109 protein-coding genes and 2 pseudogenes (1 of these 111 only partly in view) are annotated in these 108,096 nt (G+C 73.8%); 49 read left to right on the top strand and 62 right to left on the bottom strand.

Annotated features, from left to right (window positions below):
• The 4 genes from ACIGG8_RS03715 to ACIGG8_RS03700 form a co-directional block, all read right to left on the bottom strand.
• Positions 1–944, bottom strand: the 5' portion of a protein-coding gene (locus ACIGG8_RS03715) for a hydroxyacid dehydrogenase (protein WP_396545751.1). Its footprint begins 37 nt before the window's first position; 944 of the gene's 981 nt are visible here — the first part of the coding sequence; the start codon lies at positions 942–944; its stop codon lies off the left edge, out of view.
• A 95-nt stretch (positions 945–1,039) separates the two neighbouring features.
• Complete coding sequence (locus tag ACIGG8_RS03710; protein WP_396545443.1) at positions 1,040–1,945, bottom strand: carbohydrate ABC transporter permease; 906 nt, start codon at positions 1,943–1,945, stop codon at positions 1,040–1,042.
• On the bottom strand, positions 1,942–2,898 hold the full coding sequence (locus tag ACIGG8_RS03705) for a carbohydrate ABC transporter permease (RefSeq protein ID WP_396545441.1): 957 nt from the start codon (positions 2,896–2,898) through the stop codon (positions 1,942–1,944). Before ACIGG8_RS03705 ends, ACIGG8_RS03710 begins: the two co-directional genes overlap by 4 nt.
• On the bottom strand, positions 2,895–4,235 hold the full coding sequence (locus tag ACIGG8_RS03700; RefSeq protein WP_396545439.1) for an ABC transporter substrate-binding protein: 1,341 nt from the start codon (positions 4,233–4,235) through the stop codon (positions 2,895–2,897). The genes ACIGG8_RS03705 and ACIGG8_RS03700 overlap by 4 nt, the downstream gene beginning before the upstream one ends.
• A gap of 322 nt (positions 4,236–4,557) precedes the next feature.
• On the opposite strand from ACIGG8_RS03700, the gene ACIGG8_RS03695 reads away from it, so the two are divergent.
• Positions 4,558–6,540, top strand: coding sequence for a DUF2264 domain-containing protein (locus tag ACIGG8_RS03695; protein ID WP_396545437.1), 1,983 nt, complete (start codon positions 4,558–4,560; stop codon positions 6,538–6,540).
• Positions 6,541–6,549: 9 nt separating this feature from the next.
• Complete coding sequence (locus tag ACIGG8_RS03690; RefSeq protein WP_396545435.1) at positions 6,550–7,335, top strand: sugar phosphate isomerase/epimerase family protein; 786 nt, start codon at positions 6,550–6,552, stop codon at positions 7,333–7,335.
• Positions 7,336–7,428: 93 nt separating this feature from the next.
• Here ACIGG8_RS03690 and ACIGG8_RS03685 read toward each other — a convergent pair whose 3' ends face one another.
• Entirely contained in the window at positions 7,429–8,514 is a 1,086-nt protein-coding gene (locus ACIGG8_RS03685) for a substrate-binding domain-containing protein (RefSeq protein WP_396545433.1), read from the bottom strand.
• Between the two features lie 249 nt (positions 8,515–8,763).
• On the opposite strand from ACIGG8_RS03685, the gene ACIGG8_RS03680 reads away from it, so the two are divergent.
• The 6 genes and pseudogenes from ACIGG8_RS03680 to ACIGG8_RS03655 all read left to right on the top strand — a co-directional run bounded on the left by ACIGG8_RS03680 (position 8,764) and on the right by ACIGG8_RS03655 (position 14,646).
• Positions 8,764–9,636, top strand: a complete 873-nt coding sequence (locus ACIGG8_RS03680) for an SIS domain-containing protein (protein ID WP_396545431.1) — start codon at positions 8,764–8,766, stop codon at positions 9,634–9,636.
• Positions 9,633–10,553, top strand: a complete 921-nt coding sequence (locus tag ACIGG8_RS03675) for an ROK family protein (protein ID WP_396545429.1) — start codon at positions 9,633–9,635, stop codon at positions 10,551–10,553. The genes ACIGG8_RS03680 and ACIGG8_RS03675 overlap by 4 nt, the downstream gene beginning before the upstream one ends.
• Positions 10,550–11,527 (top strand): 1-phosphofructokinase family hexose kinase, encoded by a 978-nt coding sequence (locus ACIGG8_RS03670; protein ID WP_396545427.1) that lies wholly within the window; start codon positions 10,550–10,552, stop codon positions 11,525–11,527. Before ACIGG8_RS03675 ends, ACIGG8_RS03670 begins: the two co-directional genes overlap by 4 nt.
• The gene (locus ACIGG8_RS03665; RefSeq protein WP_396545425.1) at positions 11,515–12,351 is read left to right on the top strand and encodes a ketose-bisphosphate aldolase; all 837 of its coding nucleotides are present in this window, start codon (positions 11,515–11,517) and stop codon (positions 12,349–12,351) included. Before ACIGG8_RS03670 ends, ACIGG8_RS03665 begins: the two co-directional genes overlap by 13 nt.
• Before the next feature lie 267 nt (positions 12,352–12,618).
• Positions 12,619–13,249: pseudogene (locus tag ACIGG8_RS03660) on the top strand (DUF4360 domain-containing protein).
• A gap of 182 nt (positions 13,250–13,431) precedes the next feature.
• Positions 13,432–14,646: a hypothetical protein gene (locus ACIGG8_RS03655; RefSeq protein ID WP_396545423.1), complete on the top strand. Its 1,215-nt coding sequence runs from the start codon at positions 13,432–13,434 to the stop codon at positions 14,644–14,646.
• A gap of 81 nt (positions 14,647–14,727) precedes the next feature.
• Here the strand turns inward: ACIGG8_RS03655 and ACIGG8_RS03650 are convergent, their stop codons facing one another.
• From ACIGG8_RS03650 to ACIGG8_RS03640, 3 genes are all read right to left on the bottom strand, one after another.
• The gene (locus tag ACIGG8_RS03650) at positions 14,728–15,465 is read right to left on the bottom strand and encodes a VOC family protein (RefSeq protein ID WP_396545421.1); all 738 of its coding nucleotides are present in this window, start codon (positions 15,463–15,465) and stop codon (positions 14,728–14,730) included.
• Positions 15,466–15,553: 88 nt separating this feature from the next.
• Positions 15,554–16,051, bottom strand: a complete 498-nt coding sequence (locus ACIGG8_RS03645) for a phosphoribosyltransferase (RefSeq protein WP_396545419.1) — start codon at positions 16,049–16,051, stop codon at positions 15,554–15,556.
• Positions 16,052–16,140: 89 nt separating this feature from the next.
• Entirely contained in the window at positions 16,141–16,716 is a 576-nt protein-coding gene (locus tag ACIGG8_RS03640; RefSeq protein ID WP_396545417.1) for a TetR/AcrR family transcriptional regulator, read from the bottom strand.
• Positions 16,717–16,786: 70 nt separating this feature from the next.
• Between ACIGG8_RS03640 and ACIGG8_RS03635 the strand changes: the two genes are divergently transcribed.
• Positions 16,787–17,680 carry an NADP-dependent oxidoreductase gene (locus ACIGG8_RS03635; RefSeq protein ID WP_396545415.1) on the top strand — a complete coding sequence of 298 codons (894 nt, stop codon included), beginning with the start codon at positions 16,787–16,789 and terminating at the stop codon, positions 17,678–17,680.
• 105 nt (positions 17,681–17,785) lie between these two features.
• Here ACIGG8_RS03635 and gndA read toward each other — a convergent pair whose 3' ends face one another.
• The 3 genes from gndA to ACIGG8_RS03620 all read right to left on the bottom strand — a co-directional run bounded on the left by gndA (position 17,786) and on the right by ACIGG8_RS03620 (position 20,459).
• Positions 17,786–19,231 carry an NADP-dependent phosphogluconate dehydrogenase gene (gene gndA / locus ACIGG8_RS03630; RefSeq protein WP_396545413.1) on the bottom strand — a complete coding sequence of 482 codons (1,446 nt, stop codon included), beginning with the start codon at positions 19,229–19,231 and terminating at the stop codon, positions 17,786–17,788.
• Between the two features lie 10 nt (positions 19,232–19,241).
• Positions 19,242–19,505, bottom strand: coding sequence for a hypothetical protein (locus ACIGG8_RS03625; RefSeq protein WP_350526093.1), 264 nt, complete (start codon positions 19,503–19,505; stop codon positions 19,242–19,244).
• Positions 19,506–19,628: 123 nt separating this feature from the next.
• Positions 19,629–20,459 carry a hypothetical protein gene (locus tag ACIGG8_RS03620; protein ID WP_396545411.1) on the bottom strand — a complete coding sequence of 277 codons (831 nt, stop codon included), beginning with the start codon at positions 20,457–20,459 and terminating at the stop codon, positions 19,629–19,631.
• 388 nt (positions 20,460–20,847) lie between these two features.
• Here ACIGG8_RS03620 and ACIGG8_RS03615 point away from each other — a divergent pair, with 388 nt between their 5' ends.
• Entirely contained in the window at positions 20,848–21,336 is a 489-nt protein-coding gene (locus ACIGG8_RS03615) for a tyrosine protein phosphatase (RefSeq protein WP_396545409.1), read from the top strand.
• A gap of 14 nt (positions 21,337–21,350) precedes the next feature.
• On the opposite strand, the gene ACIGG8_RS03610 is transcribed toward ACIGG8_RS03615, so the two are convergent.
• Positions 21,351–22,079 carry an SDR family oxidoreductase gene (locus ACIGG8_RS03610; RefSeq protein WP_396545408.1) on the bottom strand — a complete coding sequence of 243 codons (729 nt, stop codon included), beginning with the start codon at positions 22,077–22,079 and terminating at the stop codon, positions 21,351–21,353.
• A gap of 73 nt (positions 22,080–22,152) precedes the next feature.
• On the bottom strand, positions 22,153–22,563 hold the full coding sequence (locus tag ACIGG8_RS03605) for a PPOX class F420-dependent oxidoreductase (RefSeq protein WP_396545406.1): 411 nt from the start codon (positions 22,561–22,563) through the stop codon (positions 22,153–22,155).
• 142 nt (positions 22,564–22,705) lie between these two features.
• Here ACIGG8_RS03605 and ACIGG8_RS03600 point away from each other — a divergent pair, with 142 nt between their 5' ends.
• The 3 genes from ACIGG8_RS03600 to ACIGG8_RS03590 all read left to right on the top strand — a co-directional run bounded on the left by ACIGG8_RS03600 (position 22,706) and on the right by ACIGG8_RS03590 (position 25,505).
• The gene (locus ACIGG8_RS03600; protein WP_396545404.1) at positions 22,706–23,518 is read left to right on the top strand and encodes a phytanoyl-CoA dioxygenase family protein; all 813 of its coding nucleotides are present in this window, start codon (positions 22,706–22,708) and stop codon (positions 23,516–23,518) included.
• 220 nt (positions 23,519–23,738) lie between these two features.
• Complete coding sequence (locus ACIGG8_RS03595) at positions 23,739–24,494, top strand: S1 family peptidase (protein WP_396545402.1); 756 nt, start codon at positions 23,739–23,741, stop codon at positions 24,492–24,494.
• A gap of 270 nt (positions 24,495–24,764) precedes the next feature.
• Entirely contained in the window at positions 24,765–25,505 is a 741-nt protein-coding gene (locus ACIGG8_RS03590) for a dienelactone hydrolase family protein (RefSeq protein WP_396545400.1), read from the top strand.
• Positions 25,506–25,580: 75 nt separating this feature from the next.
• Here ACIGG8_RS03590 and ACIGG8_RS03585 read toward each other — a convergent pair whose 3' ends face one another.
• From ACIGG8_RS03585 to ACIGG8_RS03575, 3 genes are all read right to left on the bottom strand, one after another.
• Positions 25,581–26,504, bottom strand: a complete 924-nt coding sequence (locus tag ACIGG8_RS03585) for a hypothetical protein (protein WP_396545398.1) — start codon at positions 26,502–26,504, stop codon at positions 25,581–25,583.
• 203 nt (positions 26,505–26,707) lie between these two features.
• Positions 26,708–27,148: a VOC family protein gene (locus ACIGG8_RS03580; protein WP_396545396.1), complete on the bottom strand. Its 441-nt coding sequence runs from the start codon at positions 27,146–27,148 to the stop codon at positions 26,708–26,710.
• Between the two features lie 269 nt (positions 27,149–27,417).
• Entirely contained in the window at positions 27,418–28,365 is a 948-nt protein-coding gene (locus tag ACIGG8_RS03575; RefSeq protein WP_396545394.1) for an alpha/beta hydrolase, read from the bottom strand.
• Between the two features lie 43 nt (positions 28,366–28,408).
• Between ACIGG8_RS03575 and ACIGG8_RS03570 the strand changes: the two genes are divergently transcribed.
• A complete protein-coding gene (locus ACIGG8_RS03570; RefSeq protein ID WP_396545392.1) occupies positions 28,409–28,891 on the top strand; it encodes a MarR family winged helix-turn-helix transcriptional regulator in 483 nt (160 codons plus the stop codon).
• A gap of 113 nt (positions 28,892–29,004) precedes the next feature.
• Here the strand turns inward: ACIGG8_RS03570 and ACIGG8_RS03565 are convergent, their stop codons facing one another.
• Positions 29,005–29,397: a MerR family DNA-binding protein gene (locus ACIGG8_RS03565; protein ID WP_350524088.1), complete on the bottom strand. Its 393-nt coding sequence runs from the start codon at positions 29,395–29,397 to the stop codon at positions 29,005–29,007.
• A 56-nt stretch (positions 29,398–29,453) separates the two neighbouring features.
• Here ACIGG8_RS03565 and ACIGG8_RS03560 point away from each other — a divergent pair, with 56 nt between their 5' ends.
• From ACIGG8_RS03560 to ACIGG8_RS03550, 3 genes are all read left to right on the top strand, one after another.
• On the top strand, positions 29,454–30,827 hold the full coding sequence (locus ACIGG8_RS03560) for an MFS transporter (protein WP_396545390.1): 1,374 nt from the start codon (positions 29,454–29,456) through the stop codon (positions 30,825–30,827).
• 160 nt (positions 30,828–30,987) lie between these two features.
• Positions 30,988–32,904 carry an OmpL47-type beta-barrel domain-containing protein gene (locus ACIGG8_RS03555; RefSeq protein WP_396545388.1) on the top strand — a complete coding sequence of 639 codons (1,917 nt, stop codon included), beginning with the start codon at positions 30,988–30,990 and terminating at the stop codon, positions 32,902–32,904.
• Positions 32,905–33,177: 273 nt separating this feature from the next.
• The gene (locus ACIGG8_RS03550) at positions 33,178–33,843 is read left to right on the top strand and encodes a hypothetical protein (RefSeq protein WP_396545386.1); all 666 of its coding nucleotides are present in this window, start codon (positions 33,178–33,180) and stop codon (positions 33,841–33,843) included.
• A gap of 505 nt (positions 33,844–34,348) precedes the next feature.
• On the opposite strand, the gene ACIGG8_RS03545 is transcribed toward ACIGG8_RS03550, so the two are convergent.
• Positions 34,349–34,705, bottom strand: coding sequence for a hypothetical protein (locus ACIGG8_RS03545; protein WP_396545384.1), 357 nt, complete (start codon positions 34,703–34,705; stop codon positions 34,349–34,351).
• A gap of 61 nt (positions 34,706–34,766) precedes the next feature.
• On the opposite strand from ACIGG8_RS03545, the gene ACIGG8_RS03540 reads away from it, so the two are divergent.
• Entirely contained in the window at positions 34,767–35,240 is a 474-nt protein-coding gene (locus ACIGG8_RS03540; protein WP_396545382.1) for a MarR family winged helix-turn-helix transcriptional regulator, read from the top strand.
• 207 nt (positions 35,241–35,447) lie between these two features.
• Here the strand turns inward: ACIGG8_RS03540 and ACIGG8_RS03535 are convergent, their stop codons facing one another.
• The 3 genes from ACIGG8_RS03535 to ACIGG8_RS03525 all read right to left on the bottom strand — a co-directional run bounded on the left by ACIGG8_RS03535 (position 35,448) and on the right by ACIGG8_RS03525 (position 37,857).
• Complete coding sequence (locus tag ACIGG8_RS03535) at positions 35,448–36,290, bottom strand: alpha/beta fold hydrolase (protein ID WP_396545380.1); 843 nt, start codon at positions 36,288–36,290, stop codon at positions 35,448–35,450.
• A 5-nt stretch (positions 36,291–36,295) separates the two neighbouring features.
• Positions 36,296–36,937, bottom strand: coding sequence for a dihydrofolate reductase family protein (locus ACIGG8_RS03530; RefSeq protein WP_396545378.1), 642 nt, complete (start codon positions 36,935–36,937; stop codon positions 36,296–36,298).
• A gap of 197 nt (positions 36,938–37,134) precedes the next feature.
• Positions 37,135–37,857, bottom strand: coding sequence for a TetR/AcrR family transcriptional regulator (locus ACIGG8_RS03525; protein WP_396545376.1), 723 nt, complete (start codon positions 37,855–37,857; stop codon positions 37,135–37,137).
• Positions 37,858–37,970: 113 nt separating this feature from the next.
• On the opposite strand from ACIGG8_RS03525, the gene ACIGG8_RS03520 reads away from it, so the two are divergent.
• Entirely contained in the window at positions 37,971–39,095 is a 1,125-nt protein-coding gene (locus ACIGG8_RS03520) for an FAD-dependent oxidoreductase (protein ID WP_396545374.1), read from the top strand.
• 144 nt (positions 39,096–39,239) lie between these two features.
• On the top strand, positions 39,240–40,139 hold the full coding sequence (locus tag ACIGG8_RS03515) for a RimK family alpha-L-glutamate ligase (RefSeq protein ID WP_396545372.1): 900 nt from the start codon (positions 39,240–39,242) through the stop codon (positions 40,137–40,139).
• Positions 40,140–40,325: 186 nt separating this feature from the next.
• Here the strand turns inward: ACIGG8_RS03515 and ACIGG8_RS03510 are convergent, their stop codons facing one another.
• Positions 40,326–41,663 carry a hypothetical protein gene (locus tag ACIGG8_RS03510; protein ID WP_396545370.1) on the bottom strand — a complete coding sequence of 446 codons (1,338 nt, stop codon included), beginning with the start codon at positions 41,661–41,663 and terminating at the stop codon, positions 40,326–40,328.
• 191 nt (positions 41,664–41,854) lie between these two features.
• The gene (locus ACIGG8_RS03505; protein WP_396545368.1) at positions 41,855–42,766 is read right to left on the bottom strand and encodes a helix-turn-helix transcriptional regulator; all 912 of its coding nucleotides are present in this window, start codon (positions 42,764–42,766) and stop codon (positions 41,855–41,857) included.
• Between the two features lie 114 nt (positions 42,767–42,880).
• Between ACIGG8_RS03505 and ACIGG8_RS03500 the strand changes: the two genes are divergently transcribed.
• From ACIGG8_RS03500 to ACIGG8_RS03490, 3 genes are all read left to right on the top strand, one after another.
• Positions 42,881–44,374, top strand: coding sequence for an MFS transporter (locus ACIGG8_RS03500; protein WP_396545366.1), 1,494 nt, complete (start codon positions 42,881–42,883; stop codon positions 44,372–44,374).
• Between the two features lie 46 nt (positions 44,375–44,420).
• Entirely contained in the window at positions 44,421–44,897 is a 477-nt protein-coding gene (locus ACIGG8_RS03495; RefSeq protein ID WP_396545364.1) for a hypothetical protein, read from the top strand.
• A 157-nt stretch (positions 44,898–45,054) separates the two neighbouring features.
• Positions 45,055–45,738: a hypothetical protein gene (locus tag ACIGG8_RS03490; protein ID WP_396545362.1), complete on the top strand. Its 684-nt coding sequence runs from the start codon at positions 45,055–45,057 to the stop codon at positions 45,736–45,738.
• 183 nt (positions 45,739–45,921) lie between these two features.
• Here the strand turns inward: ACIGG8_RS03490 and ACIGG8_RS03485 are convergent, their stop codons facing one another.
• The 5 genes from ACIGG8_RS03485 to ACIGG8_RS03465 all read right to left on the bottom strand — a co-directional run bounded on the left by ACIGG8_RS03485 (position 45,922) and on the right by ACIGG8_RS03465 (position 52,910).
• A complete protein-coding gene (locus tag ACIGG8_RS03485) occupies positions 45,922–46,311 on the bottom strand; it encodes a lytic transglycosylase domain-containing protein (RefSeq protein ID WP_396545360.1) in 390 nt (129 codons plus the stop codon).
• Between the two features lie 630 nt (positions 46,312–46,941).
• A complete protein-coding gene (locus ACIGG8_RS03480; protein ID WP_396545358.1) occupies positions 46,942–47,982 on the bottom strand; it encodes a zinc-dependent alcohol dehydrogenase family protein in 1,041 nt (346 codons plus the stop codon).
• 269 nt (positions 47,983–48,251) lie between these two features.
• Positions 48,252–49,235 carry a helix-turn-helix domain-containing protein gene (locus ACIGG8_RS03475; RefSeq protein WP_396545749.1) on the bottom strand — a complete coding sequence of 328 codons (984 nt, stop codon included), beginning with the start codon at positions 49,233–49,235 and terminating at the stop codon, positions 48,252–48,254.
• Positions 49,236–49,378: 143 nt separating this feature from the next.
• Positions 49,379–51,940: a LuxR C-terminal-related transcriptional regulator gene (locus ACIGG8_RS03470; RefSeq protein WP_396545356.1), complete on the bottom strand. Its 2,562-nt coding sequence runs from the start codon at positions 51,938–51,940 to the stop codon at positions 49,379–49,381.
• A 298-nt stretch (positions 51,941–52,238) separates the two neighbouring features.
• Positions 52,239–52,910 (bottom strand): TMEM175 family protein, encoded by a 672-nt coding sequence (locus tag ACIGG8_RS03465; RefSeq protein ID WP_396545354.1) that lies wholly within the window; start codon positions 52,908–52,910, stop codon positions 52,239–52,241.
• Positions 52,911–53,100: 190 nt separating this feature from the next.
• On the opposite strand from ACIGG8_RS03465, the gene ACIGG8_RS03460 reads away from it, so the two are divergent.
• The gene (locus ACIGG8_RS03460) at positions 53,101–54,375 is read left to right on the top strand and encodes a glycine-rich protein (protein ID WP_396545352.1); all 1,275 of its coding nucleotides are present in this window, start codon (positions 53,101–53,103) and stop codon (positions 54,373–54,375) included.
• Positions 54,376–54,467: 92 nt separating this feature from the next.
• On the opposite strand, the gene ACIGG8_RS03455 is transcribed toward ACIGG8_RS03460, so the two are convergent.
• The 8 genes from ACIGG8_RS03455 to ACIGG8_RS03420 all read right to left on the bottom strand — a co-directional run bounded on the left by ACIGG8_RS03455 (position 54,468) and on the right by ACIGG8_RS03420 (position 62,576).
• Complete coding sequence (locus ACIGG8_RS03455; protein ID WP_396545350.1) at positions 54,468–55,763, bottom strand: alpha/beta hydrolase family protein; 1,296 nt, start codon at positions 55,761–55,763, stop codon at positions 54,468–54,470.
• A gap of 189 nt (positions 55,764–55,952) precedes the next feature.
• Positions 55,953–56,732, bottom strand: coding sequence for a DUF1295 domain-containing protein (locus ACIGG8_RS03450; RefSeq protein ID WP_396545747.1), 780 nt, complete (start codon positions 56,730–56,732; stop codon positions 55,953–55,955).
• A gap of 166 nt (positions 56,733–56,898) precedes the next feature.
• A complete protein-coding gene (locus ACIGG8_RS03445; RefSeq protein ID WP_396545348.1) occupies positions 56,899–58,185 on the bottom strand; it encodes a class I SAM-dependent methyltransferase in 1,287 nt (428 codons plus the stop codon).
• Entirely contained in the window at positions 58,182–58,976 is a 795-nt protein-coding gene (locus ACIGG8_RS03440) for a DUF1365 domain-containing protein (protein ID WP_396545346.1), read from the bottom strand. The genes ACIGG8_RS03445 and ACIGG8_RS03440 overlap by 4 nt, the downstream gene beginning before the upstream one ends.
• Positions 58,973–60,298 (bottom strand): NAD(P)/FAD-dependent oxidoreductase, encoded by a 1,326-nt coding sequence (locus tag ACIGG8_RS03435; RefSeq protein WP_396545745.1) that lies wholly within the window; start codon positions 60,296–60,298, stop codon positions 58,973–58,975. Before ACIGG8_RS03435 ends, ACIGG8_RS03440 begins: the two co-directional genes overlap by 4 nt.
• Before the next feature lie 158 nt (positions 60,299–60,456).
• Positions 60,457–61,560 carry a MerR family transcriptional regulator gene (locus tag ACIGG8_RS03430; protein ID WP_396545344.1) on the bottom strand — a complete coding sequence of 368 codons (1,104 nt, stop codon included), beginning with the start codon at positions 61,558–61,560 and terminating at the stop codon, positions 60,457–60,459.
• Complete coding sequence (locus tag ACIGG8_RS03425) at positions 61,554–61,829, bottom strand: hypothetical protein (RefSeq protein ID WP_350524113.1); 276 nt, start codon at positions 61,827–61,829, stop codon at positions 61,554–61,556. The genes ACIGG8_RS03430 and ACIGG8_RS03425 overlap by 7 nt, the downstream gene beginning before the upstream one ends.
• Positions 61,830–61,901: 72 nt before the next feature.
• A complete protein-coding gene (locus ACIGG8_RS03420; protein WP_396545342.1) occupies positions 61,902–62,576 on the bottom strand; it encodes a sigma-70 family RNA polymerase sigma factor in 675 nt (224 codons plus the stop codon).
• 324 nt (positions 62,577–62,900) lie between these two features.
• On the opposite strand from ACIGG8_RS03420, the gene ACIGG8_RS03415 reads away from it, so the two are divergent.
• Complete coding sequence (locus ACIGG8_RS03415; RefSeq protein WP_396545340.1) at positions 62,901–64,415, top strand: cryptochrome/photolyase family protein; 1,515 nt, start codon at positions 62,901–62,903, stop codon at positions 64,413–64,415.
• On the opposite strand, the gene ACIGG8_RS03410 is transcribed toward ACIGG8_RS03415, so the two are convergent.
• Positions 64,404–65,726, bottom strand: a complete 1,323-nt coding sequence (locus ACIGG8_RS03410) for an NAD(P)/FAD-dependent oxidoreductase (RefSeq protein WP_396545338.1) — start codon at positions 65,724–65,726, stop codon at positions 64,404–64,406. The genes ACIGG8_RS03415 and ACIGG8_RS03410 overlap by 12 nt on opposite strands.
• Before the next feature lie 235 nt (positions 65,727–65,961).
• Between ACIGG8_RS03410 and ACIGG8_RS03405 the strand changes: the two genes are divergently transcribed.
• From ACIGG8_RS03405 to ACIGG8_RS03395, 3 genes are all read left to right on the top strand, one after another.
• The gene (locus ACIGG8_RS03405) at positions 65,962–66,951 is read left to right on the top strand and encodes an aldo/keto reductase (protein WP_396545336.1); all 990 of its coding nucleotides are present in this window, start codon (positions 65,962–65,964) and stop codon (positions 66,949–66,951) included.
• A gap of 320 nt (positions 66,952–67,271) precedes the next feature.
• Entirely contained in the window at positions 67,272–67,676 is a 405-nt protein-coding gene (locus ACIGG8_RS03400) for a hypothetical protein (protein ID WP_396545334.1), read from the top strand.
• 85 nt (positions 67,677–67,761) lie between these two features.
• A complete protein-coding gene (locus ACIGG8_RS03395; protein ID WP_396545332.1) occupies positions 67,762–68,109 on the top strand; it encodes a hypothetical protein in 348 nt (115 codons plus the stop codon).
• A 21-nt stretch (positions 68,110–68,130) separates the two neighbouring features.
• Here ACIGG8_RS03395 and ACIGG8_RS03390 read toward each other — a convergent pair whose 3' ends face one another.
• The 4 genes from ACIGG8_RS03390 to ACIGG8_RS03375 form a co-directional block, all read right to left on the bottom strand.
• Complete coding sequence (locus ACIGG8_RS03390) at positions 68,131–68,955, bottom strand: hypothetical protein (protein WP_396545330.1); 825 nt, start codon at positions 68,953–68,955, stop codon at positions 68,131–68,133.
• Positions 68,956–69,138: 183 nt separating this feature from the next.
• Complete coding sequence (locus ACIGG8_RS03385; RefSeq protein ID WP_396545743.1) at positions 69,139–70,134, bottom strand: CU044_5270 family protein; 996 nt, start codon at positions 70,132–70,134, stop codon at positions 69,139–69,141.
• A 14-nt stretch (positions 70,135–70,148) separates the two neighbouring features.
• Positions 70,149–70,787: an RNA polymerase sigma factor gene (locus ACIGG8_RS03380; RefSeq protein WP_350524121.1), complete on the bottom strand. Its 639-nt coding sequence runs from the start codon at positions 70,785–70,787 to the stop codon at positions 70,149–70,151.
• 88 nt (positions 70,788–70,875) lie between these two features.
• A complete protein-coding gene (locus tag ACIGG8_RS03375) occupies positions 70,876–71,727 on the bottom strand; it encodes a LysR family transcriptional regulator (RefSeq protein ID WP_396545328.1) in 852 nt (283 codons plus the stop codon).
• An 81-nt stretch (positions 71,728–71,808) separates the two neighbouring features.
• Between ACIGG8_RS03375 and ACIGG8_RS03370 the strand changes: the two genes are divergently transcribed.
• Positions 71,809–72,357, top strand: coding sequence for a cupin domain-containing protein (locus ACIGG8_RS03370; protein ID WP_396545326.1), 549 nt, complete (start codon positions 71,809–71,811; stop codon positions 72,355–72,357).
• A gap of 76 nt (positions 72,358–72,433) precedes the next feature.
• Positions 72,434–72,793, top strand: a complete 360-nt coding sequence (locus ACIGG8_RS03365) for a DoxX family protein (protein WP_396545324.1) — start codon at positions 72,434–72,436, stop codon at positions 72,791–72,793.
• Positions 72,794–72,891: 98 nt separating this feature from the next.
• On the opposite strand, the gene ACIGG8_RS03360 is transcribed toward ACIGG8_RS03365, so the two are convergent.
• Positions 72,892–73,350, bottom strand: a complete 459-nt coding sequence (locus tag ACIGG8_RS03360) for a MarR family winged helix-turn-helix transcriptional regulator (protein ID WP_396545322.1) — start codon at positions 73,348–73,350, stop codon at positions 72,892–72,894.
• Positions 73,343–74,104, bottom strand: coding sequence for an alpha/beta fold hydrolase (locus ACIGG8_RS03355; RefSeq protein WP_396545320.1), 762 nt, complete (start codon positions 74,102–74,104; stop codon positions 73,343–73,345). Before ACIGG8_RS03355 ends, ACIGG8_RS03360 begins: the two co-directional genes overlap by 8 nt.
• A 301-nt stretch (positions 74,105–74,405) precedes the next feature.
• On the opposite strand from ACIGG8_RS03355, the gene ACIGG8_RS03350 reads away from it, so the two are divergent.
• On the top strand, positions 74,406–75,464 hold the full coding sequence (locus tag ACIGG8_RS03350; protein WP_396545318.1) for a hypothetical protein: 1,059 nt from the start codon (positions 74,406–74,408) through the stop codon (positions 75,462–75,464).
• Here ACIGG8_RS03350 and ACIGG8_RS03345 read toward each other — a convergent pair.
• Together ACIGG8_RS03345 and ACIGG8_RS03340 are read right to left on the bottom strand one after the other, a co-directional pair.
• On the bottom strand, positions 75,451–76,059 hold the full coding sequence (locus ACIGG8_RS03345; RefSeq protein ID WP_396545316.1) for a hypothetical protein: 609 nt from the start codon (positions 76,057–76,059) through the stop codon (positions 75,451–75,453). The genes ACIGG8_RS03350 and ACIGG8_RS03345 overlap by 14 nt on opposite strands.
• A gap of 301 nt (positions 76,060–76,360) precedes the next feature.
• A complete protein-coding gene (locus ACIGG8_RS03340; protein WP_396545314.1) occupies positions 76,361–77,239 on the bottom strand; it encodes an SDR family oxidoreductase in 879 nt (292 codons plus the stop codon).
• An 82-nt stretch (positions 77,240–77,321) separates the two neighbouring features.
• On the opposite strand from ACIGG8_RS03340, the gene ACIGG8_RS03335 reads away from it, so the two are divergent.
• Entirely contained in the window at positions 77,322–77,897 is a 576-nt protein-coding gene (locus tag ACIGG8_RS03335) for a TetR/AcrR family transcriptional regulator (RefSeq protein ID WP_396545312.1), read from the top strand.
• A gap of 128 nt (positions 77,898–78,025) precedes the next feature.
• On the opposite strand, the gene ACIGG8_RS03330 is transcribed toward ACIGG8_RS03335, so the two are convergent.
• Entirely contained in the window at positions 78,026–78,889 is an 864-nt protein-coding gene (locus tag ACIGG8_RS03330; RefSeq protein WP_396545310.1) for a hypothetical protein, read from the bottom strand.
• A 58-nt stretch (positions 78,890–78,947) separates the two neighbouring features.
• On the bottom strand, positions 78,948–79,661 hold the full coding sequence (locus ACIGG8_RS03325; protein WP_396545308.1) for a GntR family transcriptional regulator: 714 nt from the start codon (positions 79,659–79,661) through the stop codon (positions 78,948–78,950).
• Positions 79,662–80,030: 369 nt separating this feature from the next.
• On the opposite strand from ACIGG8_RS03325, the gene ACIGG8_RS03320 reads away from it, so the two are divergent.
• On the top strand, positions 80,031–80,588 hold the full coding sequence (locus ACIGG8_RS03320) for a DUF3291 domain-containing protein (RefSeq protein WP_396545306.1): 558 nt from the start codon (positions 80,031–80,033) through the stop codon (positions 80,586–80,588).
• A 270-nt stretch (positions 80,589–80,858) separates the two neighbouring features.
• On the opposite strand, the gene ACIGG8_RS03315 is transcribed toward ACIGG8_RS03320, so the two are convergent.
• Complete coding sequence (locus ACIGG8_RS03315; RefSeq protein WP_396545304.1) at positions 80,859–81,542, bottom strand: TetR/AcrR family transcriptional regulator; 684 nt, start codon at positions 81,540–81,542, stop codon at positions 80,859–80,861.
• A gap of 168 nt (positions 81,543–81,710) precedes the next feature.
• Here ACIGG8_RS03315 and ACIGG8_RS03310 point away from each other — a divergent pair, with 168 nt between their 5' ends.
• Together ACIGG8_RS03310 and ACIGG8_RS03305 are read left to right on the top strand one after the other, a co-directional pair.
• Positions 81,711–82,136, top strand: a complete 426-nt coding sequence (locus ACIGG8_RS03310; protein ID WP_396545741.1) for a nuclear transport factor 2 family protein — start codon at positions 81,711–81,713, stop codon at positions 82,134–82,136.
• A complete protein-coding gene (locus ACIGG8_RS03305; RefSeq protein WP_396545302.1) occupies positions 82,136–83,053 on the top strand; it encodes an NAD(P)H-binding protein in 918 nt (305 codons plus the stop codon). Before ACIGG8_RS03310 ends, ACIGG8_RS03305 begins: the two co-directional genes overlap by 1 nt.
• 92 nt (positions 83,054–83,145) lie before the next feature.
• Here the strand turns inward: ACIGG8_RS03305 and ACIGG8_RS03300 are convergent, their stop codons facing one another.
• Positions 83,146–83,844: a TetR/AcrR family transcriptional regulator C-terminal domain-containing protein gene (locus ACIGG8_RS03300; RefSeq protein WP_396545300.1), complete on the bottom strand. Its 699-nt coding sequence runs from the start codon at positions 83,842–83,844 to the stop codon at positions 83,146–83,148.
• Positions 83,845–83,953: 109 nt separating this feature from the next.
• Here ACIGG8_RS03300 and ACIGG8_RS03295 point away from each other — a divergent pair, with 109 nt between their 5' ends.
• Positions 83,954–84,403 (top strand): ester cyclase, encoded by a 450-nt coding sequence (locus tag ACIGG8_RS03295; RefSeq protein ID WP_396545295.1) that lies wholly within the window; start codon positions 83,954–83,956, stop codon positions 84,401–84,403.
• Positions 84,404–84,682: 279 nt separating this feature from the next.
• Positions 84,683–86,155 carry an IPT/TIG domain-containing protein gene (locus ACIGG8_RS03290; RefSeq protein WP_396545739.1) on the top strand — a complete coding sequence of 491 codons (1,473 nt, stop codon included), beginning with the start codon at positions 84,683–84,685 and terminating at the stop codon, positions 86,153–86,155.
• A gap of 113 nt (positions 86,156–86,268) precedes the next feature.
• Here the strand turns inward: ACIGG8_RS03290 and ACIGG8_RS03285 are convergent, their stop codons facing one another.
• Both ACIGG8_RS03285 and ACIGG8_RS03280 read right to left on the bottom strand, forming a co-directional pair.
• Positions 86,269–86,742, bottom strand: coding sequence for a hypothetical protein (locus ACIGG8_RS03285; protein WP_396545293.1), 474 nt, complete (start codon positions 86,740–86,742; stop codon positions 86,269–86,271).
• Positions 86,743–86,887: 145 nt separating this feature from the next.
• On the bottom strand, positions 86,888–87,460 hold the full coding sequence (locus ACIGG8_RS03280) for an NADPH-dependent FMN reductase (RefSeq protein ID WP_396545292.1): 573 nt from the start codon (positions 87,458–87,460) through the stop codon (positions 86,888–86,890).
• 193 nt (positions 87,461–87,653) lie between these two features.
• Here ACIGG8_RS03280 and ACIGG8_RS03275 point away from each other — a divergent pair, with 193 nt between their 5' ends.
• The 3 genes from ACIGG8_RS03275 to ACIGG8_RS03265 all read left to right on the top strand — a co-directional run bounded on the left by ACIGG8_RS03275 (position 87,654) and on the right by ACIGG8_RS03265 (position 90,628).
• Positions 87,654–88,547: a pirin family protein gene (locus tag ACIGG8_RS03275; protein WP_396545290.1), complete on the top strand. Its 894-nt coding sequence runs from the start codon at positions 87,654–87,656 to the stop codon at positions 88,545–88,547.
• Positions 88,544–89,737: an MFS transporter gene (locus ACIGG8_RS03270; RefSeq protein WP_396545288.1), complete on the top strand. Its 1,194-nt coding sequence runs from the start codon at positions 88,544–88,546 to the stop codon at positions 89,735–89,737. Before ACIGG8_RS03275 ends, ACIGG8_RS03270 begins: the two co-directional genes overlap by 4 nt.
• Positions 89,738–89,953: 216 nt before the next feature.
• The gene (locus ACIGG8_RS03265) at positions 89,954–90,628 is read left to right on the top strand and encodes a TetR/AcrR family transcriptional regulator (protein WP_396545286.1); all 675 of its coding nucleotides are present in this window, start codon (positions 89,954–89,956) and stop codon (positions 90,626–90,628) included.
• Here ACIGG8_RS03265 and ACIGG8_RS03260 read toward each other — a convergent pair.
• Together ACIGG8_RS03260 and ACIGG8_RS03255 are read right to left on the bottom strand one after the other, a co-directional pair.
• The gene (locus tag ACIGG8_RS03260) at positions 90,579–92,192 is read right to left on the bottom strand and encodes an amino acid permease (protein WP_396545284.1); all 1,614 of its coding nucleotides are present in this window, start codon (positions 92,190–92,192) and stop codon (positions 90,579–90,581) included. The two genes, ACIGG8_RS03265 and ACIGG8_RS03260, sit on opposite strands and share 50 nt — an antisense overlap.
• Before the next feature lie 206 nt (positions 92,193–92,398).
• Positions 92,399–92,551, bottom strand: a complete 153-nt coding sequence (locus tag ACIGG8_RS03255; protein WP_396545282.1) for a hypothetical protein — start codon at positions 92,549–92,551, stop codon at positions 92,399–92,401.
• A 95-nt stretch (positions 92,552–92,646) separates the two neighbouring features.
• Between ACIGG8_RS03255 and ACIGG8_RS03250 the strand changes: the two genes are divergently transcribed.
• Positions 92,647–93,261 carry a 2'-5' RNA ligase family protein gene (locus ACIGG8_RS03250; RefSeq protein ID WP_396545280.1) on the top strand — a complete coding sequence of 205 codons (615 nt, stop codon included), beginning with the start codon at positions 92,647–92,649 and terminating at the stop codon, positions 93,259–93,261.
• A 75-nt stretch (positions 93,262–93,336) separates the two neighbouring features.
• Here ACIGG8_RS03250 and ACIGG8_RS03245 read toward each other — a convergent pair whose 3' ends face one another.
• From ACIGG8_RS03245 to ACIGG8_RS03235, 3 genes are all read right to left on the bottom strand, one after another.
• Positions 93,337–94,059 carry an SDR family oxidoreductase gene (locus ACIGG8_RS03245; protein WP_396545278.1) on the bottom strand — a complete coding sequence of 241 codons (723 nt, stop codon included), beginning with the start codon at positions 94,057–94,059 and terminating at the stop codon, positions 93,337–93,339.
• 155 nt (positions 94,060–94,214) lie between these two features.
• Entirely contained in the window at positions 94,215–94,442 is a 228-nt protein-coding gene (locus ACIGG8_RS03240) for a hypothetical protein (RefSeq protein ID WP_396545276.1), read from the bottom strand.
• A gap of 112 nt (positions 94,443–94,554) precedes the next feature.
• Positions 94,555–95,571: a helix-turn-helix transcriptional regulator gene (locus ACIGG8_RS03235; RefSeq protein ID WP_396545274.1), complete on the bottom strand. Its 1,017-nt coding sequence runs from the start codon at positions 95,569–95,571 to the stop codon at positions 94,555–94,557.
• A 104-nt stretch (positions 95,572–95,675) separates the two neighbouring features.
• Here ACIGG8_RS03235 and ACIGG8_RS03230 point away from each other — a divergent pair, with 104 nt between their 5' ends.
• Positions 95,676–96,074, top strand: a complete 399-nt coding sequence (locus tag ACIGG8_RS03230; RefSeq protein ID WP_396545272.1) for a VOC family protein — start codon at positions 95,676–95,678, stop codon at positions 96,072–96,074.
• Positions 96,075–96,355: 281 nt separating this feature from the next.
• Here ACIGG8_RS03230 and ACIGG8_RS03225 read toward each other — a convergent pair whose 3' ends face one another.
• Both ACIGG8_RS03225 and ACIGG8_RS03220 read right to left on the bottom strand, forming a co-directional pair.
• Positions 96,356–97,102, bottom strand: a complete 747-nt coding sequence (locus ACIGG8_RS03225; protein WP_396545270.1) for an anti-sigma factor domain-containing protein — start codon at positions 97,100–97,102, stop codon at positions 96,356–96,358.
• A complete protein-coding gene (locus ACIGG8_RS03220) occupies positions 97,099–97,683 on the bottom strand; it encodes a sigma-70 family RNA polymerase sigma factor (RefSeq protein ID WP_396545268.1) in 585 nt (194 codons plus the stop codon). Before ACIGG8_RS03220 ends, ACIGG8_RS03225 begins: the two co-directional genes overlap by 4 nt.
• Positions 97,684–98,122: 439 nt before the next feature.
• Between ACIGG8_RS03220 and ACIGG8_RS03215 the strand changes: the two genes are divergently transcribed.
• The 3 genes and pseudogenes from ACIGG8_RS03215 to ACIGG8_RS03205 form a co-directional block, all read left to right on the top strand.
• Positions 98,123–99,703, top strand: a complete 1,581-nt coding sequence (locus ACIGG8_RS03215) for a molybdopterin-dependent oxidoreductase (protein WP_396545266.1) — start codon at positions 98,123–98,125, stop codon at positions 99,701–99,703.
• A 118-nt stretch (positions 99,704–99,821) separates the two neighbouring features.
• Positions 99,822–100,514 (top strand): fasciclin domain-containing protein, encoded by a 693-nt coding sequence (locus ACIGG8_RS03210; protein ID WP_396545264.1) that lies wholly within the window; start codon positions 99,822–99,824, stop codon positions 100,512–100,514.
• Between the two features lie 81 nt (positions 100,515–100,595).
• Positions 100,596–101,069, top strand: a pseudogene (locus ACIGG8_RS03205) (alpha/beta fold hydrolase); the annotation flags it as partial.
• A gap of 393 nt (positions 101,070–101,462) precedes the next feature.
• Here the strand turns inward: ACIGG8_RS03205 and ACIGG8_RS03200 are convergent.
• On the bottom strand, positions 101,463–101,813 hold the full coding sequence (locus ACIGG8_RS03200; RefSeq protein ID WP_396545262.1) for a helix-turn-helix domain-containing protein: 351 nt from the start codon (positions 101,811–101,813) through the stop codon (positions 101,463–101,465).
• Positions 101,814–101,885: 72 nt separating this feature from the next.
• Here ACIGG8_RS03200 and ACIGG8_RS03195 point away from each other — a divergent pair, with 72 nt between their 5' ends.
• Positions 101,886–102,182: a putative quinol monooxygenase gene (locus tag ACIGG8_RS03195; RefSeq protein WP_396545260.1), complete on the top strand. Its 297-nt coding sequence runs from the start codon at positions 101,886–101,888 to the stop codon at positions 102,180–102,182.
• Positions 102,183–102,623: 441 nt separating this feature from the next.
• On the opposite strand, the gene ACIGG8_RS03190 is transcribed toward ACIGG8_RS03195, so the two are convergent.
• Both ACIGG8_RS03190 and ACIGG8_RS03185 read right to left on the bottom strand, forming a co-directional pair.
• Positions 102,624–103,379 (bottom strand): hypothetical protein, encoded by a 756-nt coding sequence (locus tag ACIGG8_RS03190; protein WP_396545258.1) that lies wholly within the window; start codon positions 103,377–103,379, stop codon positions 102,624–102,626.
• 172 nt (positions 103,380–103,551) lie between these two features.
• Entirely contained in the window at positions 103,552–103,956 is a 405-nt protein-coding gene (locus ACIGG8_RS03185) for a DUF1877 domain-containing protein (protein ID WP_396545256.1), read from the bottom strand.
• Between the two features lie 263 nt (positions 103,957–104,219).
• Here ACIGG8_RS03185 and ACIGG8_RS03180 point away from each other — a divergent pair, with 263 nt between their 5' ends.
• Both ACIGG8_RS03180 and ACIGG8_RS03175 read left to right on the top strand, forming a co-directional pair.
• The gene (locus ACIGG8_RS03180) at positions 104,220–104,804 is read left to right on the top strand and encodes a hypothetical protein (RefSeq protein WP_396545254.1); all 585 of its coding nucleotides are present in this window, start codon (positions 104,220–104,222) and stop codon (positions 104,802–104,804) included.
• A gap of 240 nt (positions 104,805–105,044) precedes the next feature.
• Complete coding sequence (locus ACIGG8_RS03175; protein WP_396545252.1) at positions 105,045–105,662, top strand: TOPRIM nucleotidyl transferase/hydrolase domain-containing protein; 618 nt, start codon at positions 105,045–105,047, stop codon at positions 105,660–105,662.
• A 95-nt stretch (positions 105,663–105,757) separates the two neighbouring features.
• Here ACIGG8_RS03175 and ACIGG8_RS03170 read toward each other — a convergent pair whose 3' ends face one another.
• On the bottom strand, positions 105,758–106,984 hold the full coding sequence (locus tag ACIGG8_RS03170; RefSeq protein WP_396545250.1) for an Ig-like domain repeat protein: 1,227 nt from the start codon (positions 106,982–106,984) through the stop codon (positions 105,758–105,760).
• A gap of 431 nt (positions 106,985–107,415) precedes the next feature.
• Here ACIGG8_RS03170 and ACIGG8_RS03165 point away from each other — a divergent pair, with 431 nt between their 5' ends.
• A complete protein-coding gene (locus ACIGG8_RS03165; protein ID WP_396545248.1) occupies positions 107,416–107,541 on the top strand; it encodes a hypothetical protein in 126 nt (41 codons plus the stop codon).
• The last annotated feature ends 555 nt before the right edge of the window (positions 107,542–108,096 follow it).

Genomic DNA, 108,096 nt, shown 5'->3' with positions numbered 1-108,096 from the left:
TGGGCGAAGGGCAGCCCCGCGGCGTACCGGGCGAGTTCGTCGGCCGCGGCGGCGGCCATCCGGTGCAGTTCGCCGCCGAGGGAGCCGGCGACGTGCGGGGTGAGCAGGACGTTGGGCAGGTCGTAGAGCGGGGAGTCGGCGGGCAGGCGCTCGGGCACCGTGACGTCGAGGACGGCGTTCAGGCGGCCGGCGACGAGTTCGGCGGTGAGCGCGTCCTGGTCGACGAGGGAGCCGCGGGCGGTGTTGACGAGGGTGGCGCCGTCGCGCATCGCGGCGAGCCGCTCGCGGCTGATCAGGTGCCTGGTCCCGGGCAGCTCGGGGGCGTGGACGCTGACCACGTCGGCGGTGGCGCACAGGGTGTCCAGGTCGACGGCGCGGGCGCCGAGCTCGGCGGCCTGGAGCGGTCCGAGGTACGGGTCGTGGACCAGCAGCTCCAGGTCGTACGGGCGCAGCAGTTCCAGGACGCGCCGGCCGATCCGGGAGGCGCCGACGATGCCGACGGTGCGCCGGTAGTTGCCGATGGCGCCGAAGTCGGCGTGCGGGCTGAAGTCCTCGCGGTCCCTGCGGTAGGCGGAACTCAGCTGCAGGACCTGCTTGTTGGCGAAGAACACGGCCGCGACGGTGTACTCGGCGACCGGCAGGGCGTTGGCCCAGGCCGCCGAGGTGACCTGCAGTCCGCGACGCCAGCAGGCCTCGGTGACGTGGTGCTTGACGGAGCCGGCGGCGTGGACGACGGCCCGCAGGGCGGGTGCCGCGGCGAGCACCGGGGCGTCCAGCGGCGGGCAGCCCCAGGAGCTGATGATCACCTCGGTCTCGCGCAGCGCGGCGGCCGCCTCGGGGGCGGTGAAGTCGTCGACGACCAGGGCCGGGTCGAGGACGGCGAGTTCGGTGAGCCGGGCCATCGTGGCGGGGGCGATCAGCCGTTCGGCCAGGCCGGGCTGCATGGCGAGCAGGGCGCGGGGGCGGCGCGGGGCGTCGGGCGGTGTGGCGGGTGCGGTGGGCACCAGGGGCTCCCGTTCGGCGGAGGTGATGGGGTGGGTCACTTGACGCTGCCCGCGGTGAGTCCGGCCTTCCAGTGGCGCTGCAGGACGGTGAAGGCGACCACCAGCGGGAGGACGGCGAGCAGCGAGCCGGTGACCACCAGCGGGTAGTACTCGGGGAAGGCGTGGGTCTGGCTGTTCCAGCTGTAGAGGCCGAGGCTGACCGGGAAGAGCCGGTTGTCGGAGAGCATCACCAGCGGCAGGAAGAAGTTGTTCCAGATCGCGGTGAACTGGAAGAGGAAGACCGTCACGAAGCCCGGCATCACCATCGGCAGCCCGATCGAGCGGAAGGTGCGCAGCTCGCCGGCGCCGTCCATCCGGGCGGCCTCCAGCACCTCGCCGGGCAGGTAGCCCTCGCAGAAGACCCGGGCGAGGTAGACGCCGAACGGGTTGACCAGGGAGGGCAGGAACACCGCCCAGAAGGTGTTGACGATGTGCAGCTGCGAGGCGAGCAGGTACATCGGCAGGGCGAGCGCCGTGGTCGGCACCAGGACGCCGAGCAGCACCAGCCCGAACAGCTTCTCCTTGCCGCGGAAGGCGTACACGTGGAAGGCGTAGCCCGCCGCGACGCACAGCAGTGCGCAGAGCAGGGCGCCGATCCCTGCGTAGAGCAGGGAGTTGAGGTACCAGCGGAAGTAGATGCCGTCGCCGGTGACGGCGAGCCGGTGCAGGTTCTCGCCGAGGTGCCAGCGGGCGGGGCTCAGGGTGTTGCCGCCGAGCAGGTCCCCGGTGTTCTTGCCGGCGGCGGCCAGCAGCCAGCCGAGCGGGAGCAGGGTGTACGCGGTGGCGAGGAGCAGGGTGCCGTTGACGGCCGCCCTGGAGAGCGTCCAGGGCCGGTGCCGGGCCGGTGCCGGGGTGCGCGGGCGGGTGGCGGGCGCGGGACGTTCGGGGGCGGTCACGGTCATGCCGGGGACTCCTTGCGCTGCGGCCGCGAGCCGCCCGTGAAGCGGGTGACCACGAAGGACAGGCCGGCCGCGAGCAGGGCGAGCAGGACCGAGGAGGCGGCCGCGAGGTTGTAGTCGTTGCGGTCGAAGGCCGCGGTGTAGCCGTACATGTTGGGGGTCCAGGTGCTGATCACGCCGGGCGCGACGCCGTGCAGGATCATCGGCTCGGTGAACAGCTGGAGCGATCCGATCAGGGTGAAGAGTGCGACCATCGCGACCGAGGCGCGGATCAGCGGGACCTTGATGCCCAGGGCGGTGCGCAGCGGTCCGGCGCCGTCCACCACGGCCGCCTCCAGCACCTCGCGCGGCACGGCCTGCAGGGCGGCGTAGAAGATGACCATGTTGTAGCCGGTCCACTCCCAGAGCGCGATGTTGACGACGGCCGGCAGCGGGTGGCCGAGCAGGTCGGGCTGCACGCCGGCCGAGCCGAGGGCGTCGACGACCGGGCTGATCCCCGGGGTGTACAGGTACATCCAGATCAGTGCGGCGATGATGCCGGGAACGGCGTGCGGCAGGAACAGCGCCAGCTGGAAGAACCGGCGGGCCCGGGCGAGCGCCGAGTCCAGCAGCAGGGCGAGGGTCAGCGAGAGGCCGACCATCAGCGGGATGTACAGCAGGCAGTAGCCGGCCGTGATCAGCAGGCCGTTGCGGAAGGCGTCGTCCCCGAGGGCGCGGGTGTAGTTGGCCAGGCCGGTGAAGACCGTCTCGGCGTCGCCGAAGCCGAGGCCGGAGCGGTGCTCGGTGAACAGGCTGAGGTGGACGGCGTAGCCGATCGGCACCAGCGTGCAGGCGGTGAACAGGAGCAGGAAGGGCGCGAGCAGCAGGGCGGGGGCCCCGAGCCGTCCGCGCCGCCTGACGGTGGAGGCGCGGACGGAGCCCTGGCGGCGGTCGGCCGCGGGGGTGCGGGCGGTCATCCCTGGGCGACCTTGAGCCCGCGGTTCTTCAGCTCGGCCACGGTGGCCTGCTGGGCGGTGGTGTCGCTCTGAGCGATGCCGCCGCCGGAGGTGAGCTTGGCGAAGGAGTCCTTGAGGGAGTTGTTGGTGGCTCCCATGGTGGGGCCCCAGGTCCACGCGGTGCGGATCGACTTGGCCGCGTCGGCGTAGAGCGCGTAGACGTCCTGGCCGCCGTAGAAGCCGGTGTCGAAGGCGGCCTTGGCGACCGGCACGAGCGCGGGCGCGGCCGGGAAGGCGGAGGAGGTGCCGGAGGCGATCCGGGCCTTGATGCCCTCGGGCGTGGTGGTCGCCCAGGCGGCGAAGGCGACGGCGGCCTTGGCCTTCTTGCTGTCCTTGGACACGGCGAAGGTGGTGCCGCCGAGCATGCCGCTCGCGGGCGCGCCGTCCCAGGTCGGCACCGGGGCGACGGCCCAGGTGCCGGCGGCGTCCGGGAGCGTGCTCTTCAGCACGCCGCCGCCCCAGGAGGCGCCCACGTAGCCGGCGGTCTCGCCCTTCTGGAGCGAGGCGGTCCACTGCTGGCTGAAGGACGGCTGGACCCGCACCAGGTCGTCGTCGATGAGCTGCTGCCAGTAGTCGGCGACCCGCTTGGTGGCGGGGGAGTCGATGTCGACCTTCCAGGCGCCGTCGGCGGTGTCGAACCAGCGGGCGCCGCCCTGCCAGGCCAGGGCCTCGAAGGGGCTCGGGTCGTCGGGGAAGAAGGTGGCGATCCGGGTGGCGGGGTCGGCCTGCTTGAGCTTCTGCGCGGCGGTGCGGAACTCGTCCCAGGTCTTGGGGACGGTGATGCCGGCCTGCGCGAAGAGGTCCTTGCGGTAGTAGAAGGCCTGGGGTGCGGCGTCCAGCGGCAGCGCCCAGGACTTGCCGCCGAGCGTGGTGAGGTCGACGGCCTGCGGCAGGTAGTCGGCCTTGAGTTCGGCCGTCACGAGCTTGCTGATATCCTGCACCGCGCCCTGGCTGACGAAGTCGGGCAGCTGCTGGTACTCGGTGTTGAAGACGTCCGGGGCGTTGCCGGCCTTCACGGCGTTGGAGATCTTGGCGTAGCCGCCGGCCACACCGGAGGGGATCTCCTCGAAGTCGACCTTGACGTCGGTGTGCGAGGCGTTGAACGCGGCGACCACGTCCTTGGTGCCCTTGGCCCAGCCCCAGAAGGTGATGGTGACGGGCTTTCCGTCGGCGGCGGGCTGGTCCTGCCTGCCGCCGGTGCTGCCGCATCCCGCCAGAAGGGCGGTGGAGAGGGCGACGACGGCGGCGGTGGTGGTGAGCCGGGGAGCTCTGCGGCGACGGGGGGTGGGGGAGGGCATGGTTCAGCTCCAGGGTGAAGGTGGCAGACGCCGGAGGGAACCCGAGGGCTCAGCATCGGCCGAGCGGGGCGGGGCCATCCTGACCCCGGCATTCGATCGACGTCAAGACCGTTTGATCGAATGATCTGGAATCTTTGCGCTCGGGGATGGTCGGCCGACGGCTCGGCAAGCCAGTGCTTGAGCATGGACGATGGCCTGGATGCGACGTCCGGGGAAGGGCATCGACGACCCTTCAGCTCGATCATTCGATCAGGAATCTTGACGAACGATCGATACCTGCCTACATTCGGCGGCGCGTCAGCCAGCCGACGAAGGACCGCCCATGCACCTGCCCGCCGAGGACCGCCGCAGCAGCCCGTACACCGGTTGGACCCGGGCCCACTGGGAGGCCGTCGCCGACGGCCTGCTGGCCGCGGTCCGCCCCCACGCCAGCCCCGGCCAGGCGCTGATCCACCTCCCGGGCCCCCGCCCGAGCATCTCCGGCCGCCGGTCGGACGGACTGGAGGGCTACGCCCGCACGTTCCTCCTCGCGGCCTTCCGCACCGCCGGCGCCCACGGAACGGACCCGCAGGGCCTGCTCGACCGCTACGCCGCCGGCCTCGACGCCGGCACCCGCAGCCCCACCCTCGAACGCGACCTCGCCGACGGCGACGCCGAATCCTGGGGAGTGATCGCCGACCGCTCCCAGCCCATGGTCGAGGCCGCCTCCGTCGCCCTGGCCCTGCGCCTCACCCGCCCCTGGCTCTGGGACCGGCTCGACGACGCCGTCCGCCAACGGGCCGGCGCCTGGCTGGCCGAGGCGCTCCGGCGCACGCCCGTCGACAACAACTGGTGGCTCTTCCCGCTCACCGTCGGAGGCTTCCTCGCGGAGGCCGGCATCGAGACCGAGGCCGCCCGCGAAGCCGTCGAACGCGGCCTCGACCGGATCGAGCAGTGGTACCTCGGCGACGGCTGGTACACCGACGGCCGCCCCCGGGCCTTCGACCACTACAACGGCTGGGCCCTGCACCTCTACCCCGTCCTGCACGCCCACCTCGCCGGCGACGCCGCCCTCCTCGCGCGCTACGGCGCCCGGCTCGAAGCCCACCTCGACGGCTACGCCCGGCTCTTCGGCACCGACGGCGCCCCCGTCCACCAGGGCCGATCGCTCACCTACCGGTTCGCCGCCGCCGCACCCCTGTGGGCCGGCGCCCTCACCGGCCACACCCCGCTCGCCCCCGGCACCACCCGCCGGATCGCCTCCGGCGCACTGCGCCACTTCCTCGACCGGGGCGCCGTCACCGCCGACGGCCTCCTCCCGCTCGGCTGGTACGCCGCCCACCCGCCGCTGGTCCAGGAGTACTCCGGCCCCGCCTCCCCCTACTGGGCGAGCAAGGGCTTCCTCGGACTGCTGCTCCCCGCCGACCATCCGGCCTGGACCGCGACCGAGGAACCCGGCCCGGCCGAGCGGGAGGACGCCGTCGTGCCCTTGCCGCAGCCGGGCTGGCTGGTCCAGTCGACCGCCGCCGACGGCCTCGTCCGGCTGCACAACCACGGCAGCGACGACCAGCCCGCCGACCGGGTCCACGCGGACGACCCGCTGTACGCCCGGCTCGCCCACTCCACCGCGACCGCACCCGTCCACGAAGGCCCCGCCGACAACCACTTCGCCCTGCTCGTCGACGGCCGCCCCAGCGAGCGCGGACGCATCCGCCCGCTGGGTACCGGGCCGGGCTGGGCCGCCTCCTCCCACCGGCCCCGCGCCGGCGGCGGGGCACCTCCCGGAGTGACCGTCACCTCCCTCGTCCTGGCCCGCGGCCGTGACGAGGTGCGGGCCCACCTGGTCACCGGCGCCGAGGCGGGGACCACCGTCCGCGAGAGCGGCTGGGCCGTCGCCGGCACCGGTGTCGAGGCCGGCACGGAACGGCTGTCGGCCCGGGTCCGCACCGAACGGCCGTCGGCCGGGGCCCGCACCGAGCGGCGGCTGACCGCGGAACTCGCCGGGGTCCACGGCTACACCCGGGCGTCCGTCGACCCGGTCCCCGCAGGGACGGCCTTCGGCCCCGCGGCCGCCGTCCCCGTCCTCCTCGGCACCACCGGCGAAGGGACACGGCTGTTCGTCTCCGTCGGCCGGCTCACCGCGGAGCCCGCACCGGCCGGAGAGCAGCCGCGCATACGCACCGAGCAGCCGCGCGTGCGCACCGAGCAGCCGCGCGTGCGCACCGAGCCGACGCGTGACGGCCACCGGCTGACCGTGGACTGGCCGGACGGCACCCGTCAGCGGGCCGAACTCGCCGTCGGATCCGTCACCGTCCGCACCCTCTGAGGAGCCCCCGTGCCACTCGCCCTGTCCACCCTCGGCCTTCCCGGCCTGCCCCTCGCCGCCGCCGCCCGCCTCGCCGCCGACACCGGCTGGAACGGGCTCGAACTGCGCTGCGCCGAGGGCGAGAGCGTCCACCCGGCGATGACGCCGGCCGAACGCCGCGGCGCCGTCCGGGCCCTGGAGGCCGCCGGGGTGACCCCGGTCCTCCTCGCCACCTACGTGGGAGTGGCCGCTCCCGGCGACGACCGGCCCGTCCTGGACGCCCTCCGCTCGCGGCTGCGCCTGGCCGCGGACCTGGCGTGCCCCGCCCTGCGGGTCTTCCCGCAGGGCGGCGACGGCCCGGTGGCCGAGGCCGACCGGCGGGCGGCGCGCAGGCTCACCGCGGTCGCGCCGGAGGCCCGCAGGCTCGGCGTCCGCGTCCTGGTGGAGACCCACGACTCGCACCGCGCCGGGCGCGACGTGGCCCGGCTGCTCGACGGCGTCCCGCACGACGCGGCGGGCGCGCTCTGGGACCTGATGCACACCCACCTCGCGGGCGAGCGGCCCGCCGACACGCACACCGCACTCGCCGGGCGCCTCGGCCACGTCCAGGTCAAGGACGTCGCCGCGCCCGACGACCTCACCCCGCTGGCGCTCGGCGCCGGTTGCCTGCCGATCGCGGCGTGCGTACGGCTGCTCCCGCCCGACGGCTGGGTCTGCTGGGAGTACGAGGCGCCGTGGCACCCGGCCGCGGCCCCGCTGGCCCCGCTCCTGGCGCAGGGGGCCCGCCGGCTCGCGGCGTGGCGCGCCGGGGGCTGACGGGCGGCTCGTGGCGGCTCCGCGGCCCTGCACGCTGGGCGCCGACGGCGGCCCGGACCGGCGCGGACGCTGGACCGCTCCCGCCCGGCGGGATCAGCCCCGGACGGGCAGGGCGCCGCAGGAGGAGCGCACCACCAGGGTCGGCAGCAGGCCGATGTGGTGCGCCGGCAGGTCGGAGCCGGTGGACATCCGGCGCAGCAGGAGGTCCAGGGCCACGGTGCCCACGGCCTGCTTCGGCGGCGCGACGGCCGTCAGGGGAGGCGTCGTCAGCGCGGCGAACACGTCGTCGTAGGAGATCAGCGCCAGGTCCTCCGGGACCCGCAGTCCGCGGGCGCGCAGGAGCTGCGGCAGCTGGATCGCGTCCCGGTCGTTGTGCACGAGGACGGCGCGCACACCCTGTTCGGCGTGGTCGGTGAGCCGGTCGGCGAGCCACTGGGGGTCGGCGGGGGCGATCGGGTCGGTGCCCCAGGGGTGGACGTCGACGACCGGGTGCGCCTCGATCCCGAGCACCCGGGCGGCCTCCGCGTAGCCCGCCCGGACCTCGTGCGCGGTCCAGGTGTCGTTGCGGGCGGCGAGCAGCACCGACCGGTGCCCCAGGGCGGCGAGGTGACGCAGCGCCAGCAGCACCCCGTGCCGGTGGTCCGAGACCACCGCGTCGAGGTCGGCGGCGACGGCTCCGGCCGCCGCCCGGCGCTCGACCAGGACGGTGGGGACCGGGAGCTTGGTGAGCCAGTCGCCCTCGTCCGGGGCGCCGGGCCGCCAGTTCGGGGTGAACAGCAGGCCGTCGATCCCCGATCCGAGGATGCGCTCCACCTGGGCCCGGTCGTCCTGGGCCTCGTACGGGGAGATGCCCAGCACCAGGCGGGCGCCGGCCGTCGTCGCGGCCGACCGGGCGCCCTCGATGATCTCGTCGAAGTACGAGCCCACGGTCGGCACCAGCATGCCGATGACCGGTCCGCCGCCGCCGGCGCTTCGGTGGCCGGCCGTACCGCCCTGCGGGAGGGAGACCGATCCGTGGGAGCGCCGCAGCAGGCCGTTCTCGGCCATGGCCGCGACGTCACGGCGGACGGTGACGGTGGGCAGGCCGAGCCGCTCGGCGAGTTCCGTCACGCGGACGGAGCCCAACGCGCGCACGACGTCGAGGATTCGCGCCCGACGCTCTTCCGCCGAGATGGCCACGGTGTCGCCTCCTGGGTCGTCCCTGTGCTGCCGGCAAACGATCGAATCGTATCGCACGATCGAAAAACGATCAAAAGCCTGGTCGGGGTCGGCGTGAACCGCCTGGAGTGCCCGTCCGCGAAGGGGTCGGCCGTGGTCGGCGGGGAGCGATCCTTCGGTCGAGGTGTTCATTTCTGATCGATTGGTCTATCTTGTGCTCACCTTCAAGCATCTTCAAGCAGCTTCATGCAACTTTGCGCAGGAGACTCGATGTCACACGTCGCCGCTGAGATCGCCAGCCAGCCCGCATGCTGGTCCCGGGCACTGGAGTCGAGGCCCGAAGGCCTCCCCGAACCCGGAGAGCGCGTCGCCGTCCTGGGGTGCGGTACCTCCCTCTACATGGCGCAGGCCTATGCCGAACTGCGCGAGGGCGCGGGCCTCGGCGAGACCGACGCCTTCGCCGCCTCCGCCTTCCCGGAGAGCCGCCGCTACGACCGGGTGCTCGCGATCACCCGCTCCGGCACCACGACCGAGGTGATCGACGCCCTCCGGCGGACGTCGCAGACCCCGACCACGGCGATCACGGGCGACCTCGACACCCCCGTCACCGCCGCGGCCGACACCGTCGTGGACCTCTCGTTCGCCGACGAGAAGTCCGTCGTGCAGACCCGCTTCGCCACCACCACCCTGGCCCTGCTGCGCGGCCACCTCGGCCTCGCCCCGGCCGACCTGCCCGACCAGGCCCGCCGGGCCGTCGACCGGGAACTGCCCGAAGGCGCCCTCGCCGCCGAGCAGTTCACCTTCCTCGGCACCGGCTGGACGGTCGGCCTCGCCCACGAGGCGGCCCTCAAGCTCCGCGAGGCCTCGGGGAGTTGGACCGAGTCCTACCCGGCCATGGAGTACCGGCACGGCCCGGTCAGCATCAGCGCGCCCGGACGCGTCGTCTGGTTCTTCGGCGAGCCGCCCGCCGGCCTGCTCGACCAGGTCCGCGCCACGGGCGCGACCGTCATCGGCTCCGACCTCGACCCGCTCGCCGAGCTGATCCGCGCCCAGCGGCTCGCCGTCGCCCTGGCCGGCGCGCGGGGCCTGGACCCCGACCGGCCGCGCAACCTGACCCGCTCGATCATCCTCGCCCAGCCGTGACCGTCATCGCCCTCGACGTCGGCGGGACGGAACTCAAGGGTGCCGTCGTCGCCGACGACGGCACCGTGCTGCAGTCCGAGCGCTGGCTGACCCGGCCCGACCGCGGCCCCGGGGCCGTCATCGACACCGTCCTCGGCTGCGCCGCCGAACTCGCCGACCTCGCCCGCCGCGCGGGCACACCGCCCAGGGCGGCCGGTCTCGCCGTGCCGGGCCTGGTCGACGAGGCCGCCGGGACGGTCCTGCGGGCGGTCAACGTCGACTGGCGCGACGTCCCGATCCGGCAGTGGCTCGCCGAACACCTCGGCCTGCCCGTCGCGTTCGGCCACGACGTCCGCGCCGGCGGCCTGGCGGAGGCCCGCCTCGGCGCGGGCCGCGGCAGCGACTCCTTCCTGTTCGTCCCGGTCGGCACCGGCATCGCGGCCGCCGTCCTGCACCACGGCAGGCCCGTCACCGGCGCCCTCGGGGCGGCCGGCGAACTCGGCCACCTCGTCGTCCGGCCCGGCGGCGACCCCTGTGCCTGCGGCGGCCGGGGCTGCCTGGAGACCGTCGCCTCCGCCACCGCCGTCGCCCGCCGGTACGCCCGGCTCACGGGGCGCCGGGGGACCACCGCCGAGGAGGTGCACCGCCGCGCACACGGCGGCGAGCGCGAGGCCGCACGGATCTGGGCGGAGACGGTCGACGCCCTGGCCGACGGCCTGGCCGCCGCCACCGTCCTGCTCGACCCCGAACGGATCGTCATCGGCGGAGGACTGGCCGGGGCCGGCGAGGACCTGCTCGGCCCGCTGCGCTCCTCGCTCGCCGAACGCCTGACGTTCCGGCCGCCGCCCCGACTGCTGCGGGCCGAACTCGGCCACCGCGCGGGGAGTCTCGGCGCCGCCCTGCTCGCCCTCGACCTCGTACCCGGAGGCCCCCGGTGATCCTCACCGTCACGCTCAACCCGGCCGTCGACGTCACCTACCGCCTCGACCGGGTGGCGCACCACGGCAGCAACCGGGTCGACGCGGTGGCCGAGCGGGCCGGCGGGAAGGGCGTCAACGTCGCCCGGGTGCTCGCCGCGCTCGGCCACGACACCGTGGCCACCGGCCTCGCGGGCGGCGCCACCGGCGAGGCCCTGCGCGCCGACCTCGCCACCGCCGGACCGCGCGACGAGTTCGTCACGGTCGACGGGACGACCCGGCGCACCGTGGCGGTGGTCGAGGCCGCGGCCGGGGACGCGACCGTCTACCTGGAACCGGGGCCCGTCGTCAGCGCCGACGAGTGGGCCCACTTCACCGCCCGGTACCGCCGACTCCTGCGCACCGCCGAGGCCGTGGTGCTCTCCGGTTCGCTGCCCGCCGGTGTCCCCCCGGACGCCTACGGCACGCTGGTCGCCCTCGCCGCCGAGGCCGGTGTCCCGGCCGTCCTCGATGCGCAGGGCCCCGCCCTGCGCGCGGGGCTGGCCGCCGGCCCCGCGCTCGTCAAGCCCAACGCGGCCGAACTGGTGGCCACCGCGGGCCCGGTGACCCCGCTCACCGGGGCCCGGATGCTCCGCGCCGCCGGTGCCCGGGCCGTCGTCGTCTCCCTCGGCCCCGGCGGGCTGCTCGCCAGCACCCGGGACGGCGACTGGCGGGCCCGCCCGCCGCAGCAGGTGCACGGCAACCCGACCGGCGCCGGGGACTCCGCCGTCGCGGCCCTCACCCTCGGCCTGGTCGCCGGCACCCCCTGGCCCGACCGACTCGCCCAGGCGGTCGCCCTGTCCGCGGCCACCGTCCTCGCCCCGCTCGCCGGCAGCTTCGACCCGGCCGACCACCGACGGCTGCTCCCGCTGGTCACGGTGCGGCCCGTGTCCCCGCCGAGCACGCCCCCGCCCCCGCTTCCCCCCTCCCCCCAAGGAGAGCCATGCCCCTCGTAGCCACCGGCTCGATCGTCGAGCCCGCCGCCCGCGGCCGACACGGAGTCGGCGCCTTCAACGTCATCCAGCTCGAACACGCCGAGGCGATCGTGGCCGGCGCGGAGCGGGCCGGAGCGCCGGTCATCCTGCAGATCAGCGAGAACGCCGTCCGCTACCACGGCGCGCTGGCCCCGATCGGCCGGGCCACGCTGGCCGTGGCCCGGGCCGCCGCCGTGCCGGTGGCGGTCCACCTCGACCACGTGACCTCCACCGACCTGGTCCGCGAGGGCGTCGAACTCGGCTTCACCTCCGTCATGTTCGACGCCTCGACGCTCGACTACGAGGCCAACGTCCGGGCGACGGCCGCCGTCGTGTCCCGCTGTCACGCGGAGGGCGTGTGGGTCGAGGCCGAACTCGGCGAGGTCGGCGGCAAGGACGGCGTCCACGCCGCGGGGGCCCGTACCGACCCGGGCGAGGCGGCCGCCTTCGTGGCGAGCACCGGCGTGGACGCGCTCGCCGTCGCCGTCGGCAGCTCGCACGCCATGCTCACCCGCGACGCCGTCCTCGACCTGGAGCTCATCGCCTCCCTCGACAGCGCCGTCCCCGTGCCCCTGGTGCTCCACGGCTCCTCCGGAGTCGCCGACGACCACCTGGCCGCCGCCGTCGAACACGGCATGACGAAGGTCAACATCGCCACCCACCTCAACAAGGCGTTCACCACCGCCGTACGGGCCTGCCTCGACGGCCGCCCGGACCTGGTGGACACCCGCCACTACCTGGGCGCCGGCCGCGCCTCCGTCGCCGCCGAGGTCGCCCGCCTGCTCGGCGTGCTCCGGGCAGCCTGAGCGAAGCGACGCGAACCGCGCGGTGCTGTGCGGCGCCGCGCGGCGCGGCGCGGGGGAAGGAGGAGGTCCCGGCCGGCACCCGGGAGCGAACGGCCGGGGACGTGCGGTGCGGTCGGCCGACGTCCGGAAGGCCGTTGGAGTGGCTGGAGCGTCACCTTCAGAGGCCGGGGGCGCAAGGTGTGGTGCGATGCCCACGTGAGATCCGGGGGCCGGGCTCGGGACGCGACGCCCGCCCCGGGCCGTGGACCACGGAAGGAAACCCCCATGCTGCTCCGCGCGCTGGCCGCCACCGGTGTCGCCGCATCGTTGTTCGGCTCGTCGGGCCTGGGCGGCAGCCCGCACCCGCCGCCGGTCCCGATCGTCATCGACAGCGTGACGGCCAACGGCTCCGGCTGCCCGACGGGGACGGCCGCCGTGAGCGTGTCCCCCGACAACACCGCCTTCACCGTCACCTACAGCACGTACCTCGCCCAGGTGGGGCCCGGGTCGTCGCCGACCGACTACCGGAAGAACTGTCAGCTCAGCCTCGTCGTGCACGTCCCGGGCGGCTACACCTACGCGGTCGTGTCCGCCAGTTACCGCGGCTTCGCGTCACTGGCGCCCGGGGGCGACCGGGATCCAGCGGGCCGGCTACCACTTCCAGGGCAGCAACCGCACCACCAACTCGACCCATCGTTTCGACGGCGCGTTCAACGACGACTGGGAGGTGACCGACAGCGTGGACGCCCGCGCCCGCGTCTTCGCCCCCTGCGGAGCCGAACGCAACCTCGACATCAACACCGAACTGCAGGTCGATCAGGGCACGTCGAGCCCGAGCGCCACCAGCTTCATGGAGATGGACTCGACGGACGGCAGCATCACGTCCGTGTACCACCTGGCCTGGAAGCGGTGCCGGTGAGCTCCTGACGCTGCGTTCCCCGCTGACGGCCGCCCTGCCGGACCCGTGGTCCCGGCAGGGCGGCCGTCGCGGTACGGCCGTCAGCTGTCCGGCGGCCGACGTCAGGCGTCGGTGCCCGCGGTCGGGGCCGGCCGCGGGATATCCGCTGGCCTGCGGTCGGCGGGGCCCGGCAGGATGCCGCCATGACGACGAGCGGAGCCCCCGGGACGGCGGCCGAGGCGGTGCGGGAACTGCGCGGGATCGCCCACTGGTGGGTCGACGGCCGGCACGTCGAGCCGGAGTTCCTGATGCAGGCGGCGCTCCGCGCCCTGGCCGCCGGCGTGGACACCCCGTCGCTGTGGCTCCTCGCCTGGCTGCTCAGCGGTGAGGAGGACCAGGCGCCGGAACTGTTCGGCCGCGTGATGGACGAGCTCGGGTTCGGCCTCCACCCGCTCGGGGAGCACGAGGACTACTGGCAGGGCCGACTGGCCCTCGCCCGCTGGTGGGCCGCCGAGATCGTCGGGGGGTGGCTCGATCCCTACGAGGGGGCCGGACTCATCATCGAGAACGTCGCCGAGGCCTACGGGGCGTGCGAGGAGCTGGCGCCGATGGTCGACGCGGTGGTGACGTACACGACCCAGGCCCGGCCGCAGCTGCCCCCGGGCGAGATCACCGCGCACCTGACCCGGGCCGCCGGTGAACTCCTGGTCCGCATTCCGCCCCGCCCGGTCTGCTCTGAGGTCGGGGTGGCCGGAACCCGGCGAAGCGACCGAAGCGACCGAAGCGACCGAAGCGACCGAAGCCGCGGGGCCGTCCAACGGTACGCTCCGTGGCCGGCCGCCGGTGAGCCGCGCACCGCGGGACCGCGCCCGTACGGTCCTGCCCTCGCGGGGTGGTGCGGGTGCATGGCAGCCTGGAGGTGGAGTCTCCGGGCAGGTCGCCCGTGCGGGCGACACGGTGCTTTCGAAGGAGTCCGTGCCATGGCTGGTGGCACCACGGGCAGTGGCAGAGGCAGTAGTGGCCGCACCGTCGAGCGTGCCTTCGCGGGCGGGTTGACCACGTTCGCCGGGATCATGCTGATCTTCGGCGGCATCATGGCGGTGTTCCAGGGGATCTCCGGCATCGCGCACGACGACCTGGTCGTGGTCACCAAGGACTACACGTTCTCGATGAACACCACGGGCTGGGGATGGATCGATCTGGTCCTCGGCGTCGTCCTCGTCCTGGCCGGGACGGCGCTCGTCGGGGGCGGGGGTGCCGTGTGGGCGCGGGTCGTCGGTGTCATCGCGTCCGGGCTCGCGATGATCGCCAACTTCGTCTGGCTCCCGCACTACCCGTTCTGGGCGGTCGTTCTGATCGCGATCAACGCCTTCGTCATCTGGGCGCTGTGCGTCGGGACGACCAGAAGACTGAGCTGAGCTGACAGCCGCACCGGCCCGTCCCGCCGTTCACCGCGCTCGGCCCCGCGGCCGGCGGCCCCCGCCGCCGGCCGATCGAGGTCAGAGCGGCGAGAGGAGGCAGAACTCGTTGCCCTCCGGGTCGGCCAGGACCGTCCAGGAGATCGCGGACCGGTCGACGCCGGGGTCGGTGGCACCCAGGGCGAGCAGCCGGGCCTCCTCCGCGGCCGGGTCGTCACCGCGGTAGGGGCGGACGTCGAGGTGGACGCGGTTCCACCCGCTCTTGGTGTCGGGGGTACGGAGGAACTCCAGGTAGGGGCCGACGCCCCGGGCGGAACGCATGGTCGCGTGGTCGTCGGTGACCTCGTGCAGCGTCCAGTCCATCGCCTCGCCCCAGAACCCGGCCATCGCCCGCGGGTCGGCGCAGTCGACCACCACCGCGGCGATCGGCCCGGTGTCCTGGTGGCCCGGCCGGGGATCCAGGACGCAGAACTCGTTGCCCTCCGGGTCCGCCATGACCGTCCAGGGGACGTCGCCCTGACCGATGTCGGCGGGCCGCGCACCGAGGTCCGTCAGGCGCGCGACCAGCTCCGCCTGGTGCGCGGCCGAGGTGGTGGCCAGGTCGAGGTGGACCCGGTTCTTGACCGTCTTGGGCTCCGGGTGGGCGATGATGTCGATGCAGACGGCCACCGGGTCGGGGTAGGCGAAGCCCACGGGTTCGAGGTTGGTCACGCCGGGCGCCTCGCTGTCGATGCCCCAGCCGAGCGCCTCCGCCCAGAACCGGCCGAGCGCAGCGTCGTCCTGGGCCTTCATGTTGATCTGCACGAGTCGGGTCGCCATGCCCAAGATCATATGACCCGCCGTCGGCCCAGGGGGCGGTCACGGTCGGAAGACCCCGGCCGGCCCGGTCCTCGGGCCCGGGCGCCGGTCAGGCGTCGAGCACCTGGCCGTGCCGCTTGACGACCGGGCCCTCCGTCGACCACGGGAACTCGATCCAGTCGTCCGTCCGCTTCCACACGTACTCGCACTGCACGAGGGAGTGCGACTTCTCGTAGATGACGGCGGACCGCACCTCGGCGACGTGGTCGAGGCAGAAGTCGTGCACCAGCTTCAGCGTCTTGCCGGTGTCGGCGACGTCGTCGGCGATCAGGACCTTCTTGCTGGTGAAGTCGACCGCCTGGGGGACGGGCGCCAACATGACCGGCATGTCGAGGGTGGTGCCCACGCCCGTGTAGAACTCGACGTTCACGAGGTGGACGTTCTTGCAGTCCAGCGCGTACGCCAGACCACCCGCCACGAACACACCGCCGCGGGCGATGCTCAGGATGAGATCGGGCTCGTACCCGTCGGCGGCGATCGTCTGCGCGAGTTCGCGCACCGCCTGGCCGAAGGTCTGGTAGTCCAGGGTCTCGCGCACTTCAGTCACAGTGTCCAGTGTCCTCGGCAGGCGGTCGGGCGGCGAGCTGCGGCGCGCCGAGCCGAGGTCACCGCGGGACGCCCGCCGGCCCCGCGACCTCAGGGCGCGGTGGCCTCCCAGGCCGCCTCGATCATCCGGAAGACCTCGTCCACCGTGGCTTCGGGATCCTCCGCCTGGCAGGCCAGCGCGTAGGCGTCGACGGCGAACCGAGCGGTCGCCCGGCAGGCCGTCGCACTGCGGGACAGGTCGGGATCGGCGGCCAGCGCCGCCGCCAGCGCCTGCGCGTGCCGCAGACCCATCGACTCCTCGTACTCCCGCAGGGCGGGCGACCCCTCGATCATGCGCCGGACCGGGGCACTGCCCTCCGCGGTGCAGTGCCCCACCAGGGCCCGGACCTCGCGGTGCAGCGCCCCGATGAGCGGCTCGTGCGGGCCGCGGTCGGTGACCGCCCGCGTGAGGCGCTGCTCGAAGTCCTGGTCGCGCTCGAAAACCAGGGCCTCCTTCGAGGCGAAGTGGGCGAAGACCGTGGTGACGGCCACGTCGGCCTCGGCCGCCACGTCACGGATGCCCACGGCGTCGTACCCGCGTTCCAGGAAGAGCCGCAGCGCGGTGTCGGCGATCTTCCGGCGGGTCGCAGCCTTCTTGCGTTCCCGGCGTCCGGGCGGCTCGGTCATGCCGTGACACTACCAGATACGAATCACTAACCGTTGCGAAACACTATCCGTTAGGCCTAGTTTCGGCTGCATGAGGAAAATCAGCTTCGCCGAGTTCGGCGGTCCCGAGGTCCTGCACCTGGTGGAAGCCGAGGAGCCCCACGCGGGCCGCGGCCGGATACGCATCGCCGTACGGGCGGCGGGGGTGAACCCCGTCGACTGGAGGATCCGGGAGGGCCAGGTCCTGGGAGCCCATCCGGTCACGCTGCCCGCCGGGGTCGGGCTGGACGCCGCCGGCGTGGTGGACGAGGTCGGCGAGGGCGTCGAAGGGGTCGAGATCGGCGACCACGTGTTCGGCGAAGGCACCGACACGTACGCCGAGTTCGCCGTGCTGTCCGCCTGGGCCCGCATGCCCGCGGGACTGACCTTCGAGGAGGCGGCCGGGTACCCGTCCGTGGTGGAGACCGCCCTGCGCATCATCCGCGAGGTCGGCGTGCGGCCCGGGCAGACGCTGCTGGTCAGCGGCGCGTCCGGCGGCGTCGGCTCAGCGGTGCTGCAGATCGCCCGCGAGCGCGGCATCACGGTGATCGGCACGGCCGGGGCCGCGAACCAGGACTACCTGCGCGGCCTGGGCGCCCTCGCCACGACCTACGGCGGGGGCTGGGTCGAACGGGTGCGGCGCCTGGGCCGGGCCGACGCGGCCCTCGACCTGGCCGGCTCGGGCGTGATCCCCGAACTCGTGGAGCTGACCGGGGACCCGCGCAAGGTCGTCTCCATCGCCGACCTCGGCGCCCCGCAGCTGGGCGTCCGCTTCTCCGGCGCGGCCGGGAGCGTACCGGACGCGCTCGCCGAGGCCGTCGACCTCATCTCCCGGGGCAGGCTCCACATCCCGGTCGAGAAGTCCTACCCGCTCACCGAGGCCGCCGCGGCGCACGCCGACAGCCGCGCCGGCCACACCCGCGGGCGCCGGGTCCTGGTCATCTGAGCCGCCGCCCGCCCGGTGCCCCCGCACCGCCCCGGGGCCCGACCGGCCCCGGGGCGCCGTGCTGCGCCCGCCCGCTCCCGTGCCGCGCCCGCCCGCTCCCGGGCCTCAGCGCTGCTCCTCCGGGCGGCCCGCGACCTCCCAGCGGGTGTGGAAGGTTCCGTCCCGGTCGACCCGGTGGTAGGTGTGCGCGCCGAAGAAGTCCCGCTGGCCCTGCACCAGCGTGGCCGGCAGGCGCCCCGCCCGCAGGCCGTCGTAGTAGGCGAGCGCGGTGGCGAAACCGGGTGCGGGCACCCCCAGTTGGACGGCCGCCGAGACGACCCGCCGCCAGGCCGACTGCGCGGAGCCGATCGCCTCCTGGAAGTGCGCGTCGGTCAGCAGCGTCGGGCGCTCCCGGTCGGCCTCGTACGCGGCCCTGATCCGGTCCAGGAAACGGGCCCTGATGATGCAGCCGCCGCGCCAGATCGTGGCCATCGCCCCGGGGTCGATGTCCCAGGAGTACTCCGCGCTGCCGGCCTGGATCTGGTTGAAGCCCTGGGCGTAGGCCACCATCTTGGAGGCGTACAGGGCCTGTTCGACGTCCTCCGCGAACCGGTCCGCCGCCGCGCTGTCGAGCCAGGTCTCGGTGGGGCCGGGCAGGCCCCGGCCGGCCCGGCGCAGCGGCACGCTGCCGGACAGCGCGCGGGCGAAGACCGCCTCGGCGATCCCGCTCACGGGCACGCCGAGGTCCAGCGCGCTCTGGACCGTCCAGCGGCCGGTGCCCTTCTGCTCGGCCTGGTCGAGCACCACGTCGACGAAGGGCTTGCCGGTCGCCGCGTCGGTGTGGGCGAGGATCTCGGCCGTGATCTCGATCAGGTAGGACTCCAGGCGTCCGCCGTTCCAGGCCCGGAAGACGTCGGCGATCGCGGCGGGCTGCAGTCCGGCTCCGTGCCGCAGCAGGTCGTACGCCTCGGCGATGAGCTGCATGTCGGCGTATTCGATCCCGTTGTGGACCATCTTGACGAAGTGGCCGGCGCCGTCCGGCCCGACGTGGGTGCAGCAGGGCTTGCCGTCGACCTCGGCCGCGATGTCCTCCAGCAGCGGCCCCACGAGCCGGTAGGCCTCCGGCGTGCCGCCGGGCATGATGCTCGGGCCCTCCAAAGCACCCTGCTCGCCGCCGGAGATCCCGCTGCCCACGAAGTGCAGTCCGCGTTCCCGCAGGGCCGCTTCGCGCCTCCTGGTGTCGGGGAAGTGCGCGTTCCCGCCGTCCACCAGCACGTCGCCCGCGTCGAGCAGCGGCACCAGTTCGTCGATGACGGCGTCGGTCGGCGCCCCGGCCTTGACCATGATGACGATCAGCCGGGGGCGTTCCAGGGCCGTGACGAACGCCTCCGTGGTCTCGGCGCCCACGAAGTCGCCCTCGTGCCCGAACTCCTCCAGCAGCGCCGCGGTCCGCGCCCACGTGCGGTTGTGCACGGCCACGCGGTGCCCGTGGCGGGCGAAGTTCCGGGCCAGGTTGCGGCCCATCACGGCCAGGCCGGTGACGCCGATCCGGGCCGGTGCCTGTGCGGTCATGGCGGGCCTCCTACTCCGCGGAGAGGGCGAGGACCTCGTCCTCGGGGAGTTCGACGTACTGCTCTCCGTCCGCCTCGAACTGCGCCCCGGCGCGCAGGTTGAAGAGGATCCGCTCGCCGACCTTGACGTCCACCGGGTGCGGCTTGCCGCTCCCCAGGGGCCGGCCGGGCCCCACCGCCACCACCTCGCCCTTCCACCGGTCCGGATCCTGCGGGGCCGCCCCGCCGATCGGCTTGACGATCAGGTGGTCGTGCTTCGGGTGGAAGTCGGGCATGACATGGTCCTCTCACGTAGCGCCTGCGGCGCAGCCGGGGCCGCCCCCACCCATCGATTCTGCCGGGGTTCGGGCGTCCCGCACGCGAACGGCGCCGGGGCGGGGGAGCCGCCGGGCCCGGGCCTACTCCGTCCGGGTGGCCAGGGCCGCCGCTTCGGGGCCGATCGGCCTGGTGAGGAAGTGCTCCCGCACCCGGTCGGTGACCACCCGCCGCAGTGTCGGCTGCACCACCTCGGAGGTCGGGATCGCGTCCCACCGCATGTACGGCCACCACCGCTCGTGCGCGGCCAGCAGCATCCGCTCGCCGCCCTCGACATCGCCCTCGACGGCGTACCAGCCGGCGAGCCACAGACAGAGGTAGTACTGCTCCGGGAGCTCGCCGAGCGACTCGACCAGCCCGCGGGCGCGGGCGAAGTCATTGGTCCGGGCGACCGCCTCCCAGGCGACCCGCTTCTCGCGCGGCGCCAGCGCCGCGAACTCGCGGCCCAGCAGCCACTCGCCGATCACGCCCTCCCGCGGTACGAGCGGCCCGCCCCAGTCGTAGTGGCAGGGCAACAGCCACTCCACCGGCCGGAGGTCGAGCTGCTCGGCCAGCCAGAGCAGTCGGTCCCGCAGGATCCGGCCCTCCGGAACGCGGGCGGCCGCGGCGCGCAGCCTGGGCTGCGCGGGGACGCCCGCGTACAGCTGGGCGACCAGGAACGCCTCGTCGAACGGCACGTCCTGGTCGCACAGGTCCCCGCCGTCCGGTCCCTGACGTTCGATCAGCAGCTCGGCCAGCTCGCCCGCCTCCGCGAAGCGGTCCTCCCAGCAGAGGATCTGGACGGCCGCGGCTCCGGCCTCCCACGCCGGGTCGGGTCGTGCGGCGGGATCGGTGGCCAGCGCGAGCAGTTCGGGGAGCACCTCGCGGTGCCCGCCGTGCCGGGCTCGGGAGGTCAGGCGTTCGGCAGATGTCACCCCACCACCCAAGCACAGGGGCACCCGGCGTTGACGCGGGGCCGGGGGCCGCGGGGGATCGGGGGATCGGTGGGTCGCGGGGGATCGGGGGCGCGGACATCGGTGAAGCACGGCAGTACTACGATCTCGGCCATGGGGCTGCGTTGCCACTCGTTCATCGAACAGTGCCGGCCCCGGACGGCCTGCGTCCGCTGCGCGTTCCGCGCCGTCAGGTAATCGACGATGTCCGATCCGTCGAGCCTTTCGAACCCGTCGAGCCTGTTGCACCCGTCGAACCGTCGAAGCCGCCGCCGACGTGCCGCGCCCCGGTCGACCGTTGCCCGCTCGACCGTCCGACCACCACCCGACCCCACCGAACCCGACCCCACCGACCGAAAGTGCTGCCGACATGCGACCCGCCCTCTTCACCATCGACCTCCCCGGCCCGGGACGGCTGAGCACCATGGCCAGACCCCGTGGCCACGACTGGCTCGACGACGAGATGGCCGCGCTGAGGAACCACGGCGTCGACGTCCTGGTCTGCGCCCTCACCGGACCCGAACTCGACGAACTCGGCCTCGCGGACGAACCCCGCGCCGCCGCCGCAGCCGGGCTGCGGTTCGTCGCGATACCCGTCCCCGACCGCACCGTCCCCGATCGCGCCGCGGTCCTGCCCACCTTGCACGGGCTGGCCGGACGGCTGCGCGACGGCGCACACGTCGTCACCCACTGCCGGGCCGGCATCGGACGTTCGTCCCTGCTCGCGGCCGCACTCCTCGTCCTGGACGGCGTCGATCCCGACACCGCCTGGAACCTGATCGAACGAGCCCGTGGGCTCGCCGTCCCGGACACCGCCGAGCAGCGGGCGTGGACGACGGAACTGCTCGCACAGCCGTGAGGCGACCGACCGCTCTACAACTGCTCGAAGTGGAAGGAACGGATGAAGCAGTCGCGCGGCTGCCCGATCGCGAAGAGAACGCAGTCGAGGACGGACCGGGCGGTCAGCGGGTCGCGTGCGGTCCGGGAGGCACCGTCCCAGCCGGCGTGGAGCGGGTCGCCGTCCGTGAAGTCCGGCGGGTAGAGCGAGATGACGCGGATGCCCTCGGGGCGCAGCCGGTGGGAGAGGACGTCGGCGAAGCCCGCCTGGGCGGCCTTGGCCGCGTAGAACGCGGGGTGCGCCTGGGACCGGTGGTCCCGGGCCTCCGCGGCCGAGGAGACCAGGTTGACCACGTCCGCGCCCTCGGAGGCGCGCAGCAGGGGTAGGAAGTGCTTGACCGTCAGGAGGGTGCCGGTGGCCCCGGAGGCGACGGTGTCGGTGATCGCTTCGTCGTCGGCGTCCCACAGGTCGGGGCCGGCCAGGTACCGGGCGCCGTTGTTGACCAACACGTCCACCCGGTCGGTGTGCGTGGCGACCTCCTCGGCGAAGCCCCGTACGGTGGCCGGGTCTGCCAGATCACAGGCGAACGCGTCCACTCGCGCACCGCTGTCGGCCACCACCTCCTCGGCCACCGTCCGGGCGGCGGCCGGAGTGCGGGCGGAGAGGAACAGGCGCGCACCCAGCCGACCCGCCTGCAGCGCGAACGCCCTTCCGAACCCGCGCCCGGCCCCGGTGACCACCACGGTCCTGCCGGCCAGATCCATGTGCGTACTCCTTCGAACTTCTGGTGTTGCTCGCATCGCGGTGGGCGTCACCGTGGCGTCGCCGGACGGGGTGTCAGTCGAGGTCGCGGGCGGTGGTCCCCCGCGATTCCAGGTTCCAGGTGATGACCCGACGGGGGTGGATGCGGATGATGTCCGTGCTGAAGTGGTCGGGTGACACGGGCGGCACGTCGACGGCCAGCACCTCGGCCCGACCCCTGATCTCGATGCCGCGCCCCCACCCCCCGGCGACGGGGTCGTCGGCCGGGGCCAGGTCGTCGACCAGCACCGAGACCTCGGGGCGGGCCTGGGCGTTGCGGTACTTCCGGCTGCGGGCGTTCGCCGGCCCGCCGATGTCGATGGTGCCGTCGTCGTTGAGCCGGAAGCCCACCGGGCGGACCTGCGGACCGCCGTCGGGACCGGTGGTCGCCAGGCGGGCCAGCGGCTGGGCGGCGAGGTACGTGCGTTCCCTGTCGGTGAAGATCATGCCGCCGACCCTAGAAGCTCATGCGCGCTTGAGGTCAAGGCCGCCGAAGCGTCATGGGTCAGCGGGATCGGGCGATCCACCCGACGAAGGCGGTACGGAAAATGTCGGGCGGCCGGGACCGGTGCCGCCGCACGATGGGGGCATGGATGACACGACCTTGGTATCCCGGTTCCTCCGCGACGGCTTCGTGAAGATGGAGGGCGCCGTCGCGCCGCGCGTGGCGGAGGAGTGCGCGCGGCTGCTGTGGCAGGAGACGGGCTGCGACCCGGACGACCCGTCGACGTGGACGCAGCCCGTGCACTGGGTCGCCGGCATGGCGCAGGGGCCGTTCGCCGCCGCCCCGAACTCCCCGTCCCTGCACCGCGCGTACGACCTGCTCGTCGGCGCCGGCCGGTGGGAGCCGCGGTACTCACTGGGCACGTTCCCGCTGCGCTTCCCGCACGAGGAGGAACCGGACGACGCGGGCTGGCACATCGAGGGGAGCTACCTGCCGGAGGGCGAGACCTGGTACTTCACGAATCTGCGCTCCCGGGGGCGGGCGCTGCTGATGCTGTTCCTGTTCAGCGAGGTCGGTGAGGGGGACGCCCCGACCAGGATCCGGGTGGGTTCGCACCTCGACGTGCCGAAGGTGCTGGAGAAGCACGGGGAGGACGGGGCGAGCGGGCTGGCCATCGCGCCCGACCTGGTGGCGGCGTCCGACCACCGGCCGATCGCCCTCGCCACCGGGTCCCCGGGCGACGTCTACCTCTGCCATCCGTTCCTGGTGCACGCGGCGCAACCGCACCACGGCGCGCGGCCGCGCTTCATGGCCCAGCCGCCGCTGATGCCGGCCGCGCCGTACGAACTGGAGCGGGCCGACGGCGCGTACTCGCCCGTGGAGACGGCGATCCGCCTGGGCCTGGGGCTGGACACCCCCGGCCCGGACGGGGACGGCACCGGGCGCGCCGCCGGGTAGCAGCGCTGCACGACCGTCGTCGGGCGGGGGCGGGTGTGAGGAGGGGCGGAGGTCCGTTCCAGGCCCCCTGACGTTCCGTCGAGGCGTTCCAGGCGGCGGCGAATCCGCAGGTCAGGGTGGGTGGCGGTATTCCGGCGTCCCGGATCGCCGGGCAGGGGTGGCGGGCGGGACGGGCCGGCGGCCAGTCTGTGGGCCTCGACATCGAAAGGTTGCCCTCCTCATGCGTACTTCGAACCGACGCTCGGTCACCGTGCTGCTGGCCGCTGCCGCCCTGGTGGCCGTCGCGGCCGCGCCGGCCGCCGCCGTCCACGGCGGATCGGACACCACGACCGCGTCCCACCCGTTCGTCGTGGCGCTGCAGACCGCCGCGGGTGAGCAGTGGTGCACCGGCGCGCTGATCGCGCCGACCAAGGTGCTGACCGCGGGCCACTGCGTCAGCGAGGCGGACGACCCGCGCTCGCTGCGGGTGATCGCCGGCCGCACCGACCTGACCGGCTCCGGTGGCCAGGTCCGCCGGGTGAAGGACTACCGGGTGGACCCCCGCTTCACCTCCGGCCTGGACCACGACTCCGCCGTCCTCGTCCTGGACCGTCCGCTGCCGTCCAAGACGGTCCGGGTGGCGCGCAAGGGCGACGAGGCGCTGTACCGGTACGGGAACCAGGCCACCCTGCTGGGATTCGGGCGCACCGGCGCGGACGGCCCCGGCACGCACCTCAAGCAGGCGGTGCTGACGCTGGCTCCGCCGGCCTCCTGCGACCCCTTCACCTCGTCCGACGACTCGCCGCTGCTCAAGGTCTGCGGCCTGCCGCAGGCCGGTACGACGGACAGCGTCTGCAAGGGGGACTCGGGCGGGCCGCTGGTGGTCGGCGGTGTCCTGATCGGTGTGGTCTCCACCGGCAACAAGTACTGCGACACCCAGCACCCGGTCTCGGTGTTCACCCGGGCCACGGACGTCCCCGCGCAGTTGCTGTCCTAGCCGGGCGGTGGGACCGGGGTGTGGCCGGACGGGGTGCGGCACGGGCGGCCCGAGGGCAACGGGCCGCCCGTGCCACGGACGCCGGCGGCCCGCAAAAACCGTTTGCGGGCTGCCGATACCGCCTGCTACGTTTCCGGAGGCCGTGCGAGAGAACAAGGAGGTGGTACCCGTGAACGCAGTATCGACATGGGTGCTCCCCTCCGGGGTCACGGTCGGGCGATAGGTCGTCCCGGGAGCGCCGTTCCACGAGCACTCCCGAAAGGCACGACGATGCACTTCACCTCCGAGCAGCGCCTCGACGACGGCGTCCTCGAACGCGAATTCACCCTCGGCGAGATCCCCGGCGTCCTGTGGACGCCCGCATCCGCCTCCCCGTCCGCACCGGTGCCGCTGATCCTGCTGGGCCACCCCGGCGGACTGCCCCGGATGTACCCCCGAGTCCTGGCCCGGGCCCGGCACTGCGCGGCGGACGGCTTCGCCACCGCCACCATCGAGCTCCCCGGAAGCGGTGACCGGCCCCGTTCCGCCACCGCCGAACAGGCCCGCGCCGACCTTCGCCGGGCGCTGGAAGCCGGCGAACCCGTCAGCGGCGAGATCGTGGACCGGCTCATCCTCCCGCTGGTCGACAAGGCCGTCCCCGAATGGCAGGCCACCCTGGACGCCCTCCTCGCGCTGCCCGAGATCGGCGGCCCGGTCGGCTACTCGGGGGGAGTGATCGCCATCGGGACCAGGCTGGCGAGGGTCGAGCCGCGCATCGAGGCCGCCGTCCTGTTCGCCGGGAGTTTCGTGCCCGCCGTCATGTTCGAGGAGGCCCGCCAGATCACCATTCCGCTGCACGTCCTGCTGCAGTGGGACGACGAGGGGAACGACCGGCAGGCGGCCCTGGACCTGTTCGACGCTTTCGGCTCCCAGGAGAAGACGCTGAACGCCAACCTCGGCGGGCACACCGGCGTCCCGCAGTTCGCGGGGGACGCCGCCGCCCAGTTCTTCGCCCGGCACCTCCTGAAGTGAGGCCGGGCCCCCGGGCCGCGGGTCGGGCCCCTGCCGACCGGCAGGGGCCCTGGGCCGGGCCCGGAGGCCGCCGCGTCAGACGCCGTCCTTGTGGCCGTTCGAAACGATCAGCTTCTCCATGCTGGTGTGAGCGGGGGCGGCCTTGGTGTTGCTCTCCTCGTGGAACAGCCTGAGGTACTGGAACAGGACGCGCACACAGGTGTCCCGCCCGTCGTACTCCGCATTGTCGACGAGTCGGTAGTCCTTCGAGATCTCCCTCAACTGCCCGTCGGGAGCGGTGTACACGGGGTGCCACATCAGTTTCACGTCCGGGTTCAGCTGCTGCACCAGCCGCAGGTGCGGGACCTCCAGCCTGATGAGGATGCTGTCCGGGTCGTAGGCCCGTACGAAGATGTGCACGGGGCCGGTCGCCCGGGACACGAAGGCCTTGGACACCAGGCTCCACATCGGCCCGGTGAGCTTCCAGTTCGGGTGCAGTTCCAGGACGTTGAGCACGCTGCCGATCCGAGTCCGCGCCACCGGCGTGTGGCCCTTCCGGTACGCGTATTCGCTGGTCTCGATGCCGCCTGCCCACAGGGCCATGGTGGGCGTCCCGATCTCCAGGTGCTCGGCCATGAGCCGGACGAACTCCTGGTACCAGGAGTTGGACGCGCGGAGTTCGCGCTGCTCCTGGCGGTCGCCCGTCCTCGCCGCAGCCTCGTCGTTGATCGCACCTTGCGAGTCGACCCCGCCGAGCAGCAGTTGCCAGGCGGCGTCGGCCTGGGGCCGGGGAATGCCCGCGGCCTCCGTCAGTTCCTGGTACGGCTTCCACTCGGGGTGCTCGGTGGGCCTCGTGGCGTAGTGCTCGTCCAGGCCGGCCTTCTGGCGCTGCACCTGGCGCGTCACCGCCGCGTTCCTCACCCGCTGCTGAAGCGCGAACAGGCCCGTGGGGCGGGCCGCACGCCCGGCGGCGGCGGTCGGCGTCGTCTGCTGCTCGGTGGCCCCGCGTGTCTCGCGCACGTCCTGGCTGCCCTTCCTGCCTGCCGTTCCGGTCGCTGCCGCCCAACCTAGCCGCGGCGGCAGCGACGGGACGAGGGACCAGAGGGCAAACCCGGGGCACACCCGGCCGCTCGCGCGGCCCGCGGCACGGACCACCCGTCGGGCCGGACACCAACGGCTTGTTCGTCCGCAGGCCTGCGGAGGAGGGCGGCCGCGGACGGCCGTCAGCCGATCCGTTCGGCCAGGGCGAGGATGATGCCCGAGGGGCCGCGGAGGTAGCAGAGGCGGTAGAGGTCCTCGTACCGCGCCACCTCGCCGAGCAGTTCGGCGCCGTGGGGGCGCAGGCGGGCGACGGTGTCGTCGATGTCGTCGACGGCGAACATGACCCGGTGCAGGCCCAGCGTGTTCGGCGGCGGGTCGTCCGACCCGGCACCGACCGCCGCGGGGGCGTGGTACTGCGCGAGCTCCAACTTGCCGTGGCCGTCCGGGGTCCGCATCATCGCGATGTCACTGCGGACACCGTCGAGCCCGACGGTCTGGTCCGCGAACAGGCCCTCGATCCGCGCCCTGCCCTCGACCTCCATGCCGAGTTCGGTGAAGAAGGCGACGGCGGCGTCCAGGTCCTCGACGACGATGCCGACGTTGTCCATCCGCTGGAGCGTCATGGCGGTTCTCCCTCTGCGTTGTGTGGCCCTCCGAGGCCACCGGTATACCGGGGACGGCGCAGGCGGCCCGTTCTCGACACCCGTGACCGCTCTGATCCCCCGGGCCGCCCACCGGGCACCTCCCGGACGGGTCCGCGAGCCGTAGCCGCCCGTGGACGGTGGTGCGGGGGATCGGCGGGCGGCCCCGCCGTGCCCGAACGGCCGGTCGCGAGCGAGCCCGGGCCCGGGGACGCCTGCGTGCTCGTACGGCGCTCGACCGGGCCCCGGGGTCAGCCCGTCGGACCGGCGGTGGCCGGCGTGGTCCGGCGCGTGGCGCCACCGGCCCGGATCCGCTGACGCAGGAACAGGGCGGCGCGGTCCAGCGCCTCGTCCGCCTCGTCGAGGACGCCGGCGAAGGCCTGGAACACGTGCGGCGCGTCGGCGGTGACGTCGAGGATGACGTCCACGCCCGCCGCACTCGCCCGCGCGGCCAGGCGGGTGGAGTCGTCCAGCAGCACCTCGTTGGTGCCGACCTGGATCAGCATCGGCGGCAGGCCGGTGAGGTCGGCATGGACGGCCGGGCTCAGCAGGGGGTGGCGCGGGTCGGCTCCGGCGAGGTACATCGCCCCGGTGTGGCCGAGGGCCGCGCGGGTGAAGATCGGGTCGACGCCCTCCTTGGTCTCCATGCTCCCGCCGGTCCGGGTCGCGTCCGTGCCGGGGGAGAACGCCAGGATGCCGGTGGGCTGGGGGAGCCCCGCGTCCCGGGCGGCGAGGCAGGTGGTGACGGCGAGGCCGCCGCCGGCGGAGTCTCCCGCGAGGACGATGGCGGCGGGGTCCTCACCGCGGTCGAGGAGGGCGCGGTAGGCGCTCAGGGTGTCCTCGATCGCGGCGGGGAAGGGGTGTTCGGGAGCGAGCCGGTAGTCCAGCGAGTACGCTCCGAGGCCCGTCCTGGCCACGAGGTTCCCGGTGAGCGAGAGCGCGGTCTCGGGCGAGCCGAAGACCCAGCCGCCACCGTGGAAGTAGAGGATCGTCCCGGAGCCGGTTCCCGCCGTCGGCTCGACGCGCAGTGCCGGCCGGTCGCCGAGCGTCGTCGGCGAGGTGCGGATGCGGTCGTGGGGCACGATCATCCGGGCCATCAGCTGCCGGAATCCGGCCCGGAGCTCCTCGACCGAGTGGGGGCCGTCCGGGCCCGGCTGCCTCAGGATCTCGTCTACCCGGATGCGTTGTTCCCTGCTCATGAGCACACTCCTGCCAGAAGTAGCTTCCTGTACACTATATGCCGTGGAATATACATCGAGCAGAGCAGTCGCGGCAGCGGGTTTCTCCGAGCTGTTCGCCGACCTGGTCCGGTGCGAGACGCGCCTCTACAACGCCCTCAGCGACCGCCTCCGCGCGCGGCACGGGATCGTCACCTCGCAGTACGAGTTCCTGGCCTACCTGCGGGACCACCCCGGGTGCCGGGTGGCGGACCTCGCCGCCGAGTTCGCCATCGGCGTCGGCGCGACCAGCAAGGGCGTCGACCGCCTGGAGAAGCAGGGTTGGGCGGTCCGCCGGCCCAACCCGGCCGACCGCCGCTCCTCACTGCTGGCCCTGACCGAGGACGGCGCACGGCTCGTCGAGGAGGCGGACCGCACCTTCACGGACGGTCTGGCCGAACTGCTCGGAGGCGCCTTGGACGGCCCCGCGCTGTCAGCCGTCGCACAGGCCTTCTCCACCCTGCGGACCGCCCTCGAACGCGACCAGATCGGCACCCCGACCGGCTGACCCGCCGTCAACTCGGCCCCGGGCTACCGCACCCCTCCCCGGGGGCGGTGGCAGCAACAGCCGCGCCTCCGAAGACTCCGGCCGGCGTCCCACCTACCCCCGGGTGGCAGGCGTCAGGGTGCCTCGCCGGAGGGCGTCAGCAGCACGCACTGGTCGAAGTTCATGCAGCCGCAGGCCATGCAGTCCGCGACCGCCCGGCGCAGCGCCTGGGTCTGGGCGATGTGCTCGTCGAGTTCGGGGAGTTTGCGGGCGGCCAGCTCGCGCCACTGGCGGGTGGCCCCCGGGGAGGTGTCGTCGTTCAGGAGGGCGGCGATCTCGGCGAGGGTGAAGCCGGCCCGCTGCGCCATCCGGATCAGCGCGACCCGCCGGACCGCACCGGCCGGCCAGACCCGGCGCCCCGCCTCGCGCCGGGCGCCCGGCAGCAGTCCGCGCTCCTCCCAGTAGCGCAGCGCGGACGCCCGGACCCCGACGGTCCGTGACAGCTCGCCAATTCCCAGGTACCGCACGCCCACGCCCCCGACGGGTTGACTTCACGCGCGCTTGAAGCACGACCGTGACGTGCATGTTCTCATCTCTGGGGCACGTGCTGCCCGGGGCCTACCGCCCGTTGTTCGCCGTCCGCCCCTTCCGCCGCCTGCTGCCGGTCTTCGCCCTGTCGGACCTGGGGGACGGCATGAGCACCGTCGCCGTCGCCTGGCTGGCGCTCTCGCTGGCCCCGCGTGGTGGTCAGGGCGCGCTGGTCGGGATCTGCGTGGCCGCGTACACCCTGCCGGGCGCGCTCGGCGCGCTGGTGCTGGGCCGCCGGCTACGGCGGCTGTCGGCGCAGCGGCTGCTCGTCGCCGACGCCGTCCTGCGGGCCCTGCTGCTGGGCGCGGTCCCGGTCGGGTACCTGACCGGTGTGCTCGGCCCGGTCGGCTACGTCGTCCTGCTGGGTGCGTCCTCGTTCCTCCACGTCTGGGGCAAGGCCGGCAAGTACGCGCTGTTCGCGCCGTTGCTGGACGACGGTCTGCGGTTGGCCGCGAACAGTGTGCTGAGCACCAGCCTGTCGAGCGCGACCGTGCTCGGCCCGGTGCTGGCAGGCCTGTTGGCGGGCGTGGTGTCGCCGGCGTGGATCATCGGCCTGGACGCGGTCACCTTCGCCGTGCTCGCGGTGCAGGTCGGCCGGATCGCCCTGCCGGCGGCACCGGCCGGGCCGCCCGGTGCCGGTGGGGCGCGGGAGGGGCTGGGGGTGTTCCGGCGTCACCCGGAGCTGCTCGGACTGCTGGTGCTGACGTGGCTGTTCAACCTCGCCTACGGGCCGGTCGAGGTCGCCCTGCCGCTGTTCGTCGCGCACTCCCTGGACGACGGCGCGGGCCTGCTCGGCGCCTACTGGGCCGCGTTCGGCGCCGGAGCCGTCGTCGGGGCGCTGGGTGCCGGAGCCGCCGGGCGACTGCCGCTGTGGCCGACCATGCTCGCCATCGTCGCGGGCCACGGCATCGGCCTGCTGCCGTTCGCGGTCGCCCACACCGCCGTCCCGTCACTGATCGGCTTCGCCGCGGCCGGCGTCGTCTACGGACCGTACTCCGCGCTGTCGCTGGCGCTGCTCCAGGAGAGGGCGCCGAGCGGATCGCTCACCACCGTGCTCGCCGCCCGCAGTGCGGTGCTCATCACCGCCTCGCCCCTGGGAGCCACGCTCGGCGGGCTGCTCCTGAACCGTGTGGCGGCGCCGGTCCTGCTGGTCGGCTGTGGCCTCGCCATGATCCTCACGGCCGCCCTCGCCGCCTCGCTCCGCGGCCGGCACGCCGTGCGACGGCGGCGTCGGCGGGCGAGCGCGCCCGCGGTCCCGGCCGTGCGTTCGGCCGTCGGCGTCGCGTCCGAGGGCGGGTTCGACACTCCGTCCGGCGCCTCGTCCGAAGGCCCCTCCGGCGCCCGATCCGACGCCCCGTCCGGCGTCTGATCCGACGCCGCCGACCGGGAGCGGACGGTGCCGCCGACCGGGAGCGGACGTGCCGCCGCCCGCGACGGACGCGGCCGCCCGCTCCCGGCTGGCCGCCGTCGGGGTGACTGTCCGACGGGGCATGACAGGTTCGCGACGGCCGGACACCTAGCGTGATGCCATGACTGCAGATCGTCCTCCCGGTGCCACCGTGCTCCCACGGTTCCTCCGACACCCCAGCCCGGCGCCCCTGTTCGTGCTGGCCCTCGCCCTGCTCACCCTCGTCGCGGCCATCACCCCCGCGGCGGCCGCGCGCCGGGCGGGCGGCCTGCTCGGAGTGAACCTCGTCAACAGCAGCGACCGCGACCTGACCTTCGTCAACCTCCAGATCACCGACGGGTGCGCCAACACGAACCCGCCGGCCCGGCTCGCCGCCCTCGGCGGCACCGGACAGTTCAACGTGGGCGTGTGCAGGGGCTCCGCCGGCGCGTCGGGGACCGTCACCTACCAGGTGGCCGGCGAGAGCCAGGGCGCCGTGGTCACGCTCGGCTGGAACGTCCCGGCCCCGCTCGACGAGCCGAACACCTTCACCGAGACCGCGCCCACCGGCTACGTGGTGAGCCACACCGGGGGCACCGACCCCTTCACCCCCGTCACCTTCACCGTCGACTGCAACTCCACCACCTGCGACGGGATCCCGGACGACTGGAAGCGCAACGGCGTCACGATCCAGCCCAGCGACGGCAGCCCCGCGCAGTTCATCGACCTCAAGGCGATGGGCGCGGACGTCAACAAGCCGGACATCTTCGTCCAGGTCGACTGGATGGCGGACGACACCCACAGCCACGCGCTCACCAGCGACGCGATCAGGAAGGTGGTCGACGCCTTCAAGAACTCCCCGTACAACCGGCACAGCCCGACCACGGGGATCAACCTGCACGTCGACGAGGGCCCGGACAGCATCCTCGACTTCTCGAAGAACACCACCTGGGGGACGCTCAGCAAGGCGAAGAAGCAGACCGAGGCGGCCAACCTCGGGACGGTGGACGCCAACGGGCGCTACCTCTGGGACGACTTCAACAAGATCAAGACGGCCAAGGGCGGCTTCATCAGCACCGGCCGGAGCTCGATCTTCCACTACGCGATCTCGGCCCACAACCTGCAGCCCGGCGTGACCTACAGCGGCATCGCCGCCGGGGCCCCGAGCAGCGACTTCATCGTCACCCTGGGCAGCTTCGCCAACCAGGTCGGCGACCTCGACCAGCAGGCCGGTACCCTGATGCACGAGCTGGGGCACAACCTGGGCCTGAAGCACGCCGGGAACGCCGACACGCCCAACCACCAGCCGCAGTACTTCAGCGTGATGAACTACTCCTACCAGCTCGGCGGCCTGTCGATCGGCACGACCACCGGGATCATGGACTACTCCCGGCAGGTGGGCACGCTGAACGAGCCCACGCTGAACGAGCGCCAGTTCCCGCCCAGCACCTCGGGCTACGACGTCGCGCACTGGTGCCCGAACACCAAGCAGGGCTCGCGGTTCGTCACCGTCCAGTCGGGCGCCGGCCAGGTCGACTGGAACTGCGACGGCATGATCAGCCAGAACACCGTCGCGTTCGACACCAACAACGACACGGTGCAGACCCTGCTGCCCGGCCACGACGACTGGGGCAGCATCCAGCTGCGCGGCGGCTCGATCGCCCACTCCGGCGCGAACGGCGTCCCGGCGCCGACCGAGGAGAACGAGATGACGATGGACGACGCCGTCATGGAGCTGCCCCTCGACACGCTCCCGCCGGTCACCACGGCACGCACCCACCCGCACCCCGACCGGCACGGCGTCTTCCACTCGGACGTCACCGTGACCCTCGACGCCACCGACGACATCAGCGGCGTCGCCATGACCGACTACCGGGTCGACGGCGGCGCGTGGACGCCCTACACCGGGCCGTTCACGGTGAGCGGCAACGGCCGGCACCAGGTCGAGTACCGCTCGGTCGACCATGCGCAGAACGTGGAAGAGGTGAACTGCCTGGAGTTCCGGATCGACCTCGACCCGCACTCCCCGGAGCCCTGGCACGAGACCCAGGAGGGCTGACCGGCCCGGCGCGTGCCGCGCCGCCACCCGGGCCCGGGCCACCACACGGTGGCCCGGGCCCGTGCCGTACCCGGTCGGCGCAACGGGCTCCGCGCCGGCACTCCGGCCACCCGCGCGGCGAGGCTTAGCCCGATGGCCTGTCAGGGACGCGTCGGTCGTGGCCGGACGGCGTGCCGGAGCGGTTGCCGTGCGACGGGGTGGTACAGGTTGGAGCCGGGTCACAGTATGTGACTTTCAGCTACTCAGAGTGTCATCTTCTCTGGAAGGAGACTCATGTCCCTGCACCGGCTCCGCCCGGGCCGCGCCTTCGGGCTCGCGCTGGCACTGGCCGCCCTCACCCTCTCCGGCACGGGCACCGCCAGCGCTGTCGCACCGCACAACGGTGCGAACGACACGACCAAGTTCCGCCTGTTCCCCAACGCCACGTTCCTGCCGTGCCTGGCCGGCAACGGCAGCACTCCGCGCGTCGAGGCCGAGGTCCGCCGCGGCGAACTGAACGACACCATGGACATCCAGCTGCACGGCTTCAAGCCCGACCTCGACTTCGACCTGTTCACGGTCCAGCGCAGCAACCAGCTGGCGGACGGGAGCCCGGACCCCTCGTTCACCGGCAGCTTCGGCCTGGCCTGGTACCAGTCCGACCTCCACACCGACCACCACGGGGACGGCCGGGCCCGGATCCGCACCATCCTGCTCGACCAGATCTTCGGCTTCGACCCGGACGCGGGCCTGCCGCCCACCAACACCTTCCACGTCGGGTTCTGGTTCAACAGCCCCGCCGACGCGGCGCCCTGCGGCTTCACCGGCAGCACGCCGTTCAACGGCGAGCACAACGCCGGGCCGCTCGCCTTCATCACCCGCCCCAACGCCGTCACGGGCCTCGGCCCCCTGTGCACCGAGCCCAACACCTCGACCACCCCCGCCACCTGTAACCCCTGACCCCTCCCGCGAGGTCCTCGCTCGCCCGTCCGGACGCCTTGTCGACCGTGTCCCGGCGAGCACGGCGAGCACGGCGACCGGGAGTCGGATCGGTCGGCGGCCCGTCCCGCCGCCCGCCGGTCCGGCTCCTCGGCGCCCCCCACCCGGGTCCGCCGGCACCCCGGCGGGCGGCGGGACGGGGGCGGAGTCCGGAGCGCCGCGCTCCGGATGACATGTCCGCGGCCGTAAAATCCCAGGTCAAAGCCTTGTTCGCGACGGGTTCGCCGGTCTGGCATTCCCGGCACGGCGGCCCCCACCGCAGTCGGGGCCGCCGTCCAACCACGCCTCCCGCCGCCGTGGCCGGCCTCCCGTGGCCGAGCTGCCGCGTGGGTCGGCCCCTGACGGATCCGGACCGAGCGGCGGCCCGATTGCCGCAGCGAGCGGAACTCGATGGTCCTTCCGATTCCTCAGGCCCGGCCGGGGTGATGGCGGGTCGGCGGGTGGGCGGACGGGTCGTCGGGGGGCCTCAGCGGGTGAGGAGCCAGCCGGCCGAGACGAGGTGGATCAGGGCCAGGACGATGCAGGTGGCGACCATCGGCCGGTTGCCCCGTCGGGCGCCGAGCACCGCGTCGCCCACCTGGGCCAGCCCCGACACCACCAGCACCGGGGGGAGCGCGGTTGCGGGCCCTGCCGCCAGCGCGACCAGGGTGACCAGGCTCAGCGGCAGTGCCCGGGCGGCGTAGGCGCCGAGGAAGAACGCCCCGCCGGGGCCGAGCTGTTCGCCTTCGGCCAGTGCGAGGGACGGCCGGGCCAGGCCGACCAGGGACGAGACCCCCGACAGCAGGGCGACGGCGGCGTTGAGGCTCGCCAGTACGATCTGCATGTTCTTCTCTTATCAAATCATTCGAGCTGTGAATCATTATGGCGATTGTATGCTTCGAGGCATGGATGAAGTCAAGGGTGGCCGGCCGGCCGGCGCCGAGGGCGCAGGCATCCCCGGCACCGTGGTGTTCAAGCTCGGCACGCTCGGGACGGTCGCCGCCGACCGCTTCGCCGCCGCGGTCGAGCCACTGGGCCTCAAGCCCAAGCACGTCGGCCTGATGGTCGCCCTCACTCACGCGACGTCAGCGTCGCAACAGGACCTGGCCGCCCGACTCGGAGTGGTGCCCAGCCTGGTCGTCTCGCTGGCCGACCACCTCGAACACCTGGGCGCCGTCGAACGGGTCCGCGACCCCGCCGACCGCCGCCGCCAGATCCTCACCCTCACCGACGAGGGCCGCGAACTCCTCGCCCGGTGCACCGCCACCGCGCAGACCCTCGACCGGCAGTTCACCGCCGCCCTGACGCCGGCCCAGCTCACCGCACTGCAGCAGGCCCTCGCCGTCCTCGCAGCCGAGGCAGGTCTGCCGACGGAGTGAGACGGAATCGCCTGACCAGCCCTGCACCGTCGCGAGGAGAGTCCACGGAGGCCGAGGGACGAAGGCGGCGGCGGAATCGGGGTGTCATGCGGCACCGTTGTGCCGCCACCCGACAGTCGGCACCGCGGGCAGGGCGGCGTCGGCCGCTGCTCCGCGCCGCCCGGCCCGGGGGCGGACGGCGCGGAGCAGGCGTGAGCCTTCCGGCCGCTACCGGAGTGCGAGCATGGCGGCGGTGACGTCGCCGACCGCGGTCTCGGGGAGCGCGGTGGCGGCCTCGTCGAGGACGAGCAGCCGTGCCCCGGGGATCGCGCGGGCGATCGCCTCGCCGTTGCCGACCGGGAAGAACCGGTTGCGCCGGCCGTGGACGACGAGCGTGGGGACGCCGATCCCGGGCAGGCGTTCGCGCCAGCGGGGTGTGCAGTCGAGGCCGGAGAACACCAGGCCCAGCTGGTTGGCGAGTTGGACCGGGGGCGCGGTGCCGGGGGTACGGTCCCAGATGCGCGCGGCGGTGGCGCGAGCGGCCTCGGCATCGTCGCCGAGGATCTCCGCGCCGGCCGCGGCGAACGCGGCGACCGCCTCGCGGTCGGCCCAGTCCGGCATCGGACGCGCGAACAGCCGGCTCATCACCGCCCGGTCGTGGTCGGGGAGGTCGTCGTCGGGCGGGCCGGGGGCGACCGGGCGGGTGCCGACCAGGGTCAGCGCGCGGACCGCGTCCGGATGGTCGAGCGCGGCCACCTGGGCGACCATGCCGCCGACGCCGATTCCCGCGAGGTGCGCGGGCGCCCCGCCGAGCGCACCGGCGAGGGCCGCGGCGTCGGCGGCGAGGTCGCGCAGGGTGTAGGCGGGCGACTGCGGATCCTCCGTCGTGGACTGCCCGCTGTCACGCAGGTCGTAGCGCACCACACGCTGTCCGCCGGCGGCGAGGCGCTCGCAGAACGCGTCGGGCCAGGAGAGCATCGTCGGCCCGCCCGCGAGCAGGATCAGTGGTGCGTCCCGGTCACCGAACGACTCGATGCCGAGGGCGATCCCACGGGTGTTGACGGTGGTCATCGGGATCACCGGCTTCCGTCGTGCCCGAGGCCTCGGTCGGGTGCGTTCATGTCGCCGGTGCGGGGGGTGCCGTCGGCGAGTCCGTAGCGCAGGTACAGGGTGCCCTGGGGGCCGGCTGCCGGGGGCTGGAGGAGGGTGAGGTTGGTGGGCACCGCGCCGCCGTCGAACACCTTCTTCCCGACGCCGAGCACGATCGGGTGCACCCAGAGGTCGAGGCGGTCGAAGAGCTTCTCGCGCAGGAGGGTCTGGACGAGGTCGAGGCTTCCGACGACCTTCACGTGCTCGTGCCGGTCCCGGATCTCGCGCACCGCGGCGGGCAGGTCCGGACCGAGCCGGGTGGAGCCGGCCCACGGGAGGTCGGGCGTGCCGCGGGAGGCCACGTACTTCGGCACCCGGTTGAACAGCTCGGCGATCTCGCCGTCCTTCTGGTGCGGCCAGTGCGCGGCGAAGATGTCGTACGTCCGCCGCCCGAGCAGCAGGGCGTCCGTGCCCTCGTACGCGGCGAGGATCTGCGCCCCGGTGGCCTCGTTCAGCAGGGGCACCTGCCAGCCGCCGAAGGGGAACCCCATCGGGTCCTCGTCGGGGCCGCCGGGCGCCTGCCCGACGAGGTCGAGGGTGGTGAACAGTTCGATGTGGATCAGGCCCATGTCTGTACTCCCGATGAGTGGGTCGTTCCGGTCGGGATGTAGACCGGCCCGGGCGGCGAAACTCATCGCTGCTCGGGCATCCGGTTTCCGCACCTGCCCACCACGGCCCCCGGGGCGGCCTCGACCGGGCACCCGCGGGTCGCTGTGCCAAGCGGATCGCGGTGCCAAGCGGATCGCCGTGCCCGGTACCCCTCGGGTCAGCCGGACGTGGGCCGCAGGTTGTCGACGATCAGGCCGAGGGCGAAGTCGAAGCGGTCGTGTCCGGTGCCGGAGATCAGCTCGGCGGCGTGGCGTCGGGTCTGCGGGAACTCCTCGGCGGGCAGGGCGGTGAAGCGGTCCAGCAACTCCTCGTGGCTGAGCACCCATTCCTGGTGCTGCTGCCGGCGCCGTTGCCGCACCAGCGACTGCTCCAGCGCGTAGGCGCTGACGTAGAGGGACAGCGCGTCGCGGGCCCATCCGGCGGCCCTCGGTTCGATGCCGCCCGTGAGCAGGATCGCCAGGATTCCTTCGCCGACCCGCAGCGTTTCCAGGTTGGTCGGCACCGAGGCCAGCGCGGCGCGGGAGATCCCGGGGTACTCCAGGTACAGGTCGCGGATCTGTGCGTACACCCCGAGCAGTTGCTCACGCCAGGCGGCCGGGTCGGGTGCGGGGAGCACGACCCGGGAGTAGAGCCTGCCGATCAGCAGGTCGTCGATGTCGTCCTTGTTGACGATGTGCGCGTACAGCGACGACGGACCGGTGCCGAGCACGGCGGCGACCCGGCGGATGGTCAGCGCGTCGTACCCCTCGGTGGCGACGACCTCCAGGGCGGCGTCGGTGATCCGTTCGACGGTGATCGGCTTCCTGCGGGGTGCCGACGCGGGCTCCGCTGCGGGTCGGGCGTGGCGAGCCGCGCGGCTCTGGCGGGGATCGGGGGACATGCCGATCACTATACCTTGACGCGAACTAAGTTCGTTGAGTAGAACTTAGAACGTCAGGACGAACTAAGTTCGTCGCAATGTCCCGGAGGTGCACGATGTCCCGGAGGTGTGCGATGCGAGTTTCCGTTGTCGGAGCCGGTCTGGGAGGCCTGGCGCTCGCGCAGGGTCTGCGCGGAGCCGGGATCGAGGCCGAGGTGTTCGAGCGCGACCCGGGGATCGTCGCGCGGTTCCAGGGCTACCGGCTCGTGCTGGACCCGATCGGCTTCCAGGCGGTGCGCGACTGCCTGCCGGCGCGCTGGCACGCGCTGCTGGACGAGATCGTCACGAATGCCTCCGCCGAGCAGCTGGTCCTGGACCCGCAGCTGAACGAGATCGGCAGGCTCGGCGCCGGCCGGACCGGCATCGTGGTCGACCGGCAGGTGCTGCGGCACCTGTTGCTGACCGGCCTCACCGTGCACACCGACGCCGCGCTGACCGGCTACGACCTGGCGGCCGACGGCACGGTGCGGGCCCGGTTCGCCCGCCGCGACCCGGCCACCGCCGACCTGCTCGTCGGCGCCGACGGCGTCACCTCCGCGGTCCGCGGGGTGCTGTCGCCGCAGACCACCCCGACCGACACCGGCGTCCGGTTCGTCATCGGCCGCACCCCGCTGACCGACGAGTTCGCCGACCTGTCCAGGGCCTACGGCTCGAAGATCACGGGCGACGGCGTCAGCCTGCTGCTCGGCGCGATGCGCTTCCGTACCCCGCCGAAGCAGGCCGCCGAGCACCTGGCCCCCGACGTCACGCTGCCCGACATCGGCGACTACGTGCGCTGGGCCATGATCCTGCCGCCGAACGGCTCGCTCGGCGGCCTGACCGCGCAGGACGCCGCGCTGGCCAGGACGGAGGGCTGGCACCCGCAGCTGCGCGCGCTGATCGAGCAGGCCGACCCGGACAACAGCACGCTGCTGTCCATCCGGGTGGTCAAGCCCGGTGAGCGCTGGGCGTCCGGCCCGGTCACGCTGCTCGGCGACGCGATCCACGCCACCTCCCCGACCGGCGGCAACGGCGCGAACACCGCGCTGCGCGACGCCGACCTGCTGCGCCGCCGCCTGATCGAGGCCGACGAAGGCCGCCGGGACCTGCTCGACGCGGTCGGCGACTACGAGCGGCAGATGTTCGAGTACGGCGCCGAGGCCGTGCGCAGCAGTCTCGCGAAGCTGCCCGCCTTCGCCCCGGAGGCGAAGCTGTCCTGAAAGGGAGCCGTCCAGAAGCGGAGCCGTCCTGAGGAGCGGTGCGGTGCGGACGGGCTGCCACGGGGGTGGTGATGGCATGATCGCAGCCGTTGTGCGGGCGCCGCCCCTTCCCGGTGCGGCCGGGGTCTTCGGCGGGAGAGTTGCATGAGTGCTGCGCGGGTTGCTGTCGTCACCAGTGGGGTCGGCCTCGAATACGACGTGGACCTCCCGCTGATCGTGGACGCGCTGCGCTCCGGTGGGCTGTCGGCGGAGCCGGTGGTGTGGGACGCGGACGTGAACGCGGACCCCGGGGCCTGGGGCCGGTTCGACCTGGCCGTCATCCGATCGACCTGGGACTACGTGGAACGGCTCGACGAGTTCCTGGCCTGGGCGGACACCACGGCGGGCGCCACCCGGCTGTGGAACCCCGCGCCCGTGGTCCGCTGGAACAGCGACAAGCACTACCTGGGGGAGCTCGCCCGGAGCGGGGTCGCCGTCGTGCCGACCCGGTTCCTCGACCCCGGAAGCGCCTGCACCCCGGCGGACTTCGGCGGGGCGGACGGTGTGGTGGTCAAGCCGGCGGTCTCCGCGGGCGCCGTGGACACCGCGCGCTACGAGCCCGGCCGGCACGCGGAAGCCGCCCGTCATGCCCGGATGCTGCTGGAGCAGGGCCGCAGCGTGATGGTCCAGCCGTACCTGCCTCGGGTGGCGGAGGGAGAACGCGCGCTGATCTTCATCGGCGGTGCCTTCAGCCACGCGATCCGCAAGGACCCCCTGCTGACGGAGCCCGGTGTGATCGACAACGACCGGGTGCCGCACCTCGGCGTCGCACCGTACCGGCCGACCGAGGCCGAACTCCGCACCGCATCGGCGGCGTTGGCCGCGGTCCCGTCGCCCGGCGCGCTGCTGTTCGCCAGGGTGGACCTGGTGCTGGACAACGCCGGGGAACCGGTCGTCCTGGAACTGGAGCTCATCGAACCGAACCTGTTCCTCCGGACCAGTGCGGAAGGACCGGGGCGCCTCACCGAAGCCGTCGCGGCGCGGGCCGGAGCACAGCGGCGCTGACCCTGCGGAGAGTCGGGGCAGCTGGACGGCAGCAACGCAGCTCGCGCGGACGAGGACCTGGAGCGCCGGTACGAGGAGCGCGAGCAGCGGCGGCAGGGCGGGGCGGGGTGAGGCACCGGACCCACCGGTCCGGTCCGCGGACAGGTCACGGCCCTGTCCGCGGACCGGAGCGGCCGGGTCGGGCCGTCACGCGAAGCGCGAGCTCCGGACCGGGCCGGCCGAGCCGATGCGGTCACGCGGGCCCGCGGCGGGCCAGCCGGTGGCGCGGGTGACGAAGGCCGTGAGGACGTCGTCCCCGTCGGGCGGGGTCTGACCGTCCCCCGCCGGGGCGGTCGGAGCGGCGGCCAGGATCGCCTCGGCGAGTTCCTCGGCCGAGCGCCGGTCGGGCCCGGCCTCCTCCGGTTCGCCGTCCTCGCCGAACTGCAGGCCGGGCTCCCACGGGGCGTTCACGATCTGCCCCAGCAGGGTGGACACGTCGGCCGTGACCGCGGGCGGGTCGGTCCAGCAGGTGGCGTGCTCGAAGAGCAGCTGGCCCTCCGCCCGTTCGCGCAGCTGCGCCACCTCGGCGGGATCGCACTCGTTCAGGTCGTACGCGACCACCAGCACGTCCGGCTGCCCCGGCCGGAACGGCGCCGCCGGCACGCCGAGCAGCTGCGCCGCGGCCAGTCCGAGGGCCCGGCTGCCCCGGTCGGTCAGTAGGGCGACCGACGCGGGCTTGCGGCCGGTCGCGGCGAGCACGGTGCGCAGGCGTTCCAGACCGTGGCGGCACTGGTCGAAGTCGTCCTGCAGGTACGCCCAGCGGCCGGTCATGCCCTGGTCGTAGCCGTGCGGGGAGAGGGTGGTGAGCAGGCCACCGGTGAGCACGTGGTGCCAGCCGCGCAGGTCCCGGTCGTCGGCGGGAGGCAGGGCCGCGGCCCGCTCCAGCATCCGCCCGACCCGCTGCCCCGGGCCGACCCAGACCCCCTCCGGGGCCGACAGCGCCTCGTAAACCTCGCGGGCCAGGGATATCCGGCCGGCCATCAGCGCGTTGTAGACCGTCAGGTACCGGTCGGGCCAGTCGCCGAGGCGGGCGTCGTGCTCGCGCAGCACGGCCAGTGCCTCGGTGTGCCGCTCGCAGCCCTCCAGGGCGGACACCAGCTCCAGCAGCACCTTGCGCAGACCGGGCTGTCGGCCGCTCTGCTCCTTGGGCTTGCGGCGGAACAGGCCGGTGCGGGCCGCGGGGGCGGGCGATGCCTGGACCAGGCGCAGCGCCTCCCGCAGCGCGGGGACGGCCACCGCGTCGATGCCGCGCTCGACGCAGGCGTAGCCGTAGGCGTAGAGCCGGTCGGCCTGCCCGGGCCCGGCCGCCAGCGCTGTCGAAGCCTCGGCCAGGTCCTCGAAGCCGGCGCCCCTGGCCAACTCGGCCACCAGCGCTGCGGTCTCGGCGGGCGGGAGGCGGTCTGCGGCGGAGCGCAGCACCCGCATCGATCCCTGCGAGTCACCGGACTCGAAGAGCTTCCGGGCTTCGGACAGTTCGGTGGCCATGTGTCTCCGGGGTCGGGGTGTCAGGACCTCAGGATGATCGTCGACGGGCCGCCGCCCGGGCAACCCGGTTTCCGCCGGCCGTCCGCCGTGCACCTGCCGACGGTCCGCTACTGCTCCGCCGGCCGTCCGCCGTGCACCTGCCGACGGTCCGCCAGGGGCCCGCCGACGGTCCGCCACAAGGACCCGGACGGTCAGCTCGCCGTGCTCCCCGCCCGGGGAGTGATGACGGGAGCCGTCCGGGAGGCGGTCCGGGAGGCGGTGAGGCTGCCGAGGAGGTTCAGCGCCTCCTCCGCCGGACTTCCGGGCGGGGCCGTGTAGATCACGAGGAGGTGGTGGGCGGCGCCGGGGACCTGGAAGGACTCGTAACCGAGCGTCAGCTCTCCGACCGCGGGGTGCCGGAAGCGCTTGGGACCATGGGTCTTCTCGTGGACGTGGTGGGTGGCCCACAGCTTGCGGAAGGTCTCGCTGCCCAGCGACAGTTCGCCGACCAGGCGCACGAGTTCGGGGTCGTGCGGGTGGCGTCCGGCGGCCATGCGCAGGATGCCGACCGTGGTGCGCGCGGCTTCGTTCCAGTCCAGGTGGATCTCTCGCGCGTCGGGGTCCAGGAAGATCCGGCGGGCCATGTTCCGTTCGCGCGGCGGGAGGTTGGGGAAGTCGGCGATCAGCGCGGCTGCCGGTCGGTTCCAGGCCAGGACGTCGTTGCGGTCGTTCATGATCATGGCGGGGGCGGTCGGGACGGCCTCGACCACCTGCCGCAGGGTGGACCGCAGCCCGTCCGCCCGTCCACCGGCCGCTGCCCTCGCCGCGGCACGGCGGGGCGGCCGGGCCAGGTCGTACAGATGGGCGCGCTCGGCCGGCCCGAGCCGCAGCGCCCTGCCGAGTGCGTCCAGGACCGCGTCGGAGGGCCGGTCCGCGCGCCCCTGTTCCAGGCGGACGTAGTAGTCGGTGCTCAGCCCGACGAGCTCCGCGACCTCTTCGCGGCGCAGGCCGGGCACCCGGCGCCGGCCGGTCGCCGGCAGGCCCGCGTCGGCGGGTGACACCAGGGCTCGCCGGGCGCGGAGGTAGTCGCCGAGGCTGCCGGCGATCATGATCGGGTCGGCCATGCGCCCCAGTATGGGGGGCATCGGCAGGGGTGCACCGGTCGGAAGGTGGCCCTGTCAGTCCCAGGGAACGGCGCTCTCTTCATCCGCCGGCGCCGGTTGCGAACGATCGAGGGCATGTCCACACCTTCCTCTCCCGATGTTCACGGGCGCGGCTACTGGCCCACGGTGGTCGCGGTCGGGTCCGCCAGCATGATGCTGCCGTTCTCCGTGACCGGGGCCGCCGTGGCCCTGCCGAACATGGCCTCCGACCTGGGCTCCTCGGTCGGTGCCGCACAGTGGATGCTGAACGCCTTCAACATCACCTTCGCCGCGCTGCCGCTCGCGGCCGGCAGCCTCGCCGACCGGCTCGGCAGGCGCCGCGTCCTGCTGACCGGCATCGCACTGGTCGGAGCGGTGTCCCTGCTGGTCGCACTGGCACCCTCCATGGCCGTGGCCGACGCGGCCAGGGCCGTCCAGGGGTGCGGGGCCGCGGCCGTGCTGGCCTCGGGAGCAGCGGTGCTGGCCCACTCCACGTCCGGGCGGCGCCGGCAGCTGGCTTTCGGCATCCTCGGCTCCTCCTTCGGTACGGGCCTGGCGATCGGGCCGCTGCTCGCCGGAGCGCTGGTCGAGTCGGCCGGCTGGCGGTCGGTGTTCGTCCTGGTCGCGGCGATGTCCGTCCCCGCGTGGCTGTGCGCCACCCGGGCCCCGGAATCCCGCAACCCCGCCCGGCCCGCCCTCGACGTGGCCGGGCTGGTCGCCTTCACGGCCGGGCTGGCCTGCCTGTCCTTCGCCTTCGTCCGCGCCGGATCCGCCGGTTGGAGCGCACCGAGCACCCTGCTGCTGCTCGCGGCGGCCGTGGCGCTGGTCGCGCTGTTCGCTGCGGTCGAAGTCCGGCTGGGGGAGCGCGCGATGTTCGACGTCCGCCTGTTCCGCAGACCCGGATTCGTCGCGGTGGTCTGCCAACCCTTCACGGTCACCCTGGGCTTCGTCATCCTGCTGGTCTACCTGCCCGCCTACCTCCAGGGCGTCGCCGACCGCACCGCCGTGGCCGGCGGCCTGCTCCTGCTGCCGATGACCGCCCCGGTCCTGCTCCTGCCGCTCGCCGCCGGTCACCTGGCCGCCCGCACCTCCGTGCGAACGGTGCTGACCTGTGCCTCCGCACTGATCGCGATCGGATCCCTGCTCCTGGTGACCCTGCACAGCAACGGATCGTGGGCGGAACTGGCGCTCCCCCTGCTGCCCTTCGGCGTCGGCGTGGGACTGGCGTTCGGGGTCATGGACAACGCCGCCGTGAGCACCGTCCCGGTCCGGAACGCCGGAGCCGCGGCAGGCATCTTCAACACGATGCGCATCACCGGCGAGTCCGTCGCCGTCGCGGGCGCCGCGGCCCTGCTCACCACGCTCACCGCCACCCGGCTCCACGGCGGCGGCCTCCCCTCCGCCTCGGCAACCCGGATCGCCGGGCGAGCCGTCCAGGGACAGGTGGCCGGAGCACATCACGCAGCGCTGGCAGAAGGCTTGACCAGCGCCTTCCACACGCTCGGCCTCGTCCTGGCGGCCCTGTCCACGCTCGGCGCGGTCCTCACCCACCTCGCGCTCGCACCCCACCGCACCGCCGAGCAGCCGTGACGCCGCCGCAGCCCTTCGTGTCAGAGCGGCCGGATAGGTTGCGGGCATGGTGGAGACGGGTGTGGAGAGCGTGCGGGCCGACTACGAGCGGCTGGCCCAGCGGGTCCGTAACGAGCTCGCCGCGGCCGGGCTGCCGGTGGTCGCGCCCGGTCTGGCCGTCGAGGTGGCCGTCGGTGCGGAGGTCATCGTCGACATGGCGGACCTCCTCTTCTTCGACGAGGGGGATCCGGAAGTCGTCGTGACCTGGAGGGTCGGTCCCCAGCTGCGGAGCAATGTCATAGCTGACGCCATGCATCAACGAGGGGTCACCGAGGCGATCCGGCACTGCGGAGAGGTCGAGGCCGCCATGGCCGACGCGATGATCGCGATCCTGTCGGCGGCCGGATTCACCGCCCGGAACCACGGCAACGACCTGAGCCCGTTCGATGTCCAGGTCCTCGCCGGTCCCCAGCCCGACCGAAGGCCGGGCTGGGCCCTCCCGGATGTGAGCCCGGTTCCGGCCGTCGGCTCCGAGGCCGGCTGACCTGCCGGTCGACGGTCCTGAGGAGTCGACGGTCCTGAGGAGTCGACGGTCCTGAGGGGCCGGCGGCCGCACGTGACGATGGGAGACACCTGTGCGGGACGGCTTTTCCGATGGATTCCTGACGCGGCTGGCACACGAGACGCATCCGGTGGACCTGATGCGCCTCTATCTGGTGCACGGCTCGGTCGAACGGATCCCCGGCCTCCTGGCCGATCCGGAGACACTGTCGTTCGAGTACCTGAGCCGGCACGTCTCTGCCGAGAGCCGCGCCGGCCACGGCGACGCGGACACGTTCTCGCTCTGCATCAGGAACAGGGTCCACGGGCGGCTGTACGGGCTGGAGTTCAGGATCCACTTCGTCGACGGTGAGCCGTATGCCGACGCGGTGATTCCGTTCGGTGCGTCCGTCGGCCTGCCCCGGTTCATGCACCACCTCCGCGGGAACCACGGCTCGGGCGGAGCCCCGGGCGACTGGGACTTCGAGGTGTACACCGACGTGCGCGATCTCCGCGAGAGTGTCGTGCTGTTCGGGAACCAGCGCGAGGTCTGGTTCCAGGTCAACCGTGGCCCGGTGGTGGCCGGCCGGTCCGCGGTCGTACCGGGGAACCGGGGTCGGCTGACAACGGGCCGTCTGCACGGCAACCGGTTCGGGACGGATGCCCGACTGCACGCGGGCGGCGTGCTGTTCCCGGACCGCCTCGCCGCCGTCGAGGGTGCCACGGCCGAGGCGCGGGCGTACCGGCGGTACGTGGCCAGGCTGCGCGATCCGCTGCCCCTGCGGGCGGGCCGGCCGGGCAGCGCCGGGTTCGGCGCCACGAGTCGGCCGCGCTCCGTGCGTTGATCGATGCCGGGTCGCGCGATCGCGTGGCCGGGCCCGGGTGGGTGCGGCGCCGTGGACGACGCCGAGGGGCCCGGTGCGCGTGGTGTGCGCACCGGGCCCCTCGGAGGTGGTCCCGGGCGGCCCCGGATTCGGCTTGTGGCGTCCGTCGCGGGGCGTGCGGGTGACCGGCGGGTGTGGGGCCGGTCAGTAGTTGTGGTGGATCTGCCAGTAGGCCCAGGCGGCGTTCGGGCTGCCGTAGCGGCCGTTCATGTAGTCGTAGGCCCACTTGATCTGGGTGGAGGCGCTGGTCTTCCAGTCGGCGCCGGCGGAGGCCATCTTGTTGCCGGGCAGGGCCTGGCCCAGGCCGTAGGCGCCCGAGGAGGGGTTGGTCGCGGTGACGTTCCAGCCGCTCTCGTGGGAGATGATCTGGCTGAAGGAGGCGAGCTGGTCGGCGGGGACGATGCTCGCGGCCAGCTCCTGCGGCGTGGTGGCCGAGGCGGCGGTCGGGACGACGGCGGCGCCGATGACGGCGATGCCGGCGGCGGCGGTGAGCAGGGCGGCGGACTTGCGCATGCGGGTGGCGATCACGGGCATGTGGGAGTTCGACCTCAATCATGGGGGTGCCTCGTCCCGCGGCTCGGCCGGCCCGGCAGGGCCGGCGGGCGGGAGTCGACACCGGGGCGGTCACGGATGGTGACCGCCGGCGGAAGTTGCGGCAGTGGATCGGACCACCGCCGCAGCTGGCGACTCAGCCATTGTTAGCGGGCTCGGGGCCCGGGTCCAAGGGGTGCCCGTTACGACGCTGCGTCGTAGTCGAGCCAGGTGGACGTGCCCGGCGGAGGCCGGCTCGATACCCGCCGTTCAGGCAGGCAAACCTGGATATATTCGGACATTTACGTCAGTCTTTGCCGGTTTGCGCCGGGAAACAGTGGGGCTCCGGCCACACGCACGGCAGCGTGGCAGGGGCCGTGGCCGGCCAGTTCGACACCGGCGGCGGGACGGGGGGAGCGATCCACTAGGAAGGGTAGGAGGTGCGTGGAGCGCGTGACGACCGTCACGGGCCACCCCGGTCCGACACCCGGCCGGAGGGGATCCAGCTCACATCGAGGTGACGGTCGGCAACCACCCGGTGGCACCGACACGCGCTCGCCGAGCCGGTGCCGTGACCGAGGGAGACCGTCCGCTGCCGGGACCGAGGGAGACCGTCCGCTGCCGGGCCGACGCCTACGGTGCGACGAGCACCGCGACGCCGGTCACGCGGTCGGCGGCGAGGTCCGCGAGTGCCGTGTCCGCCTGGCGTAGGGGGTAGCGGGTCACGTGGACCGCCGGGCGGGTGCGGGCCGCCTCCGCGAGGAACGCCAGGCCGTCGGCCCGGGTGTTGGCGGTGACGCTGCGCAGCGTCCGCTCCTGGAAGAGGTGCCGCTGGTAGTTCAGGGCCGGGATGTCGCTGAGGTGGATGCCGGCGACGGAGAGCGTGCCGCCGCGGTCCAGGGCCGCGAGGGCGACCGGCACGAGTTCGCCGACCGGCGCGAAGAGGATGGCGGCGTCCAACGGCTCCGGCGGCGGGTCGAAGGAGTCACCGGCGAAACCGGCGCCGAGCTCCAGGGCCAGGCGCCGCGCGTTCGCGCCGCGGGTGAACACGTGCACGCGGGCGCCCCGGGCCAGGGCGACCTGGGCGGTCAGGTGCGCGGAGGCGCCGAATCCGTAGATGCCCAGGAGTCCGCCCGCCGGCAGCTGTGCCCGCTCCAGGGCCCGGTAGCCGATGATCCCGGCGCACAGCAGCGGAGCCAGTTCCTCGGCCGGCGGGCCCTCGGGCAGCCGGTAGGCGAACCGGGCGTCCGCGGCGACGTGTCCGGCGTAGCCGCCGTGCCGGTCCCAGCCGGTGTAGCGCGAACCGGGGCAGAGGTTCTCCCGCCCGCTCCGGCAGTACGTGCAGTGGCCGCAGGTCCCGGCCAGCCAGGCCACCCCGGCCCGGTCCCCGACGGCGAAGCCCTCGACCGCCGGGCCGGCCGCCCGTACGCGCCCGACCGCCTCGTGCCCCGGCGTGCACCGGGCCGTCCGAGGGGCGAGGTCCCCCTCGGCGAGGTGCAGGTCGGTGCGGCACACGCCGCAGGCCTCCACCTCCAGCAGGATCTCGTGCGGCCCGGGGGCGGCCAGCGGCCGCCGCTCCCAGACCAGCGGCGCCGGGTGTGCCGGGCCGATCGGCCCGGGGCGGTCCACCACCCAGCCCTCGGTCGTCCCCGGTACGGCGCCCGCCGTGTTCATCGCTGCCTCCCGCCTGTCCGCCGCCTGCTTGCCGCCGTCAGGCCGGCCGGGTCGGAGCCGCCCGTGCCGAGCGCGGCGGGCGGGTGGGTGCCCATCGGTCGGCGGCGCGGCGCGGGACGTGGCCGGGAGGATCCGGCGGTCGAGGCCGGTCACGAGGGCGAAGCGGCCGCTACCTCCAGCGTGCGCCGCGGACGGCAGCGCCGCAGGACGGCGGAACCGTGGGCCGGCCGCCGACTGCGGTGGTCGCCCCGCCGGCATCACGCGCGGCGTCACGCGCCGGCTCCGGAGGGCGCTGCTGCGCCGGGGGCCGCGGGCCGGAGCCGGGTGGTGGCCTGCCACTCGCGCGGGGACATGCCGTACGTCGTCCGGAAGGACCGGCTGAAGTGCGAGGGGCTCACGAAGCCCCAGCGGTGGGCCACCGCCGAGATGGCCGGCATCGTCCGGGCCGGACGGGACAGCTCGCGCCGGCAGCGGTCCAGCCGTTCGCGCTGCACCCAGCGGCCGACCGTCGTCCCCTCGGCGCGGAACAGCTTGTGCAGGTAGCGCACCGAGATGTGGTGCGCTTCGGCGATCCGGGCGGGCGAGAGGTCGGGGTCGCCCAGGTGACGCAGGATGTAGTCCTCGATCCGGGCGAGCATCCCCCGCGCGGCCTCCGCGGGCTGCCGGACCGCCCGGCCCTGACGCTCGCGGACCAGTACCGCCAGCAGGTCGGCGGTGGTCAGGGCGAGCCGGTGTCCGGTGCCGGGGTCGAAGTCCGCCGCCTGTGCGGCGAGCCGGTTCAGGTAGCCGGCGATCAGCCCGGAGGTTCCCGAACTGCCGTTGAACACCGTCCCCGTGACGGCCCGCAGCTCGTCGTCGGTCACCCCGAGGGCCGCCTTGGGCAGCCGGAACGCGGTGAAGCGGAAGGGTTCGGGATGCTCCCGCCGGTAGGGACGGCCCGCGTCCGAGCAGGTGAAGGCGCCCGGTCCCACCAGCGCCTGCCGGCCGTCCTGGGTGAGCCGGGCGGTGCCCCGCTGCTGGAGGGTGACCGTCAGGAACTCCGCGCCGCCCTGGGAGATGCGGCGCCTGCTGCGGGACGCGGTCTGCGGGCCCGCCTCGACCTCGGATATCCGGAGCGGGCCGAGGCGCCGGCTGGTGATCGTCCCGGCCGGGCAGACGTCCTCGTGCGCGATGAGGTCGAGCGGGACGAACGTGCCGGACACCAGCGCGTGCCAGTGTCCGGCGCGGTCGCGGGGTGACGTCGCGGGGGACATCGCAGGTGACGTCGCGGGGGACGTGTGCGGGGGCAGGGTGACGAGGGTGACGGACATGAGGGCTCCGTGTGCAGTGCGGGTGGTTCTCCCACCCACTCTCGGGCCGGTCGGCGCCCCGGCCATCCGTCACATGACTTGCGTCGTCACAGGCCGGGCCCCGGGCCGGCCTCCCGCTCCACGACGTCGCGCAGCTGGCTGCGCGAGGTCACGCCGAGGGCCGGGAAGACCTGGTAGAGGTGGGTCCCGACGGTCCTGGGCGACAGGAACAGCCGCTCGCCGATCTGCCGGTTCGTCAGGCCCTGCGCCGCGAGCCGTACGATCCGCTGCCGCTGCGGGGTCAGGGAGCGCAGCGCGCTGTGCCGGGCCGTCTCGACGGTGATGCCCGCCGCCCGCAGTTCCGCCTCGGCCCGTGCCGCCCAGTGGCCGGCGCCCAGTCCGTCGAAGATCTCACGGGCCTTCGTCAGGGCCGTCCGGGCATCCGCGATCTGCCGCTGCCGCCGCAGCCACTCGCCGTACTCCAGCCAGACCTGGCCCCGTTCGAACGGCCAGCGCTGACCGGCCGGATCCTCCAGCGCCGCGCGGAAGTGCGCCCCGGCGGCGGCCGGTTCGGCCAGCAGCGCGGTGGCCCGGAGCAGGATCTGCCGCAGCCGCGCCGAGGCTCCCGCGCCGACCGCGGCGCTCACCTGCTCCAGGGCGGCCCGGGCCTGCCCGGCGTGACCGGTGAGGACGGCGGCCGCCGCGTGGTCGGCGACGGCGTAGCACGACAGGTGGTAGTGCACCGGTACGCCCGAGCCGTCGAAGACGGAACTCAGGTGCAGGTGGGCGGCGTGGTGGTCACCGAGGGCGGTGGCGGCGAGCGCGGCCGCCCGGCGGGCCCGGACGACGGTGGCGAGCGCCCGGGCCGGCTCGGTGACGGCCAGCGCCGCCGAGGCGTGGCGCAGCGCCGTCTCGGGCTCGCCGGTCACGGCGCACACGGTGGCGAGGGCGGTGAGTGCCCGCGCCGAGCCGAGGTTGCGGTGCCCGGCCAGGAAGCGTTCCGCGAGCCGTTCGACGCCCAGGCGTGCGTCGGCCCACCGCCCGCAGTCGAAGTTGGCCCAGGCCAGGTCCGCGGCGGTCATTCCGCCGTGGAAGTCGGCCGCGTCCTCCCACTGCGGATTGACCATGTCGCCGAGCAGGCTCACCGCCGTCTCGGTCTCGTCCAGCAGCATGCCGAGGACACCGAGGGTGTGCGTCTCGGTCGGGATCAGGCCGGGTGCGGCAGCGGCCGCGGGAAGCAGGGCGCGCACGGTGTTCCCGTGGGTGAAGGGGTCGGTGACGCCGATGTCCCACAGGTGGAACGGCCGGCCGAGCGCCTCGCCGCCCTCCGCCGCGCGGGCCGCCAGCATCGGCCGGATCCGCTCCCGCTGGGCGGCGATGCCCGAGTGGTAGACGATCCCGGTCGCGATGGTGGACACGTCCTCGGCGAGCGGCCCGGTGGCCGGCACCTCCTCGCCGACGACGAGGGCGAAGGCCCGTTCCAGACGCAGCATCAGCATGGCGACCAGCCCGTTCATGGCGCTGATCCAGCTGGTCGCGGCCGGATCGGGAGTGAGGTGCGAGGCCTGGGCGCCGAGGGCCTCGGCCCGGTCGAGGTCCCCGACCAGGACGGCGGTGTAGGCGGCGGTCGACAGGAGTCTGGTCCGCTCGCCCGTGTCCGGGTGGAGCTGGGCGGCCCGTTCCAGACCGGCCAGCGCTTCGGCGACGGCGCCCCGGCCGAACGTGCGCATGGCGGTGGCCTCCAGGGTCGCGGCGACCGCGGCGTCGGGGGCCACCGTCGCCGCCGACAGCTGCCAGGCCCGCCGGTCGGGGTCGCCGGCGAGCGCGGCTGCCAGCGCCAGGTGCGCGCGCCGCCGTTCGGCGAACGGGACGGCGCCGTAGACGGCGGAACGGACCAGCGGGTGGCGGAACTCGATCCGGTCCGCCCGCACGTGCACCAGCCCCGCCTGCTCGGCCGGCAGCCACACCGCCACGTCGGAGCCCGGCGGCAGTGCGGCCAGGACGTCCGACAGGGCCGCGCCCTCCGCCGCGGCCGCGATCAGCAGCGCCTCGCGGGTGGCCTGCGGCAATCCGTCGGCCTGGGCGGCGAAGGTGCTCTCCAGCAGGTCGGTGACCGGCACCGGCCCCATGGGCGGGAGGCGACCGTCCCGCGCCGCCTGCCGGGCCAGTTCGATGAGCGCGAGGGGGTTGCCGGCGGCGGTGGCCAGCACCTGGCGCCGGGCCGGGCCGACGGGCGGCTCGGGCTGCGCGCCGAGCAGTTCCTCCGCCTCGGCCGGGGACAGCGGAGCGACCACCACCTGCGGCACCGTCGAGTCCAGCCAGTCGGGCCGGTGGGTGCCGCGGGCCGCGACCAGCAGCGCGATCGACTCGCCCGCGAGCCGGCGCGCGAGGAAGCCCAGGACCTGGCAGCTTCCCGGGTCGAGCCACTGGGCGTCGTCGACGGCGAGCAGCAGCCGGCCCGTGGACGCGATCCGGGAGGCGAGCGTCAGCACGGCCAGGCTCACCATCATGGGGTCCGGTGGGGTGAGGTCCTCACCGAGCCCGAAGGCACCGAGCAGGGCGGCCCGCTGGCGGGCCGGCAGGCCGTCGACCCCGTCGTCGAGGACGGGCAGCAGGAGCTGGTGGAGGCCGGCGAAGGCGAGTTCGCTCTCGGCGACGCTACCCCGCACCCGCAGGACGCGGGAGCGTTCGCGTTCGGCCTCCTCGACCGCGGTGTCCAGCAGCAGGTCTTGCCCACCCCCGCCTCCCCGAGCAGCAGGACGGCGGGCGACGCCGACCGGGGGGAGAGCGCGTCGGCGATGACCGCCCGCTCCTGTTGACGACCGATCACCATGGAACTCCTGAAGCAGTGTGACGAAGGCGGGACCGTCGTCCGTTCGAACGAACGGACGAGGTGCACGAGCGTCGGAGCATATCGGTCATTCCGTCGGGCGGTCCGGTCGCGGACGGTGGTCCGCCCGACCGCTGTCAGTGCGGCGTCGCGGGAGCCCGTCGGACGGGTGCCAGCTGGTCGAAGCAGTAGTAGACGGCGAGGACGGCATGGGTCGCGAGCATGGCGACGGGGCTGAGGTAGGCGATCCCGACCGTGGCCAGGTAGGCCAGGCCGCCGAGGCTGAACCGGCGCATCGCGGCGTTCACGTCGGCCCGGGGGACGGGGGTGCGCAGGGCGCGCGCGTCGCGGGTGAAGGAGAGGAACAGCAGGGTGAAGGCGAGGCCCATGGCGACCATGGTGGCCGCGTAGACGGCGGCCGCGGTGTGGGCGTCGGTGTCCTCCGCCGTGAGGTAGGTGGCGAGCAGGCGGGTGGGGAAGGGGATGACGGAGACGGTGAGGAGGAGGAAGAGGTTGGCGAAGAGGGTCCGCCGGTCGACGCGGCGCGCGAGTGCGCACATGGCGTGGTGGTTGATCCAGATGATGCCGATGACGAGGAAGCTGACGAGGTAGGCGAAGTAGGAGGGCCACTGGTGGGACAGGGCCCCGGCGAGGCTCTGGCCGTGCAGGCCGTCGGGTTCGGGAACGTTCAGGTCCAGGACGAGCAGGGTGATGGCGATGGCGAAGACGCCGTCGCTGAAGGCCTCCAGACGGGCGGTGCTGAAGTCGGTGGTGTCCCGGCGGGACGGTTCGGGCGCGGGGGTGCTCATGGGGTCTCCGGTGGAAGGTCGATGACGCCGGCCGGGGACAACTCTCCTGGACCGGGGCCGGCGCAGACCCGCCGGGGTGACGTCGGCGGTGTGTCAGGCCACGTGCCGCTCGCGGCCCTCGCCGTCTGGCCCAGGGTGAAGGCGGCAACCTCCTGCCGACAGGAACCCCCTTCTCTTCAGGGAGCAGATCGTGACGTCCACACTGCCGCCTACCGACGGTCTGCCGGGCGCAGGCGCAGGCGCGCCCCGCAGCGGTCCGGCAGCCCGCCGGCGTCGGGCGCTGGCCATCGCCGCCGGCCTGTTCTGCATGGCGGGCATCGCCCCGCTGGCGCTGACCGGGGCCGCCCACGCCCAGGGCACCTGCACCGTCTCGGGCCCCACCACCACCTGTACCTTCGCCTTCACCGGCGCCGAGCAGACGTTCTCCGTCCCGAGCGGCGTCACCCAGGTCGACGTCACGGCGATCGGCGCGGCCGGCGGCAAGGAGGGCGTCAACAACACGCCCGGCGGCCGCGGCGCGCAGGTATCGGGCACGCTCACCGGACTGTCCGCCGGACAGACCCTCTACGTCGAGGTCGGCGGCACCCCCACGCTCGACACCTCCGCCTGCTACGTGTTCTCGCCGTGCATCGGCGGCTTCAACGGCGGTGGTACGGCCCGATTCGGCGGCGGCGGAGGCGGGGCCTCCGACGTCCGCACCCAGCCCCGCACCACCCCCCTCACCACCACCGACTCCCGCCTCGTCGTGGCCGCGGGCGGCGGCGGGGCCGGTGAGGTCTTCAGCTCGTCGTGCCCGGGAAGCCAGGGCGGGGACGCGGGCCAGCCGGGCGCGAACGGAACGTGCAACGGGGGAACCGGCGGCGGGGCGGGAATGGCCGGCCAGGGCGGGGCCGGCGGCGTGGCCACCGGCGGTACGGACGGCGCGCCCGGCACGCTCGGAACCGGCGGCAACGGCGGTGCCGGCACCGGCGGCGCGGGCGGCGGGGGTTACTACGGGGGTGGGGGCGGTGCCAGCCTCAACGGCCTGACCTCTCCGTTCGGGAGCGCCGGTGGTGGCGGCGGCGGGTCGTCCCTCGTACCCGCCGGGGGCACCGGTCCCACCGTGACCGGCTCCGCAGCGAGCGTCACCATCAGCTACACCACGCCGGGCAAGCCGGTGACGACGCGTCTGATCGCCCTGCCCCAGCAGGTCCGGCAGGGCCGGCCGGTGGTGCTCGACGACCTGGTCTGCCCCGCCGACACCGGCGCCACGACCCCGCCCACCGGCACGGTGACGTTCACCGACACCACCACCGGCACGACCCTGGGCACGGCCCGCCTGGTCCTCGACGTCAGGAGGTGCGCCGCCGCGGGGCGGGTCGTCTTCTTCCGGACCCCCGGGGTGCACGTCGTCACGGCCGTCTACAGCGGTGACTCCGTCTACCAGAGCGGCAGCCCGGAGACCATCGCGGTGACGGTCTCCTGACCGTGACGGGCTCCTCCCGGACGATCCGGCAGGAGCCCTCTCGGTCCGGGGCGGCCGCACCCCCGTCGCGGCCGCCCGCCGTCGGGCCCGGCCTACGGGTGGTAGACGACCTCGGGGAAGGCCTTCGACGGCCCGTCGAGCAGGTCGCCGCAGTGCCGGTTGCGCAGGTGGAGGTCGAAGAAGGCGCGCGGGTAGGCCTGTTGGATGAGGATGCCGCGGTCGGGGTCGAGGGTGCCGACCGCGGACTGGATCTGCTGCTCGGTCATGCCGAGGAGCCTGCCCGCCTGCGGGATCAGCGTCATGTCGTCGCCGTACGAGGTGTGCACGGCGCCGGCGGCCTGGACGTCGAGGCGCCAGCCGCGCAGGTGGCCCCAGAAGGTCTCGACGTACGGGCTGGCGGCCCGGGTGTAGGTGGCGGTCATCAGCATGAACGGCCGGTCGATGTCGGTGGTGACGGCGGGGTTCGACTCCATCCGGCCGTCCAGGGTGAGGCCGGCGCGGATGCGCGGGTCGGCGACCATGGCGAGGGCGGCGGCGGTGCCGCCCTTGGACCAGCCGGAGACACCGATGTTCCGCGCGTCCAGGCCGCCGAGCAGGCCGGTCGGCAGGGCACGGCCGTCGACGTCGGGGTTGCGTCCGTTGGCCAGGTCGACGACGCGTTCGAGGAGGAAGAGCAGGTCGGCGGCGTAGTCCTTCGGGTACAGCCCCGGGGCGACGCCGTCCCGGGTGACGACGGTCCCGTCCGGGAACTCGGTGATGCCGTCATGGGTGTGGTCGACGGTGACCACGGCGAAGCCGTGGCTGGCCAACTCCTGGACCATGACGGTGTGGTCGGCGCGGTGGCTGCCCGCGCCGTGCGAGTAGAGCACGACGGGCAACGGCCGGCCGGTCCGGTGGACGGGCGCGCCCTGGTGACCGCTGGTGAGCGGGGCGAGGGAGGGGTCGAGCGGGAAGCCGACGTCGTCGAGGAAGGCCTTCAGGGCGCCAGCGGTCATCCAGGGGGCGAGCGGGTACGCGTCGGCGTCCGCTACCCGGGCCGGGTACCAGACGGTGGCCATCAGCTCGCGGAACCGTCCGGGCCTGGCGTTCGGGTCGAGCCGGGACTCGTCGCGCAGGTGCAGCGGCACCATGCCCACCGGGAAGGGGCCGGTGGGAGCGGGCAGGGTGAGCCGCGCGGGGGCGGCGGGGACGGTGCCGGTGGCTGCGGATGCGGCTGCGGATGCGGGAGCGGCCGAGGCGGCGCGGGCGAGGCCCAGCGGTGCGACGGCGCCCAGGGCGATGGCTGCGCCCAGCATGCGGCGGCGGGTCGGTGCGGTACGGCGTACGACCGGCGCGGCGTCCCTCGGCGCGGTGTCCGTCGGAATGGTGTCCATCGGCGTGGTGTCCATGCCCGGAAGGCTGTCATGTGAAGCCGATGGGCAACATCGGACCATGGATTGACTGTCCGTCACCTCGCATGGGCCCAGGGGTTTACATCCCCGGGTTGACGCGGAACGGGCGCGGGCCTGATCCACCGTGGGTGTCGGCCGATCCGGGCGTTCGACCGCGCCCGAGGCCGGATCACCGCCCGGAGACGGTCACGGGCGGGGCCCCGCCGGTGGTGCGGCCGGGGCCGTCGGGGGTCGGCGCGGGGGCAGGGGCACGAAACCGCTGGTGCGGGCGGTGTATTCGGCCCAGCCGGGCCGCTGCGCGCCCAACTGCCGTTCCAGCAGGGGTTTGCCGCTGCCGAAGGCGAGCAGCCAGGTCATGAGCACCGGGCTGAGGACGAAGGCCCAGCCGACGGGCGCGTCGGCGGCGAGCAGGAACAGGCCCCACCACACGCAGGCGTCGCCGAAGTAGTTCGGGTGGCGGGTGTACCGCCACAGACCGCGGTCCATGATCCGGCCGCGGTTGGCCGGGTCGGCCTTGAAGCGGGCGAGCTGCCGGTCCCCGACCGCCTCGAAGAACAGGCCGACGGCCCACAGCGCGGTGCCCGCCCAGGCGAGCACGCCGGGCGGGTGGGGCAGGTACTGGGCGGCCTGGACGGGCAGGGAGACGAACCAGACGAGGGCGGCCTGGAGCAGGTAGACCATCCGCAGGGCGTACCGGGTGCGGGCCGACCCCTCGGGGGCGCGGGCGAGCATCCGGGCGTAGCGCGGGTCCTCGGGGGCACCGCGGGCGCGCCACCAGATGTGCCCGGACAGCCGCAGACCCCACACGGTGACCAGGACGGTGGCCAGCAGGCGCCGCTCGGGGTTCCCGTGACCGTCCGAGAGCGCGAAGCCGCTCAGCGCCACGGCGGTGAAGGCGAGCCCCCAGGCGACGTCCACCCCGCGGTGACGCCCGGTGCGCACCCCCGCCGCGAACGCGGTGAGCATGACGGCGAGGGCGACGGCGGCGGTGACGGCGAGGTTGAGCGCGAAGGCGGCGGCGTTCACGACAGGCTCCGGTACCGGTCGGCGGGCCGGAGCGCGGACGATCGGCCACCGGGCCGGCAGGCCCGGACGAGGACGACGGCGGCGGTTCCGGTGGGGGCCGCCGCGCTCACGCCGTCACCCCGTCGCGGGTGAGGAGGATCTGCTGGACGTCGAGGTAGCCGGTGCGGAATCCGGCCTCGGAGTAGGCGAGGTAGAGCTCCCACGTGCGCCGGAAGACCTCGTCGAAGCCGAGGGCCGCGACCTGCGGCGACCGTTCGGTGAAGCGTTCGCGCCACAGCCGCAGGGTCTCGGCGTAGTGCGGCCCGTACGCGTCGGACCGTACCGTCCGCAGCCGGGTGTGCCGGGTGGCGGTCTCCTCGATCGCCCGCAGGGACGGGATGAGGCCGCCGGGGAAGACGTACTTGAGGATCCAGGTGTAGGTGCGGCTGGCGGCGAGCATCCGGTCGTGGGACATGGTGATCGCCTGGAGGGCGACGCGTCCGCCGGGCGCCAGGACCCGGTCGAGGGTGGCGAAGTAGTCCGGCCAGAACGGCCGGCCCACGGCCTCGATCATCTCGACGCTGACGACGGCGTCGTACCGGCCTTCGACGGCGCGGTAGTCGCACAGCCGGACCTGCGCCCGGTCCGCATGCCCGGCGTCGGCGATCCGGCGCCGGGCCAGGGCGAGTTGTTCCCCGGAGAGGGTCAGGCTGACGACGCGGGCGCCGCGGGCGGCTGCGCGCAGGGCGAGTTCGCCCCATCCGGTGCCGATCTCCAGCAGCCGGGTGCCGGGGCCGACGCGGGCCAGGTCGAGCAGCCGGTCGATCTTGCGGTGCTGGGCCGCGGGCAGGCCGTCCCGGGTGGCGAGCGGTTCGTGGCCGCGGCCGGTCGGGAAGAGGGCCGAGGAGTAGGTCATCGTCGGGTCGAGGAACAGCGCGAACAGGTCGTTGGACAGGTCGTAGTGCCGGTGGATGTTGCGGCGCGCGTTCCCCGGGGTGGACAGTTCGTCGTCCGGCGGCTTCTGGACGTAGAGGCGGCGCAGCCACTGTGTGCCGGCCGGCACGAGGGTCTGCGGCGCGGCGGCGAGTCCGGTGAGCAGCGCGACCAGGTCGGGGCTGTCCCAGTCGCCGGCCTGGTAGGACTCCCCGAAGCCGATCAGGCCGCCCGCGCCGACCCGGTGGAGGAAGGCCCGCGGGCGGTGCAGGCGCAGGACCGGGGCCCCGGGCGGGGCCGGCCGCGGGGTGCGGCCGCCGGGGAGTTCGACGCGCAGGCCGCGCCGCGAGGCCACCCGGCGCAGCAGGCGGGCGGCGACGGCCGCGCGCAACGGCGCGTGCGGGACGCGGGCGACGTCCGGCCAGCGCGTGGGGTCGACGGGGGGCGTCGGCGTCGCCGTCGGGGGAAGCGTGGTCGTCATGGGGTGGGCACCTCTTCCGTGGTGGGAGCGGTGGGCCCGTCGGAGGGCCGGGGCGGGCCGGCGGGCGGGCGGGGGTGGACGGGCAGGCCGCTGAGCCACAGGCGGACGCCCTGGTAGCGGATGTGCAGGCTGACGGCCCAGGTGGCGAACGGGTGGGTGAGGACGGCGCGCAGCAGGGCCGCGGGGCCCGCCGGCCGTGCGGTGCCGCGGACGGTGGCGGTGAAGGCGCGGCGGCCCCGGCGCTCCAGGTGGACCGTCAGGTGGAGCCGCTCCGCCGGTTCGGGCAGCACCATCGTGTAGCGGCCGTCGACGGGGAAGAACGGTGAGACGTGGAAGTCCTTGTCGCTCTCGCCGCGTCCGTCGGGATCGGGCGCCAGCAGGTAGCGGTGCCGGCCGCCGTAGGTGTTGTGGACCTCGGCGACCGTGCAGAGCGGACGGCCGGACCGGTCGCGGCACCAGTAGACGGTCAGCGGGTTGAACACGTGCCCCAGCGAGCGGGCCTGCGTGAGCATCAGCACCGTCCCGTCGCCGAGCCGGACGCCGCAGGCGGCGAGGAAGCGCTCCAGGTCCTGGCGGAGCGTCGGCGGCTCGGCTGCCGGGTCGAGGGCGTGGTCGCGCGGCAGGAACCGGGCCAGCGGCCGCAGTGGCCGCGGCAGGGCGGGCAGGCGGTCGAGGTCCACCAGCCACAGGTAGCCGCGGTGCCGGAACGAGCGCCTGCGGGGTGCGGTGCGCACGTGCGTCGTGACGGTGTCGTAGAGGACCGCCCCCCACGGTCCGGGCAGGGCGGTCACGGCACGCTCACCCCGAGCAGTGCGTGGGCGGCCTCGACGCCGGAACGGCAGCCGTCCTCGTGGAAGCCCCAGCCGTGGTAGGCGCCGGCGAACACGGTTCGGGCGCGGGCGAGTTCGGGCAGCCGGCGCTGGGCGGCGACCGTGCGCGCGGTGTGGACCGGGTGCTCGTAGACGGTGCGGGAGACCACCAGTTCCTCGGGGATCGGCTGCTGCCGGTCCTCGTTGAGCGTGACCAGGTAGTCGGTGTCGGTGTCCAGCCGCAGCAGCCGGTTGAGGTGGTAGCTGACCCGCACCCGGTCGGAGGACGCGCTGCAGTGGGGCATCCGGTAGTTCCACGAACCGCGCGCCGGGCGCGCGGAGGGGAGGACCGTCCGGTCGCGGTGCAGCACGGTCGGGTTGACCGAGTAGGTGAAGGCACCGAGGACGGTGCGCTCGGCGTCGCTCGGGTCGGCGAGCAGCCGCAGCGCCTGGTCGGCATGGGTGGCGACCACCACCGCGTCGGCTTCGGTGCGCCGCCCGTCCGCGCAGACCACGGTGACACCGTCCGGGTGCCGGCGGACCGCACGGACGGGAGCGGACCGGTGGACGGCGGTGAGCCGCGCCGCGATCCGGTCCACGTAGGTGCGCGAGCCGCCGACGACCGTGCGCCAGGTCGGCGATCCGGTCACGGAGAGCATGCCGTGGTTGCGGAGGAACGCGAACAGGTAGCGGGCCGGGTAGTCGCCCGCGAGGTCGGGGGCGCAGGACCACACGGCGGACACCACCGGGGTCATGAAGTGGCTCACGAAGTAGGGCGAGAAGCCCTCGGCGGCGAGGAAGTCCCGCAGGCTCGGCTCGCCCGCCCCCGGGTCGGCGAGCAGGCGGCGGGCGAGCCGGTGGAAACGGGGCACTTCGGCGAGCATGCGCAGGTACCGGCCGCGCAGCACGACGTCGGGACGGGCGAACAGCCCGGCCGGCCCCTTGGCGCCCGCGTACTCCAGGCCGCACCCGTCGCAGCGCACGGACATGCTCATCACGCTGTCCTGGGTGCGGATGCCGAGTTCGGCGAAGAGGCGCACCAGGTACGGGTAGGTGCGCTCGTTGTGCACCAGGAACCCGGTGTCCAGCGCCACCGTCCGGCCGTCCCGGTCCGTGGCCTGCTGCGTGTGGGCGTGGCCTCCGAGGCGGCCCTCGGCCTCGAACAACTCGACCTCCACCCCGGCCCGGCAGAGCTCGTGGGCCGCGGTGAGTCCGGCGACGCCGGATCCCACCACCGCCACCGTGCGTGGACGCCCGCCGGGGAGCGCGGCGGTGGACCGCGTGGTGGAGACGGTGTCGAACATGGTCACGAGAGCCCCTCCCGACAGGGCCGCGACGCGGCCCGCATGGACGTTGCACCGGATCTTCGGAGGCGGAGCCCGGCCCGGATTGGCCCGACTTCGCGCGCACGGGACGGCAGGGGGACGAGACGTCACCGGCAGGCGGCCGCCGGGGCGGGGCCTCAGTCCGTGACGGCCTGCTCGATGAGGTCGACGGCGTCCGCGAGGGTGAAGGGGCGGGCGGCGCCGGCCGGCGGCCGGTTGCGGGCCCACCCGGGACCGGCGGCGACCACCACGGCCCCGCCGCGGGAGCCGCGTGGACCCCACACGCTGTCGCCGACCCTGCGCACCAACTCGCGGTCCGCGGTGTGCCGGTCCTGGGACCAGATCATCACGGCCCCCGGACCGATCCGGTGGACGGCGTCCAGCAGGGCCCGGGACGGGACGGCCGCGCCCAACATCCGGAAGGGAACGGCGCGTTCGGTCAGCGCCGCGGCCGTGGCGTCGAGCGGGAGGGTGTGCAGTTCGAGGGGCGTCGCGGTCAGCAGGACGGGCCGCGCCGGCCGGGCCGTGAAGGCACCGACGGCCACGCCCCGCAGGGCGGTGGAGACGTGCCAGGACAGCAGGTGCTCGACCTCGACGTACTGCTCGCCGTCCGCCGCCCACTTGCGGCCCGCGGCACGGAGGGCCGGCATCATGACGTCCGTCCACGCGTCGACCACGCCGAGCGCTTCCAGCGCCTCCCGCAGGATCCTGGCGACCTCCGGCGCGTCGAGCCGTACCGCCGCCCGGGCCAGGCCCCGGCATTCGGGGCGCACCGTCCCGACGTGCAGGGCGCGGCTTCCGCCCGGGCCGGGACCGGTGCGTTCGCCGCCCCGGGAGCCCGCCTGCGGCGCGGGCGGCGCGGCGAGTGCGGCGAGTGCGGGGAGCGCGGGCCGCAGGCCGTCCTCGGGGGCGGGGACGTCGCGCTCGGCCAGGGCCGCCCGGGCGGCCTCGCCCGGAGGGACCCCGCGTGCCGTCAGACGGCACATCGTCTCCAGGACCGCGATGTCCTGACGCCTCCAGCGGCGGTGATGCCCGGGCTCCCGGTGGGCGGGGCCGATGCCGTAGCGGCGTTCCCAGGAACGGACCGTGGTGGGGGACACGCCCAGACGCCGGGCCACGCCGCCCGTCGGGAGCCCCACGTCCTCCGCCGGGCCGGACAGCGGGCCGGACAGCGGGTCCGGCTCTCCGGACCGCTCCCCGGTCCGCCGTCCGGCATCGAGGGCGGCCGAGGAGGTCACCATCCTGCGATCCTCCCGACGGCGAAACCAACGCAGCACACCACCATGACGGCGATGACCAGCAGGGGAATCCAGCCGGGCCAGGCCGTGTGCAGTTCGACCGACTCCGGGGTGGAGATGCCCGCGCACGTCGACGCCTCGCACTCCGGCGTCTCGGTAGGGGGGCTCGCGGGCACGGGGCGCTCCTGCGTGGGGAGCTGCTGGTCGACGGTCATGACGTCCTCCCGCGGTCGGCGGTGGGTCCGGTCCTCGGTGGATCCCGACATCTCCATGTTGCATCCGGCGGCTCCCCGCTCCCAGTCGCAGCGTTTCCGCACCGACTCCGTGCCCGGGAGCCGCCGCCGTCATCGCCCCGCGCCCACGACTCGGCCGGGCCGCAGCGACCGTCCGGCCGGACCTTCCTCCGCGCAAGGGCGGTCGCACTCCACGGCGAAGGCGGCCCGGAGCCGGATGAGGCCGTCGCGGATCCGGGTCTTGACGGTGCCCAACGGCACGCCGATCCGGTGCGCGATCTCGCGGTGCGAGTACCCGCCGAAGTAGGCCAGCACCACGGCCTCGCGCTGCACCGAGCTCAGATCCGCCAGAGCGGACCTGACCCGCAGCCGGTCCAGCGAGCGGACCGCCTCCTCCTCCGGCGGATCGCTCCGCACCGGCTCCCGGGCCGCGACCCGGTGGTCGCGCTCGGCAGCGGCGCGGGCGGAGCGCACACGGTCCACCGCGCGGTGGTGCGCGATCGTCAGCACCCAGGCCAGCACCGACCCGCGCTCGGGCCGGTAGGCCGCCGCGGTGCGCCAGACTTCCAGCAGGACCTCCTGGGCGACCTCCTCGGCGTGCGCGGGGCTGCGCAGCGTCCGCAGGGCGACGCCGTACACCGGTGCGGCGACCGCGCGGTACAGCATCTCGAACGCGCGGTCGTCGCCGTGCGCCGACAGCTCCAGGAGACGCCGCAGATCGTCAGCCGCCGGCACTTGCCTGCCGCTGGGATCCGGGTCGGGACGGGTCGGTACGAGCGAGGTCACGCCCCCACGCTGCAGCGATTCGGCACCACGAGCGGAGTCGGACCGTTTGTGCATCGTTTCGGTGGGGGACCGGGAGCGCAGACGCTGCGGCACCGCTGCACCTGTGCCCGCCGCCGTCGACGGCCGATCCTGCAGAGGTCGGCGGCCGATCCTGCAGATGAGGCGGCGTACCCCGCGCCGATCCGGTCGTCGAGGAGAGGAACGGAGCGGACCATGAAGCGGCACCACGAGCCGTACGACGGGCCGCGCCCGGCGGCGGCCACGCACGAGGGCTCCGAGGCCCCCGGAGGACCGGAATGAGGGGACCGGCATGAGAGGACCGGCATGAGTGGACCGCGCCCGCACTGGCTGTTCGGCGACCAGCTCGGGCCGCACTTCCTCGCCCCGGGGGACGGCGGCCCGGACCCGGACGCCCCGGTGGTCATGATCGAGGCCCGCTCGGTGCTGCGCCGGCGGCGCTTCCACCGGGCCAAGGCCCACCTGGTGCTGTCCGCGATGCGCCACGCCGCGGACGCCCTCGGCGAGCGGGTGCGCTACGTGCAGGCCGACACCTACCGCGAGGGCCTGGCCCGGGCGGTCGGCCGCCGCCGGGTCACCGTGTGCCACCCGACCTCGCGCGCGGCCCTCGGCCTCGTGGACGACCTCGCCCAGGTGACGGTGCTGCCGCCGCGGGGCTTCCTCGTGCCGTTCGCCGACTTCCGCCGCTGGGCCGGCGAACCGGGCCGACGGCGCCTGCTGCTGGAGGACTTCTACCACCGGGTGCGGCGGGCCGAGCACCTGCTGCTGGAACCGGACGGCAGCCCGGCGGGCGGCCGCTGGAACCTGGACCGGGACAACCGCGAACCACCGCCCCGGGGAGTCGCCGCCCTGCCGCTGCCGCCCCCCTTCGAACCCGAGGAGGACGTGATCGACGAGCGGGTCCGGGCCGACCTGGACCGCTGGGAGCGCGCCGGCGAGGTCGCCTTCGTGGGCCGGGACGGCCCGCGCCGCTTCGCCGCGACCCGCGCGGAGGCCGAGCGGGCGCTCGCGCACTTCGTCGCCCACCGGCTCCGGGACTTCGGCCGGTACGAGGACGCCATGCTCCACGCCGACCCCTGGACGGCCCACAGCGCCCTGTCCGTCCCCCTCAACCTCGGCCTGCTCGACCCGGGCGAGTGCGTGCGCGCCGCCGAGGCCGCCCACCGGGCGGGGAAGGTGCCGCTCAACAGCGCCGAGGGCTTCGTACGGCAGGTCGCCGGCTGGCGCGAGTACGTCTGGCAGCTGTACTGGCACCTCGGGGAGGAGTACCGCGACGCCAACCGGCTCGGCCACCGCGAACCGCTGCCCGCGTGGTTCCGCGACCTGGACGCCGAGGCGGTCACCGCCCGCTGCCTGGCCCGCGTCCTCGCGGAGGTCCGCGACCACGGCTGGGTGCACCACATCCCCCGGCTGATGGTGCTCGGCAACTGGGCCCTGCAGCACGGCTGGGACCCCCGGGAACTCACCGACTGGTTCCACCGCTGCTTCGTGGACGGCTACGACTGGGTGATGACCGCCAACGTCGTCGGCATGTCCCAGTTCGCCGACGGCGGACTGATCACCACCAAGCCCTACGTGGCGGGCGGCGCCTACCTGAACCGGATGAGCGACCACTGCCGCCCCTGCCGCTACCGGCCCACCGAACGCCTCGGCGACCGCGCCTGCCCGTTCACCGCCGGCTACTGGGCCTTCGTCCACCGCCACCACGACCTGCTCGCGGCCAACCACCGCACCGCGCAGGCCGCCGCCGGCCTGCGCCGACTGAACGGCCTGCCCGAACTGCTGGCCGCCGAACGGGCCCGCGGCCAGTCACCGCCGTGAGCGGGCGGCCACCGCGCCACCGGCCAGATCGGCCAGCACCTCCCCGGCGGCCCGCGCGCCCGAGGCGAGCGCCCCCTGCACCGAGCCCGTGGCCCGGTGGTCCCCGCACACGTAACGCCCCGGCGCGAACCGCGTGCCGCGGCTGAGCGGGAGCGGCGCCGGCCCGGCCGGCAGCGCCTCGGCGATCCGGTACTCCGCCAGCGGCTCCCAGGCCGAGGTGTCCGCCCCGTACAGCACGCCGGCCCGGGCCCGAGCCGCCCGCTCGTCCGCGTCCGTCCCCAGGACCGAGGTCGACACCAGCGCCCGCCCGTCCGGTGAGCAGCCGGGGACGACCTCCGACAGCACCACGGTGTTCAGCACCTGCCGGCCCGCGTCCACGACCAGCGTCGGCTCGCGCAGCGGGCTGACCGGTGCCGCGTGGTAGAAGGTCGTCACCGCCCGCACCGCCGGAACCTCCAGGCCCGGCAGCAGCCGGGCGGCCTGCGCCGGCCCGGTCGCCACCACGACCGCGCGGGCCCGCAGCACCGAGCCGTCCGCGAGCACCACGCCGTCCGCCGTCACCCGCTCCACCCGGGTGCCGCGCACCAGCCGGTCCGCCGGCAACCGGGCCGCCAACTGCCGCGGCACGGCCCCGATGCCGTCCCGCGGCAGGCACAGGCTGCCGCGCAGCATGCTGCGCCACACCAGGTGGAACAGCCGGCTGGAGGTCTCCAGACCCTCCTCCAGGAACACCCCGGCCAGGAACGGGCGGAGCACCCCGTCGACGGTGCGCCGCGACACCCCGGCCCGCCGCAGCGCACGAGCGGTGCTCGTCTCCGGCAGGCGCTTGAGCAGGGTGGCGGGCAGCACCGCGTCACCCGCGCACAGCAGCCCCAGCGCGGCCAGGTCGCGCAGTGGCAGCAGTCCGCCGCGCAACCGCCCGGCGGGCAACCGCCCGGTGGGCAGCAGTCCGGCGGGCAGCAGGTCACCGGCCGCGCCCGGGCGCCTGGTCGGATCGACCACGCGGCGCGAGCCCCGTGCGTCGGCCAGCAGGAACCCGGGCGTGAACGGGCGCAGCCCCAGCGCCGCGAGCTCCAGACGCCGCCTGACCTGCGGGTAAGCGGTGTTGAACACCTGGAAGCCGCGGTCGAGCCGAAAGCCCCGGACGTCGTCGGTGCGCATCCGTCCGCCCACGTCGTCGGCGGCTTCCAGAACCAGGACGTCCCGACCGGCCGCCGTCATGTCGAGCGCGCAGGCCAGACCTGCCAGGCCCGCCCCCACCACGATGACCTCCGCTGCCCCGGCCGGAGCCTGCACTGCGTGGTGTGTCATCGGTCCACCTCCCGTGCCGCCGTACGGTCACGGAAGGTTCGGAGCCGGGTGGTGAAGCGGATCGGACACGGCGATACGGCCTTCGCGCCCGGACGTGCCGGTCCGCCGTCGGAGGGCACCCGCACCGTAAGGTCCTCACCGAGGACACGAGGCCCCGGCCGATCCGCGCGGCGCAGGCGTCGTCGGAGAAGCCCCGGCCGGCCGGGGAAGGACGAGAGAAGGGCTGGGACGTCACATGAAACAGCGCAGTCTGCGGGACCTCCGGGTGTCGGCCATCGGCCTCGGCTGCATGGGGATGTCCGCCTTCTACGGCACGGCCGACCAGGACGAGGGCATCGCGACCATCCGGCGCGCCCTGGAGCTCGGCGTCAACTTCCTCGACACCGCGCAGGTCTACGGACCGCTCACCAACGAGTCCCTGGTCGGCGAGGCCGTCCGGGGGCACCGTGACGAGTACGTGATCGCCACCAAGTTCAACTACCGGATGGACGGCGCCGTTCCGGGCGACATGTCCACGGTGGGCCCCCAGGACGGTTCCGCCGCGCACGTCCGCAGCTCCGTCCACGGTTCGCTCGCGCGGCTCGGCACCGACCGCATCGACCTGTACTACCAGCACCGGGTCGACCCGGCCGTGCCCATCGAGGAGACCGTGGGCGCGCTCGGCGAACTCGTCGCCGAGGGCAAGGTGCGGCACATCGGGCTGAGCGAGGCGAGCGCGGAGACCATCCGTCGCGCCCACGCCGTCCACCCGGTCACCGCCGTCCAGAGCGAGTACTCGCTCTGGACGCGGGACGTGGAAGCCGAGGTGCTCCCGATGTGCCGGGAGCTCGGGATCGGCTTCGTGCCGTACTCCCCGCTCGGCCGCGGCTTCCTCGCGGGCCGCTTCAGCTCCCCGGACGAGCTCGACCGGGACGACTTCCGCCGCACCAACCCGCGCTTCACCGACGCCAATCTGGCGGCCAACCTCCGGCTCGCGGAGAAGGTCAAGCAGATCGCCGCGGAGAAGGAGGTCACTCCGGCCCAGCTGGCGATCGCCTGGGTACTGGCCCGCGGCGAGGACCTCGTGCCGATCCCGGGCACCAAGCGCCGCACCTACCTGGAGCAGAACGCGGGCGCGGTCGACGTCGAGCTGACCGACGAGGACCTGGCCCGCATCGAGGCCGAGCTGCCCGAGGTGGCGGGCGAGCGCTACGACGAGGACGGGATGCGGGCGGTGAACCGCTGAACTGCTGAACTGCTGAACTGCTGAGCCGCAGAACTGCTGAACCACTGAACTGCCGAACCGCTGAACCCGCTTGTCAGAGGCGCGGGTTACGGTGCTGCGCCGTGGGCATCGACGATCTTGACTACCGGGTCCGGGCCCAGTCCGGCTGCATCCCGGCAGCTGGTCGCCCGGCTCCTGGAACTCGGGCGCTCCGACGCGGTGGAGTCCTGGGCCGGGTGTGGGGAGTGGTTCTGCGCGCGCGAGTGGGCGCGGCTGCTCGCGGGCGACGGCCGGCCCGCGGAGGCGCTGGAGGTCCTCGCGCCGCACCCGGCGGCGGGCCGGTGGCCGGCCGCCGAGGCCAGGGCCGCGCCCAGGACGGCCTGGCCCACCTCGACGACCTCAAGGCCCGCCGTGGCGGCGAGGAGGAGTGGGAACTGTTCTGGATGCGGCTGCCGCTGATCGCCGCCGCCGCAGGGGTCGACGAAGCGGTCGAGCAGGCCCGGGCCCATCCCGAGGGCGGCACCTGGTACGCGGTCGCGCACGTCGCCTGGCTCCTGGCCCGCTCCGGGCGCACCGAGGAGGCCGTCGCCGTCCTCGACCGGAACGAGCCGGCCCACCGCCGCGACCTGGCCGGCCACCTCATCGACCTCGGCCGCATCGACGACGCCGTGGCCCTCCTCCGGCAGCACGACCCCCGGCCGCCCGCCCGACGGACCGGCACCTGGCACGACGAGCCCCCGTTCTGATCAGGGGAGCCCGAGTACCCGGACCGTTCCCGACCGGGTAGTGGAGCTCATGTGCGGTCCGGCGCGGCCCGGTGGAATCGGGTCCATGGACGACATCCCCGCCGGATCCGCGCCGGACCGGCACGACCGCGACGCGTGGAAGTACCCGCTCGTCGCGGCGCTTCTGCTGCCGCTCTGCCAGATCCTCTACTGGTACTTCGCACTGGTCCGCGCGGTCGCGGTCGACCAGTGCACGCCCCGGGGCGCCTGCGGGCGGGACTGGGGCCCGCAGTACGACGTCGCCCACGGCCTGATGGGCGCACAGCTGGTGCTCGTCGTGGCTGCCTCGGTCCTGCCGCCACGGATCCGGTGGGCCCCGTGGCGCTTCGTCGCCTCCGCGGTGAGCGTGATGTGCGGCCTGGCCTGCAGCGTGGTGATCCAGGACTTCGGCTGACCCGCGCCCGGGGGACCGGGATCAGCGGCGAGTGGGCTGACGGCGCTCGACGAGGTCGAGGTCGCCGGTGAGGAGGTCGTTGTGGCTGACGGTGAAGTCTCCGTTGGGCAGGGCTTCTCCTCCGCCGTAGTACCGGCCCACGACGGCGTCGGGAAGGAAGGAGCGCAGGCTGTGGCGCATGCTCCTGGGGTGGTCGACGGGTTCGCCCCAGCCGGGGGGAGCCTGGTCGGTGGACAGCAGGACCCAATGGTCCACCGGGACAACGGAGTCGAGGTCCGGGACCGCTCCGGTGTGGCTGTCCAGCGCGGGCACGGTCAGCCGGTCGGGGTCGAGCGGCCGGTACCACAGCAGCAGCGGCTTGGCGCGCTGCGCGTCGGCGTTGTCGAAGCAGCAGAGGACGACGGTGTGGTCGGGGAAGTGGTCGGCGTAGAAGCGCAGGAGGTCCGGGTCGAGGTCCGGCCGCCGGTGTGACGGCACCTGCTGCAGTGCGGCCGGGATCGCGGTGGGGTCGTCGGCCAGGAGCACCGTGTAGACGTCGTGCTCGAAGACCTGGACGGCCTCCGGGTCCCCGCACATCCAGTCGATCCGGTCGGTCGCCACGGGGACGGGCCGAACGGCGGAAACCATGCGCTCAAGGACGTCGCCGCTGCGTCCGACGGGGAGGAACTGCCCGGGGCCGAGCCGGCTGGTGGGCACGTGCAGCAGCATGGCGTTCGGACCGTCCGCGAGGTTGACGGCGGTGTTCTGGTAGCCCAGGACGTGGATGAGGCCGTGCACGGGGTGGTGCTGCCGGCCGCAGTAGACGATCGTGCCGGAGAACGCGGCCTCACTGGTCGAGATGCACATGCCGGCAATGTAGTGCCCCTGGACCCGTGGGCAGCGGGGAGGGGCTGGTGGTCGGCCCCGGTGGTTGGGCGAGGCTCGGAGGCAACACCCCCGTGGCTGCCTCCGAGCTTCGCCGGCTTCTCGGGCGGTACGGGAGTTCGTCGGGGGCTTCGGCGCCCCTGGTCTCCTGCCGCCCGTGGTCGGTCAGTTGGCGGGTTCCGCCTCCAGTTTGTCGACGACGGTCGAGGTGAGGATGGCCGTGGCGTACTCGTAGCCCTTGCCGTCGCCGGCGCCCGGGGACGGGTTGCCCGCGGGCGGGAGTCCGTCGGAGCCGGCGGCCGGGAGGTCGGAGAGGAGGACCTCGCGCACGCCGAGGAAGGCGCCGGTGGTCCGGTCGAAGATCAGGGCCACGCGCATGGTGCCGTTGGTGCCGACCACCGCGACGCCGTGCCGGCCTGCCGCGTCCGTCTCGTCGGCGACCACGGCCGTTCCCGGGATCTTCGCGGCCGCCTCCATGAGCGCTCCCGCGACGGCGGGCGGCGCCGCGATGTTCTGGAAGATCATCTGGACGTCCGCGAACGCGAACTGGTTGTACAGCTTCGGCGTCATCGTCATCCCCGACACCCGCTTGGCGCGGTCGAAGGAGAGCAGCTGCTGCAGGAGTTGCTGCGGCTCGGAGGGCAGGGAGGCGACGAACTCGTAGGTCGGGGCGTCGAAGCTCGCCGTCCGCGGGGCGCCGGGGACGGTGTCCGACAGCCTGGCGGGCCACGGGCTGCGACCGTTGCCCATGGTCGGGTCCAGGATCAGGCCGCCGGACCTGCCGTCGACCGGGAACCACGACCTGCGTTCGTGCCTGGTCTCGCGGGCGCCGTCCTGGATCTCCTTCCGGTAGACGAACTGGGCGGCCCTGGCCCCGGGGTCGGGGCTGCTCGCGGCGGCCTTCGCGGCGCGGGCGAGCAGGTCGGCGGCGTCGGTCGGCGCGGGCGCGGGCGAGGCCGACAGGGTCGGCGCCGCCGGGGTGGCGTCGCCGTGGTCGCGGTCCGGGACGGCCACCACGGTGACGGCCGCCAGCGCGCCGACCGCCAGCGGCGCGGCGACCAGCCACACCCGCCTGCGCCGCGGGCGCGCCGCGTTCGTATCGGCGGCGATCTCACTCATCAGATGCTCCTTCAGGAACCGTTGGCGGCCGGCGGGGAGCATCTCGGGCGAGTTGTTCATCGGGTCTCCTCCTGCAACGACCGGGCGGCTTCGAAGCCGCCACCCCGTACCTGTCCGGTGGTGGGAGCGGGTTCCCGGCGTTTCGCGGGTTCGTGCAGCTCGTTCTCGGCGAGCGTGCGCAGCCGGGCCCGTGCCCGGGACAGGCGCGAGCGCACCGTGCCCACCGGGACGCCGAGCGCCTCCGCCGCCGACGCGTAGTCGAGCCCCACCCACACGCAGAGCCGGAACACCTCGCGCTCGGAACGGCGCAGCGCGGACAGTGCGCGGCGCGCGGCGGCCAGTCGGGCGCTGTCGTCGATCCGGGAGACCAGCTCGTCGGCGAAGTCCGGTACGGCCTCGCGCTCGGCCAGGCGCGACATCGCCGCCCGGTGGCGCCGGGCCGCCCGCGCGGTGTTGCGCAGCACGTTGGTGGCGATCCCGAAGACCCAGGGGCGCAGGTCGTCGTCGCCCTCGTGCAGTTTGGCGCGCAGGCGCCAGGCCTCCAGGAAGGTCAGCGACACCACGTCCTCGGCGGCCGCCCAGTCCCCCAGGGAGCGCATCGCGTACGCGTACACGGCCTGGGCGTGCGCGTCGAAGACCTCGCCGAGCGCGTCCTGGTCCCCGGCGCGCAGGCGCGCCCGTTGTGACAGTTCCATGCCCTTCCCTGTCCGCCGGCCGTGCGGAGTTCCGTGTGAGCCGCGTCACGGGGGTGCGCCGACGCTCGGCGCCGACGCTCGGCGGTGCTCAGCGGCGGTACGCGGCGGTCGCGGTCTCGATGAAGGACCGGATCAACGGGTTGGTGTCGGCCTCGTTCCACACCGCCACCACTCGGCTCGGCGGCATGTCGATCAGCGGCACGACGGCCAGTTCCGCGGGCAGGTCGTGTCCGAGCGGGGCCAGGCCGACCGTACCGTTCCACAGCACGGCCTGCAGGCATTCCTGGACGGCGCGCACCACGGGGCCCCGGCGGGGCCTGCCGCCGTTCCAGTACGACTGCCAGGCGGGGTCGGTGCCCTGCGGGAACTGGAACCAGCGGCGGTCGTCCAGCTCGGCCAGGCGCAGCCGTTCGCGGCGGGCCAGCGGGTCGTCGGCGCGCAGGACCACGCCGACCGGGTCGGACCGTAGTTGACGAACCGTCAGGGCGGTCTCGTCGAACGGCGCCCGGGTCAGCGCGATGTCGACCAGTCCGGCGCGCAGCCCGCAGGTCGGGTCGGTCAGGTCGGTGTCGCGGACGCGGATGTCGATGCCGGGGTGGCTTCGACGGTAGGCGGCGGCCAGCCGGGCCACTCCCGGGTCGGTGCCGTCGCCGAGGATGCCGATGGTGAGGGTGGCGACGCCGGCCGCCGCGCTCACGTGCACCCGGACGCGGTCGGCGTGGTCGAGCAGGGCCCGCGCCTCGTCGAGCAGTACCGAACCCACCGCGGTGAGCGTGACCCCGGTGGGCGAGCGGGTGAACAGCGGGGCCCCGACATCGGTCTCCAACTGCTTGATCGCCCGGCTCAGCGGCGGTTGGCTCATGTGCAGTCGGGTGGCGGCCCGGCCGAAGTGGAGTTCCTCGGCGACCGCCACGAAGTAGCGCAAGGTGCGTAGCTCCACGCTGCAACGATACCCACGGGGTATCGGCTCCCCGGAACGGGTCTTGGACGCCGGCGGGACCCCGGCGGTGCACTGGTGCGCATGACCGAAGAACCGAAGACCAGCGGGCCGAAGAGCAGCGAGCCGAAGCCGGGCGAGGCGCAGACCGTCCCCGCGGTGTCGGTGGTGGGGCCCGGCGACGGCGAGACGATCGTCCTGGGCACCACGCGCATGCGCGTCCTGGAGGACGGCAGCCACACCGGGCACCGCCTCGCGATCGCCGAGTCCGTCCTCGCCCCGCACACGCAGGGGCCGCCGCAGCACCGCCACGCCCGGCACGACGAGGGCTTCTACATCCTCTCCGGCACCGTGCGGTTCACCGTCGGCGACGAGGACCACGACGCCGTCGCGGGCACGTTGGTGATGGTGCCGCCCGGCACTCCGCACACCTTCGCCAACCCGACCGACCGACCCGCCGTCATGCTCAGCACCTTCACCCCCGACCTGTACGTGCAGTACTTCCGGGACCTCCAGGACGTGCTCGCCGCCGGCCGGCCGCTGACGCCGCAGGCCAATGTCGACGCGATGAGCCGCTACGCGACCGAGCCCGCCACCGCCCCCGCTACCGCCCCCGCCACCGACCCGGCCTGAAGCCGACGGTGCGGCACGGCACGGCCCGGTCCTCGACGGCATCGACGACATCCACGCAGCCCATGAAACGGAAACCATGAACCTCGCCTATTGGATCGTCGCGGGACTGCTCGCGCTCTTCTACCTGTACGCGGGCACGCTGAAGGCGATCCGCAGCCGCGACGACCTCCGACCGATGATGGCCTGGGTCGACCGCATGCCCCTGCCCGCGGTCAGGGCGCTCGGGACGGTCGAGATACTCGGCGCGGCCGGTCTGATCCTGCCTCCGCTGACCGGCATCGCCGTCCCGCTGGCGCCGGCCGCGGCCATCGGTTTCGTCCTCCTGCAGGCTGGCGCGATCGCCGTCCACCTGACGGGCGAGGACCGCCGGATCGCACTGAACGCCGTGCTCACCGTGACCGCGGCCGTGACCGGCTGGCTGGCCACCGGGCTGTGACCGGGCACAGGTGCCGGTCGCCTGACGGTGCGATGACAGCGGCGTCTCGGCGGGCTCCGGCACCCTTTCCGGGACCACGAGCGGTGCGGGGCGTGGCGTCAGTCGAGGGTGAGGCGCTTGGTGAGGGCCTCGCCCGAGGGCAGGGTGTCGATGAAGTTGTGCAGGAACCGGAGCATGTCGTCGGTGTCCAGGCCCTCGCAGGCGGCGTCCATCGAGCTGTAGAGGTAGTCCTCGATCTCGGCGACCGCCGTGGCCAGGCGTTCGCCCTCGGGGGTGAGGCTGAGCCGGAGGTATCGGCGGTCCGCGGCGTCGGTGCGGCGCTCGACCAGCCCGGCCGCGACGACGCGTTCGACCAGTCGGCTGGGGTTGGTGCCGCTCTCGCACACCAGGAGCTGCCCGAGCCCGTTGAGGGTCAGGGTGCCGTGCTGCTGGAGCAGGCGCAGCACCTCGGCCTGCGACGGGGTGATGCCGTGGGGCTTGAGGGCCTGGATCAGCAGCCGGTTGCCTTCGCGTTGGGCTGCCAGGATCGCGAACCGCAGGTGTTCGGCCTTACGCATCGGCGTCCTGTCGGGTGGTCGGCTGGGTGGCGAGGAAGTCCTTGACCGCGGCGGCGTAGGTGGCCGGGTGGGAGAAGCGGAACATGTGGCCGGTGCCCGGCAGCACGACCTCCCGGGCGTCGGGGATGCCCGCGAGCATGGTCTTGGAGGCGTTCTCGCCGATCAGCACGTCGTGCGAGGGGGTCAGGATCAGGGTAGGGACCTCGACCCGGCCCAGCACGTCGACGTAGTCGGCGGTGAGCACGGCCTGCAGGCGGGCGTCGAAGGAGGCGGCCGGGGTGTTGGCGACGAACAGTTCGCGGCTGCGCGCCTCGCTCCAGGGCACCTGCCCTTCGCCGTCGAACGGGGAGGCGAGGCGGTGGGCGTGGGCCCGCAGCGTCAGCTGCCGGTAGACCGGGCCGCGGGCCTTGCCGATCGTCCGCATCAGGGCCTTCCACGGCTTCGACTCGACCGGGTTGGACGCGAATCCGCCGGACACGACCAGGGCACGCAGGCCGCGAGGGCGGCGGGTGGCGAGTGCCAGCGCGATGTTCGCGCCGAACGAGTCGCCGACCAGCACGTAGTCGTCCAGGTCCGCGATCGCGTTCTCGACGTGGTCGGCGTAGCGCTCGATGTCGTTGACGCCCTCGGGCAGGCGCAGCGTGCGCGTGGGCGCCTCGCCGTAGGGGGCGAGCTGCTCGGCGCTCCACGGAGCGCCGGAGAAGCAGGGGATGAAGACGAGGGTCGGATTCTTCTCTGTATCGTTCGCGTTCATAGCAATTACGTTACACGACACATGTGTCGCGACACAAGTTATCCGGGTCACATCGTCGACCGACCCGGCTCGACCGGCCCGACCGGGCGGCGACCCGGCGGCCTTCCCCCGCGCGGGGGAGTCGGATGATCCGTGGGGCGGATGTGACCGGCGCGGGCGAGGGCGAGTCTCGGAGTGTCAGCAATCCGGACGTACGGGGGTCACCGTGGCTGTTCCTGCACACTCGAAGGCGGTCGGCGTTCCCGCCCCGCCGACCACAGGCTCGGGGCGGAGGTCGTGGTGGCGGCGGTGGCCCGCATGGGTGCCCGCGGCCGCCGCGGTGTGGGGCGTGTCGTACGCCGCCGTCGAGGTCACCTGGGCGGCGGCGGGCACCACCGTGCAGTGGAAGGAGCACTCCGCGTACGCGCCGGCGGTCCAGCTCCTCCTGGCCGCCCTCGCACTGCTGGCCGGCGCCGCCTGCCTGGCCGGCACCCGAACCCTCGCCAGGCCCGGCCGGGTCGTGGTGGCGACGGCGCTGGGCATCGCGCTCCCGGTGTTCGTCGTGGGAACGAACGGGCTGCCGATCTACTTCGTGACGCTGGTGACGCTCTCGGGCGTCGAGAGCGCGACCGGGCTGGCCCAGGTGCTGCTGAACACGGCCGGCGCCGCCCTCCTGCTCCTCGTCGGCCTGTCGTACCGCCGACGGCTGCGCGGGGACTGCCCGCGGTGCGGTCAGCCGCACGCCGGCGCAGCCGACGGCCCGCTCGCCCACCCGGCCGCCTCCCGGGCCCCGAGGCGGACCCGCGTCACGGTGTACCTGCTCATGTGCGGACTCCTGCCGTGGGCGGGAACCAAGACCGTCTGGACGCTGGGCGGCAACGCGCTCGGCATCGCGGGCGAGGACTGGCAGAGGATGTCGAGCGCCGACGCCTCGGGCCCGGCGAAGGCCACCGCGTCGGCGGGGATCGACGTGACCGTGCTGGCCGCGATGGTCGGGATCTTCCTGCTGCTGGGGCTGCTGTACGCGTGGGGGCAGGTGTTCCCCCGCTGGACGCTGTTCCTGGCCGGACGACGGGTGCCGCGTCTGCTGCCCCTGATTCCGGCCTGGCTGACCGGTGTCCCACTGGCGATGTACGGGGTCTTCCTCACGATCATGGCCCCGCTCATCGCCGTCGGCGTACTGCCCGCGATCAAGCCGTCCCCGCCGTTCACCTCCAGCTCGGGGGTCACCTGGTTCGTCGAGTTCGGCGGCCTGGCATTCGGCGGTCTGGGCATCGGCCTCGTCGTGGCCGCCCGCTCCTACGCCGCCCGCACCCGTCCCGTCTGTGCCAGTGCCGGGGGCGGTGCCGGCGCCTCTACCCCTGCGGTCAACCCAGGGTGAACTGCCAGTACGCGGTGTCGCGGTTCCCGCCGGGTTCCGGGTTGACCTGCACCGTGACGAAGCTCCCCGCCTTGTCGGGCTTGACCCGCACCGGCACGGTGCGCTTGCCGTCCGGGGGAATGGGAGGCATCAGGACGGCCGCGGAGCCGGCCTGGTCCAGCACGGTCACGCCCCAGCCGGGGATGTCGGGGGACAGGGGCGTCCCCCCGTGGACCACGACGGGGGCGTAGCTGCTCTTCCCGGTGTCGATGCCGGTGTCCGGGGGCGTCCCGCCCGGGCGCAGCTCCCCGTCCGTGCCGTTGTCGTAGGTGATGGTGAAGCTGTAGGCGTCGTCGGGTTCCCGGTGCGCCGGGCTCACGGTGACCGTCAGGTCGTCGTCGTAGCGGACGGTCTGACCGGGGCGGAGGGGCTCGGCCGCGCTGCCGGAAGTGCCTTCGAGGTGCCCGTACCCGGTCAGGCTCTTCTCCAACTGGCCCACTGCCACGGCTCCCAGGACGGCGAGGGCGGTGACGACGACCATCGCGATCCCGCAGCCGGTCGCCCACCGCTGCTCTGCCGTGGCCGGAGGAGTCGTGGCGGTCGAGTTCGTGTCCATGCAGGTCACGATAGGAAGCAGCCGGCACGGACTCATGGGCGGATGTACTCAACAATCGGCTGAGTACTGCTGATCGGGATCCGCACGGTCCGGGTCAACTGGCCTTCCAGGGGCCCGCCATGATCCTCCGACGGTGCGGACGGTCACCGCATGAGTACGCGTACTCACCTTCGGCTCGCATGCACCCTCCGCGCTCCGGTGCCCCGCGCCACCGCGCCGGGCAGCGGCGCCTCACGTCTCTCGCCTCACGCCGGCGACCGGTGCCCCGCGCCGCCGAGTTACCGGCGCGGGGCGGCCGTGGTCAGCGGAAGTAGTGGCCCTTGTCGAGGTCCTCGACGAGGCCCGGCCCGGACGGGCGCCAGTCGAGCAGTTCGCGGGTGAGGGCGCTGGAGGCGGGCTGGTCGACGGCCAGGATCCGGCCCAGGAAGCCGAAGTCCTCGGCGGGGACGGGGGCCGTCGGCAGGCCCAGGTGCCGGCCGATCGTCTCGGCGATCTCCCGGACCGGCACGCCCTCGTCGGCGACGGCGTGCAGTACCGAGCCGGCCAGGGCCTGTTCCAGTGCGAGCCGGTACAGGCGTGCGGCGTCCCGTACGTGCACGGCGGGCCAGCGGCTGGTCCCGTCGCCGACGTAGCCGGAGACGCCCTTCCCCCGGGCCGCCGTGACCAGTTGGGCGATGAAACCGCCGTCGCCCTCGCCGTGCACGGTCCGCGGCAGTCGCACGACGGACGGGCGGACGCCGCGGGTCGCCGAGTCGAGGGCGGCCTTGGTGTTCGCGTCCCGGCCGGCGCCGGGTGAGCCCGGGGCGGAGGTGTCGTGCTCGGTCGCGACCCGTCCGGGCACCGCGGTGGTGCCGCCGGTGACGACCAGGGGCTTGCCGGAGCCTTCCAGTGCGGCGGCCAGCGTCTCGATGGCGCGGGCGTCGGTCTGCACGGAGGCGTCGAACCGGCTGAAGTCGTGGATGAACGCGAGGTGGATGACTGCGTCGCAGTCGGTCGCCCCGGCCTTGAGGGCGTCCAGGTCGTCCAGGTCGCCGCGGAGCACCTCGGCTCCGGCGGCGGTGATGGCGGCGGCGGACGTGTCGGACCTGGCGAGCCCGAGGACCTCATGGCCTGCGCCGATGAGTTCGGGGACGACGGCCGAGCCGACCCAGCCTGACGCGCCCGTGACGAAAACCCGCATGGGTGCCTCCCGATGAGTGATGACAGGTTCTGTCATCACACTACATGTGATGACAGGGCCTGTCATCACGTAGGATCGCGGCATGGGTCGATGGGAGCCGAACGCGCGAGGCCGGCTGGCACAGGCAGCACTGGAGCTCTACGCCGAGCAGGGGTACGAGCGGACCACCGTCGGGGAGATCACCGCACGGGCCGGACTGACCGAGCGCACCTTCTACCGGCACTACGCGGACAAGCGCGAAGTGCTGTTCTTCGGCACGGAGATGGCGAAGGAGCTCCTGGCCCGGTCCGTCGCCGACGCGCCCGCCGAGGCGTCCGCGATGGATGTGGTGGGCGCGGCGGTCGAAGCCCTGGCGGCCCGGCTCCAGGAGAACTCCGAGCAGGTCAGGCTGCGGGACGCGATCGTGTCGGCCAACGCGGAACTGCGGGAACGCGAACTGATCAAGCTTGCCGGGCTCGCCGACGCGATGACCGACGCACTGCGCGAGCGAGGCACCCCCGAGCCGGCCGCGCGCCTGGCCGCCGAGACCGGGATCGCCCTGTTCAAGGTCGCCTTCGCGCGCTGGATCGACGGGCCCGACCAGTCGGCCCTGCCGGGCGTCCTCCGGGCCTCGACACAGGAACTGTGGAACGTGCTCGCGGAGCGCACACCCGCCTGAGCCGTTCCTCGGCGCGCGCCGCCACGGTGCCGCGTGGTCGGCGACGCCTCGGCCGCTCGCGATGCGGCCGGGGCCGGGGGCCGGGGGTCGTGGCCGGTGCGAGGGCTCTCGGCTCCCGGCCCCCGTTCTCAGTCCCTGCCGAAGTGCACCGAGGGGAAGGCGCCCGCTGCCCTGAGGGCCCCGGAGAATCCCTCGGCCAGTTCGGTGAGGCGTGCCGTGGCGGCCGGGCCGAGGTGGTCGTACGGGGCGGCGTCGAGGCGGTCGGTGAGTGCCTCGGTCTCCTCGCGCAGGGCCGTGCCCGCCTGCGTGAGGTCGTCCTCCTCGTCCAGCAGGCCGCGCTCGCGCAACCGGTCCCGGGCGGCGTCCCACTGCTGCGCGGACCATCCGCGGGTCCGCATGAACAGTGCCGAAGTCGGCGCCGTGCCGGTGGCGTTGTGCAGCACCAGCGCCTCGATGCCGGACAGGCCGGCGACCGCCAGGGCGGCGAGGTGGCCGTCACCCCGGTGCTCGCGCAGCAGTGTCGCGGCGTGCCACAGCGCCAGGTGCGGTTCCTCGGGTACGGGGAGGCCGGCGTTGGCGGCGTACAGCGGCCGGGCCTCCCGGCGGCAGGCTTCGGTGGCGTGCAGCGCCAGTTCGGCCGTCTCGGTCATCTCCGCGGACGTGAGGGCGTCCTTCCCGAGTAACCGCTGCAGCGTCCGGTCCGCGCCGCGCAGCCGTGCCGCGAGCACCTCCGCCGGTGTGGTCACCGTCCACGCGGCGGGGATGTACCGCTGCACGTGCTCGTGGTTGAAGTTGTAGAACGTCGCGGTGACGGTGCCCGCGTCGACGGCCCCGAGCGGTGCCGCGCGGCTCGCGAGGTAGACCATGGGGCCGCGTTCCAGCCCGAGTGCGGCGAGTTCGTCCTGCGGCTCGGGTGCGAAGTAGACCGATGCGTGCAGGGGGTTGACGGCGTTGTGGCAGCGGCGGCCCGTGCCCGCCTCGAAGGAAGTCATGCGGTGGCTCCGGTGTCGGTGGATCGGGTGTGGTGGTGCGGCCGGTGGGCGAGGCGCATCAGGCTTCGTCCGTGGGCGCGTGGTGGGGGCAGTCGGTCAGTCCGGCCGCGGTCCGGGTGAGGTGCCGGGTCAGGACGTCGGCTGCGGCGTCGGCGTCTCGGGCGAGGGCCGCCTCCTCCAGGCGGCGGTGTTCCAGGAGGCCGTCCCGGTCGGGGTTGCGGTGCGCCGACCAGCGGCGGGCCAGCTCGCTCGCGGTCCACAGCCGGTCGAAGGTCTCCAGCAGGACGAGGTTGCCGCACCCCTCCAGCAGGGTGCGGTGGAAGAGGCGGTGGGCCTCGGCCCAGGCGCTGCTGTAGTGCTTGCCCTCCTCCGGCACGTATGCCGGGGTGCGGGCCAGACGGTGGTGGGCGGCCCGTACGCGGGCTTCCCAGTCCACGTCGCCGCGTTCGACGGACATGCGCAGCATGACCGGTTCGATGGCCCGGCGGGCCTCCGTGATCTCCTGCCAGCGGCGGTCGGAGAAGGCCGGGACGGCGAAGCCGCGGTTGGGCAGCCGGTCGGCGAGGCCCTCGCCGACCACCCGCACGAGCGCCTCACGTACGACGGCCAGGCTCACGCCCTGCTCCTTGGCGAGCTCCTGGGGTTTGAGGGCGTCACCGGGGGCGTGGTCCCCGCGCATGATCGCGTCCCGCAGGTGTGCGTAGACCTGCTCGGAGAGCATCTGCTTGCCCGTCGGGGGCGAGGTGTGTGTCGTCCGGGTCGTCTGAGCCATGGCTACATGATAGATGATCAGATCAATAATCGATTATTCATGCCATGGTCGATCTCGGTGACAGGTGGCACCAGACGGTTGTTCACGGCGGCTCCCGGGGCCCCGGAGCGGGGGGCGGCGCCACCGCGCCGGTTCCCGTCATGACCTGCGCAAGAAGCCACTTGGGCAAGGAAAACGCAACTTCGACAGGACCCCGCCGGGGCGGCTACCTTCACCTCGCCGTCGGTGGCCGCCCGCGGCGCACAAGGGGTTTCTCCAGGCCGGGTCGCCCGCGACGGGCCGAGTCCGTCATGCCCCCACGAACTCTCGCTCCGTGCGGAAGCCACCGAACCGGGTCCACACCAGGCAGCCCCAACCAGGGAGAGACGCATGTCCCATCTTGCTCTGTACACGTTCGGCGTCCTGAAGTCACCCCTTGCCGATCCCGCGCCTCTCACACGCGAGTTCTACGACGTCGGCGAGGTCGTCTACCGGAAGATCGCTCAGCACCCCGGATACCTCGGGCACGCCGAAGCGACGGACGGCGCCCCGGGAGAGTTCTTCGAGGCGGACTGGGGTGCCTGGGGAGAGTTCGCCGTACCGGCCTGGTACGACAAGGGCCGCACGGCGGACACCACCGCCCTGGCCACGACGCTCTCGGTCTGGACCGACCTGCGCTCCGCCCTCGACGCCGTCTACACCGGCCTGCACCGCGAGGCGCTGAACAGGCGTTACGACTGGTTCGAGCGGTCGGGACACCCGAACTACGTCTTCTGGTGGGTCTCCGACGGCGCGATACCCACCTGGCGGGACGGGGTTTCCAGGCTGGAGCACCTCCACGACCACAGCCCCGCGCCGCACGCCTTCACCTTCCACCACCCGTTCGCCCCGGACGGAACTCCGGCCAGGGCCAAGGGCATCGGGCCGACGGGCGATCAGGACCACTGACGCGGAAGCCTGAACGACTCGTTTCGCTGTCACGGGCCCCGGCATGAATGACGGCGAACGACCGTCGGCCCCGGGAGGCCGAACCCTCCCGGGGCCGAGCGGACGGTGCACCTAAAACCGATGTCCACGCACGAGCGTCCGGAAGTCCTTCCGTTCCATCATGGCGACAGCCTCTCGCTCACTCACCCGCCCGCCCGTGCCCCACCCGCTCCATGCCGTCCCGGGGGTCGAGTTCGGGAAGGAGGCCCGGGGGAGGGCTGCAAGGCGTCGTCACTCCCTGGGCGCGGTACCCGGCTGCGAGCCGGTGTCGAGCAGGCGGCCGGTGAAGTCCGCCAGCTGGGACCGGAGTTCGTCCCGGGAGGTGTGCTTCTCGCCGGCCAGGTGCTCGACCAGGTCGGCGCGGGTGGCCGCCAGGAGGGCGTGGGCGGTGAAGTCGCTCCCGGCCGCGGCCGGGGTCCGTAGCAGCAGGTCCCGGAGCATGGCGTGCCACCGGTCGTAGTGCTCCGTCCGGTAGGGGCTGTCGGCTCCGGTGCCCTCCAGTGCCAGTGCGAGGTGGCGGTTGTCGAACTTGAAGCACAGGAGGGCGTCGAGCAGGGCCGGGACGCGCTCCAGGGGCGGGGTGGCGGGCCCCAGCGGCGGCGGGCCGTGCTCGACGGCCGCCATGAGCGGGGCCAGGCGCGTCCCGTAGAGCGCCCGGATCAGGCCCGTGCGGTCGCCGAAGGCGCGGAAGAGCGTGCCCTTTCCGACGCCGGCCTCGGCGGCGATGTCGGACATGGTGACGTCCTCGGGGCTGCGGGAGGCGGCGAAGAGCGTGTCGGCGGCCGCGAGGGCGGCCGCCCGGTTGCGGACCGCGTCCTTCCGGGGCTTCCGTTCGCCCGGAGTGCCGGGCGCACCCGCGGGTTCGGGTGCGGCGGGATCAGGTGCAGACGCAGGTGCAGGCGCGGGTTCGGGCATGGGCGGGCTACCTCCGATTGCAATACGGACCAGCGGTCCGTATCTTTCATCGAAGCGGACCGCTGGTCCGTATCGTACGGGACGGAGACACGTATGCCCGAGACACCCATGCCCGCGAACCCCTCGTCCGAGACGCGCATGCCCGAGAACCCCTCGTCCGAGACACCCATGCCCGAGAACCCCTCGCCCGCGCAGTTGTTCCGCCACGGCCTGCGGCTGCTGTTGGCCGGGGACGTCCCCGGCTGGGTCGGCCTGTGGGCCGAGGACGGCGTCATGGAGTTCCCGTTCGCCCCGCCCGGGTGGCCGCGGCGGCTGGACGGACGCGAGGCCGTCGCCGCCTACATGCGCGACTACCCCGACCACATCGAGCTGCACGACTTCCCGGAGGTGCAGATCCACCGGACGACCGACCCCGCGACCGTCGTGGTGGAGATGCGCGGGGTGGGCCGGCTCGTCCGGACCGGAGGCCCCTTCGACATGACCTACATCGCCGTCGTGACCGTCCGGGACGGGCGGTTCACCTCCTACCGCGACTACTGGAACCCCCTCGCCGTCCGGCAGCCGGGCACGGACTTCGCCGGGAGCGCCGCCTGATGACGGACGCCACCACCGCCCCGGCCACCGGCACCACCGGCGCAGACCCGGCCGTCGGGACCGTCCTGGTCACCGGCGCTACCGGCACGACCGGCAGCCGAACGGCCGCGTTGCTGCTCGCCGCCGGACACCGCGTCAGGGCGGCCAGCCGGCGGGCCGCCGAACCCTCCAGGGCGCCCGCGACCGCACCCGCCAGTGCGGAGTCGGTGCGCTTCGACTGGTACGACCCCGCCACCTTCGACGACGCCCTGGCCGGAGCGGAGCGCGTGTACCTCGTCCCGCCCGTCGGCGAGCCCGACCCGGCCGCGGTCATGCTGCCCTTCCTGCGCCGCGCCCGCACCGCCGGGGTGCGCCGCGCAGTGCTCCTCAGCTCATCGGCCGTGCCCGAGGGCGGGCCGGCCGTGGGCGTCGTCCACCGGGCCCTGCCAGGGCTGTTCGACGAGTGGGCGGTGCTGCGCCCCTCCTGGTTCATGCAGAACTTCACCGGCGAGCACGTGCACGCCCGCAGCATCCGCGAGGACGGCACGATCCTCACCGCGGCCGGGGCCGGCCGGATCGGCTTCGTCGATGCCGACGACATCGCCGCCGTCGCCGTGCACGCCCTCACCGGCGACCCCGCGCCCAACGCGGACCTGATCCTGACCGGCCCGGACGCACTCACCCACGACGACATCGCCGCGATCGCCGCGGAGGTCACCGGCTGTCCGGTGGTCCACCGCAGCCTGACGCACGAGGAACTGCGCGACCGCCTCGCCGCCCTGATGCCGGCGGAGTTCGCCGGGATGCTCGCCGACATGGACCGGGCCATTGCGGAGGGGGCCGAGGACCGGACCACCGACACCGTCCGACGCGTCACCGGCCGCTCGCCGCACGGCTTCCGGCAGGTCGCCGAACGGGAGCTGCGCCGCGGCCGATGACCCGCGCGGGCCCCTGGTGTCCCCGACCCGCCCGGAGGGATGGGCGGCCCGGGCGGCGCTCCGGTGGCGCCGGTCGTGCCTCTGCCCGCGCCTCAGCCCGAGCGCAGCGCGTCGAAGCCGAGCAGCAGGGCGTCGAGTGCGAAGGCGAACCGTTCGGCGTCGTCCGTGCCGGTCCCCTCGGTCGCGGCGCGGATCAGCAGCGGGTACCGCTCCGCATCGAGCGCGGCCAGCCAGTCGGTGCCACCGGCCTCCTCGGCTCCGACCACGATCCGGGCCTCCGCCGTCGCGTGGCCGATCACGAACACGGCAAGGGAGTTGAGCGCGTGCAGGGCGCGGCCGAGCGGGAAGCCGCCGGTCGTGAGCAGGTGCAGCAGGGCTTCGAGGTCGTCGAGGGTGGCCGGCGTGACGGCGGGCCGGGAGGTGGCCAGCGGGAGCACGGCCGGGTGCCGTAGCAGGCCCTCGCGCAGGGCGGTGGCGTACGCGTGCAGGGCCGTGCGCCAGTCGGCCGAGCCGTCCAGGGCGGGGGTCGCCGCCGTGAACACCTGCTCCACCAGGCCGTCCAGCAGGGCGTCCTTGTTGGGCACGTAGTGGTAGAGGGTCATCGCCTCCACGCCCAGCTCCTGGCCGAGCGAACGCATCGTCAGGCCCTTGAGCCCGTCCCGGTCGACCAGGCCGAGCGCCGCGTCGAGGATCTGCTGCCTGCTCAGCCCGACCCGCTCGCCCCGGCCGCGCCTGGGCGTCTGACGCTCCGCCATCTCCGCCGTCTCCGCCGTCTTCGCCGTCTCCGTCATCCGCTCCTCCGCCTCCCCGTACGGGCTTGACTTTCTTACAGCATAAGAGAACACTCGTTCCCAGCGAAACTTACTGCGTAAGAAACAAGCCGCCACAGGGGGAATCACGATGTCGACCACCACGACCATCACCAACAAGCAGGTCATCCGCGACTTCGTCGCCGCGCTCAACGACCGCTCCGGCGAGGGCTGGGTGCAGCTGCTCTCCCCGTCGGTCATCGACCACAACAAGATCATCTTCGGCGAGGAGGACGCCCCCGGCGCCGCCATCGAGGGCTTCCGCCTCCAGCTGGCCGCCTTCAGCACCGAGGCCGAGGGCGACGGCTTCCACATCGAGCAGCTCATCGCCGAGGACGACGAGGTCGTCGCCCGGCTGCGGGTGGCCGGTGTGCACACGGGCCACCACGCCCGGATGCCCGAGCCGACCAACCGCCGCTGCGACGTCGAGCAGATCTGGATCTTCACCGTCCGCGCCGGCCGGATCGTCGAGATCCGCGCCGTGAGCGACCGCCTCGGCATGTTCATCCAGCTCGGCTGGGACTGGCCGACCACGGACTGACCCGACCCCGGCGCCCGGCCTGCGAGCCCGAGGGCGCGGTGCAGCATCCGGACGTCGCGGGTGGTGATCGGGTGGTGATCGGGGGGTGATCGGCGTGCGCACCCGCGCCTCGTTCCGGGCGACGGTGCGCGCCCGGTGGAATGACGTCCCGTGTCCGGGCACATCGTCAGGCGCTCGCGGCGGAAACCAGATGGAGCCTCCCCGGCCGGTGAGGCATTCCGTTCCCAGGGAGTACGCATGCCGACGGAACAGAGCACGGCAACCATGCCCCAAGTGGCGATGACACTGGCGGCGATCGCGGCGACCGCGGCCACCCCGCGTCCGTCGGGCGAGACGCCGGCGGAGCAGCAGAGCAGGGCCTTCCAGGGCGTCGGCCGGCAGTTGGCCGAGCCTTCGCTCGCGACGGGGGGCGACTGGAGCCTTCAGTGGCTGGCGCTGAGCCCGGACAACGCGAACATGGCGTACCTGGCCGCGAGCCGTTCCGCCAACGCGTTCGCCGTGGTGCTGCGCGGCACGGTCGCCAACGTCACCGACCTGCTGGAGGACCTCGACGTGGGCACGGTGGTGCCGTTCACCGCCGTCGGCTCGCCACGCTCCCCGGTGTCCGTCTCCAAGGGTGCGATGGAGGCGTTCAACCAGGTCGTCACCATGACCGCGGCGGGCAGCACCCTGGTGGAGGCGCTCGCCGAGGCCCTCGCGGGGGCCGCGCAGACGCCCTCCGTCTACGTGATCGGCCACAGTCTGGGCGGCTGCATCGCCACCATGGTCGCGCCCTACCTGCAGGCGCAGACCTGGCAGAACGTCACCCCGCGGTTCGGTCTCTACACCTTCGCCGCCCCGACCGCCGGGGGTAGTGACTTCGCGACGTACGTCGACTCCCTGAGCTGGGTCGCCAACGAGCGCTACTACAACACCTGGGACCTGGTGCCGCAGGCCTGGACCAACCTCGACGCCGCCAAGAAGTGGTACCCGGATCCGCCCGGCCCGGCGGCGAACGACGACGTCGACGCCGTCATCACGGCGATCGCCTCCCTGCCCGGCCCCCACGGCTACGCCCAGCCGGGCAACGCCAACCCGCTGCACCCGGACTACCAGAGCGACTACGACCCGGTCATGGTCAAGAAGTCGCTCCAGGACTTCATGGGCCAGGTCGCCTACCAGCACGCCAACTCCACCTACCTGGGCCTGCTCGGTGCCCCCGACGTGCTGCCGGGCCCGGTGGTGCGGGCCATCTCCGCCAATGTCGGCGAGGGCGGCAGCGCGGTCGTCGTCGCCGGTACCGGCTTCGGCCCGGGCACGGCGGTCGACTTCGGCACGGTCCCGTGCCAGGACCCGGTCGTCAGCGGCGACGGCACCGCGGTCAGCGTCCCCGCACCTCCCGGTGTCGGCGTGGTCGACGTCCGGGTCACCAACGACCTCGGGACCTCGCCGGCCGTCCCCTTCGGCCGGTTCGCCTACGGCGGCCCCGCCCCGGTGATCGTCACCGGCCTGAGCGCGGACAGCGGCCGCAAGGGCGACTCCGTCACCATCACCGGCGTCAACTTCGGCTCCGACGCGAAGGTCTTCTTCGGTACGAACCCCTCCCCGTCCGTCCAGGTCAAGCGCACCGGCGCGCCCAGCGAGCTCGTCGCCACCGTGCCCGCCCCGACCATCGGCATCGGCAAGCCCAGCACCATCGACGTCACCGTGCTGTCGAACGGCTACTCGTCCCCGACCGGCCCGGCGGCCGAGTTCACCTACAAGGGACTGTGAGACCGGCTTCGTGATCACCCCGCCGGCGGCGGTCCGGCCGCCGGGAGGATCGCCTCTCCGCATCGGCCGGGCCGCGGCGTGTGGGGCGGGCCGGACGGCCGGCCCGCGTCGACTCAGATGAAGGTGATGACGAGCACGGTCGCCGCCAGCAGGAGGACGACCGTCAACGCCGGTGCACCGGGACGTCCGTCGGGCTCGGAGGTGATGGCGATCCAGGAGACGAGGGGGACAGCGAGCGACAGGAAGATCGCCAGCCATCCCACGACATCGGTGGGGACCCCGGCGACCATGGCTCCCCAGACCGTCGTGAACATCACGGCCAGCCAGGCCGTGGCGGTCAGCATCGCCCAGGCAGCGCGTGCGGTCCACCGCTCGACCCGGTCGGCCGCGCGGAAGTTGGTGCGGGTCGTCGTCCAGATCCGGGTCAGGTTCGTCACCGGACCATCCTGTCGAACAACACCGTCGGGCGCCACGAGCGGGCGCGGATCGCCGGAGGTGGTCGGGCGTTCGTTGCGGCGGGCACCACAGGTGTGGCGAAGCCCCGCCGGGTTCGGCGGGGCTTCGAGCCGCGTGGGGGCGGTGGGCATCGGGGTGTGGTGTGGTGTGGTGCCGTGCGTTGTGGTGCCGGGCCGGGCCGGGCTGGGCCGGGCTGGGCCGGGAGTCGGGCGGGTGGCCCGGGGACCGCTTCGGGTGTCGGTGGGGCCGACGGCGTCGGACGCCAGGCGTCGTGCGTCAGGCGCGGGCGGCGTCGATCTTGCCCTGGAGGGCGGTGAGCAGGTCCTTGAGGATGCCGACGGTGCCCTCGTCGATCAGCTCGCCCTCACCGTCGAAGCGCTCGTGCGAGCGGAAGGCGACCAGCTCGGGCTTGACCACGACGTCGCTGTCGGTCCAGACGAAGACCTGGCGCAGCGCCAGCTGGGCGCGGACCGAGCCGAAGTTGGTGGGTGCGGCGCCCATGATCGCGGTGGGCTTGCGGTGCAGCGGCAGGCCCTCGGTCTTGCTCCAGTCGGTGCTCAGCCAGTCCAGGGCGTTCTTCAGGACGCCGGGGATCGAGTAGTTGAACTCGGGGGTGGCGATCAGCAGTCCGTCCGCGTCGAGCACCTTGCGGCGCAGCTCCTCGACGACGGCCGGGCGCAGGCCGGGGTGGTCGAGGTCGTAGTCGTACGGCGGGATGTCGCGCAGGCCGTCGTAGATCTCGATCTCCATGCCGGCCGGGTTGAACTTCCGGGCGGCGCGCAGCAGCGCGGTGTTGTGGGAGTCGGCGCGCAGCGAGCCGGAGATGGCGAAGACCTTGGACGCGGTCATGGCGGTGTTCCTTTGCTGGTGGGTGCGGTGGGTGCGCAGGGGTGCGGGTGTGCGGGTGGCGGCCTGCCCGGTGCGGGTCGGCTGCGGGGCCGGCGGTCGTTCCGACGCCGAGAAATCTAAACCGTTCAGTTCAATGCGTCAACCATACGGTTCAGTCTTGACTATGAACTGAATCGTGTAGTTCAGTTCTGGCATGACGACGACTCAGCTCGCCGCGGCCCAGGCCGCCCCCGTCCGTTCGACCGCCACCGTCATCGATCCCGTGCACACCTTCGAGGGCGCAGGCTTCCCCGTCCGCCGCCCGTTCCCGGTGGCCGAGCTCCCGATGCTCGACCCGTTCCTGATGGTCGACCAGACCGGTCCGCTGCTGCTCGCCCCCGGGGAGGCCAAGGGTGCCCCCGCCCACCCGCACCGCGGTTTCGAGGCGGTCTCCTACCTCATCGAGGGCTCGATGGACTGGGCCGACTCGACCGGCCGGCGCGGCACCAGCGTCGCCGGCGAGGTCGAGTGGCTCACCGCCGGCGCCGGCGTCGTCCACTCCAACGAGCCGACCGCCGAACTGCTCGCCCACGGCGGTCGCCAGCACATGCTCCAGATCTGGGTGAACCTGCCCGCCCGGCTGAAGGACCTCCCGGCCCGCAGCCAGAACCAGGGGCCCGACACCATCCCGGTGGTGCACGCCGAGGACGGCAGCCGCGTCAAGGTGATCGCGGGCCGCAGCCACGGCGTGGCCGGGCCGTTCGAGACCCACGTGCCGGTCCTGCTCGCGCACGCCGTGCTGCCCGCCGGCGGGCAGGTCGAGTTCACCGCGCCGGTCGGCCACAACGCCGCCGTCTACGTGCTCTCCGGCGCCGTCGAACTGCCCGACGCGCCGCTGGCGGACGGTCAACTCGCGGTGCTGGCGCACGACGGCGAGCGGATCACCGTCGCCGCGCCGGACGGCCCGGCCGAGGTGCTGGTCCTGGCCGGCGAGCCGATCGGCGAGCCGGTGGCCCGCGGCGGGCCGTTCGTGATGAACACCGCGGCCGAGCTGCGGCAGGCCCAACTCGACTTCTCGAACGGAAAGTTCGGGAGGATCCCGGAATGAGCCCGGGAGAGCCGAACACGGCGGCCGGAGCGGGCACGCTCCCGGCGGAGCCGTCGGCGGGCAGCGCCGGCCGGGGCGTACGGGGGTCGCTCCGGACCGGCCTGCTGCTCGCGGCGGTCGCCGCCCCGGGGGCGGCCGGGCTCTCCGGTCCGAGTCTCGTCCTGCCCGCCATCGCGCGGGAGGCGCACGTCGGCCTCGACTCCGTCGCCTGGCTGATGAGTGCCTACGGGCTCGGCATGATGCTCGGCACCCCCCTGCTCACCGGCACTGCCGGGCGACGCGGCCCCCGGGCGCTGCTGCTCGCCTCCGCGGGGGCGCTGCTGCTCGGCGTGCTGGTCACGCTCGCCGCCGGGGCGGCCCTCGGCCCGCTGGTCGCCGGGCGCGCTCTGATGGCGGTGGGAGCGGCCGGGTTCAACGTGGCCGCCTTCCAGCTGGCCGCGCGCCAACCGGACGGACGAGCCTCCGGGGTCGTCGCGATCGGCAGCGCGGCGGGCGGTACCGCCGGGCTGTTCATCGGCGCGGCGGTGGCGGCCGGGCTGGGCTGGCGGGCCTGCCTGGTGCTGCCGGTGCTGACCCTGGCGGTGCTGCCGGCCGCCCTGCGCGGGTGCGGCGGGCCGGAGCCGGAGCCGGCGCAGCGCGCGGATGCGGGGGCGGATGCGGGTGCGGGTGCGGAGGCGGCGTGGCGCCCGTTCCTGGGCCTGGACGCCTTGGCGGTGCGGCGGTTCCGGGCCGTCGCGGCGGTGATGCTGGTCCTGGCGACCGTCAACTTCGGCCTGGTGTACGCCGCGCCTCGGCGGGCTGCCGCGCTGACCGGATGGAGCGTCGTCGGGACCGGCGCCGTCGGCTCGCTCGCCACCCTGACCGGTGCACTGCTCTCCTGGTCACTGGTGCGCGCCGCGCCCCGGCTGGGCCTGCAGCGGACCACCGGCCTGCTGCTCGGCGTCTCGTTCGCCGCACTCGCGCTCGCTGCGCTCGGCCCCTGGGCACCGCTGGTGCTGCTCGGCGCCGGGGCCAGCGCCTGCGTCAACGCCGGCGGCCAGGGAATCCTGACCGGAGTCGCCGCCGAGGCCGTGGCGCCGCAGCGGCGGCCGGAGGCCATCGGGCTGTTCAACCTGGTGTTCCTGCTCGGCGCGGCGCTCGGTCCGCAGCTGGCGGCGCTCGGCGAGCGGATCGCCGGGCTGGGCCCGTAGTCCGCCTCGCCGGTGCGCTGACCGGGCGCGCCGCCGGGGGCCGGCCGGGTGCCGGCCGGGTGCTGCCGGTTCTCCCGCACGCCGGCCGGAGCGCCGGCCGGAGCGCCGCCCGGGTCGCGTCCGGGCCGGGCACCAAGCGCCAGACGTAGGACCGAACCGTTCAGTTTCCTATACTGGCCCGTACCGTCTCCCCCGAGCAGCCCGAGGAGCGCCCCGATGGCCGCCGACACCCCCCAGCCGATCGACGAGTTCGGCATCCCGATCATCCCGAGCCCGGTCGACGCCGCCCAGCGGCGCCGGCAGGCGATCATCGACGCCGCGCTGGCCGAATTCCTCAAGGAGGGCTACTCCGCCGCCTCGATGGACGCCATCACCGCGCGGTCCGGCGTCTCGAAGGCAACCATCTACAAGCACTTCGGGAACAAGGAACGGCTCTTCCTCGCGGTGATCGGCGGCATACTGCCCACCACCTACGAAGACCTCAAGCCGTGGAACTCCACCATCGCCGAGGCCGACGACCTGCGCTCCGCGCTGATCACGCTCACCCTCGACTGGACCCGCATCCTGCTGCGCCCCGACATCATGTCGCTGCGCCGACTGGTGATCGGCGAGATCGACCGCTTCCCGCAGCTCGGCCAGCTCTGGTACCGGGTCAGCTACGACATGAACAACGGCCCGCTGGTCGAGGCCTTCGCCGAACTGGACCGCCGCGGAGTGCTCGCGGTGGAGGACCCGGCGCTGGCCGTGCAGCAGCTGGTCGCCTGCACCGTGGGCGTGCCGCAGCTGGTGCGGACGTTCAGCCCGGAAGCCGAACTGGACGAGGCCGAGATGCACCGGATGATCACCTCCGGGGTCGACCTGTTCCTGGCGCGGTACGCACGGGAGCAGTGACCACGGCGACGGCGGGCCCGGCGGTCGGAGCGCCCGTCACGGCCGGGGCGCCCGTCACGGTCGGAGCAGCGGCCGTCGGTACCGCGGCCGGACCGGCGTCCGGGCGGCGACGGCGCCGCCGCAGCCAGGCCACCAGCAGCAGCACCGCCGTCCACGCGCCGGTGCAGAGCACCTGGCTGCGGCTGCCCGGGTCGACGAGCATGAACACCAGCACCCCGGCCATCGCCGCGAGCGCCAGGCAGCCGCCCAGGTAAGGGAAGCCCCGCATCGGGGCCACCGGCTGCGGCCCGCGCTCCTGCTGCGGCTCGCACTCCTGCTGCGGCTCGCACTCCTGCTCCGGCCCGGGCCGCTCCCGCGCGTCCGTGTGCGGCTGTCGGCCGTGAAGCCGTAGGTGGGAGGCGGCGATCAGGATCCAGACCACCAGGATCGCCGCCCCGATCGAGTTCAGCAGGAACGGGAAGACGGTCCGCGGCCACACCAGGCTGAGCACCACCGACGCGAAGCCGAACGCGGCCGAGGCGAGCACGGCGCGGCCGGTGCCGGTCGGGGCAGTGGAGGCGCCGGGCGCGTCGGCCGAGCCGCCGCCGCGTTCGGCCGGCCGGCCGCCGCGGGTCAGCAGGCGCGGGGCGTCGCCGCGGGCGGCGAGGGCGTGCAGCATCCGCGAGGAGCCGTAGATGTTGGCGTTCATCGCCGACAGCAGGGCCACCAGCACGACGGCGTTCATCAGCTGCGCCGCGCCCGGCACCCCGATCCGGCCGATCGCCGCCGCGTACGGGCCGTCGGCGACCGCGGGGTCGTCCCACGGCACCACGGCGACGATCACCGCCATCGAGCCGATGTAGAACAGCGCCACCCGCCACAGCACCGTGCGCACCGCCCGGCGCACCGCGCCCACCGGGTCCTCGCACTCGGCGGCGGCGATGGTCACCGTCTCCAGCCCGCCGTACGCGAACACCGCCGCGATGGTGCCCACCGCGACCCCGTGCCAGCCGTGCGGCAGCAGGCCGCCGTGCGCGGTCAGGTTCTCCGCGGCAGGTGTCCGGCCGGTGAGCGCGGCAGCGGCGCCGAGCAGGATGAACGCGCAGATCGAGGCGACCTTCACCCCGGCGAACCAGAACTCCAGCTCGCCGAAGTGCCGCACACCCGCCAGGTTCGTCCCGGTGAACAGCGCCATGAACGCCGCCACCCACACCCAGGCCGGCACCTGCGGCAGCCATCCCGCCACGATTCGGGACGCCCCGATCGCCTCCGCGGCCACGCTCACCACCAGCAGCGCCCAGTACATCCAGCCGGCCAGCAGCCCGGCCCACGGCCCCCAGGCGCGGGTGGCGTGCGCGGCGAACGACCCGGAGCCGGGGTGGGCGGCGGACATCTCCCCGAGCATCCGCATGACCAGCACCGTGAGAACCCCGGCCACCGCGTACGACACCACGATCCCGGGCCCCGCCGCGGCGATCCCGACACCGGAGCCGACGAACAGCCCGGCTCCGATCGCACCGCCCAACGCGATCATGGCGATGTGGCGCTGTCTCAGCCCACGACTGACCGACCGGCCCTCGGACATCTCGGCTCCCCCGTTGTGATCCAACCGGGGGAGATCCTGTCCCCGACCACCCGTCATGATCAAGTCCTCGGGCCGGTCCGATCGAAGCGTGGACACCCGCCGACCGAGGTCCGGGACGGCTGTCGGGGAGTCGGACCCGGCCTTGACCCGGCCGTGCCGGCGGTCAACGCTCCGTACAACTGCTCGGCGTCCTGCGGCCGTTGGGGTCAAGCCTCGGGCCTGCCGGCGTGGATGGCCCTGAGTGTGTCGCAGACCTGGGCGGTGACGGTGAGCAGAGCAACGGTGGCGATCAGGTAGTGGTCGTGCGGGGTCCTGGAGCCGATCGCCGTCACGTCGACTTCGAAGGGAAGCTGTCCCACATCCTCGCCGAGAACCGACCCCGACCGGCCGCCGGGATCCCGTCCGTGGGTCGAGACGGTGGTCGCGGGCCCGCAGGAACGGTGACCATGGAGGGGTGGACGGACACCCGACCGAGGTGCCGGACGTCCTGGACGTGGGACCGACTCCGCGGACGGCGCTCGCCTGGTTGCCGCCGGCGGCCCTGTGGCAGGCCGTCCAGCGGATCCGGGAGGAGCACGATCCGCAGATCCGCCGCTGGCCGCCGCACGTCAACGTGCTGTTCGGTTTCGTCCCGGAGGCGGACTTCGGGCCCGCGCTCCCGCTACTGGGCGCCGCCGCGGCCGAGCACGACCCGTTCACCGCGCACCTGCACGGAGTGCGTCATTTCCGCCACCGCCACGACGCCACGGTCTGGCTCGACCCGGCGGGCGACGGCCCCGGCCCGTGGCAGGCGCTCCACGGCTCGCTGGTGGAGCGCTTCCCCCGCTGCCGGGGACGGGCGGGCGACTTCACACCCCACCTGTCCCTGGGACGGACCCGGGACCCTCGCCGGCTCGCGCCCCGACTGGCCGCCCTCCTGGGCACCACCTCGGCACGGGTCGGCGAACTCACCCTCCTCTCCCGCCGGGGCGACGGCCCGATGCGGGCCCGGTTCACGGTCGAGCTGGGCACGGGCGAAGTCCGGCCGCTGCCGGAGCTGCCGGAGCTGCCGGAGCTGCCGCAGCTGTGACAGCTTCCACGGCTTCCACGGCTTCCGGACCTCGGGCCCGCGTGACCGCATCGTGGGACGCCGGGCGGGCGGGATTCACCAGGCGAGGGGGCGGCCGTGCCGGAAGAAGCCGCCGGTGGGGCCGTTGTCCGGGAGGGTGGCGGCCCAGAGGACACTGGCGGCGCCGGTGGCGACGGGAGCGCCGCCCGCGCCGCCCATGTCGGTGGCGACCCAGCCGGGGCAGACCGCGTTGACCAGGACGCCGTCGGTGCGGAGCTCTCCGGCGAGGGTGCGGGTGAGGGCGTTGAGGGCCGCCTTGGAGACGCTGTACGACGGGGTCCCGCCGCCCATCGAGGTGAGCGAGCCGCTCTCGCTGGAGACGTTGACGATCCGCGGGTGGGCGGATCGGCGGAGCAGCGGAACGAACGCCTGGGCCATCTGCCACGCGCCGTACAGGTTGGTCTCCATGGTGCGGCGGACCTCGTCGAGGTCGACGGAGACGGCGCGGCGCCCGGTGTCGTAGTTGGTCGCGGCGTTGTTGATCAGGACGTCGAGGCGGCCGAACTCGGCCTCGACGGAGCGGGCGAGTTCGCGGACGCCGGCTGCGTCGGTGACGTCGAGGGTGCGGGGCAGGACGGTGCCGCGCCCGCCGGGGCTGCGGGAGAGGTCGGCGGCGGCGCCCTCGGCGGCCTTCGGGTCGCGGGCGCAGAGCAGCACGGTGTGCCCGAGTTCGGCGAGTTGGCGTGCGGTTTCGCGGCCGATGCCGCGGTTGGCGCCGGTGACGAGGGAGATCGGTGCGGGAATGCCGGTGGTGTCCATGGCCGGTCCCTTCCCCGCCGGAGGCGGATCATCCCGCCCACGGTCCTCGCCGCTGCTCAAGGCGGAGCCCGACGCGCGGACGACTTCCTGAACTCTGCGACGGGACAACGGAATCGGTGAGAGCGCCGCGGTAGGGCGGGCCGTCGTCCCCGGCGCTACTCGGCGGCGAGACCGAGCGCGGCCCGGACGGCCGCTGCCTGCGCCCGCGCCCCGTGGCTGCGCGCCTCCGTGACGTACTGCCGGACGCTGGTGCCGCCGGAGGCGGTCCGCAGCGCCGCCAGTGCCGGGAGCATCCGGGCGAGTTCGGCCTTCAGGTCCGCTGCCGGTGCGGGACCGCTCTGCTGCGGACGGCCGTCGTCCGGCTGGTCGCCGGCGCTCGGCATCGGCTGATCTCCCCCCGGTTCGCCGCGCAGCGGCCCGTGATCTTCGACGGCTGCGTGCACAGAGCCGACCGCCCGCGCACCCGGCCTGCCTGAATCGGATCAGGGAGCGGGATCAGGGAGCGGGAGCCCGCCCGACCTCGTGCTCGGCGCGGGCACGGGACGCGAGGCGATCGGCGAACTCGACGACGAGGTCGCGCAGTTCATCGGGGCGCTCGATGACGAACGGCCGGTCGAGTGCGGCGAGTGTCGGCGGCAGCCAGTCGAGCCGCTCCGCCCGCAGCTCGACGCGCAGCCAGCGCTCGGTTGCCGGGTCCTCGTCCGCCGCAGGCCCGTACTCCGCCAGGGTCGCGACGCTGGCGGGAAGACGGGCGCGGATCTGCTCGACCGTCCCGTGGATCCGCAAGGTCACCTCGTGCCGGTACTCGGCCGTGGCGAACCCCGACAACACCCGCTGTGCCGGATCGGGACCCGGCGGTGCTTCGAACGCGCCGGGCAGGGTCCGTGCGTCCGCGATGCGGTCGAGCCGGAGGGTCCGGTCCTCACCGATCCGGACGTCCGTGCCCGTGACGTACCACCGGCCCGCATGGTTGACGATCCCGTACGCGTGCAGCGTGCGCTCGCTGCGCCGTCCGTCGCGGTCGGTGTAACGGATCGACACCGGGCGGCGGTTGCTGACCGCATCGGCGAGGGTGAGCAGGACGTCGGCGTCCGGGGTGTCCGAATCGCCCGGCTGGTCCGTGAAGGCGAGGGAATCCAGGAGCGCGTCGAGCCGGCGGGCGGTGTGCCGGGGCAGCACCCGCCGGATCTTGGCCGATGCCGTCTCGTTCGCCGTGCGGTGCGTCGTCATCAGCCCGGCCCGGCGGCCGGCGACCAGGCCGAGCAGCACGGCCAGGGCCTCGTCGTCGCTGAGCATGAGCGGGGGCAGCCGGTAGCCGGGGGCGAGCCGGTACCCGCCGTACCGGCCGCGCACCGATTCCACGGGCACGTCCAGATCGATCAGCTGGTCCACGTACCGCCGCACGGTGCGCCCTTCGACGCCGAGCCGGTCGGCGAGTTCCGCGACCGTACGGGTGCCGCCCGACTGCAGCAGCTCCAGGAGTGTCAGCACGCGGCCGGTGGGTCGGGACATGCGCACAACATAGCGCGAATGCAGAGCTGAAAGAGGACCGATTCTGTCCACTATTTCTCCTAGCCTGCGACGTGCACGCCTCCAGTACAGCCAAGGAGATCCCCATGGAATTCGTCTCGATCCGCATCATCACCAGCGACGTAGCGCGCCTCGTGGAGTTCTACGAACGGGCCACCGGGACGCAGGCGACGTGGGCCACCGAGGACTTCGCCGAACTCAAGACCGCGGGCGCCACCCTCGCGATCGCCGGCACCCGCACCGTCCCGCTGTTCGCCCCGGGCTCCGCCCGCCCGGCGGACAACCACAGCGTGATCACCGAGTTCCTCGTCGACGACGTCGACCGCGTCCACCGGGACCTGACCGGCTTCGTCACCGACGTCGTCGCCGGGCCCACCACGATGCCCTGGGGCAACCGGTCGCTGCTGTTCCGCGACCCCGACGGCAACCTCGTCAACTTCTTCACCCCCGTCACCCCGGCGGCCAAGGAGAAGTTCGCACGCTGACGCCGCTTGTGCCCGCCGCACCCCGCGCCACCGCCGTGGTCACGGCCGCGTGGGAGGCCGGCGTCGGCACCCAGGGCGAGTGAGCGCCGCCTCGACCCGGTTCACCGACCGGGTACGAGCGGGCCGGGAACCGGTCGCGCCGTTGACCCGCCGGGATCGCCGACGCGGCCGGTCCGTGCTCCCCGTCACCCACCGGTTCCGGGGAAGTGATCGGATGTCCTACGAGGATGACGAGGACGAGTGTGAGTGGGTGTGTACGTGCCGGTGGCACGGGGTCATGATCAGCTGAAGGGAAGGACCACCAGCGGGGTTCGTGTCGGATGCGCCGATCCGCCGGCCGGTTCCACGGTCACTCCCACCCCGCGCGCCCCGTTTACGGGGCCGCTCAGCAGCAGTGCTCCGCTGGTGGCGGGCATCAGACCGGCGGGCCGCATCGTCCCGCTGTCGTCGAACCACAGCTCGTATGTGGTGCCCTCCGGCAGCGGCGGCATCCCGGACGCCAGGAATCCGGCCTCGCTTCGGCTGCTCGACCACACCACCGTCGCCACCCCGCCACCGCCGGGGATCCTGCTGCTCGTGGTGCGGGCGTCCGGGGCCGTGAGAAGACCGGTGATGTGGTCCTGTTGCTGCTGAAGCGCTGTTGCCCGGGCACGGGATTCATCCGCCTGCCGGTGCTGTTGCACCGCGAGCCCACCGGCGCCGACGGCCACCGCGAGGCAGGCCGCCAGGGCGAACCGGGGCCACGCCCTGCGCAGCCGCGCCCGGTGCCCGGCAACGGTCGGTTGCGCCGTGCGAGGAGGCTGTTGACGAACGGTCTCCAGGGCGGCCATCACGCGGTGCTTGAGTTCACCCGGGACCGGCACGGCCTCCGCCGCCCCGAGCCGGGCCAAGGTGGCCGTGAATTCGGCCACCTCCAGCGAGCAGGCCTGGCAGTGCTCCAGGTGCCGCTCGAAGTCCTCGCGTTCGTCGGGGTCGAGCGCGTGAGCGGCGTAGGCGCCGGTGAGCGTGTGCAGATCGGCGGTGCTCATGCGCCCACCCCCAGGCAGTCGCGCATCCGGATCAGCCCGTCGCGCATCCGTGTCTTGATGGTTCCCAGCGGAACACCGAGCAACTCCGCCACCTGCGGGTAGGTGAGGCCCCGGAAGTACGCCATGGTCAACGATTCGCGCTGCAGCTCGGTGAGGCCCTTGAGGCAGCGCCGCACCTGTTCGCGCTCCAGGCGCCCCTCGACCTGTTCGCAGACCTCGTCGAAGGCCGGCGTGTGCGACGCGGCGGCGATCCGCTTCTCCCGATCGCTGGCCGCCTGCGCGGCGCGTACCCGGTCGACTGCGCGGCGGTGGGCGATGGTCAGGGCCCAGGCCATCACCTCGCCCCGTTCGGGCTGGTACTGCGCGGCCTTGCGCCACACTTCCAGCAGCACCTCCTGGGCGACCTCCTCGGACTGCGCGGGGTCACGCAGCACACGCCGGACCAGCCCGAGTACCGGACCGGCAACGACGTCGTACACGCCGCTGAAGGCGTCGCGGTCGCCCTTGGCGACCCTGCCCAGTAGCTCCTTGAGATCGGGCCGGGGCCTGCCGGGGCCCGCGAGGTGCACGACCGCGCTCATCGGGACAGCTCCTCTTCCCGATGGCCGGGAAGCCGGGCGGGCAGCGGGACGAACGACATCAGGGGTCCTCCCAGGTCGGCGGGGCGCGGGCCCGGCCGAGGCGAACGAACGGTCGTGACACTTGTCGGTTCGAAGCCGGGTTCACGGCGGATTGGTCCGAAGCGCGACCTCACCGTCCACTGCGGCGCGGCTCCGATCCGGACGAGCACCGGGACTGCCCGGAGCGTCCCGTCCGCACCGGTGACGCCGGCCGCCGGGGCAGCCGCCGGGGCGGCCGACGCCCGGCCCCGCTTTCCGCAGGGGACTCGCTCGATCGGGTGACGAGGGAAACGCCGCCCATCCGGCGCCCCCGGTGCGCCGAACGGCCGATGTGACACGGAAGACTTCCACCTCCCGGCGCCCCGTGCGCGACCGGACGCTCCGGTCGGCCTCTGCCGCCGTGACCGGGCTCGCCGCTGCCGCGGCGGCGATCGGCGTCGGCGAGGCGGTCGCCGCCTTCACCGGTCCGGGCACCGCCCCCGTGTACGCCGTCGGCTCGGCGGCGATCGACCTGACGCCCACGCCCCTGAAGGAATACGCGATCAGGACGTTCGGCACCGACGACAAGCCGGTCCTGCTCGGCGGGATCCACCTGACCATGGCGCTTCTCGCGGTCCTCGCCGGACTCCTGGCCCTTCACCGGCCGGTCCTCGGGGCAGCGGTGCTCGTCCTGTTCGGCGGCGTCGGCGTCCGGGCCGCGCTCTCGCGGCCCGGTGCCACGCTCGTCGACGCGGCACCCGCGGTCGCCGCCGGGGTCGCCGGAGCCTGCACGCTGTTCCTCCTGGCCCGTCTCCTGCGCGCGGCCGCCGCACCCCGCACCGCCGACACCCGCACGGACGCTGCGGACCATCCGGGCTCGCCGGCCACGACGAGTCACGGGGGCGAACCCGCTCACCAGCCGACAGGAGTGACGGGCCGGCGCACCCTGCTGGTGGCCACCGGCGGAACCATCGCGTTCGCCGCGTCGACCGGATTCGGCGGCCGCGCACTCTCCGACAGCCGCAACGACATCGTCGCCGTGCGGGCAGCCGTGCGCCTCCCACCGCCTACCGCACCGCTCCCTCCGCTGCCGGCCGCCGTTCACCCCGCCGTCCCCGGGCTGTCCTCCTTCACCACGCCCAACAGCGACTTCTACCGCGTCGACACCGCACTCACCCTGCCCCGCATCGACCCCCGCCACTGGGCGCTGCGCATCCACGGAATGGTCGACCACCCCCTCCTGCTCACCTTCGACGACCTCCTGCACCTCCCGCTCGAAGAGCTCGACCACACCCTGTCGTGCGTCTCGAACGAGGTCGGCGGCCACTACGTCGGCACCACCCGCTGGCTCGGCGCCTCGCTACCCGCCCTGCTGCGCCGCGCCGGAGTCAAACCCGGGGCGGACCAGCTGGTCGGCCGCTCCCAGGACGGCATGACGATCGGAACCCCGCTGGAGTCGGTCCTCGACGGCCGCCGGGCCCTTCTCGCGGTCGCGATGAACGGCGAGGTCCTGCCGGTCGCGCACGGGTTCCCGTGCCGCACCGTCGTGCCCGGCTTCTACGGCTACACCTCCGCCACGAAGTGGCTGGTCGACCTGAACGTCACGACCTTCGCCGCCTACGAACCGTACTGGGTGCGCCGCGGCTGGGACCGCCGCGGCGAGGTCCGCACCGCCTCCCGGATCGAGGTCCCAGCCCCGTTCGCCCGGGTCCCCGCCGGCGACGTGACCGTGGCGGGCACGGCCTGGGCCACCCACCGCGGGATCGCCGCCGTCGAGCTGCGCGTCGACGGCGGGCCCTGGCAGACGGCGCAGCCGGCCGCCGACGCCGGGCCCGACCTGTGGCGCCAGTGGACCCATACCTGGAGCGGCGCGACTCCCGGCACCCACCGCATCGAGGTCCGCGCCGCCGACGCGTCCGGCGCCGTCCAGACCGAGCAACGCGCCGCCCCCTACCCGGCCGGCGCGACCGGCTGGCACAGCACCGTCGTGACCGTCACCTGACCTGCGCCGTCCCGAGGGCCGCCGCACCGAGCGGCCCCCCGAAGTTCCGGGCCGGACGCGCTCCCGCCCGGATGACCACAGCCCCATTTCGCCCACCATGCCTTCGAGGAGACACCCCATGTCGCTGACCCGCATCCGCCGCTCGTCCACGGCCGCCGTCCTGACGGTCGGGGCACTGGCCCTGAGCCTGAGCGCCTGCAGCAGCGCCGGCAGCCGTACGGTGGCTGACGAGGCCTCCGCGTCCGCCATCGGCTCGCAGGCCGCAGCCGCCGCCGCAGGGGCAGCCGCGACCGCAGCTGCGACCGCTCCCGCTCCCGCTCCCACCGAGCAGACGGCGGGCGGGCCGTTCGGCGCGGCGTGTGCTGCGGTGCCGAAGGACGGTGCGGGTTCGTTCGCCGGCATGGCCCAGGATCCGGTGGCGACCGCGGCGTCGAACAATCCGCTGCTGTCGACGCTGGTGAACGCGGTCAAGCAGGCCGGCCTGGTCGACACGCTCAACTCCGCGCAGAACATCACCGTCTTCGCGCCGACCGACGACGCCTTCGCCAAGCTCCCGAAGGCGACTCTGGACGCGGTCCTCGCCGACAAGGACAAGCTCACCAAGATCCTCACCTACCACGTGACCCCGAACCGTCTCGCGCCGTCCGCCCTCCCGGGCAGCCACAGGACCCTGCAGGGCGGCGACCTCATGGTCTCCGGCTCGGGTGAGGACTTCACGGTGAACGGCAATGCCAAGGTCCTGTGCGGCAACGTCCGGACCGCCAACGCCACCGTCTACGTCGTCGACACCGTTCTCATGCCCGCCTCCTGACACGAACGCACCCCGGCCGCCGCTCGCCCGGGAGCGGCGGCCGGGCCGCACCCGCTCCTCTCCACTCCACACGCGGGTCCCGGCAGGTCGGGTCCAGTGCCCACCAAACCGGCGGCCGGCCAGGACGCCCACCCCGTCCAGGACGCGGGCCGCGCCCTGGAGGAGCCGGCCTCATTCGCTCCCGGGCTGCCGGTTGTCCTGATCGGCCATTCCATGGGAGGCCGCGCCGCGATCGCCGCGGCGGGCCGTCCGCAGGTGCGGGGCGTGGTGGCGTTGGCGCCCTGGTGCCCGCCCGGCGATCCCGTCGACCAGCTGGCCGGACGGAGTCTGGTGGTTCTTCACGACAGGCGCGACCGCGTGACCTCGGCCGTCGAGTCGTTCGCGTCGGCGCGCCGAGCGGCGGCGGCCGGGGCACGTGTGGAGCTGGTCCCGATGCCGCGCGGGCGGCACGCCATGCTGCGGAACGCGTCGATGTGGCACCGGCTCACGGTCGAGGCGGTCGCGTCGGTACTGACCGGAGTGCCCCTGCTGCCCGCCGCGAGCAGCAGGGGATGACGGGGTCGCCACCACCGACGCCGCTCCCTTGCCGGGCCTCCCCCGAACACCGGCGAGCGCTGAACGCGGAAACCTCGAACGTCACTTCGGGCGCATGCGACAGCAGCACCAGGGTGCCGTCGTGATCTCCACCGACCCCGCTTCCGGCCCCGGCCGGCTCAGCTGCCGCATCCGCTTCGCACACATGGCGAGTGGCGGCAACGTCCTGCTGCATCCGGTCGGTGTCCCTGATCCAGGCCGACGACCACGCGACCGCCTTGCAGATGGCGCCGGCCCGAGGGCCGGGAGGAGAAGGTCCGTGCCCGCCCGATGCGGAGACCCTGGCGACCCGGCTACGGCGCAGTCCGGCTGCCCGGGGGAGTGCCGGCCCGGGAACCCGTGCCGCGACTGCCGTCAGCGGGCCCCCGAGCCGCCCTGGCGCAGCGCGTCCAGCGTGGTGCCGCGCTTGCGCCGCACCAGTGCGCGCAGGGTGCCGACGTTGCGGTAGCCGACCCTGGTGGCGATCGCCTCGGCGCTCAGTGCGGTGGTGCGCAGCAGGAACGTCGCCTCGTCGAGGCGGACCTCCTGGACGAAGTCCAGCGGTGTCATGCCGAGTACGGCCTGGGCGGTGCGCTGCAGGGTGCGTTCGCTGACGCCCAGCTCCCGGGCGGCGACGGCGAGCGGCGGGGGGTCGGCCAGTCGGGCGCGCACCCAGCGCTCGAAGGCGGTCATCATCGGGTCGGCCTGGGCCAGCAGCGTCGGCACGGCGAAGGCGGTTGCGTCCGGCCGAACCGGGCCCATTACACAGGGCCCGTCACGACACGAGGGAGCCCCCCGATGACGCTCAAGCTGGGTGTACTGGCCCTGCTCACCGCCAAGCCCGGCAAGGAGGCCGACGTGGCCGCCCTGCTGGACACCGCGCGGGACATCGCCGCCGAGGAGGGCCGGACCCAGGTCTGGTACGCCTTCCAGGTCGACAGCTCCACCTTCGGCATCTTCGACGCCTTCGCCGACGACGCCGGCCGCCAGGCCCACCTGACCGGCCGCATCCCCGCCGCCCTCGCCCAGGTCGGTCCGGACCTCCTCGCCGCCGACCCCGACATCCGCCTGATCGACATCCTCGCGGTCAAGTAGCCCTTCCCCGGCCGCCGTCCCACCCGCCCGGCACCGGCGCCGTCCCGGGGATCCCGGATTCCGGGACGGCGCCGCCCGTGGTTCGCGACCGTCGGCAGCTCGGCCCCCCTGATGGTCCTGCCAAGGCACCGGCAGGAGGTGGCTGACCCCGCGACGCGGCGAGGACCCTCCGCGACCCGCGAGGGTGCTGCGGCTGCTCGCGTCCAACCCGTCGCGTGGGCACCGGGTGGGCACGCTGTGTCCGCAGGTACGACGAGCGGACGGGCGTGACCACGGGGAGCATCATCGCGGCCGTCATCCGCCACCACAGGGCCATGGATCCGAACAGGTCGCGCCCCATCGTGCCCGGCCCGGGCGCCGTGCCTGACGAGCACCGATCTGCACGCGGTGGTTCCGGCGAGTGCTCGCAAGGGAGTCGGGACCGCGGTGGGGGCGGGCTCGTCACGTGTGGAAGCGGACGCGGATCACGAGGGCATCCTCGGCGAGTTCGTCGAGATAGCGGTCGGCGAAGTCGAAGTACCGCGCACCGACGAGGACTTCGGGGTCGGACGACGAGCCGGTGCCGTCGATCCACTCGCCGTCCAGGGTCAGCAGCACGCCGGGCGTCACCGCGCGGGCGACCGTGCGGCGGACGAACTGCTCACGGGTGTGGGCGTAGTGGCCGACCGGATCGGACATGCCGGTCCACCGGCGGGCTCGCTCGTCGCTCGCCCACAGGGCGACCGCGGCTCGGACGACCGGCTGCTCGCGGTACGCGGCCCAGGCCGTCGCACCGTCGCAGGCCCGCTCGTTCATGGCACTCAGGGTCAGCGCGGCCTCGAAGCCGGAACTGAAGGCGACCCAGCGGTCCCAGTCGGCGCCGGCCTGTTCCGCCACGGGCGCGCGGTCGACATCCAGGTCGAGCAGGCCGCGCGGCCCGCCGTCGCAGCGCCCGGCCGGCTGCGGCGGGCGGGGTCGGCCGTCGAGCTCGAACGGGTTGCGGATCAGCCGCGGATCGGCCTCGTGTCCGGCGCGGACCGCGAAGCCGTCCGCTCGGTACCCGCCGTAGATGTGCCACCACTGCCATTCGCCCTGCCAGGCGCCGCCCGGCGGGATCTCGGCGTCGTTCCAGAACGGCGCCATCGCGGCGGCGAGTGCCTCCATGACGTCGGCGGGGTCGGTCGGGGGCAGGCAGACGGTGATGATCTCTCGGGACATGGACCAGCCTTCGTGCGCGGGTTGCCCACCGTAGCCAAGCCCGTGGGTCCGTGAAAGGCGTTTTCGGGCTGCCCGGCGGGCGGGAACGCCTGCCCCAAAGCCCTGTCCGTCCGGTGTGGACCGGCCAACCCGGCCCCGGCTGTCGATCGGCTGATCGACGAGGCCTACCGACTCAGTCCCACCACAGCACGACGAGCAGGCCCCTCCGGGCTGCCTCCGCGTAGAAGTCGCACAGCGCACCGAAGTGGCCCAGCAGGTACTCCGTCGGATCGCCGACGAACCCGTAGCCGAGCGTGGACCCCGCGCCGCGGTCCAGGACCGACCGGAGGATCGCCTGCATGTCGATCCCTCCGAGCAGCGCCGCCACCTCGGCAACTGCCTCCGGAACGAGGGCAGTCGGAGCGGAGTTGCTGAAGAAGGCGATGGCGTGCGGGCCCGCATTGAGGAAGCCCAGATCGATGCCGTTGTCGCCGTCGGTCGCGCGCTTGAGCGCCCCCAGGCGGACGGCGTCGAGCCCCGTCAGCTCGCAGGCACGCTCCAGCATGGAGGGCGCCCAGTCCAGATCCAGACAGTCCACGGACGGCGGGTCCCAGTGATGGTTTCCGTCGGGCGATTCCGCGGCTGACCGGCGGCAGGCGGCGAGGCTCCGCCGTGACTCGGGCAAGTTGCTGGGTGACGGCCATGACGGCAGTATCCCGACACTGTCCACCGGGTTTGCCGCCACTTCCTCGGGGGTCTGTCGGCCAGGAAGCGTGGCATCTCCCATGCAGCTATCGGCGCCTGGTGACCACGGCCGTTGTCGCCGGCACCTGGCATGATCCTGGGCCCGGAGGTGTCGTCATGCGCAAGGACGTCGGGAGATTCGCCGAGCTGGCCGGCGTGAGCTGTGATCCAAGCGAGCCGGTGTTGCCGTGGGCCCGTTCACGAGAAGAGGTGGGGTTCGAATTCCCGGCCGACTACCGAGAGTTCATTGACACGTTCGGCCCAGGCGAGCTGCGAGGCTACCTCCACGTCGGTGCTCCGTGGAGGTTCTACGGATCGCCCCAGGCTGGGGCGGCTTTCCGCCAGTTCCTGCGTTCAACGACGGATGATCTGGGACCTGTCTTTCGGGGAATGGGGCAGGACGATCCGGCGCTCTGCCCGTATCCGTTCCTACCCGAGCCGGGCGGGCTGCTCTGCTGGGGCGCAACGGTGCAGGGAGACCACTTCTTCTGGCTGACCAGTGACCCGGATCCCATGGAATGGCCCGTCGTCGTCTGGTTCCGCGGCCAGTTCCCGAAAACGCCGTGGCGGAAGTACGAGATGCGCTTCGTCGCCTTCCTCCTCCATGCACTTTCCGGCGCAGACAGGGACCTTCACGACCTCCTCGACTGGCCGGCGGAACCGATCTGGCGGCGTACCTCCGAGGAGGATCACCGAGAGTAGGGGGCCACAGGACGTGGACCAGAGCCTGATACCTGGAATCTGTCGGTGAGTTCGGGCAACGGTCGTCGCCCTGCGCGGCAGGAAACGTCGCCGAGAATTGGCAGCACCGTTGTGTCGTGCCGGCGGCCCTGCAACAACAAGGCCGCCCGCCGCCCCGGACGGTAGGCGGCCTCGTCCTCCCCTCGCAGCGTGGATCGAAAACCCCGTGCCCTCGTGCGTCGGGCCGAGCAGAATCGCGGTATGACGGACATGCGGGCGTTCCGGGATGCGATCACCGGCTGGGCGGCGGGAGGGCCGGGTGGGCCCGCGGGCGAGCTGGCCGGGCGACTGCGGGTGAGGACGGCGGTGCTGTTGGAGGGGCCGAGTGATGTCGCGGCCGTCGAGGTGCTGGCCGCGCGCCACGGCCGAGACCCGGAGTCCCGGGGTGTGTGCGTCGTTGCGATGGGCGGGGCGATGAACGTCGGCCGGTTCGCCGGCCTGCTCGGGCCGACGGGGCTGGGCCTGCGCCTCGTCGGTCTGTGCGACGAGGGCGAACAGGGCTTCTACCAACGCGGCTTCGAACGGGCCGGCGAGCCGCTGGACGGCATCTTCGTCTGTGCGGCGGACCTGGAGGACGAACTCATCCGGGCGCTGGGCGTGCCACGGGTCGAGGAGATCGTCCGGGCCGAGGGCGACCTCCCGGCCTGGCGCATCTTCGTCCGCCAGCCTGCCCAGCAGGACCGCCCGCCGCACCGGCAGATGCGCCGCTTCCTGGGCACGAAGAAGGGCCGCAAGATCCGCTATGGCCGCCTCCTGACCGAGGCCCTCGACCCGGACCGCGTCCCCGCCCCCCTCCAGGCGCTGCTCCGACATCTTTGACGGCAGTGGATCGCCAGGGGGCGGGGGCCCCGGCCGGGGAAGGGGCCGGGGCCCTCGCGGGTGGTGGGTCCGTCGGTTGAGCTTTAGTGGTCCGATCAGGGGTTCACGGTCACGATGATGCTTTCGGGGCTGCCGCTGTTGTCCTGGTACACCGAGTCGCCGCTGTAGACGGCGGTGACGGTGTGGGGGCCGGCGGTGCGGAAGGCGGTGACCAGGCCGGCGGCGGCGCAGTTGCCGAGGGAGAGGACCAGGCGTGAGGTGCCCAGGGTCGTGCCGGTGGTGGTGTCGGTGAAGGTGACGGTGCCGGTGGGCCGGGTGGTAGATCCGCCGCCGGGGCAGATCAGGTCGCTGAGTACGACCGGCACGCCGGTGCGGGTGCGCTGGGGCATCGCGCTCAGGAAGGTGGTGACCGGCTTGCCCACGACGTAGGTGATGATCACCTGGCCGTTGTGGTTAGCCGTTCCGACGGTGGAGGTGTTGAAGCTGGTACCGGTACCGGACGGGGCGGTGAAGCTGCTGCCCCCGCCGCCTGCGCCGCCACTGCCCGTGGTGCCCTGGTTGTTGACGGTGGCGCTTCCGCCGCCCCCGCCGGCGAAGTACCCGCCGCCCCCGCCGCCGCCGGCACCGATGATGGTGAGGGCGCAGCCGCCGCCGATGCTGCCGCCGGTGCCACCGGTGCCGACCGTGGCGCCGGTGAACCCGCCGCCGGGCCCGCCCGCCGTGGCCGAACAGAGCGGAGCGGTTCCGGCGGCCCCGCCGGCGCCACCGGTGCTCGTGCCGGTGCTGCCACCGCCGCCGCCCTTCCCCGCCGAGGCCCCGGGGCCGGTGGCGGTTCCGTCGGTCCCGGCGGTGGCGTCCGGCGTCCCGCCGTTGCCCCCGTTGCCCCCGGCCGAGCTTCCTCCGGTGCCGCCGGCGGCACCGCCGCCCCCGGCGACCGCCAGCAGGGAGCCGCCTGCGCTGACGCTGGAGGCTCCGCCCCCGCCCGGGCCCTCGTACTTGAAACCGGCGGCCGGGAAGGTGCCGCCGGGGCCGCCGCCGTTGAACCCGCCGGCGCCGCCCACTCCGGTGCCGTTGCAGCCCTTGCCGCCGGCGCCGCCGACGTCGATGGTGAGCGTCGTCGGGGCGGTCGTCTGGGGGAGGGTGGTGACCACCCGTGCCCCCGTCCCGCCCGTTCCCGTGGCGGTGCAGGCGGTGCCGGTGTTGTCGCCACCGCCGGCACCGTCGGCGGTGATCGTGATCACCGCGTTCGCCGGGACGGCGAGGGTCTGCGCGGCGCCGGTGTAGGTGAAGGTGTACGTCGGGTCGGCCCCTCGGGTCCGCACCGGAGAGGCGGCACCCGCGGCCCCCGAGGTACCCGCCGGTGCGGCGGTCGCGGGTACCAGGCCCGTCCCGGACAGAGCCAGGCACAGGCCCGCCACCGCCCCTGCCCGCCGCCACTGCTCACGAGCGCGGGCACCTGCGCGGGCTCGGCTTCGTCCGGCTGTCACGCGGTCGGCCGGTTGTCCTGGGGTGTGGTCTGTGATCACCGATGTCTCCTGACGTGCTGGCTCGGGGTGGGACCGTCGGCGGCCGCGGGACAGCGTGGCGAGCCGCAGCAGACCGGTCACTCATCGTTATGAAATATGTACGCCAGGTGGCGAAGTGTCGCGCTCCGCAACACCGGATCGCGTGTCCTGCCGACGGGTCGTCACACCGACGGGGACGCTCCGGCCCGACGTCGGAGCACCACGGCCGGCGACTCGGCGGAGTGGCCGTGATCGCCGCCACGGCGGACACCACGGCGACACTCGACCGGGTGTCCATCCGGCGGACGTCGGGTGCGCCGGTCCAGACCTTCGAGTGCTGCGGCTTCACCGCGACCGTGACCACACGCCGGTAGCGTTGCCGGGAGGTCGGCGCGGACTGTCCGAGGTGTGCGTCCGGCTGGTGATCGGGCGAGGCCGGACGAGGCCGAGTCCTGGCCGGGCGAGGCCGGGCGAGGCCGAGTCCTGGCCGGGATGCGGTGATCACGCCCGTCGGCGGGATCATCGCATCCATCGCCGGCTGTGTCTCAAGCGGCGGAGGTACCTCCGTCGAGGAGTCGCAACGCAGTCCGTGCCGCCTCGCCGCCGTCCGTTCGTGCCAGTTCCTCCAACGCCCGGCGATGTGCCCGCCCGCGCACCTCTTGCAGTTCGCGGGTGAGATCACCAGGGCATCCGCTCCGCGTCTGTCGGGGATACGGACCGTCAGGGCCGGGGTCGCAACCTACTGGCCCGACCCCGGCCCTTCCTTGCGGGCACCCCAGGCGCGGCATGGGCGGGGTGTCGTGTCCTGCCGGGTCCCTGGCCGCTCCAGATTTTGCGTGCGCTGAGCACGCTTTTCCGCTACAGTCATAAGCGTGCTTCAGGCACGCATCTTCGCTCGATCCGCAGCGGGACGCCCCCGCACCCAACCG

The organism is Kitasatospora sp. NPDC085464 (assembly GCF_044541955.1).
GTDB lineage: Bacteria > Actinomycetota > Actinomycetes > Streptomycetales > Streptomycetaceae > Kitasatospora.
The sequence above is the reverse complement of the archived record's forward strand: the minus strand, read 5'-3'. Positions and strand labels throughout refer to the sequence as shown.

Coding starts and splice junctions, on each gene's coding strand:
- ACIGG8_RS03180 (WP_396545254.1), top strand. CDS start 104,220: ATGCGCAAGGACGTCGGGAGATTCGCCGAGCTGGCCGGCGTGAGCTGT.
- ACIGG8_RS03235 (WP_396545274.1), bottom strand. CDS start 95,571: ATGTCCCGACCCACCGGCCGCGTGCTGACACTCCTGGAGCTGCTGCAG.
- ACIGG8_RS03515 (WP_396545372.1), top strand. CDS start 39,240: ATGAGTGCTGCGCGGGTTGCTGTCGTCACCAGTGGGGTCGGCCTCGAA.
- ACIGG8_RS03530 (WP_396545378.1), bottom strand. CDS start 36,937: ATGGGCCTGATCCACATCGAACTGTTCACCACCCTCGACCTCGTCGGG.
- ACIGG8_RS03425 (WP_350524113.1), bottom strand. CDS start 61,829: ATGGAGATGTCGGGATCCACCGAGGACCGGACCCACCGCCGACCGCGG.
- ACIGG8_RS03435 (WP_396545745.1), bottom strand. CDS start 60,298: ATGTTCGACACCGTCTCCACCACGCGGTCCACCGCCGCGCTCCCCGGC.
- ACIGG8_RS03550 (WP_396545386.1), top strand. CDS start 33,178: ATGTCCCTGCACCGGCTCCGCCCGGGCCGCGCCTTCGGGCTCGCGCTG.
- ACIGG8_RS03370 (WP_396545326.1), top strand. CDS start 71,809: ATGACCGAAGAACCGAAGACCAGCGGGCCGAAGAGCAGCGAGCCGAAG.
- ACIGG8_RS03310 (WP_396545741.1), top strand. CDS start 81,711: ATGCCCGAGAACCCCTCGCCCGCGCAGTTGTTCCGCCACGGCCTGCGG.
- ACIGG8_RS03480 (WP_396545358.1), bottom strand. CDS start 47,982: ATGAACACGGCGGGCGCCGTACCGGGGACGACCGAGGGCTGGGTGGTG.
- ACIGG8_RS03405 (WP_396545336.1), top strand. CDS start 65,962: ATGAAACAGCGCAGTCTGCGGGACCTCCGGGTGTCGGCCATCGGCCTC.
- ACIGG8_RS03325 (WP_396545308.1), bottom strand. CDS start 79,661: ATGGCTCAGACGACCCGGACGACACACACCTCGCCCCCGACGGGCAAG.
- ACIGG8_RS03495 (WP_396545364.1), top strand. CDS start 44,421: ATGGTGGAGACGGGTGTGGAGAGCGTGCGGGCCGACTACGAGCGGCTG.
- ACIGG8_RS03280 (WP_396545292.1), bottom strand. CDS start 87,460: ATGACCGCGTCCAAGGTCTTCGCCATCTCCGGCTCGCTGCGCGCCGAC.
- ACIGG8_RS03390 (WP_396545330.1), bottom strand. CDS start 68,955: ATGTGCATCTCGACCAGTGAGGCCGCGTTCTCCGGCACGATCGTCTAC.
- ACIGG8_RS03710 (WP_396545443.1), bottom strand. CDS start 1,945: ATGACCGTGACCGCCCCCGAACGTCCCGCGCCCGCCACCCGCCCGCGC.
- ACIGG8_RS03490 (WP_396545362.1), top strand. CDS start 45,055: ATGCGCCTCTATCTGGTGCACGGCTCGGTCGAACGGATCCCCGGCCTC.
- ACIGG8_RS03500 (WP_396545366.1), top strand. CDS start 42,881: ATGTCCACACCTTCCTCTCCCGATGTTCACGGGCGCGGCTACTGGCCC.
- ACIGG8_RS03330 (WP_396545310.1), bottom strand. CDS start 78,889: ATGACTTCCTTCGAGGCGGGCACGGGCCGCCGCTGCCACAACGCCGTC.
- ACIGG8_RS03260 (WP_396545284.1), bottom strand. CDS start 92,192: ATGTCCGAGGGCCGGTCGGTCAGTCGTGGGCTGAGACAGCGCCACATC.
- ACIGG8_RS03305 (WP_396545302.1), top strand. CDS start 82,136: ATGACGGACGCCACCACCGCCCCGGCCACCGGCACCACCGGCGCAGAC.
- ACIGG8_RS03320 (WP_396545306.1), top strand. CDS start 80,031: ATGTCCCATCTTGCTCTGTACACGTTCGGCGTCCTGAAGTCACCCCTT.
- ACIGG8_RS03505 (WP_396545368.1), bottom strand. CDS start 42,766: ATGGCCGACCCGATCATGATCGCCGGCAGCCTCGGCGACTACCTCCGC.
- ACIGG8_RS03225 (WP_396545270.1), bottom strand. CDS start 97,102: ATGAGCACCGCCGATCTGCACACGCTCACCGGCGCCTACGCCGCTCAC.
- ACIGG8_RS03695 (WP_396545437.1), top strand. CDS start 4,558: ATGCACCTGCCCGCCGAGGACCGCCGCAGCAGCCCGTACACCGGTTGG.
- ACIGG8_RS03175 (WP_396545252.1), top strand. CDS start 105,045: ATGACGGACATGCGGGCGTTCCGGGATGCGATCACCGGCTGGGCGGCG.
- ACIGG8_RS03580 (WP_396545396.1), bottom strand. CDS start 27,148: ATGACGCTCCAGCGGATGGACAACGTCGGCATCGTCGTCGAGGACCTG.
- gndA (WP_396545413.1), bottom strand. CDS start 19,231: ATGACCGCACAGGCACCGGCCCGGATCGGCGTCACCGGCCTGGCCGTG.
- ACIGG8_RS03210 (WP_396545264.1), top strand. CDS start 99,822: ATGTCGCTGACCCGCATCCGCCGCTCGTCCACGGCCGCCGTCCTGACG.
- ACIGG8_RS03395 (WP_396545332.1), top strand. CDS start 67,762: ATGGACGACATCCCCGCCGGATCCGCGCCGGACCGGCACGACCGCGAC.
- ACIGG8_RS03380 (WP_350524121.1), bottom strand. CDS start 70,787: ATGGAACTGTCACAACGGGCGCGCCTGCGCGCCGGGGACCAGGACGCG.
- ACIGG8_RS03650 (WP_396545421.1), bottom strand. CDS start 15,465: ATGGCGACCCGACTCGTGCAGATCAACATGAAGGCCCAGGACGACGCT.
- ACIGG8_RS03385 (WP_396545743.1), bottom strand. CDS start 70,134: ATGCTCCCCGCCGGCCGCCAACGGTTCCTGAAGGAGCATCTGATGAGT.
- ACIGG8_RS03605 (WP_396545406.1), bottom strand. CDS start 22,563: ATGATCTTCACCGACAGGGAACGCACGTACCTCGCCGCCCAGCCGCTG.
- ACIGG8_RS03335 (WP_396545312.1), top strand. CDS start 77,322: ATGGGTCGATGGGAGCCGAACGCGCGAGGCCGGCTGGCACAGGCAGCA.
- ACIGG8_RS03635 (WP_396545415.1), top strand. CDS start 16,787: ATGAGGAAAATCAGCTTCGCCGAGTTCGGCGGTCCCGAGGTCCTGCAC.
- ACIGG8_RS03540 (WP_396545382.1), top strand. CDS start 34,767: ATGGATGAAGTCAAGGGTGGCCGGCCGGCCGGCGCCGAGGGCGCAGGC.
- ACIGG8_RS03450 (WP_396545747.1), bottom strand. CDS start 56,732: ATGCTCACCGCGTTCGCGGCGGGGGTGCGCACCGGGCGTCACCGCGGG.
- ACIGG8_RS03555 (WP_396545388.1), top strand. CDS start 30,988: ATGACTGCAGATCGTCCTCCCGGTGCCACCGTGCTCCCACGGTTCCTC.
- ACIGG8_RS03295 (WP_396545295.1), top strand. CDS start 83,954: ATGTCGACCACCACGACCATCACCAACAAGCAGGTCATCCGCGACTTC.
- ACIGG8_RS03245 (WP_396545278.1), bottom strand. CDS start 94,059: ATGGACACCACCGGCATTCCCGCACCGATCTCCCTCGTCACCGGCGCC.
- ACIGG8_RS03300 (WP_396545300.1), bottom strand. CDS start 83,844: ATGACGGAGACGGCGAAGACGGCGGAGACGGCGGAGATGGCGGAGCGT.
- ACIGG8_RS03275 (WP_396545290.1), top strand. CDS start 87,654: ATGACGACGACTCAGCTCGCCGCGGCCCAGGCCGCCCCCGTCCGTTCG.
- ACIGG8_RS03475 (WP_396545749.1), bottom strand. CDS start 49,235: ATGTCCCCCGCGACGTCACCCCGCGACCGCGCCGGACACTGGCACGCG.
- ACIGG8_RS03240 (WP_396545276.1), bottom strand. CDS start 94,442: ATGCCGAGCGCCGGCGACCAGCCGGACGACGGCCGTCCGCAGCAGAGC.
- ACIGG8_RS03365 (WP_396545324.1), top strand. CDS start 72,434: ATGAACCTCGCCTATTGGATCGTCGCGGGACTGCTCGCGCTCTTCTAC.
- ACIGG8_RS03265 (WP_396545286.1), top strand. CDS start 89,954: ATGGCCGCCGACACCCCCCAGCCGATCGACGAGTTCGGCATCCCGATC.
- ACIGG8_RS03410 (WP_396545338.1), bottom strand. CDS start 65,726: ATGACACACCACGCAGTGCAGGCTCCGGCCGGGGCAGCGGAGGTCATC.
- ACIGG8_RS03615 (WP_396545409.1), top strand. CDS start 20,848: ATGCGACCCGCCCTCTTCACCATCGACCTCCCCGGCCCGGGACGGCTG.
- ACIGG8_RS03520 (WP_396545374.1), top strand. CDS start 37,971: ATGCGAGTTTCCGTTGTCGGAGCCGGTCTGGGAGGCCTGGCGCTCGCG.
- ACIGG8_RS03590 (WP_396545400.1), top strand. CDS start 24,765: ATGCACTTCACCTCCGAGCAGCGCCTCGACGACGGCGTCCTCGAACGC.
- ACIGG8_RS03655 (WP_396545423.1), top strand. CDS start 13,432: ATGACGACGAGCGGAGCCCCCGGGACGGCGGCCGAGGCGGTGCGGGAA.
- ACIGG8_RS03190 (WP_396545258.1), bottom strand. CDS start 103,379: ATGTCCCGAGAGATCATCACCGTCTGCCTGCCCCCGACCGACCCCGCC.
- ACIGG8_RS03430 (WP_396545344.1), bottom strand. CDS start 61,560: ATGGTGACCTCCTCGGCCGCCCTCGATGCCGGACGGCGGACCGGGGAG.
- ACIGG8_RS03485 (WP_396545360.1), bottom strand. CDS start 46,311: ATGCCCGTGATCGCCACCCGCATGCGCAAGTCCGCCGCCCTGCTCACC.
- ACIGG8_RS03600 (WP_396545404.1), top strand. CDS start 22,706: ATGGATGACACGACCTTGGTATCCCGGTTCCTCCGCGACGGCTTCGTG.
- ACIGG8_RS03665 (WP_396545425.1), top strand. CDS start 11,515: ATGCCCCTCGTAGCCACCGGCTCGATCGTCGAGCCCGCCGCCCGCGGC.
- ACIGG8_RS03535 (WP_396545380.1), bottom strand. CDS start 36,290: ATGACCACCGTCAACACCCGTGGGATCGCCCTCGGCATCGAGTCGTTC.
- ACIGG8_RS03525 (WP_396545376.1), bottom strand. CDS start 37,857: ATGTCCCCCGATCCCCGCCAGAGCCGCGCGGCTCGCCACGCCCGACCC.
- ACIGG8_RS03595 (WP_396545402.1), top strand. CDS start 23,739: ATGCGTACTTCGAACCGACGCTCGGTCACCGTGCTGCTGGCCGCTGCC.
- ACIGG8_RS03545 (WP_396545384.1), bottom strand. CDS start 34,705: ATGCAGATCGTACTGGCGAGCCTCAACGCCGCCGTCGCCCTGCTGTCG.
- ACIGG8_RS03415 (WP_396545340.1), top strand. CDS start 62,901: ATGAGTGGACCGCGCCCGCACTGGCTGTTCGGCGACCAGCTCGGGCCG.
- ACIGG8_RS03220 (WP_396545268.1), bottom strand. CDS start 97,683: ATGAGCGCGGTCGTGCACCTCGCGGGCCCCGGCAGGCCCCGGCCCGAT.
- ACIGG8_RS03195 (WP_396545260.1), top strand. CDS start 101,886: ATGACGCTCAAGCTGGGTGTACTGGCCCTGCTCACCGCCAAGCCCGGC.
- ACIGG8_RS03340 (WP_396545314.1), bottom strand. CDS start 77,239: ATGCGGGTTTTCGTCACGGGCGCGTCAGGCTGGGTCGGCTCGGCCGTC.
- ACIGG8_RS03445 (WP_396545348.1), bottom strand. CDS start 58,185: ATGACGACCACGCTTCCCCCGACGGCGACGCCGACGCCCCCCGTCGAC.
- ACIGG8_RS03705 (WP_396545441.1), bottom strand. CDS start 2,898: ATGACCGCCCGCACCCCCGCGGCCGACCGCCGCCAGGGCTCCGTCCGC.
- ACIGG8_RS03355 (WP_396545320.1), bottom strand. CDS start 74,104: ATGAACGCGAACGATACAGAGAAGAATCCGACCCTCGTCTTCATCCCC.
- ACIGG8_RS03360 (WP_396545322.1), bottom strand. CDS start 73,350: ATGCGTAAGGCCGAACACCTGCGGTTCGCGATCCTGGCAGCCCAACGC.
- ACIGG8_RS03510 (WP_396545370.1), bottom strand. CDS start 41,663: ATGGCCACCGAACTGTCCGAAGCCCGGAAGCTCTTCGAGTCCGGTGAC.
- ACIGG8_RS03680 (WP_396545431.1), top strand. CDS start 8,764: ATGTCACACGTCGCCGCTGAGATCGCCAGCCAGCCCGCATGCTGGTCC.
- ACIGG8_RS03610 (WP_396545408.1), bottom strand. CDS start 22,079: ATGGATCTGGCCGGCAGGACCGTGGTGGTCACCGGGGCCGGGCGCGGG.
- ACIGG8_RS03700 (WP_396545439.1), bottom strand. CDS start 4,235: ATGCCCTCCCCCACCCCCCGTCGCCGCAGAGCTCCCCGGCTCACCACC.
- ACIGG8_RS03285 (WP_396545293.1), bottom strand. CDS start 86,742: ATGCCCACCGCCCCCACGCGGCTCGAAGCCCCGCCGAACCCGGCGGGG.
- ACIGG8_RS03230 (WP_396545272.1), top strand. CDS start 95,676: ATGGAATTCGTCTCGATCCGCATCATCACCAGCGACGTAGCGCGCCTC.
- ACIGG8_RS03270 (WP_396545288.1), top strand. CDS start 88,544: ATGAGCCCGGGAGAGCCGAACACGGCGGCCGGAGCGGGCACGCTCCCG.
- ACIGG8_RS03640 (WP_396545417.1), bottom strand. CDS start 16,716: ATGACCGAGCCGCCCGGACGCCGGGAACGCAAGAAGGCTGCGACCCGC.
- ACIGG8_RS03455 (WP_396545350.1), bottom strand. CDS start 55,763: ATGGACACCACGCCGATGGACACCATTCCGACGGACACCGCGCCGAGG.
- ACIGG8_RS03345 (WP_396545316.1), bottom strand. CDS start 76,059: ATGGACACGAACTCGACCGCCACGACTCCTCCGGCCACGGCAGAGCAG.
- ACIGG8_RS03625 (WP_350526093.1), bottom strand. CDS start 19,505: ATGCCCGACTTCCACCCGAAGCACGACCACCTGATCGTCAAGCCGATC.
- ACIGG8_RS03575 (WP_396545394.1), bottom strand. CDS start 28,365: ATGAGCAGGGAACAACGCATCCGGGTAGACGAGATCCTGAGGCAGCCG.
- ACIGG8_RS03290 (WP_396545739.1), top strand. CDS start 84,683: ATGACACTGGCGGCGATCGCGGCGACCGCGGCCACCCCGCGTCCGTCG.
- ACIGG8_RS03560 (WP_396545390.1), top strand. CDS start 29,454: ATGTTCTCATCTCTGGGGCACGTGCTGCCCGGGGCCTACCGCCCGTTG.
- ACIGG8_RS03315 (WP_396545304.1), bottom strand. CDS start 81,542: ATGCCCGAACCCGCGCCTGCACCTGCGTCTGCACCTGATCCCGCCGCA.
- ACIGG8_RS03465 (WP_396545354.1), bottom strand. CDS start 52,910: ATGAGCACCCCCGCGCCCGAACCGTCCCGCCGGGACACCACCGACTTC.